The sequence below is a fragment of the Undibacterium sp. GW821-FHT07F11 genome, from assembly GCF_059418665.1.
In genome coordinates this window covers 199,373-292,406 of sequence record NZ_JBWKQH010000011.1, presented here as the reverse complement: position 1 = coordinate 292,406, position 93,034 = coordinate 199,373, and the positions used below count along the sequence as shown (strand labels likewise).

The following is a 93,034-nucleotide window of genomic DNA, read 5'->3' as shown; positions in this document are numbered from 1 at the left end:
AGGTAAATGAAAAGAGGAGAGGATTTTTGCCGTAGGATAGCTCCTACATATATGTATCGCATTGTATCTTTTACGCACAACATATGCAATTTTTTGTAAATTTAATACACAAAAACCAATTTCTGTGAATCAATTGTTTTTTAGGAACTTTTTAGTCTTTTATACACACCCATCTCCATTTCATCACTATCCAATCGGCAAGCGAAAATGCGCTGCACATTACAGGCCAAAATAATTTGACCCACTTGTAAATTTCCCCTGTCCCCTGCGAATAAAAGAGTAAGAGTTTAGCGATGCATTACATGAACACGCTAAACATAGACTCATCATTTCAGGGAGATATCATGTACGGTTTGATTCTATTACGCAGTTTTGTACTTGTCTTATTTTATGCATGCTGGTCTTGCACTGCATTTGCCCAACCCGCTAAAACCAATTTGCCAACTACAGCGACCACAACACTGGACAGTGTCATGCAAAGCCATCTGGCGGCGCTGGGGGATTTCAACAAGGTGCAGTCGCGCCGGGTCAAGTTGCGCATCATAGGGATGGCACCGTTTGAAATCCCGACGACGGTGGAAGCGAAACGCCCTAACCTCTTGCGCCGGGAGGTACAGGTGCAGGGACAAGTACAAATTTCCAGTTATGACGGTAAGGATGCATGGAAGATTGATCCTTTCCTGCCTAGTGGCAAGCGGGCTGTTGATCTGTCTGCGGAAGAATTACCGGCCATGCTGGAAGAAAGTTATTTTGACGGGATACTGGTGGCGGCGCAAAAGCAGGGCTTCCCTTTGCAATATGCCGGACTGGAAACCCAGGACGGGCGGCGCGTGCATGTGCTGAAAGTCAGTATCCCGGCCACGGGTGAGTCGACTATCTATCTGGACGCGGGCAGTTTTCTGGAGATCAAGCGCCTGCAAAAGCGCCAGATCATGGGGCGCATGACGGAGCTGGAGGTGCACACCAGCGACTATCGCTTACAGGATGGTTTGATGATGGCTTATCGCTTTGAGATTGGTACCAAGGGCTCTACGCAGCGCATGAGCATGGTGGTGGATGCAGTAGAACATAATCCGGCGATTGCCGCCAGTCGCTTTCAACGTACTTCAGCGAATTGAGCAGCCATGCAAAGCGATCTCACTTTTGATGTGGCTCACTCTGGCGTTTCGTCAGCGGTGAAGGCTGAAGTTACCGCTGAATCCGTTAGCGGACGCATGCATGGTCTGGATGCCTTGCGTGCGGGGGCTTTAATGCTGGGGGTGTTATTGCACGCGACCATGTCTTTTTTGCCTGGTGCAAAATTCTTTTGGGTCGTCAGCGATAATCAAAAAACTGAATTACTGGGGCCAGTGTTTTTTGTCATCCATGTATTCAGGATGCCTTTGTTCTTTTTGCTTGCTGGTTATTTTGCGCACCTGGTTTTGCAAAAAAAGGGCTGGGCTGGCTTCATCAAGAACAGGTTCAAACGCATAGTCTTGCCCTTGCTGGTCGGCTGGCCGGTGATATTTACCGCCATCATTGCCGCCATCGTGCTGGCGGCCTGGGTGCGTAACGGTGGCAGCCTGCCCAAAAAAATGCCGCCCTCACCTGAGTTTAGAGCAGACAGTTTCCCGCTGGCGCATTTATGGTTTTTGTACATGCTGACGCTGCTATACGCTGTGTACTTAGGCCTATGGGCATGCTGCAGACGCCTGGGCATATTGCCGCACGTGAAGAGGTTTGCCGATTTGCTGATGCCAGCGCTGACCGGCTGGGCAGGCCCTTTACTGCTGGCGCTGCCGGTGGCGCTGGCCTTGTTTTATACGCCGTATTGGGTCAGTTGGTTTGGTGTACCTACACCAGATCAGTCGCTTTACCCTGGTCGTGCTGCCTGGGTCAGTTTTGGTATGGCGTTTGGATTGGGCTGGATGTTGCAACAATCGCCTGCTACGCTGCCACAGTGGCAGAGGCGCGGGATCTGGCACTTGGGAATGGCTGTATTGCTGGCCGGTGCTTGTCTGTACCTGACGAGTTTAGCGCCACAATTGCTGCCCGCGGTACATGATGACAGCAAATTGATCTATGCTTGCCTGTATGCTGCCGCTGCCTGGAATTTTTGTTTTGGCCTGACCGGTCTGGCATTAAAATTCATGAGGCATGCTAGTCTCACGGTACGTTATCTGGCCGATGCTTCCTACTGGATTTACCTCGTGCATCTGCCTTTGGTGATGGCCTTACAGGCGCTGGTATCGCGAAGTGAATGGCATTGGACAATCAAACTGGCGGCAGTCTTGCTGGCGACACTGGCAGTGGCTTTACTCAGTTATCACTATCTGGTCAGGTCTACTTTTATAGGCAAGGTCTTGAATGGTCAGCGCCATGCTGGCCACCCCCGGCCTGTGCGGGCATAAGGTCTATGAACGAGTATATGGACGAAGAACTCTTCTTGCAGCAACTCGCTTCACACAAACGCCTTTTATACAAGGTGGCTTATAGCTATTGCCGTCATGCTGAGGACAGGCGTGATCTGGTGCAGGACATGGTGATGCAATTGTGGCGTTCGTTCCGCAGTTTTGATCAGCGTGTGCAGTTTTCTACCTGGATGTATCGCATCGCCATGAATGTCGCTATATCACACTACCGCAGTGAAACCCGGCAAGTGCGCGACACGGTACCGCTGGAAGAGTTCGGCCTGGACATCGCCGAAGCAGATCAGCTCTACAGCGCCCAAAGTGACAATATGCGCACGCTGGACAAGCTCATCAGCGAACTGGATGAACTCAATCGCGCCCTGATCCTGCTGTTCATGGACGGCTACAGCAATGATGAAATCGCCAGCATCATGGGCCTGAGTGCAGCCAATGTTGCCACGCGCATGACGCGCATCAAACAAAAATTGCAAACCCGGTTTGCAGAAAGTAGCTAAGATGAATCTCGATCTCTTGAAAGCCGAGTGGGAAGCCCGGGACCAGCGTCTGGAACAGGCCGTCAGAATGAATACCCAGATGCTGCGCCTGACTTTACTGGAGCAACACAGGCGCGAAATTGCCAAATGGGGATGGGTCGACAAATATGAAATCATCGCTGGTACACCAGTATTTATTTACCTGATCTGGTTCCTGGGACATTACATCAGTGCATGGCAATTTGCCCTGCCCGCCTTCGCTTTGCTGGCCTGGACCATTGCCCTGCCAATACTCAATCACCGCTTGCGCCATGCCTTGCAAGACATGGATTTTGGCCAGTCCATCACGACGGTACAAAAACAATTGGCAGAACACAAGGCCAGACGCCTGAACCTGTTCAAATGGGCATTCTTACTGGGACAGATAGTCTGGTTCATTCCTTTCTTGCTGGTGTTTTTTAAAGGTGTATTCGGGGTGGACCTGTACCTGAAGACGCAGAACTTCATAGGCCCCAGCCTGGTTGGTGGCGTGCTGTTCATCCCGCTGGCGATAGGCATGTCCAAATTATTATCTGGCCGCTTCAAACACTCTGCCCGCTTCCAGGCATTCACGGATATGTTGGCAGGCAAGGACATTATCCAGACGCGCCAGTTCTTGAGCAAGATTGCACAGTTTGAAGAAATGCCGGACGAAATCAGTGCCAGCGACCATCATCAAAATAGCTGATTTTTGATGTAGGCACTTATAAATTATGTTATCTTTAATGCCATTTTTAAAATGGCAACCGCCCTCCTCATTAGCCCCAAGGTGACACATGCGTTTTTGTATGAATCTTGCTGTCCTTGTTTTTGCACTGAACTTACAAAATCCAGTGTTAGCCCAAACTGATGATGCCCCCGTCACACTTGCAGGACCAGGATTGGCACAAACAGCAGCGATAGAAAAAACCATGGCTGCAATGGCAAAATCCCTCCTCGAACGTGGTGGTATGGATGGTAAAAAATGGGATGCCAATCAATTGTTCCGCTTGCAGTTACTCAATGCGCAACCCGAAGCTGCACGTCAGGCAATACAGGAATGGCGTACGCAGGCAAAGCAGCGCGGACAAAACAATACTGAGGCACTGTTCGTCATTTATGAGTTGTACGCAAAAACACTGGAATTGCAAACTCAGCGCAAGCTAAGTTTTGAGGAGGCATACAAGCTGGCTTTTCAGGATGTGTTTTCTCATCTGGACGGTGAAGCAGCACAAGATGCCACTTTTGCCTTGGGTACATCAGTCGAACGCCTGGAAGCAGAATTGCAGCGACAATTGAAAGAACATGCCGGTAAAACGGCACTCCCGCTGAAAGATGCTGCAAACCTGAGCCGCCAGTATCTGGCATGGCTGGTCTATTCAAAAGTTATTCCTTTAAGCCCAAAGCTGCTAAAGGAAGATGATCAGCGTCGCTATGTTACCGAAGAGTTGCTGATACCAACAGCCGATGGCACACAGATTGCGACTTTGCTCATACGCCCCAGAGAGCAAAATGGCAGCCAGAAGAAGTATACGACCTTGATGGGCTTTACCATTTACGCGGAAGATAACTGGAGCCGCGCCGATGCAAAAAAAATGGCGGCACGTGGTTATGCCAGTGTTGTCAGTTACACCCGCGGCAAAGGTCGCAGCCCAGACAAGATCGTACCGTATGAACATGATGGTGAAGATGCGCGTACAGTTATCGCCTGGATAGAAAAACAGGACTGGAGTGACGGTAAAGTCGGCATGTATGGCGGTAGTTACAATGCCTACACCCAATGGTCTACGGCAAAAAAAATACCCAGGGCCCTGAAAGCCATGGTCATTTCAGCCAGTGCGGCACCGGGCGTAGACATACCTGCCCAAGGTAATGTCTTCATGAATTTTTTATATCCATGGATACCCTATGTCACTAATAATAAGTCCCTGGACAATGATGCCTATGGTGATGAACAGCGCTGGAAAAATCTCGACAAGACCTGGTACACAAAAGGCACGGCGTATCGCGAGCTCGATAAGATAGATGGCATAGCCAATCCCATTCATAGACGCTGGCTGGAGCATCCCGCCTATGATAGTTACTGGCAAGCCATGATCCCTTATCAGCAAGAATTCTCGAAAATTAATATCCCTATCCTGAGTACTACCGGTTATTTTGATGGTGCACAAGTTGGCGCACTATATTACTTCCAGCAGCATACACATTATCTGCCAAATGCTGATCACACCTTGCTGATAGGCCCTTACAACCATTTCGCCATGCAAGGCGGCGTACCAGCGACTGAGTCTGGTTACACCATAGAGCAAGTGGCCAAACTGGATTTGGCCGCGTTGCGACTGCAATGGTTTGATTATCAATTCAAAGGCGGCACCAAGCCAGAGATACTCAAGGACAAAGTCAATTATCAGGTGATGGGGGCGAATATCTGGAAGCATGCACCCAGCCTGGCAGCCATGCAAAGCAGCCATATAGACTACTATCTTGGCACACCTGCACAACAAGGAGCAACGCATCAATTATTGCAAAAACCTGAAGCCAGACAGCGCCCGCTTACCCTGACTGTTGATATGGCAAAACGGGATGATGTCAATGAACAAGAAAGCCTGCCACGCGTCAGCAAGACTTTGAATACCCGCAATGCGCTGGTCTTTGTCTCAGATACCTTGCCGCAAGCGACAGAAATCAGCGGCTTGTTCGCAGGCCACCTGGAATTCATCGTCAATAAAAAAGATGTAGACCTGAATGTCACACTGTTTGAGCAAATGCCCAATGGTGATTATTTTGAACTCGCTTCTTACCTGGGTCGTGCCAGCTATGCCAAAGACCGCACTCAGCGTCATTTACTGCAACCAGGCAAACGCCAACTTGTTGACTTTGTCGCTCCGCGCATCACCAGCCGTCAGACACAGGCGGGTAGCAAAATAGTCATCGTCATTGGCATACCCAAACAAGCTGACTTGCAAATCAATTATGGTACGGGCAAGGACGTCAGCGACGAAACCATCGCCGATGCAGGCAAGCCAATAGCATTGCAATTACTCAGTGGCAGTTATATCCGGGTGCCGTTCGGACAGCCCAGCAAATAAATATGAGCATCGCCAAATGCATTTATTTGGTGATGCTACTTTCAGAACGCTTGGGTGAATCCCAAACCCACGCACCTGCGCTCACTTCACAAGCTGATAATAAATTTCGCACCACCACCAACAGTCGCGGCATATCTGACTGTACCGCCATTCCCTTGTATCAATTGCCTGACCAAAGCCAGACCTATGCCGCTGCCATGTTCTTTGGTGGAGAAGAACGGCGTGAAGATTTGCGAGATCAGATCTTCGGGCACGCCGGGCCCATTGTCGCTGACTTCTATGCGCAGACGTGCGCCACGGCTGAGCCTGGCTTGTATATGCAGTTGTGGTTGACTGACCAATGCCGTCGCTTCCTGAGCATTCTTGATGAGGTTAATCAAAGCCTGCTCGAGTTGCACCGGATCTGTCATGACTTCGAGATTTGCTGGTTCCACATTGAATTGCAATACACCGCCACGCGCCTGCCATTGTGGGCTGACGAGAGATGAGATACGTGTAAACAAGTCTTGTAATTGCACTCTTTCAGTCTGTGCAGCAGGCAGATTGGTCAGGCTACGATAACTGCCGACAAAATCCACCAGACCATATGCGCGCCGGCTGATGGCGTCAAGCGCAAGTGCCAGGTCTGTGGCGCTTTGCGATGGCAATTGCAAGTCATTGAGCATGTCATTAGCAGTACTGGATAAGGAAGCGACAGGCGTTAATGAATTCATGATCTCATGCGTGAGTACACGTATGAGTTTTTGCCAGGCTTGCTGTGCTTCCATTTGCAGTTCAGTCTCTACCGGCATCAATGCCACAATGATCTGCGTCTGAGTTTGTATGGTAAGACTACTGCTGGCCAGCAAGGCACGTTCCTGGCCTTGCTCAGTCTCAAAGCTGATCATGCTGCGTTTGCCCGTCGCCTGGGCGAGGATTTGTGCATATAGCTGGCTGACCTCGATTATCCTGCCAGGCGCGGTCAGGCGGCGGGCATTGCCATTCAAGGGGCGGACGATTTTTTCTGCCCCCTTATTCTCTACACAGAAAAGGGCAATGGGTGCATGCTCGAGATGGCTTTCCAGTGTCAATGCCAAAGCCTGCAAGCCCTCAGCTTGCATGGTGGGCGGTTGATAGCCAGTCTCTGGCCTGGCCTGGCGCGCAGCCAGCCCATGCAAGCCCCAGCCAAACACACCCAGACCAATTCCAGCCAGCATAATCAACAGGGTAGTCCAGCGTAGTTGATGCGTACTTTGCCCTATAGTGATTAGATAAGTCGCGGCCACTGCAGCACTAACAACAATCAACATGCCGATGACAGCAGCCAGCTTTCTGTGCGGGCTGGAGGTCAGTTCAAATATCATGCTTTTCCAGCTTGCGGTAAAGGGCAGCACGGCTTAGCCCTAGCAATTTTGCAGCCTGACTGATATTGCCTTCGGCCTTGTTCATGGCATTGGCAATGGTTTCGCGCTCCAGGGCTGCCAGCTTGTATTCAGGTGTAGCCATTGGATTTTCAATCATGACTGGATTTTGCAGTGGCGGCGCTGAAGCGGATTTCGTCAACGCTGTGTCGCCCACAGACAAACCAAAGTCTGGGAACGTATAGCAGTCCTGGGTTGCCAGTATGACCGCCCGTTCACAGGCATGACGCAATTCCCTGACATTGCCAGGCCAGGCATGGGCGCATAAGGCTGCCAGTGCTGATTCTGCAATTTCACGGGCAGGACGCTGGTATTGTTGCTGATAACTATGCAAATAATGACCTAGCAACAAGGGGATATCGGCCACCCGTTCACGCAATGCAGGCACGCGCAAAACGATAGTATTCAGGCGAAACAAAAGGTCGGTGCGAAACACGCCAGAATCAAATAAACTGGCTTCATTCAAATTGGTAGCGCTGATGACGCGTACATTGATTTTCTCTGCCTTGTCTGAACCTATGGGTGTCATTTCGCGGCGTTCCAGTGCATGCAATAATTTGGCTTGCGCACCCAGTGGCAGGTTGCCGATTTCATCAAGAAAAAGTACACCACCTGCAGCGGTTTGAAAGCGCCCTGCCCGGTCTTGTCTGGCATCGGTAAATGCGCCTTTCTTGTGACCATACATTTCGGTTTCAAAAGTCGATTCGGGTATGCTGCCCATATCCACAGGCAGGAATGTGGCCTTGCTGCGCAGTGAATGTTGATGGATGGCGCGTGCTACCAGTTCTTTGCCTGCGCCGTTTTCACCGAGTATCAACACATTCGCTTCTGTGGGAGCGACGCTTTTGATCATGGCTTTCAGTTCGCGCATGCTGGCCGCATGCCCCATCAATTCTGGAAAATCTTCATCCTGCAAAGCCTGGTCTTGCCTGTTGTAACGGCCAGCGGCACCCAATACGGCGGCAAGCAGGCGTTCATTATTCCAGGGTTTGGTGATGAAATCACAGGCGCCGCGCTTCAAGGCTTCCACCGCCAGCGGGACATCCGCATAGGCGGTCAGCATGATAACGGCGGGCGCAGGATGCGTGGCACGCAACAGATCCAATAAGGCCAGGCCTTCTGCGCCATCGGTACGACCTGGCGTGAAGTTCATGTCAAGTAAAACGACATCAGGCATGTCCGCTTGCAGGCAAGTATCTAGTTGAGCGGTATCGGTCAGCGTGCCGACGTGTTGGCAATGCCTGCGCAATAAAAGCTGGGCAGCACAGGCAACATCGGGGTCATCATCAATGATGAGTACAGAAGTCTTCAATACTGCGTTTTTAACAATGTCGGGGGCTTGCATGAAGGGTTTGATAGAAACTCGGTTTCGCATTTATAAATACTAGTGCGAATGATTGTAATCCTGCATTGCTGCAGCGGCAATCAGTGCAGGTTCTTTATTGGAGTTCTATAGACAAACAAGCGGTATTGTTCATTTACGAACAGGCGCAGTGTGCGGAAACGGACACTGATCACGTGTTGTTCCGCACTTTAGGGATATGGGTCTTGGGCAAGAGCAAGCCATGCAAGAATTTGCTCTTTTTGACCAGGCTCAGCAACAGCAGGGGCAGCAATAATCCTGCAATAAATGCCAGGCTGGCGTTCAGGTATTCAGATGTACTCCAGCGTGACAACATGCCGAATATTTTCCACTCTATCCATGAATGGAAAATCATGATGAATAAACTGTTGGTGCCCAGATAGGCCAGAGTCGCGCCCAACTTGCCGGTATACTGCAGGCAAGTTGATATCGACAAAACCAGATAGATGCCCAACAAAGCCTGCGCAGTTGATATCCACCAGTTGCCATACAGGCGCATATTCAAATCGATGGTTTCATCAAAAAAGAAATGCAGGGCTGCGAACAATATCAGCGCAATGGCAAAAATCCAGGGCTGAAAACTGAAGCGCATGACATGCTCGTGCATGACATAGCCGAGCAAAATAAAAGCAGTACTGATGCCTATCAGGTCCAGACTCCAAGGCAAGCCCGGGAAATTGTGCTGGCGATTACCGAGCAAAAGATTGAGTCTGTCAAATTGCTGCGCATCCAAACCCGCAAAAAAATGTGTCGTGATGACACCCAAAGCCAGCAAAATACCTGTACAAAACACCGGCAGCAATAATCCGGGACGCAGGTGATTCGTCAGACGCAGGACTATCCAGGCCAGCAATATGGCGAGAAACAAATGCGGTAAATACCATAGTGGTACCCACTCTATGGTGTTGCCAGTGCCGTAGAACATGCCCAGCAAATAAGTACGCGCATCCACACCTGACAAAGCAACGCGCGCCAGCCCCCAGGTTGACAGCACAACAAAGAAAGACTTCAGTAAGGCATCGACTTTGAATACCAGAAAATCTTTAAAAGCAGTGTCATGATGCAGAACTGCCCCGGACAAAAAGAAAAACAGGGGCATGTGGAACGAAAAGATAATACGGAACAGCTCGCCATGATCATGAGCAATGATCCAGTTGTGTCCAAAGACGACGAGGATAATTCCTATGCCTTTGGCAATATCGATGCTGGCGTTGCGCTCTGACATAGGCTAGGTTAATGAACCCTCACTGGAACTTGATGCATACTATTTTTGCGACAGATATTCTGGCTGTGCCTGCCAGTCTTGTCGCAATAAAGAATGCACCGCTGCAGTCACAGGAACACCGCCAACCACCAGGCGATTACGCGCCATGCATTCGAGTTGCGCGCCCACTTTTTTTGCGACGGCGATACTGTTGACATTGCCTTCGGCAGCGACTATCTCTATGCGGTTAAAACCCAACTCCCTGAAACCAGCGTCAGCCAGCAATATGCTTGCCCTGGTGGCGATGCCTTTCCCTTGTACAGACTGCCTGATCCAGTAACCGAGATTGCAGTAATTATGCAATTTGCTGATCATGTTCAAGCCTGCACCACCCAGCAATTCCTTGCCATCTTCGCTGAAGATACCAAACTCATAGGCCGTACCTTCTTCCCGCCCTTTATCACATGCGGCAAACCAGTCCCGTGCATGGTCGCTATTAAAATCGGCGTGGCACCAACCCATCCAGCGGCCTACGGTTTCTACTGATTCACGTACTACTGCAGCAAACATGTCAACATCATCAGCTTCATAAGCACGCAGGCAGATACCGGGGGCAGTGATTCTTTTCATTATAAATAATTAGTATGCAGATATAACAAGTATAGCCTGATCAATGTCCACTACGATTAGGTGAACAGGCAAAAAAAAGCCCTGTATTTAACAGGGCCCGCTTTTATATCCAGACGGCGAAGGACAGGAGCAAGAGCAACAGCATCCATAGCAACAAGGCTCGCCAGACCAGACCGACTGCGCTTTGCAGGGCGCGTGGTGAAGCTTCAGCACCTGGCTGGCTTTCCAGCTCCAGGCTGTCGACGTCGACAGCCGTTGCATCAGCTTGCAAGACCATGGCTTTTTCTTCAGGTTCACCGAGGCGTACGCCCAGGGCGCCACCACCGGCTGACAAGATAATACCAACCAGCTCATCCGACCAGCGGTCAGCATAATTGCGCCATGAGTAGACCGCATCTTCAAAATTGCCGACTACGGCAAAGGCGACTGCAGTCAGGCGTGCCGGCACCCAGTCTATCCAGTAAAAGACTTTGGCTGCATAGACACCAAATTCTTCGTTTTTCATATGCTCAGGTTCGTTCCAGGCGCGCGACAAGTATTCTGCTGCGCGGTACATGACAGCACAAGCCGGGCCCACAGGCATGAGGAACCAGAAGAACACGCCAAACACATTGCGGTGGGTGGCGATCAATGAACGTTCGACGGCAAGGCGGGAGATTTCTGATACTTCCATGCCGGTGGTATCCAGATGCGTCCACTCAGCCAGATAACGTCTGGCAGTATCTTCATCGCCAGAACTCAGGGCCAGTTGTATCGAGGTGAAATAATGGCTGTAGCGACGAAAACCCAGGGTCAGGTAGACGATGAGTACATTCCACAGCAATGCGGCAATCGGATTCAGGCGCAGGCACAGCCAGTAAATCAGGGCCGTAGGCAGCGTCAGTGAAGCGATGACTATCCACCAGCCCAGGCGGCCGTGCTTGACCTTGCCAGCATTGAAGGATGCTTCGATTTTGTCAGCCAGCGTCTGGATTTGCGTATAGATAGGGTTATCTGCCCGCAAGGGCTTGAGCTGCTCAATCAACAGCGCTAACAGGATGGAAATAAAGGTCATGGTAGACTGGGCTTATGTTGCAGCGCAATGCTGCAAACAATCAATTTGCAAATGCGGCAAGTGTAAACCGATTTGCCCAGATTATGAAGCTTTGTTCTAGTGCCCTGGGTTATTAATTCATTCAATAACAAATCTGGAGAACTCGTTACGAGGCAAGGAACAAAGCACAGCAAGGCTGGTGCCTTGCGCGCATTTGAGACGCAGCGTCGTAGCGATTTTCGCCGGATTTGTTATATGAATTAGCAACTTAGGGTACTAAAGGCAAGCCTACAACTGTCATGCACGCAGGAAATGAAACAGATTGCGCAGCATGCCCGCCGTTGCCCCCCAGATGAAATGCTGCTCGTAGGGCATGGCATAAAAATGCCGTTTTCCTGCATTGTCGGGTAAATCAAAGCTACGGCGCTGGTGATTTTTGCCATCCATCAGGAAACTCAACGGTACTTCAAAAATGGAAGCAACTTCTGAGGGATCGGTACGTACGGGAAAACCGGGCATGATCAATGAAACGATGGGGCTGACCTGATAGCCTGTGCCTGTCTTATATTCTGGCAGACGTCCCAGAATTTCAACATATTCGCGTTGCAAGCCTATCTCTTCTTCCGCCTCGCGCAGGGCTGTCGTTACAGGATCAATGTCCTCCTCCTCAAAACGCCCACCTGGAAAGCTGATTTGTCCAGGGTGGTGATGCAGATGTGCAGCCCTTTCGGTCAGTAGCATGGTCAGGCCCTCGTCACGCATGACGATGGGTATCAGTACCGAGGCTGGCCGGAAAGGCAGGTTCTTGGAGAAAAAGCTCTCGTCAACAACTTCTGGCGACCACTCACGCTCCCGCAAAAAACGCTGACGCAGCCAGGCTGGCGACAGATGTTCGGCAGGCACGGCCGTTTCTTCACCCAACGAGTGGATAGGGAAAGCCTGAGGATCAAAAACTGGTTTGCTCACGATACAGGGTAGTTTTCTTCTTGTTGGACATATTTTGCCTTTAACCGGGCAATAAAAAAAGGATGCCGGAGCATCCTTTTTCAATACGGCTAAAACAGATATTACTCTGCTTTTGCTGCAACAACTTTACGTGCTGGCAATTTCTCTTTGATACGAGCAGATTTACCAGAGCGTTCACGCAGATAGTACAGTTTTGCACGACGTACATCACCGCGACGTTTCACTTCAATAGAAGCGATCAGTGGGGAGTACAACTGGAATGTACGCTCAACGCCTTCGCCGGAAGAAATCTTACGGACGATGAAGTTGGAATTCAAACCACGGTTACGACGGGAGATAACTACACCTTCGTAAGCCTGTGCACGTTTGCGAGTACCTTCAACAACGTTGACGCTCACAACTACTGTATCACCTGGCGCAAAGTCAGGGATGTTCTTGCCGAGGCGAGCAATTTCTTCTTGCTCTAATTTTTGGATCAGATCCATTTTTTACTCCTATGACCATCTTGCCGACGCTGCAGAATCTGGTTCTGGCTGATGCCCGGTAGAGGATGGGGTTTAACATGTGAATCATTGAAGATTCACGCTTAAATATTTCAGCTCAAGAGCTGAAAATTACTACAAACTGCTTAAAAACTTTTCGTCGGCACGACTTAACAAGCCTGCCGCACGCGCTGCGATGATTAAATCCGGACGCTTTAACTGACTGGCTTCCAGTGCACGCTGACGCCGCCACTTTTCAATTTCAGCATGATTGCCCCCCATTAACACGGCTGGCACAGCCTGGTCTTCAAAGACTTCTGGCCTGGTGTAATGCGGACAATCCAACAAACCATTAACAAAACTGTCTTGTATTGCCGAAGCATCATCATGCAAGACGCCAGGGATTTGCCGTATGACAGCATCCATCAGGGCCATGGCTGGCAATTCACCGCCAGACAAGACAAAATCGCCGAGGCTGATTTCTTCGTCGACGTAATTATCCAGCAGACGCTGATCTACCGCCTCATACCTGCCACATAACAAGATCAAGCCCGGCGTTACCGCCAGTTGCATGACCTTTTCATGTGTCAGCGGCTTACCCTGTGGTGACAGATAAATCACTTTGGGTGCCACTGCAGACAAGGTACTCTGGCGTGCCTTGGCAGACCCAATCGCGGTCTGCAAGGGTTTTGCCAGCATCACCATACCCGGGCCACCGCCATAAGGCCGGTCATCCACGGTACGATGCCTGTCAGTCGTAAAATCACGTGGATTCCACAGCTTTAATTCGCATTTTTGTTGCTCGAAAGCCCGCCTCGTTACACCTGATTGTGTAATGGCAGCGAACATTTCGGGGAACAGCGTAATGACATCGAACTGCATGCTTATGCCTTCTGAGAACCTATTTACGATCTTACTGCGCGAGCGTGACCGGGGTTCATGTGCTGCTCAAAATGCTCATGTACTTAAGTACATTCCGCTTTCTGCGCTGCTCTTCACCCCACTGACGCACGCTCGCTACAGATCGTAAACAGGTTCTGAGTTCATCACGTTAATAATCACTACCCCAGTCAACCTGGATTTTGCCCGCTTTTTGATCGACTTCCTTGACGAAAGCCTCTACAAAAGGAATCAGGCGTTCGTGTTTCACCAGTTCATTTTCAGGCACATCCGCTGCCGCCACCCGTAAAATCGGATGCGCACCATTGTCCATCAAATCCCTGACCACACCTAAATTCTCACCCTGAAGATTATCCACCTGCAAACCTATCAGATCGAGCCAATAGAATTCACCGGACGCCAAAGCAGGAAAATGCTTGCGAGAAATTTGTACAGTCGCACCTTTCAGTGCTTCTGCGGCATTTCTGTCAGGCACACCCACCAGCCGCGCAACCACATCTTCCCCCTGGATTTTAACTTCCAGACGGTCAACATCACGCAACTCAGGCTTATCCAACCACCAGGTTTTTACTGACATTAATGCGTCAGCATCAGCAGAATAAGGACGTATCCTTACCCAGCCATGAATACCAAATGCTCCCGAGATATAGCCAACCAGGACCAGATCATCAGGAGCATGGACTGCAGCAGTCATGATACAGCTTGCAGCGATTAAGCTGCTGCTTTACCGGACTGAGCTACCAGGCGAGCAACTGCTGGAGACAATTGAGCGCCAACACCTTGCCAGTAAGCCAGGCGATCAGCTGCAACGCGTACTGTTTCTGCATTGCCAGTAGCTACTGGGTTGTAGAAACCGATGCGCTCGATAAAGCGACCATCGCGACGATTACGGGAATCAGTTGCAACGATGTTGTAAAAAGGGCGCTTTTTTGCGCCACCACGAGCTAAACGAATAACGACCATAATATTTCCAAAAAATGTCTGAACGCGGAAAAAGCTGTAGATTATAGCCCGCTTCTTGAGTAAGTCGCAAGGACTATCCCACTTTTCCCTTGCCGAAGGGTGATTTTATTGATCAGCGTGACTATTGAGACACACTATACCGTCATCGCATACAATCACAGCTTCGACTTTGATGGCTGGCTGCAATGACGCTCACTGATACAACACCACATAAAAATAAAACCCTGGCAACTTTTCTGGCTGCTGTCTTTGGCGCTGCAGGCGTGCACCGCTTTTACCTGGGTGGTAAAAAAGATAAATGGGGCTGGCTGCATTTCATCACACTGCCTATCAGCATGGTCATCCACTATTTCTATTTTGGCAAACCCGAGATCGTGCAATATGGTTTTTTATTGCTTTCTTTTCTGATCGCCATACTGGAAGCGTTAGTGATAGGCCTGACGCCAGATGAAAAATGGGATGCGCGCCATAATAGCAAATCCGGCAAGACCAGCGAGTCCAACTGGCCGCTGGCATTGCTGCTGGTATTAACATTGGCTGTAGGTGCGTTTGTATTGATTGCTGCCATCGCACGCACTTTTGATTTGCTATATACCGGCGGTGCTTACGGCTGATGATTACGTAGTACTCCTCCAAAAAAAAGAAAATGGCTCATCGTAAAAATGAGCCATTTTTTATTGCTATGCCTGTAATCAGGTTGCAGGCATTTTTTAACGTACAAACAAGGCAATCAGAATAACGATAGGAAGAGGTATGCCGAGTAATAAAAGCAGGATTGAACGCATGATAGGCTCCAGGAAATAATTAGTTGTTGCTTGTCCTTGCTACACTCAGTAGCGATGACAAAGTTTTATGCAGACGTTTTTGCTGACTCATGCAATCACATGCGCCTCGTCACGCTGGCGGCCGCCCAATGTTGCAGCCAGACTGGCGACGAACGCACCCAGCAGCAAGGCTACAAACATCCACAGGGCAGAATTTGCGGCCGCTTTACGAGCCTGGTCAGCAGCAATTTTGGCAGTATTTTTTGCATCAGTAACCGACTTGTTCAGTTGATCAAATACGGCATCAACACGCTTGGTCGCATCTACCTGTGTCATGTCAGTGCGTTTGGCAACCAGCCTGGCCAGGTAATCCCGGTCACTCGGTGACAGCGAGCCGTTAGCGATATCTGTCGACAATATGCGGCCAACTTCCATGCGCACGCTGTTGCTATTACCAGTGCCAGCACTGGCGCTATCGGTCGGTGCAGTCGACGCTTGCTCAGTACGCAAAAGCATATCGGTAAAATAATCCACAGGATTGACCTTGGCATTACCAGCTACCGCCGCTGTTGCAGTAACCGCAGTACCTGCGGCATCTGCTGCGCCACCAAGTATGCCTTGCGCAGCACTGGCGAGTAAGCCCACCGTCAACAAGGAGGCAACTGCCCATGCCAGCATGCCATGCGCCGTGTCACGGAAATACACTTCGTTATCATGCACATTACTCCACTTGGTACGCAAGCGGCCTGCGATATAACCGCCAATGCCGGATGCCGCAAGCTGTGTGAACCCTATCCAGGCGATGGTGGAAATTCCCATTACTGTGGCGTTATAAGACCACGGCGAAACCGCGGACAAACCAAGGCCAGCGCCCAGCATCAGCAATATCAGGGACAGTGCCGCTGCAGCCACAGCACCCCCAAGCACCGCTCCCCACGACACGCCGGAAGTACTTGTACGGGATGCATTGTCTTGGGTGACTACCAACATGTTTGCTTCAGTAGTATTGTTATTCATATAGGTATCCATCTGCTTTCAATTTTGGTTAAGACTTATGAAATAAAATCTCAAGTTTTTCTTAATTAAAAACAACCAGAGAACGGCCTCAGAATAGATGGCAGCGGCTTTCACGTCTGTGTGTTGTTTAACACTGAACAATGATTTTTTGCAGATAAAAGCAGGAGATGCATCTGTGCAACAGAAAGCAGGATTGATCAGAATGGATATGCAAACTGCTTGCTGGCAAACGCCCAGATCATGCCAGACGCATCGGGCCCTTTAGGGTCGCTGTAGGCATGGCCTGCGGCACCACCACTCCAGGCATGAGCCAGTCCATTTACCTCGCACAAGCTGACGACAATTCGCCCTTGAGTACGATAGTCGGTAATAGTCGCCGGATAACGCGCGCCGCGTTGCATGGTACGAGGCTCGCCCGCTTTCGCGCCCGCCTGGGTCGCCCACTGTTGGGTTACCAGTACACCATTGACGGGGTAGACGATGCGGTCTTTGCTGCCCTGTATCACCAGCAATGCAGGCAGCTTTATCCCGGCTGGCAACTGTGCCGCGTCCAGGCGGCGTCCGCGCATTGCCATGATGGCCGTTGCTGAAGAATGCGCAAGCCCGGTGGCAACGCCCGAATGCATGACCAGCGCCCGAAACCTTGCCGGATGACTTAAGGCCAGCAGGGCTGCCATGCTGGCACCGGCAGAAAGCCCCGCCACGGCAATGCGCTGCTGGTCTACTGGTTGCAACAGGCACACCTGATCAATCACCGCATCAATGGATTTGGCCTCGCGTTGTGCCCGGCCTGAACGCGTGTCATACCAGTTCCAGCAAGCCTGGGCGTTAGAAAGTTTTTCCTGTTCAGGGTAAAGCACGAGAAAGCGCTTGCGTGCAGCATGTTGATTCATCTTGCTGCTGGCAGCCAATGCCGCGGCATCTTGCAAACACCCATGCAACATGACCAAGAGCGGCAGGCGCTCAGTGCGCCCGATTCCCGGTGGCCGGTATAAGTGATAACGCCGCAAGCCAGCCATGCCGGTCGTCATCCCCGGAGACAATTTAGCGCTGGAAATTGATACTGATTTTTTGGGCTTGGCTGGTTTACGTTTGCCTGTTTTTGGTACGACGGCCGCCAGTGTCTTTTTGATTGCGCTGACACCAGTCCGCGACGCCGCTTTTGCCATCTTGTGCAGGGCACTTTTGAAGGATTTGCTCCATGGCGACGTGCTGATGCGTTTACTCATGTATGGCTTATCCGCCACGTGTGAACAGCAAGGATTCTTTTACCCTTGCCAATCCAAAACGCCAAATTTGGTCTGGATATATATGCGGCATGGAGCAACTCTGAAGGGGCGATAAACACATTCAGGGCTGCGGAGCCACTGGCCACCAATAACTGACGCAAGCCATTTTTCAGCTTGCCTGATTTCTTCACGAGCAAGGTGGCAACCAAAAACTCAGCGACAGTTTGCTGCATTGGATACTCCTTATCCGGGGGCACACGATCTGGGCAGGCAGCATTGAAAGCGGGCACAGCAAAGACTCACCTGTGATGGTAAAGGCCTATGCGATAAGTCTCTATGCGCTAACGCACACAGGGCTTGAAGGATATCAGTCAAGAGAGGGAAAACAAACAGGATGTCGCCATGAAAAAAAGGCTCATTCACATGAATGAGCCTTTTTTCAATAGAAAATCTAACTTACTACAGTGATCATTAAAACTGGTCTTCAGACAAGGCCATGACACCGGCACTACCATCCACAATTGCTGAACGCAAGCCTTGCGCTGCAGACAGGATATGATCAGCAAAATAGCGTGCGGTAGCAATCTTGGCTTTCAGGAAGGCGGCATCGCCTTCGCCTGCATCGAGTTTTTGCTGGGCGATGATGGCAGCACGCGCCATTTGCCAGCCACCGAAAACGATGCCTGCCAGCTTCAGATACAGGACGCTGCCAGCGAACACGCCTTTGATGTCTTGCCTGAAGTTGGTGACGACGTAATCAACAACACCTTCCAGCGCTGCAGTACCGGCTGCCAGTTGGCGCTGTATCGCCAGCATGTCAACTGAACCAATAGCCGTCAGTTGCGCTTCTGTCGCGCGCATGTCGGCGATAAAGGCTTTAGCGGTAGCACCACCATCGCGTGAAGTCTTGCGACCTACCAGGTCATTTGCCTGGATGGCTGTCGTGCCTTCGTATATCGTCAGAATCTTGGCATCACGATAGTGTTGTGCAGCACCGGTTTCTTCGATGAAGCCCATGCCACCGTGCACCTGCACGCCAGTTGATGTGACATCCAGCGACATTTCTGTGGACCAGCCTTTGACGATGGGTACCAGATATTCATACTTGGCCTGGTTAGCCTTGCGCACCGCTGCATCTGCATGGTGATGGGCAAAGTCACTGATACCGGCAGCAACATAGGCCAGCGCACGTGCGCCCTCAGTCTGGGCACGCATGGACATCAACATGCGGCGCACATCAGGATGGTTGATGATGGCAACCGGGCCAGCGGAACCTGCCAGATCACGTGACTGCACGCGGTCTTTGGCGTATTGCACTGCCTTTTGATAAGCGCGTTCTGCCACGCCTATACCCTGCATGCCAACACCAAAGCGGGCGGCATTCATCATGATGAACATGTATTCAAGGCCACGGTTTTCTTCGCCAACCAGTGTACCTATCGCGCCGCCGTTATCACCGAATTGCAATACCGCAGTCGGGCTGGCCTTGATGCCCAGCTTGTGTTCTATCGATACACAGTGTGCATCATTGCGCGCACCCAGACTGCCATCGGCATTCACCAGGAATTTTGGCACGATGAACAGGGAAATACCTTTGACGCCTTCTGGTGCGTCCGGTGTACGGGCCAGCACCAGGTGGACGATATTTTCTGCCATATCGTGCTCACCATAGGTGATGAAAATCTTGGTGCCATATACTTTGTAAGTACCATCGCCTTGTGGCACGGCACGGCTGCGTACCATTGCCAGATCAGAACCGGCTTGTGGCTCGGTCAGGTTCATGGTACCTGTCCATTTGCCGGAAATCAGGTTTTCCAGGTAGATGGCTTTTTGTTCGTCGCTGCCTGCGGTCAGCAAGGCTTCAATCGCGCCATCGGTCAGCAATGGGCACAGGGCAAACGAGATGCTTGCTGCATTGAGCATTTCTATGCACGGTGTTGCCACCAGCTTGGGCAGGCCCTGGCCGCCAAATTCTTGCGGATGCTGCACACCCTGCCAGCCTGCTTCACCAAACATCTTGAAGGCTTCTTTAAAGCCCTTGCTAGTAAAGACTTCGCCGTCTTTCCAGTAGCTGGGTGCCAGGTCGCCAGGGAAGTTCAAAGGGGCGACCACTTCACCGGCAAACTTGGCGTTTTCTTCCAGCACAGCTTCTACGGTTTCTGCCGTTGCATCTTCACAGCCAGGCAAGGCATTGACTTCCGCCAGACCAGCCAGTTCGTTGATGAGGAACAGCATGTCCTTGACAGGGGCAACATAGCTCATTTTTGTATCCCAAAAAAAGAAAAAGGGGCAGGTCAGGAAGATCGCCTGAATGATGCGATAAACCGCTTACCTGCCCCGTCAGGCCGCCGCAGCGGCCAAAAAATTAACCTAATTCAGCTACAAGCTGTGGAACGATATCAAACAGATCGCCTACGATGCCGTAGTCAGCTACCGAGAAGATTGGTGCTTCTGGATCTTTGTTGATAGCGACGATAGTTTTGGAGTCTTTCATACCGGCCAAATGCTGGATCGCGCCAGAGATACCGACGGCGATATACAGCGTAGGTGCAACGATCTTGCCGGTTTGGCCCACTTGCCAGTCATTCGGTACAAAACCAGCATCCACCGCAGCACGGGATGCACCCATGGCAGCACCCAGCTTGTCAGCCAATGGCTCCAGAATCTTGAAGTTGTCGCCAGAACCCATGCCACGGCCACCGGAAACGATGACTTTGGCTGCTGTCAGTTCAGGACGGTCAGACTTGGCCACTTCACGAGAAACGAAAGCAGATTTACCAGAATCAGCAACGGCAGCAACAGTTTCCACAGCAGCAGAACCACCATTGGCAGCAGCATCAAAGCCTGTTGTACGCACAGTGATGACCTTGATTGCATCTGTCGATTGCACAGTCGCGATGGCGTTACCAGCGTAGATAGGACGCTCGAAAGTGTCAGGGCTGTCTACTTTGGTGATTTCAGAAATTTGCGATACGTCAAGCTTGGCAGCAACGCGTGGCAGAATGTTTTTGCCATAGGCAGTTGCCGGTGCCAGGATGTGGCTGTAGCCAGATGCAATTGCCAGGACTTGCTCGGCAATGTTTTCTGCCAGGCCATCAGCAAAATGCGCTGCATCTGCATGCAATACTTTGGCAACGCCTGCGATTTGTGCTGCAGCTTGCGCAACTGCGCCAGCATTGTGGCCAGCAACCAGTACGTGTACATCTGCGCCGCATTGTGCAGCAGCAGTAACAGTGTTCAATGTGCTGCCCTTGAGGCCAGCGTTGTCGTGTTCAGCGATGACGAGTGTAGTCATGATGTCTTCCACTTGATGTGCTGTCAGGATCAATATCCAGACAACAAAAATTATTCTTAAATTCTGTCTTTATGAAAGCTGAAACCAATCAGCCAATAACCTTGGCTTCATTGCGCAGCTTGGCAACCAGGGTCGCTACGTCAGGTACTTTGATACCGGCGCTGCGTTTTGGTGGCTCAGTTACTTTCAAGGTCTTGACGCGGGAAGCAACGTCTACACCCAGGTCTGCAGGTTTGACATTGTCCAGTTGTTTTTTCTTGGCCTTCATGATGTTAGGCAAAGTCACATAACGTGGCTCATTCAAACGCAAATCTGTAGTGATGATGGCTGGCAGTGTCAGGGACAATGTTTCCAGGCCGCCGTCTACTTCACGAGTGACCGTGGCTTTACCATCAGCAACTGTGACTTTGGAGGCGAAAGTCGCTTGTGGCCAACCCAGCAGAGCTGCCAGCATCTGGCCAGTCTGGTTGCTGTCATCATCAATTGCCTGTTTGCCGAGGATGATCAGTTGTGGTTGTTCTTTGTCAGCCAGTGCCTTGAGCAATTTGGCCACAGCCAGCGGTTGCAGTTCTGCATCGCTTTCAACCAGGATGCCACGGTCAGCACCAATCGCCATGGCTGTACGCAGGGTTTCCTGGCATTGCGCCACGCCGCAAGAAACAGCGATAACCTCTGTCACCACGCCCGCTTCTTTCAGGCGGGTTGCTTCTTCAACAGCGATTTCATCAAATGGGTTCATGGACATTTTGACGTTGGCGATATCAACGCCAGAGCCATCAGATTTGACACGTACTTTGACGTTGTAATCGACGACGCGTTTGACTGGTACCAGGACTTTCATAGTTCTGCCTTTATGAGCTAATGGGGAAATACCGAATTGATACAAATTTTAAAGCTTGATACTGAAAATTTATTGCCTGACGTTCCATCACTTTGCTTGCGAGGCCGGGAAGCGTGCAGATTCTGCATTAAGTACAGCCCTTACTGCCCAGGGTACTCAATTAAGCTTCTTATATTACTGCGCTTTCGCCTCCGCAAATTGACGTATACGTAAATTCTATTGATTATAAAACGAAAACATCAAGATTTTGCACAATTTAGCACGAGCGTTCTTTTTAATCCACTTTGCCGCTAGAGCAGAATGTCTAATCGAATATGAATTACGCTCGTGCATGAGTCTGATTCAAGCTGCATCAAGTGGGAAATAAGTGAAGAATAAGAGCGAAATTAAAGGAAAATTAATTATAGAAACGAAAAAACCCGCAACAGGATTGCGGGTTTTTGTATGCTGCTTTGCCGATGGGTAAGCAGGCAGGTCAGGCTTATTTACGTTTGATGAAGTACTCAAACTCTTTGCTGCCTTCCTGATGCGACAACAGTTCATTGCCGGTTTGCTTGGAAAAGGCCTTGAAGTCCCTCACCGAACCAGGATCAGTCGCCAGCACATGCAACACTTCACCAGTGAGCATCTCGGCCAGCGCCTTCTTGGTTTTTAAAATTGGAAGAGGACAGTTCAGTCCGCGCGCATCCAGTTCTTTATTGAATTGCATGATTTCCCCAGTAATACAAATTGAGTAAGCTAATTCGCCCGACAATTGATGCACCAATTCTACCGGAATTTTCATTCACATGGTGCATCGCAGCAGACTAACAACAAAAGACCAAATATTTTACAAAGTTTCCGCACGAAAATGGTGCAAAACCAAAGAATCTTCGTCTACAGCCCACACTCTCATCTTAGACAGTAAACTTACTCCTGGCTTACTTATTGAAGGTATTTCACCAAAACAATTGTTAAACTGGTTTTTTTATTAGCAATTACACATAAAAAACATGCACTTGGTCTGATAGCTTGCAAATTGTTTTTGCATTGCAAAAGACCCAAACTATTTACTTTCCCACTCTCTGTACACGGGTTCCAGGCCACGCTTGCGCATCCAGTCGGCCATGGCATGGCCGGTACCGGCATTCCAGGGTCTGAGTTTTTCGGGCTCTATGAGACGATATTCAAGCAATTCTGGCGAGAGACTGACGGTACCAGATGCCTTGACGTGATAGGCAATGATGAGTTCGTTCTTACGGATGAATTCATAGACGCCAATCAGGGTGATTTCATCGGCATCCAGATTGGTTTCTTCCTTGAGTTCGCGAGCCACACCCTGCTCCGGGGTTTCACCGCGCTCCATGAAGCCGGTGATCAGGGCAAAGGTGTTTTCTGGCCAGGCAGCATTGCGAGCCAACAGTATCTTGTCTTCAAATTCGACCAGGGCTGCCAGCACTGGCAGGGGATTGTCCCAATGGGTCCAGTGCCCCTCAGGACAGGCCAGTCTGAGCTTGCCTGCTTCCTGTTCATCGGGACGTTCTATCAGGGATATTGCACATACCGGGCAAAACTTCATTTCCATGCTGACCTCAGGTTTCCCTCAGCGGTATCATCGCCTGCCTGGGATGCATACGTGCCATGGCATAGCTGTCGACATATTGTCCATTGCGAAAAGCATAAGCCCGCATGGTGCCTTCAATATCGAAGCCAAATTTTTTATACAGGCGGGTGGCAGCAGTGTTATCGCAAAACACGGTCAACTCTATGCGCAATACATTGAGCCAGTTATCTGACAAATGCAGTAATTCAGTCAACAGGGCCGTACCTATCCCGCGCCCGGTAAATGAATCTGCCACCCCCATACCCAGGCTGGCGACATGCTGCCGCCTTTGGGCCTTTTCCAGATGCAGACTGGCAGAGCCAACCACTACGCCATCATAGATGGCAACCAGACGGGTGTCTTTGGGATCAGTCTTTTCCAGCCGCTCCTGCCACATCTCTAATGAAGGATGTGGCAGTTGCAAAGTACCCGCATAGGTGCCGCCGCTGGCAAACACCCTCTGCAGTTGAGCCGCATCTGAAACTTCAGCACGGCGTATATGTATCATAGACGAGAAGTTACCCATTCAGTCACACCCTCCAAGGCTTTTGTCAGACCGCTGGCATCCGTACCACCTGCTTGCGCCATGTCAGGACGGCCACCACCTTTGCCGCCGACCTGCTGCGCTACAAAGTTGACCAGGTCACCCGCCTTGACTTTGGATGTGGTATCCGCAGTCACACCGGCAATCAGGCTGACCTTACCGTCATTGACGGCTGCCAGCACGATGGCGGCTGTCTTCAGCTTGTCCTTGAGCTTGTCCATGGTTTCGCGCAGGGCTGTCACGTCAGCGCCTTGAAGTGTAGCCGCCAGCACCTTGATGCCTTTGACATCAACCGCCTGGTTCACCAGGTCATCGCCCTGGCTGGATGCCATTTTGGATTTCAGCGTGGCCAGTTCTTTTTCCAAAGCCTTGACATGATCCTGCACTTGGCCGATACGCAGCGTCAGTTCTTCTGGCTGAGTTTTCAGGGCCGCTGCAGCTTCATTGATACGGCTGTTCAGGTTTTGTACCAGCGTCAACGCAACTTCACCCGTCACGGCCTCAACACGGCGGATACCGGCAGCTACGCCACCTTCAGCAACGATCTTGAACAGGCCGATATCGCCAGTGCGGGATACATGAGTACCACCGCAGAGCTCACGCGAAGTACCGATGTCGAGTACACGTACTTCATCACCATATTTTTCGCCGAACAATGCCATCGCGCCATGCTTGACCGCATCGTCATAAGCCATGACTTGCGCCTGGGTAGCTGCGTTCGTCAAAATTTCACGGTTGACGATGGTTTCCACCTGACGGATTTCATCGGCAGTCATAGGGCCATTATGACTAAAGTCGAAGCGGGTTTTTTCCACGTCCACCAAAGAACCTTTTTGTGAGACATGGCTGCCCAATACTTCACGCAGGGCCTTGTGCATCAAATGCGTGGCGGAGTGATTGCGCATGGTTTGTGCGCGGATTTCTGCATTCACTTCAGCTTTGAGGCTTTGTGCCACGCTCAGGCTACCGGACTTCAAGACACCATGGTGACCGAATACATCGGCTTGCACTTTCAGCGTGTCACTCACCTCAAACGCCGTACCATCCGCCGTCACCAGAACACCGGAGTCGCCAGCCTGGCCGCCGGATTCAGCATAGAAAGGCGTAGTGTCGAGCACCACGATAGCGTGTTGACCAGCCTTGATTTCATTAACGGCGCTGCCATCGACATACAGAGCGACGACCTTGGCTTCATGCTGCAATTCATCGTAGCCTACAAATTTGGTTTTGTCGCCGCTATATTCGATGGCTGCGGCCATTTTGAATTTGCCGCCTTCGCGCGCTTTGGTGCGCTGCTCGTCCATCGCCACATTAAAACCAGCTTCGTCCAGCACGACTTCACGCTCACGGCAAATGTCAGCTGTCAGGTCCAACGGGAACCCATAGGTATCGTACAAAGTGAAAGCTGTTCTGCCATCCAGATTCTTGCTGTCCTTGGCGAGGGCGGCTTCCAAAATCTTCATGCCGTGTTCGAGCGTTTCGCCGAAGCGTTCTTCTTCTTGCTTCAAAACTTGAGCAACACGCTCTGCCGCCTCCGCCAGCTCAGGATAGGCAACACCCATTTCCTTGACCAGATCAGGTACCAGCTTGTAGAAGAAAGGCTGGCTCTGCCCCAGTTTGTGACCATGACGCAAAGCACGGCGGGTAATACGACGCAGCACATAGCCACGGCCTTCATTGCCAGGAATGATGCCGTCAACAATGAGGAAGCCTGCGCAGCGGATATGATCAGCAATCACGCGCAGGGAATTGTTTTCCAGATCAGTACAGCCGGTTTCGCGCGCAGCTGCCTTGATCAGGTTCTGGAAAGTATCGATTTCATAGTTGGAATGCACATGCTGCAAAACTGCAGACAGGCGTTCCAGACCCATGCCGGTATCCACGCATGGTTTAGGAAGAGGATTCAGGACACCAGCTTCATCCTTGTTGAACTGCATGAATACCAGGTTCCAGATTTCAATGAAACGGTCGCCGTCTTCATCTGGCGAACCTGGAGGGCCACCCCAGATTTCCGGGCCGTGGTCATAGAAAATCTCGGTACAAGGACCACAAGGGCCAGTGTCAGCCATTTGCCAGAAATTGTCGGATGCATATCGTGCACCCTTGTTGTCGCCAATGCGGATGATACGCTCTACTGGTACGCCGATTTCGTTTTTCCAGATATCGTAGGCTTCGTCATCTTCCTGATAGACGGTGACCGTCAGCTTGTCTTTTGGCAAGCCATAAACTGTGGTCAGCAATTCCCATGCGTAATGAATCGCATCTTTCTTGAAATAATCGCCGAAAGAGAAATTACCCAGCATTTCAAAGAAAGTATGGTGACGCGCGGTGTAACCCACATTTTCCAGATCATTATGTTTACCGCCGGCACGCACGCTGCGCTGCGCTGTCGTGGCGCGGGTATAGGCACGTTTGTCCTGGCCGAGGAATACATCCTTGAACTGCACCATACCGGAGTTGGTGAACAGCAAGGTAGGATCATTGCCAGGTATCAGGCTGGAAGAGCGCACACGGGTATGGCCCTTGGATTCAAAGAAGCTGAGGAATTTATCGCGGATTTCTGACGAGTTCATAAATGATGGTTCTAAGCTGAAAAATGGGTGTAATAACAGTTGTAACCGCCGATTATACGGTATAAATTCAGCCCGATATCTATGGTCGGTGGTAGCAGATGGGCAAGTTTGTTGAAAAATCTGTTTAAAAATAGAAGACCTCTCAACACAGAGGCACGGAGACACAGAGAAAATCAGGAGGAAATTACAAAGTATTCCTGAGAGACTATCGTTGTTTTATCGTCATCAGCATAGTAACGAGTACAGCAATTGCTGAAGATAACATTGTCTTTTTGAAAAAAATAAAAGCCACCAGCATTAGTGGTGGCCTGCGATTCAGAGAGCAGAGGCTTATCCAGCTACGTTCGCATTATGTTTTTTATTACGAATCTTCTTGCTCGCGCGGTTTTCTTCGTGTTCAAGCTTCGCGCGTTCAGCTTTGGTGACAACGCCATCCGCTTTGGCTGCTTGTTTGTCGGCTTCGATCTTGGCTTCGCGTTTTTCCAGGTTGGCGGATTCTTGCGCGGTCAATGCGCCACTTTCCATACCTTTGGCAACGCGCTTTTGTTGCACTTCCTGGCGTTTATCAATATTTGGGGTATTGGTTTGTGCGAAAACGGAACCAGCGATGAGGGTAGCAACAAGAGCAGTAGCGAATTTGATGGATTTCATGGTTTTTCCTCTTAAGAATGATCTGAGCTAAATGAATGTGTAGCATGAGCATACTGCCCATGCGCCAATAACGAGACCGTCGCTTTTCCCGATGACAGCAAAAATGTAATCGATGTAAGAACTCGTAACGGCCAGCCACTGCATCTCTAGAAGTAATAGCGTGTCAGTAATTGCCAGCTTTGCATCTGCGGTGCAGCGCCGTAATTGCTCAGGCTCTTGCCGCTGTTGCGTTGCCATTGCAAGGCGAACTCTGTGTGTTTCAGGTGGTAGCGGGCCTCCAGCCATGACATGCGGCTGGAATCGGCCAGGTCATAGCGGCTCATCGCAGCCAGGTCCAGATGGTTGATCAGCGCATCCTGCCAGCTTGCATAGACAAATACACTGCGCTTGGCCGGTGCCTCTTGTACTCCTTGCAGAAAGCGGCGATAGATCACATAGCTTTGCAGTGAAACCTGCCCCAGATTGTTCCACTTTTCCTGATCCAGGCCGCCGCCGTTGTATTGTAGTTCTGCGGTGACTGATATCTTGTTGCTGGTGGTATAGGTCAAACCAGTCGCGCTGTGATTGCGGAACGCGCTGTCGTCAGGACAATTCAATCCGGTTTCCCGCATTGATTGCGTCAGGTTGGACTGGCTGCGCCCGCCCGACCATTCGGCAAATACCACCGTGGAATCATTGAGGAGAGCCGTCAGATTCAAGCCGAATTGCACAGGCTGTTTTTCTGATTTGTACAACAAGGCTTGTGGTGAAATACCGTCCACCACTTGCTGACTCAGGGCCAGCAACCAACGGTTCTGATCATTGGTTGCGGCGATATCAGGATTGAAGCTGGAATAGTTGCGCGCATCAGCCAGCCTGGGAGAGTACAAGGCAGTCAAAGAGCCGCCACTCCACAGCTTTTGTCCGCGCAGCATGACACTGCCCTGGCGATTTTCCTTGAGGCTCGCAGGGTCCACCGACACCACGGAACGCAAGGCAGAAGTGCGGAAATAATCCGTGGGGTTGTAACCCAGCGCCACGCCATTACGCGCATTGATGCGGCCCAGGTCCAGTATCTGATCAGTCTGCACTTGCCAGCTCAGGTAGGCCTCTTTAATGGTATTGATGTCATGTGACAACCCAGCGGCCTGTGGCGGCCAGCTCACATCCAGGCGATCAGACAGAACGGCACGCCAGCCTGGCGCAAAGGTATTGTCATATTGCAGGTCCAGCGACAGACGCTGGAATTGCTGACTCCCGCCACCGAGACGCGCACGGTTTACCCCTGCCCCGGCCTCAACAAACAGACGCCAGTTGCGAGGCTGCTCAACCGTATTGGGCATTTGGTCAGCGACTTTCAGCGCATCAAGGTCGGGGTCTTGCTGGGCATAAGAGTTCAGTGCCAGCAAACCCATCAAGGCGCAAATACTGAGTCTGAATGAAGATGGTTTATGGCGCATCGTCATTCCGGTTTGAAGCGTGGCAGGTAATCGCGCTGCAACCATTGATCAGGCACTTCACGCTTGACCAGGTTGGAGTAACGCATCACCGTGACCCAGCTTGGGTCCAGGCCATCAATGATGACGGTTTCTGTCGGTCTGTCTATGCCCAGTTGCTTTTCATAGCGGCGGTAATAGGCGGTCTTGAGCAGCTTGCCACTTTCGGTATAGAACTTTGCCTTGACCGGATGATTATTGCCGGTCTCTATCCACATATCGATATGATGATAAGTAGCGTCCGGCGTGCTGGCGTTCATGCTCAGTTTGTTGCAATGCTTGGTCTGGCGGTCACCGTCCTGGGTGTCTTCTTCTACCGCACTCACGGCCTGGTAATCCTTGGCCAGGTTGACGGTGACCACGTCACCATTCGATGCCTGTCCCAGCAGGCGCTGTTGCGGTGACATGCGTATGCTGGCCTTGCTGCTCGGGTCGTAAAACCACAAGTCCTTGCCGCTGAACAGGATGAGTTTGTTGGCGTCCCTGGCTGGTGCAACATAGCGTATCAGACTGCGGAACTGGCCGCTGTTGGGGTCAGCCTTGGAATAGATGGACAGGGTGCTGGTGTCAGTCTGTTTGCCAGCACGGTATTCGATGAGGGTATTGGTCAGGCCAAACGGATAATCGGGGTTGCGCACCACATCACTGGCAGCCAGTATCTCTTGCGGGCTTTGGGCTGCCTGAGCAACCAGAACTGCCCCCAGCATCAGGCCAGCTACGGCAAGAAAAACTGTATAGGTCTTTAAAGTTTTCATCATCATTCCTTATACATGCCTCAACGCATCAACAATCATCAGTCTCGACGCCCGGTTCGCAGGCAACCAGGCTGAGATCACCGTCACCAGCAACAGGCCGATGACACTGCCTATCAGCAAAGGCATATCTTGCCATACGCGCACCTGTATCAGGTAGGCATAGGAGTAACCAGGTGGTGTCCACGCCGCACCGCTATTGTTGATCAGATAGGCAATCACGAGCGAGCCAAGCAGACCGCATACCGCGCCTATCGCACCCAGCAGCACACCTTCACACAGGAACAGCCTGCGCAAGCCGGAACGGCGCAAACCCATGGCGCGCAAGGTGCCTATCTCTACCGTGCGCTCTACCACGGCTGTGCTCATGGTATTGCCGATAGTGAAGAGGACAATCACGCCTATCAGTATGGAAATGAAGCCGAACATGGAATTCATGAATTGCACAGTCTGGCCATACATGGGATTGAGCACCTTGAAGTCGAGCAATTCCAGTGTCTGCCCCTTGACATTCTGATCCAGCAACTGTTGCAGACGAGCGCGCGCTGCCGGTATCTGCCAGGTATGTTTCAACTGTATCTGTATCGCTGTCACCTGTGCTTTGCCACTGCCATAGATCAGTTTTTGCGCCTGGCTCAAATGCATGGCCATATACACGTCATCGAGTGCCTTGATACCCATGTTCCGGGCAGTGATGACGTTGAGACTGGCGACATTGGGCGCACCATGTGAAGTTGCTGCCAGCATTTCTATTCGGGTACCCTCTTCCTTGACGGTATTGCCCTGCTCCAGCGCTGACAGGGCCGCAATATCGCCAGGTGCCTGCGTGCTGTTGTCTGATGGGGTAGCCGGTGTGTCATCCTGCTTGCAGTCAGGTATTTGCAGGGTCTTGCACAACTTGATCTTGCGTGCCACTCCCTCGCCTATGACGACTGCATCTGGATTGCTGCCATTCAAAGGCAAGGGTTTTGCATAGCTTTGCATGCCATAGTCATTCCAGTTCAGCATCTGGTTGCGTTCGGGCACAACAACACCTAAAGCCAGTACTGAGCGTGAAACACCGGCAGAAAAATTACCGGCGAGGCCACCAAGCTGCAGCGTGGGCGTCACCACCACCAGCATAGGGGCCAGTTCTTTGTCCTGCTTGACGAGTTCGATAATGTGCTGGTAATCGGCAATACCATAGGCGGTAGGGTTGTCACCACCTTCAAGGAAATAACCCTGACGCTGGATTTGCAAGTGGCCACTGCCCTGGATAAAACCGGTTTCCATGCCATAAGTAATATTTGAGCGGTAACCACCAAACAACAGGATGGCAGTCAGGCCCACCACCATGGCCAGCAATGTTGTCAATGAACGGCGACGGTTCCTGAGCAGGTTGCGCAGGGCTAGGGAAAAAGTCTTCATGCATTCAACTCCATCGTTTCATTTTTTTGTTCTGTCTGGCGCTCTACACTCACGATACGACCATCGCGGATGAACACGGTGTCGTCTGCCTCCGCCTGTACCTGCGGGTCATGCGAAGAGAACACGAAAGAAACATGACGCTCACGCTGCATCTTGCGCATCAGGCTGATGATGGCGGCACCGGTCTGGCTGTCGAGGTTGGCCGTTGGTTCATCGGCCAATACCAGCTTGGGTTCAGTTGCCAGTGCGCGGGCAATCGCCACACGCTGACGCTGGCCGCCGGACAATTGACCCGGGAGGTTTTGCGCCCGGTCTGCCAGCCCCACCGCATCGAGCAGGTCAAGCACACGCCTCTTGCGTTCACCTGCAGCGACCTTGGCCAGGATCAGGGGATATTCAACGTTTTCATAGGTATTAAGGACAGGCAACAGATTGAAGTTCTGGAAAATAAAACCCAGGTGACGTGCCCGGAAATCTGACAGCGCATCATCAGACATCGTATGTACGGCCTGGTCTGCGACGATCACTTCACCGCTGTCAGCACGGTCTATGCAACCGATGAGATTGAGTAAGGTCGTCTTGCCACTGCCCGAAGGGCCGGAAATGACGGTAAAACAATTGGCCCGCAATTGCAGGTTGATATCGACCAGCGCGGGTACATCGACCGCATCGAGGTGATAGGTTTTCATGACTTGCTTCAGTACTACGGGATACATAGTTACTCCGTTATGAAAAGATAAATGATGAAATTTTTTAAGTGCTGTCAGCGGGCGGCATGGTCCGGCATGTTGGTGGACAGATTGGCGGACATATCACTGACCATTAAGGCCAGCATGCCTTGCTCGACAAATTGCTTCATGTCTGTTGTATAACCACTGCCAGCCAGCATCTCTGGATGCTGCTCGTGGGCAGTCTGGACTTTCAGATGCGTAGCGGGGTTCGTGCCCCAGGTGTCAGCAATCAGCCATTGCCAGTGGCGCATGAGTTTCATGATGTCGGGGTGGCCGGGTGCGGGCTTGCTTTCCATCAGTTGCCGGGTATTTGCAAAAGTAGTCAGCCATTCCTGCATATTCTTTTGGCCATGTTTGCGGTAATGCTGCAATTCATCCTGATCCAGATAATTTGCAAAGACATCGCAGCGTATTTCATGCAAAGCCTGCAAAATAAAATCGAGCAGTTCACCATCGATACCGGTGATGGCCTGGGCAGAAAAATCTGTCCTGTGCATGTTGCTGAGTTTGGCGAAGAAACGCGGATCATCGCCCATGCTGGTCTTGCATAAGTCTACCCATTCGCGCGCCAGATTTTTGGCCTGTATATCAGTTGCAGGTATGCCGTTTTCCATCAGGCTGCGCACGGCTGCCACCAGTTTGGGCCACTGCTGCTTAAAATCGCTTTGTGCTGCCCGTTTTTGAAAGATGGTAATTTCTTCTGCACTGAAATACTGACGCTGTGTCGTCATCAGGCGCAGAGTAGTCAGCCACTCATCAAGTTCCGGTTCTTTTTCTGAAGACAGTTTGTCTTCAAGTGTAGCCAGGCGCTCGCGCAAATCATTAGCATCAGCAATTTGTCTGTCTATGGCGCACATCTGCTGGCGTATCAACTGACGCAAGTCTGCGCCCCCACCATTGAGCATATCGCGTGTCTCTGCCAGTGACAGCCCGAGGCCACGTAGCGCCTGCACGCGGTGCAGGCGGGCGACATCATCCTTGTTATACAAACGATAACCTGATGCTGTGCGCGAAGACGGTTGCACCAGCCCTATTTCTTCATAATGATGCAGCGCACGGATAGTCAGGCCTATGCGCTTTGCCAGTTCGCCTATCTTGAGTAACATTGCTTGCCCTTTTAGAAAGGCTTATCATAAAGTCTCACCTTACGTCAGAGTCAAGCAATTTCAGGCATTAATTTTCAGCAATTGAGATTGCCTTGTCGACAATCAAAAATCTGCCGGTATCAAATCCAGCCTGTCTGTACAAAAGGCATCTACCCCCCAATGCAATATTTCCGTCGCCCGTTCCGGGCTGTTGACGGTATAGCAAAACACACCATAACCAGCATCCTTGACCTCCCTGACCTGTTCTGGTGCCAGGTATTTGTGGTTGGTATGCAAAGCTCTGGCTGCCAGTTCTTGCAGAGCAGCCTTCCAGTCGATCGTAATTTTATCCATCAAGAAACCGCGTGGGATGGTCGGTGCAGCATACTTTGCTGCCATCAGGGCACTGAACGAAAAAGAAGAAAACAACGGCAAATGCAAGGCGTCAACGACTGCGACATCAGCGAACAAGGCTTGCGTCTGTTCAGCCACGACCCTGCCGGTTTCTTCTTCCGCCCCCGGAGAAGGTTTAATTTCCACATTCATCCAGATACCATGCTGGCGGCAAAACCTGGCCACGTCTGCATACAGGGGCACAGGCTCTCCTGCGAATAGCGCTGAAAACCATTTACCAGCATCCATCTTCTGCAAATCTGCTATCAAAGTGTCGGCCACACGACCACTGCCCGCCACGGTTCTGCCAAATTCAGGGTCATGCATGAGCACAGGGACGCCATCCTTTGATAACATGACATCAAATTCCACGGCAGCAAAACCGTGCTCCCATCCGCAACGCATCGCAGCCAAAGTATTTTCTGGCGCCAGGGTTCCACCGCCACGGTGGGCGATGACTTTAGGATAGGGCCACATATGCGCTCCTCACAAGCTAAAAAATAATGTTAATAGGATAATCCAAGATGACAAGCTCGTCGCTACAAAAAACTGCCCTGGGCCATATCCGCGTGCTGGACCTGACGCGGGTACTGGCTGGCCCTTGGTGTGCACAAAACCTGGCCGACCTGGGGGCAGAAGTCATCAAGGTTGAGAGACCAGGCAGTGGCGACGACACCCGCAGTTGGGGGCCGCCTTATTTGCGCGATGCAGAAGGCAATAACACCACTGAGGCAGCTTATTATCTGGCGGCTAACCGCGGCAAACAAGCCATTACAGTGGATATCGCCACACCTGAAGGTCAGCAAATCATCCGTGAGCTGGCAGCCAAATCTGATGTGGTGCTGGAAAACTACAAGGTTGGCCAGTTAAAAAAATACGGTCTTGATTATGAATCCCTGAAACTCGTCAAGCCTGACCTGGTGTATTGCTCGATCACTGGCTTTGGTCAGGACGGCCCCTATGCCCACCGCGCTGGCTATGACTTCATCGTGCAAGGCATGGGCGGTTTCATGTCGCTGACGGGTGAGCGTGATGACTTGCCAGGTGGTGGCCCGCAAAAAGCCGGTGTGGCGATTGCTGACCTGATGACGGGCATGTACTCTACCATCGCTGTCATGGCTGCCCTGACCCACAGGGACAGGACGGGGGAAGGCCAATACATAGACATGGCCTTGCTGGACGTGCAAGTGTCCATGCTGGCCAATATGAATATGAACTACCTGGCCAGTGGCAATGCGCCCAAGCGCTGGGGCAATGCGCATCCGAATATTGTGCCTTACCAAACCTTTGCGACGGCAGATGGCCACATCATCGTGGCAGCGGGTAATGATGGTCAATATAAAAAATTTGTGCAGATAGGTGGTCTGCCTGAGCTGGCAGATGACCCGCGTTTCAGCACCAATCCACAGCGTGTTGAACACAGGGATGTATTGGTACCCATACTGGCAAACATGGTCAGGCTCAAGACCAAGCAGGAATGGATCAGCCTGCTGGAAGAAGCTGGCGTGCCTTGCGGCCCCATCAATAAACTCAATGAGGTATTTGAAGACCCGCAGGTACTTGCACGCCAGATGCAGATCAACCTGCCCCACCCCGCCGCCGGCCAGGTGAGACTGGTAGCCAGCCCGATGAAGTTGTCGGCAACACCGGTCACCTATGCGTCTGCACCACCTCTATTAGGGCAACATACTCAATCAGTGCTGACCGATGTACTGGGTTATGGCGAGCAACAATTAGATGAATTGAAAGCCAGGAATATTATTTAAAGGATATGCTGCCGTATTCTGGCAGCCTTGACTTGCGCTAGCTCGCGCCAGATTTGGCTGGCTTTACGACAAAAACATCCACTTTGTCTTATTCAACTATAGCTTGAGCAATAGTCGGGCTAAGCTGCCAATACAAATATCTCTCAACACATGATGAAATGAATAATAAGCCCTTGCGTCAACTCCAGACTTATTTGCAGTCAAAATTAAAGCCTGAACATTACCAGAGCCTGGTAGGTGTTATTGGTGATATGCCGCGTCTGCTGACCATCAACCTTGCTTGCGGCTTTGCCGTTCAATATCTCCTGCATGCCCGGGGCAGCCTGTTTGAACATGTCGTATTCTCCATGTTCATCGGCTTTTCAGCCTATTTGCTGATCAAGATATTCAAGCGACTGTTCTGGGGTGCGGGGACACCAAACACCATTGGTTTCTACCTCATGTGTGTGGTGGTGGCCCCCCTGGCTTTGATGGTAGGCATGTCTGTCGCCGCCTTTGTATTCAATTACCCTATCCCGGATATCAATAAGCTTAAGTCGCCATACCTGATCAGCTCTATTGGCATGACTTGCATAGTCAGCCTGATCGCGGCCTGGTCATTCTGGAGCCGTGCCAGGATTTCAGAATTGCAAGCCGCCGCCGAAGCCGAAAAAGCCAAGAATGCCGCCATAGAAAAGCAGGCCATGCAAGCCCAGCTACAAATGTTGCAGGCACAGATAGAACCGCACATGCTGTTCAATACCCTGGCCAATCTGCAAGGCCTGATCGCGATAGACCCGCCGCGTGCCCAACACATGCTGGCACAACTGATCGTCTATCTGCGCAATACCTTAAGCTCGTCCCGCGCAGAACAAACCACGCTGAAGCAGGAATTCACGCTCATGCAAGCCTATCTCGAATTGCTGGCGATACGCATGGGCAAGCGCCTGCAATATACATTGGATTTACCCGACGATTTACAACAAACCCCTATCGCCCCCATGCTCTTGCAGCCGCTGGTGGAAAACGCCATCAAGCATGGGCTGGAACCAAAAATGGAAGGCGGCAGCATCCATGTCGTCGCAGAAAAACAAGGTTCACAATTGCACCTGAAAGTCATTGATACAGGCCTGGGCTTGCCCTTCAATTATGATGACAGCAAAAATGCCAGTAGCACAGCGAATAACATAGGCAACGCCAATATCCGTGAGCGCCTGCAAGCCTTATATGGTCCACAAGCCAGCCTGAGCCTGCAAGCCAATCAGCCTGAAGGTGCGATTGCACACCTCAGCATCCCTATCAATTAAATAATCCAGATAACCATGACAGCCAAACGTGCCTTGATCGCAGAAGACGAACCCATACTCGCACTGACCCTGCAAAAAATGCTGGAAAAACTCTGGCCGGAGCTGCAGCTATGTGCAGTGGTTGAAAACGGTGTACATGCGGTACAGGAGGCTCTCGACAAGCTGCCCGATATCCTCTTCCTCGACATCAAAATGCCAGGCAAAACTGGTCTGGATGTCGCGCAAGAATTGGCCGAAGAATGGCCGGATGACAAAGCCTTCCCTCTCATCGTCTACGTCACAGCCTATGATGAATATGCGATAGAAGCCTTTGAACATTCGGCATCTGATTATGTCTTGAAGCCAGTCAGCGAAGAACGCCTGGCCAAGACTGTGCAAAGATTGCAAGCAAGGCTGGATGACGGCGTGCAAAGGCCAAATGAACTGGATCGTGTGCTCGAACAATTACGCCACCTCGTGCCAGGCCAGGCTTTACCAGGAGGAAATAGCAACAGCAACCAGGCAGCGCCAGAACGCCTGCGTATTATCCGCGCCGCCGTCGGCAACCAGATACGTATGATCAATGTCGACGATGTGCTGTATTTTGAAGCGACCGATAAATACATCAATGTCGTCACCAGAGAGCATTCATCCCTGATACGCAGCAGCCTGCGTGAATTATTGCCACAACTGGACAGCAGCATCTTCTGGCAAATCCACCGCAGCACCGTCGTCAATACCCTGCATATACAAATCGCTAACAAGGATGAAACTGGCAAAATCAGTCTCAAACTCAAAGGTAGTGAGGACAAACTGCAGGTTAGCAGGGTATATGCACATTTGTTCAGACAGATGTAATCATGACTTACGCAAAACCGCCCCAGCTGCGTTGCAGCTCCCGCGTTAATCTTTCCTTGTACTAAAGTACTGTCTTCGTCGCTACGGTGTAGTCGGGGTTTCAGGCACCACGTTGCCTGCCGACGTAACGAACCGCGCTTGCAAGGGTGGTTTCCTGAAGCGATACCCTTGCTGGGACAATTTTGCGCAAGGCCTGATAAGATGCTTTCAAAATACAGAAAAGCGACTATGACAAATCCAAAAAACTTAAACGATTTGCAATGGCAATGCGCCAGCTTTGCCGAATTGAGTAATGTGCAATTGCATGCGATTTACCAGGCGCGGGCTGCCGTGTTTATCATTGAACAAAACTGTGTCTATCAAGATGTGGATGGCAAAGACCCTTTGTCACACCACTTGACAGCATGGACGCCAGAAGGCGAAGTGGCAGCTTACCTGCGCATAGTCCCGGCAGGCATCAGCTTTGATGAGGCGTCACTTGGCCGCGTCATCAGCACCAAAGACTGGCGCGGCACGGGTGTTGGCAAAGCTTTAATTGCAAATGGCATCAAGGCTTTGCATGCGCTCTACCCTGCTGCCCCTGTCCGTATCGGTGCCCAGGCTTACCTCGAAAAATTTTATGGCAGCTTTGGTTTTGAGACGGTTTCTGACATCTATCTGGAAGACGATATTCCCCATATCGAGATGCTGTTGGTCGCAAAAGCCTGATTAAATCGCTTATAATGCTGCCAAATCAATGACTTACTGAATTTCATCATGCCTGCTGTAATACAAACACCCGATAAACCCTACGTCAATATTTCTGCCTACAAGTTCATCACCTTCGATGACACCGCTGAAAAACGCCAGGTATTTCTGGACAAATGCAAGGAACTGAATCTGAAAGGCACGGTACTGCTGACGCCAGAAGGCATCAATATGTTCCTGGCCGGTTTGCGCCATGAAATTGACGCGTATATGGACTGGCTGCATCAGGACCCGCGATTTGCAGACATCGTCGCCAAAGAAAGTTTTTCTGACCACCAGCCCTTCACCAAGATACTGGTCAAGCTGAAGGCAGAAATCATCACCATGCGCATGCCGCTGATCAAGCCTGAAGAAGGCCGCGCACCAGCAGTGGATGCCCACACGCTGAAGCGCTGGCTGGACCAGGGTCATGACGACAATGGCAAAGCCGTGGTCATGGTCGATACCCGCAATGATTTTGAAGTTGATGTTGGCAGTTTTGACAATACCATCGATTACCGCATTGCCAAATTCACTGAATTTCCGGCTGTGATTGAAGCCAATCGCGATGTACTCAATGACAAGACCGTAGTGACTTTTTGCACCGGTGGCATACGTTGCGAAAAAGCGGCCATTCACATGCAGAATGTTGGCTTCGAGAGTGTCTACCAACTTGAAGGTGGCATACTCAAGTATTTTGAAGAAGTGGGTGGTGATCACTACCATGGCGACTGCTTTGTGTTTGACTATCGCACGGCATTGAACCCGCAACTGGAAGCCACCGATACCAAGCAATGCTTTGCCTGCCGTGCCGTTGTCACACCCCGTGAGCAATTGTCACCGTGGTATATCTCTGGCAAGTCTTGCCCGCATTGCAAGAAAGAATCCACCGGCGCAACCGAAGCAGAAACCACTATTGCCCAATAGTCAAACCTGCTCAAATAACTCTTTCAGATAAAAGCATTACTGTTTACAGCGGTAATGCTTTTTTTTATTTTCTGCAATGAACTTCGCCAGTTTCGATCAGTCTATTCTTTCAGAACTCATTTCATAAATAGGGTGAGATGCGTTTGTCTCATAACGTGGGCTGGCAAGGGTAAAGCAGGGGTTTCGTGTACGATGTGCGCTTGCAAGCGCACATGCGCCCTGCAAGGGAACGAGGCAGTCAATAGCGGTGCTATTGATCACGAGTCTAATTGTCAAAACCTGCAGTCCAGCGTGTGTTATGAGGCAAACCCTTGGTGAACTGACGATTTGGGCGCATTGCAGTGCGTAGTGTGTCACCCCTCCCTCGCCAAGGCACCAGCCTTAGCTTCACAGGGTACACACCTTAGGCCTTGCACTGCATCCCAAATCGTCTTGTTCGCACTCACCCTATTTATGAAATGAGTTCTAGTAGTTCTATAATCCAAGAGCGCCTGCTCAGACAAAAAACATCCTATCCAGAGACTTCCTATGAAACGCTTACTACTTAGCACTCTCGCCCTCAGCCTGCTGGCCAATGCTGCCCAGGCAGCAGACCCCAGCCCAGCCACAGTCGTTGCCAAAGCGACTGCCCTTGGTTCTGGCATCTATCCCGAAAACATGGATAAGGCCGTACGTGCTCAGGATGATTTTTATCGCTATGCGCAAGGTGCATGGTTAACGGCCAATGAAATCCCGGCAGACAAATCTGACTGGGGCACTTTCATGAAAGCGCGTGAGGATGTGCAGCAGCAATTGCGCACCATCGTTGAAAGTGCTGCCAAAGAAAGCAATAAAGTAGCAGGATCAGATACACAGAAAATCGGTGACCTCTACAACAGCTTCATGAATGAAGAAAAACTTAATGCCCTGGGTATTGCAGCACTGAAAAGTGAACTCGGCAAGATTGCAGCAATGCAAAACAAAAAGGCCATACCTGGCCTGATTGCTCATTTGCATGAGATAGGTGTCAACACGCCAATACGTGTGGGTATTGGCCAGGACAATAAAAATTCAAGTCAATATGCTGTTGATGTCGCCCAAGCTGGGCTGGGTTTGCCAAATCGCGATTACTACTTGAAAATGGATGACGCAAAAATGGCAGACATCCGCGCAAAATACAAAGCACATATAGAAAAAATGCTGACGCTGGCGGGCGAAAAAAATCCTGCCATACAAGCCGACAATATCATCGCCCTGGAAACTGCTATAGCAAAGGTACAGTGGACAGCAGTAGAAAACCGCGACCCGGTCAAGACCTATAACAAAATGGCCGTCAGTGATTTGAACAAGATGACTCCGGCATTCAACTGGACAGCCTATCTGCAATCCGCTCACATGCATGGCAAAGTCAATGATCTCATCGTATCGCAGCCGAGCTACATCAAGGGCTTTGACGACAACTTGAACAACTTCACGCTGGATGTCTGGAAGTCTTATTTCACCTGGCACCTGATCAGCGCATACAGCCCGTTCCTGTCATCTGACTTCGTCAACGAAGACTTTGCCTTCAAAGGTGCCACCATTGCAGGTATCAAGGAAAACCGTACGCGGGATAAACGTGGCGTGGCGCTGACTGATCAGGTATTGGGTGAAGTTGTAGGAAAAACCTATGTCGAAAAATATTTCTCACCTGAAGTCAAACAGCGCACAGAAAAAATGGTGGGTTATTTCCTCGAAGCCTTCAAACAAAGCATAGACACACTGGACTGGATGAGCCCGGAAACCAAGAAGCAGGCGCAAACCAAACTATCCAAAATCAGCGTCAAGATAGGCTACCCAAAACAATGGCGTGATTATTCCAGCCTGACGATAAAGAGCGATGACCTGATCGGCAACCTCATGCGCGCACGCAAGGCACGTCATGACAGGGAAGTTGCCAAACTGGGTAAACCCATAGACCGCGAAGAATGGCATATGACACCACAAACAGTGAATGCCTATTACAGCCCTGAGATGAATGAAATCGTCTTCCCGGCAGCACGCCTGCAATCGCCCCTGTTTGATGTGAATGCAGAAGACGCTTTCAACTATGGTGCACTGGGCATTTCCATAGGCCATGAAATCAGCCATGCCTTTGATGACCAGGGCGCACAGTATGATGGTGACGGTAATTTGCGTAACTGGTGGACAGCCGAAGACCAGGAAAAATTCAAGAAAAAAACCAAGGTATTGGTAGAGCAATACAATGCATACAGTCCCTTACCTGGCCATTTCCTCAATGGTGAGCTGACCCTGGGTGAGAACATTGCTGACAATGCCGGTATCGTCATGGCATTGCGCGCCTACAAACTATCCTTGCAAGGCAAACCTGCGCCTGTGATTGATGGCTGGACAGCTGAGCAACGCCTGTTCATGGGCCTGGCACAAGCCAGACGTGGCAAGTCACGCGAGCAACGTGCGATTACGCTCATCAAGACTGACCCGCATTCCCCAGGCGAATTCCGCGTCAACGGCAGCCTGGTCAACCATCCTGATTTTTATACTTCTTTTGACGTCAAACCTGGCGACAAAATGTATCTGACGCCGGACAAGCGTGTCAGTATCTGGTAATCAACATCATCTTCACGCCACCTGCCCTGCTCTTATCAAAGGGTATGGCAGCTGGCCCATCAGTATCTATTTTCCTGAAAAAGCCAATTTCTGGTATTAAATTCCACTACCTCTTCTGTAACTATTTGCTACTGATGACAAATAGCTTGTGATTCTATGGTCTTATATTATTGTAGAGTCACTTTCTACATACAAGGAGACTTCATGTCAGCATCAATTCGCAAAATCGCCCTGATTGCCGCCCTGTGCGCGAGCAGCCTGTTACCACTTTCTGCACACGCTGGCCGTGGCTGCATCTCTTGCGGGCCATCTGGTGGCTCTGAAGCTCTGTCCATGGGTGTAGGCATCATCATGCTCGGCGGTTTTTCCATGGTGGCAGGATCAGGCGAGATGATCGTTGATACGGTCAAGGCTGGTGCCGATGGCGTGACTGTTGTACTCAAAGGCTCTACCCAGGCTGTCAGCACTACAGTCAGGTTATCTGGCAAGGGCATAGAAAAAGTTGGTCTGGTCAGCGGTGCAGTAGTAGAGGTCAGTGCCACGGCGACTGGTTATCTGCTGGTCAGTGCAGGCAAGGTGCTGGCGTTCATCCCAAATGAAATCGGCACTGCCCTGATGCATCACAACAAGGTCTGATCAAATTTAATATGCGCACACACTCACTGACTTCCCCGGTAACGCTGACTAATTTGCTACCATTGATACAGCGTTTATTCATCGTCATCACACTTGCTTGCACGGCACCGGCTTTTGCCGGTCGCCCTTGCGAGGAAAATAGTTACGATCCAAAGAAAGTCATGCAGGCGCTGGAGTTTGCGCACAAAACCCAGATCAGACTGGATGAAAGCCAGGCCAACGTTGCCATCATCGCCCGCGTTGGCCAGGATTTGTCCAAGTATAATTTACGCTATTCCCACCTCGGTTTGATAGAGCGTCTGCCAGACGGTACCTGGTCTGTCATGCATGAACTGAACCAGTGTGGCACAGCCAATTCAGAATTATTCAGGGAAGGTCTGGGTAATTTTTTCATGGACGACATGTTCGCCTTTGAAACCCTGGTCCTTATTCCCAACACTGAACTGCAACAGAAAATACAACAAGTGATGGCTGACGGCCGCGCCAAGAACTTGCATGCGCCACGCTACAATATGTTGTCCTATGCTTACTCCACCACTTATCAAAACTCGAATCAGTGGGCCCTCGAAGTTATCGCAGCGGCACAAGCCAATGACGTACGCATAGAAAACCGCATGCAGGCACAAGCATGGCTGAAGTCAGCATCCTATAGACCTGACACCATCTACATCCCTTCCCTGACACGTCTGGGTGCACGCATGTTCCGCGCCAACGTAGCATTCGACGACCATCCGTTTGACCGCCGCATGGCCGGGCAAATCGACACCGTGACTGTGGAGTCCATCGTTCGTTTCATGATGGGCAGAGACCCCAAGGCACAAAAATTCGTGATTGGTCAACCCTGAACAAACACGCCCGCCCAACTCAGGATTGCAGATATGTCCACAAGCGGGCGGCTACCGGCCCGTGCATGACGTCGCTGCGACGGGCTGCCACCAGTTGCAATTCACTCTCCTTGAAATAACGCCCACGTATCGACAACAGCCTGCCATCTGCAAGCTCGTCCTGCACCAGGTAGTAAGGCATATTGCCCCAACCCATGCCTTGCAGTATCAACTCTTTTTTCATGAACTGGTCACTGACCGTCCAGCTATGTGCGCCCGGTATCAAATGATATTCACGATGTTGAGTATGGGTGGCGGTATCACGTAAGATGCACTGTACATAGTCGCGCATCTGCTCAACCGTAATCGCATCATGAATGGCAAATTTTAAAAAACCTGGTGCCACTACTGGTATCAGTTTCACCTTGCCCAGCCTGATGAATTCCATGCGTGCATCTGCTTCATCGATATGATGCAGAATCAGGTCTGCATCGCCATCCATCAGACGCTCGACCGGGCCGGTCAGGGTCTCGAACTGCAAATGCAATCGGGTGCCAGGGCAATCATCAAAAAAACGCTTCAGCCTGGCCAGCGTATCTGGCAGATGACACAGGTCGCCGATAACGACACGCAGTTCGGTCTCTTCCCCCGTCGCCAGAAACTGCGCATGTTTTTGCAAGGCAGCGACATGATCAAGCACCTGCCTGGTCTTGAGATGAAATGACCTGCCTTCCGCCGTCAGGCTGACGCGATAGCCACTGCGATCAAGCAAGCGCAAACCCAGGCGGTTTTCGAGGTTTTTGATTGCATTGAAAACCGTCGGATGAGTACGGTGCAATCTGTCAGCAGCAGCCTGGAAACTTCCCTCTTCCGCGACCGCATTCAAGCAGAGTAATTCTTGCAGGTTTATATCATTCATCTTTGTAATTTTTATCTACATTAATTGTATTTATTTAGTAATTTTATTCTACATACATAAAAAATACACTGACTTCACTTTTCAACCACATGAAGGAGCAAGTCAATGCGCGCAATAGTCATCAAGCAATATGGTAGTGCCGGGCAACTGGATATACAGGAACTGCCAACACCCGCCCCCAATCCCGGGCAGGTACTGATACGGGTAAAAGCCTTTGGCCTGAACCGCGCCGAACTCTATATGCGTCAGGGAAGCTGGGGCGATGTCGCCAAAGTCAGTGGCATAGAATGCGCAGGCGTGGTCGCCGAAGACCCGAGCGGACGTTTGCAGCAGGGCCAGAAAGTAATCGCCCTGATGGGTGGCATGGGGCGCAGTATCAATGGCAGTTATGCGGAATACACTTGCGTGCCCACCAGCAATGTCGTCGCGGTGGAAACCGACATGCGCTGGGAAAACCTGGCCGCCCTGCCGGAATCCTATGCCACCGCCTGGAGCAGCCTGCACGGTAACCTGAGCCTGCGATCTGGACAAACACTATTGATACGTGGTGCCAGCTCTGCACTGGGGCAAGCAGCCATCAATATTGCAAGCCATGCCGGTGCCTGCGTTATTGCCACTACCCGTACCCTGGACAAGGCAGAACAGCTGAAGTCACTCGGTGCCAGCCTGGTGATACTGGAGCAGGGTCAGATTGCCCAGGATATCCGGCACCTGTACCCACATGGGCTGGATGCGGTGCTTGACCTGATAGGCAACAGCAGCATAATTGACAGTCTGCGCTGTCTTAAACGATATGGGCGTGCCTGTCTGGCTGGTTTTTTAGGCGGCCCGGCACCTATTGCCAACTTCAATCCTATCCATGACATGCCCTGTGATGTCTACCTGAGTTTTTTTGCCAGCTTCATGCTGGGGACGCCGGAATATCCACTATCTGCCATCCCCTTTCAAGACATCATAAACTGTGCTGAACAAGGCATTTATCAGGCCACGCCAGCAAATGTGTTTGAATTTGAACAGATACGCACAGCGCACGAAATGATGGAAGCCTCCACTGCCAGGGGAAAGCTGATAGTCAGGGTTGGCACATAAAAAAGATGGCGACACCAGCCTGCCACTGGCGGCTGGCTGGTTCTTCAAAACAACTTACCAGACAGCCATTCATTGAACAGGAAACCACAATTGTATCGATTAGTAGACTTATTCAAATGTCAGTTTTAAGTCTTGCCTGCAATTCCCCTGCCCGTTAGCATGTCTAGAAAATAATAATAAGTTTGCAAATATCAGAATGCCGCCAATGTACGCACAGTGCCTGGCATGACCCGATTTTTATAACTATCAGAGACAAAGGTAAAGCATGGAAAAGTTTTGGCTGCAATCCTATCCCCAAGGTGTGCCCGCAAAGATCGACTATACCCAATACACTTCATTGGTGCACTTGCTCGAAGAGTCTTTCCAGAAATATGCCGACCGCAAGGCTTATGTCTGCATGGACAAATACCTGAGCTATGCCGAAGTAGATGACTTGTCGAAAAAATTTGCTGCATGGTTGCAAAACAAGGGTCTGGAAAAAGGCGCACGTGTTGCCATCATGATGCCTAACATCCTGCAATACCCTGTCGTCATCGCCGCAGTCTTGCGCGCAGGCTATACCGCCGTAAACGTCAACCCCTTGTACACGCCGCGTGAACTTGAACATCAGTTGAATGATTCAGGCGCAGAAGCCATCATCATCCTGGAAAATTTCGCTACTACACTGCAACAGGTACTGAGCAAAACCAGGATCAAACATGTGGTAGTAACCAGTATGGGTGACCTGATGGGTGGCGTCAAAGGTATGGTCGTCAATTTCGCCGTACGCCATATCAAAAAAATGGTGCCGGAATTCTCATTGCCGAGCGCTATCAGTTTCAAGCAGGTATTGGCAGAAGGCTCCCGCCTGCAACTGCAAGCAGTAAAGCTCACCCATGACGACATCGCCTTTCTGCAATATACAGGTGGCACCACAGGCGTATCAAAGGGAGCAGTGCTGACGCATCGCAATGTCACTGCCAATGTCTTGCAAAATGAAGCCTGGGCGCAACCTGCGTTGAACAAGGCGCCCAAGGTAGAAGCCATGACTATTGTCTGTGCCCTGCCTTTGTATCACATCTTTGCGCTGACCAGTTGCTACCTGATGGGCATGCGCCTGGGTGGCATGAATATCCTCATCCCTAATCCGCGCGACATCCCCGGCTTGATCAAGACCTTGTCACAACACCAGATCAGCATGCTGCCTGCCGTGAATACCCTGTACAACGGCTTGCTGAACAATCCCAGTTTTGCCCAACTTGATTTTTCCCTGCTGAAAGCTTGCAATGGTGGCGGTACAGCAGTACAGCCTGCAGTGGCAGAGCGTTGGAAAAAAGTGACAGGCTGCCCCATCATAGAAGGTTATGGCATGTCAGAGACTTCGCCAGTGGCGACCTGTAACCCTGCAGATTCCGGTGACTTCAGCGGTACCATAGGTCTGCCCCTGCCATCGACAGAAATTGCCATACTCGATGACGACGGCAACCGTGTTCCTTTGGGCGAGTCAGGCGAAATTGCGATACGTGGCCCACAAGTCATGCTGGGTTACTGGAACCGTGCTGATGAAACAGCCAAGGTCATGACGGCTGACGGATTTTTCAAATCCGGCGACATCGGCATCATGGAAGCAAATGGTTTTATCCGCGTTGTAGACCGCAAGAAGGACATGATCCTGGTGTCCGGCTTCAATGTCTATCCGAATGAGATCGAAGGTGTCGTTTCCAGCCATCCCGGAGTGCTGGAATGCGCATGCGTAGGCGTACCAGATGACAATTCTGGCGAAGCCGTCAAATTATATGTCGTCAAAAAAGATGCGAAATTGACAGACGAAATATTGATGAGCTATTGCAAGGAACAATTGACTTCCTACAAGAAACCCAAGTACATAGAATTCCGTACCGAATTGCCTAAATCAAACGTAGGCAAGATTTTGCGCCGTGAATTAAGGGATGAAAAGAAAGAAGAGAAAAAAGCGGCTTGAACGCCAGGCTGATGTTGAGCTAACGTTGCGCAAAAAAACAAGGCCTGCATCGTCAGGCCTTGTTTTTGGGATATGCAAATCACTTAAAGGCTGTTGCGAAATTAATATAGCCAGGCGTAGCCGACGCAAACAGTACTTTAGTACGGTAAGAAGGTGCAACAACACCAGGTTAATTTCGCAACAGCCTCTTATTCTGACTTGAGCAAAGCCTGCCAGCGCACAGCCTGCTGCGACAAGCGCTTGCCACGGCCTATATATGACCAGGGATTGATGAAGCGTGTCATGTAACGCCATACCATCGCTACCGTGTCGCCATCACGCCGCGGTATCACATGCAGGTGGACATGAGCGACATGCTGGTTCGCAGCCTTGCCATTATTGAGTAACACAGCTGTAGCATCACTCTCGCCACCGAGTCGCAATGCTGATGAAAAACGGCTGGCCATTGCGAACAGGTAAGCCACAGTCTCTTCCGGCAATTCTTCGATATGCTGCTGGTGCTGCTGGGGTATCACCAGCAGGTGCCCACGCGTCAATGGGAAAGCATCCAGAATAGCAATGCAGTGTTCATCACGGTACACGACAGATGCAGCACTACGCCCGTTGAGGATTTCGCAAAATATACATTCATGCTTGCCGGCCACATTATTCTCCACTTTGTATACATGAAAAACCCGTCACTCAGGACGGGTTCATCTCCTGTTGCTCCACACAGTATCACACGCCAGGAATGACTTTTTCCATTTGCTGGCCATCACTTTCTTTCGCCAGCTTTTGCAAGGCTGGATAATCGATCTTGCCATTCGAATTGAAAGGCATCTTGCGCAATTCAATCACGTCCTGTGGCAGCATGTAAGCAGGCAAATGCAGGGTACAGGCCTTGAGTATATCTCTTGATGATACGGTAAAGCCACAGCCATAGGCAAGCAAGCCCTGCACACTGCCATCTGCCGCTACAGGCCAGGGCACAACAGCAACCAGGTCAGAACCGCCAAGGCGACGAATCACGGCCTCAACCTCTTGCACCTCTACCCGGTAACCACGTATCTTGACCTGGTTATCGATGCGGCCGCAATACAGCAAGCCAACCTCAGCATCGACACAGGCCAGGTCACCGGTACGGTACCAACGCTGGGCCAGTTTGCCCTCGAAGTGCATGCTGAGGAAGCGCTGACGCGTCAGTTCGGTATTTTCCCAATAACCCTGGGCCAGTTGTGAGCCGCCCAGATACAACTCACCAATTTCACCATCAGCAACAGGATTAAAGTGTTCGTCCAGCACCATGGTTTCCTGCCCCGGCAAAGGCTGGCCTATGGGCACGACAGGCAAGGCAGCGATACGCTGATTGCTGGCCTGATATGGATGCACCGTAAAGGCGATCGTCGCCTCGGTAGGTCCGTATAAATTTTCCATGATGGAATTGGGTGCAGCAGGTTGCCAGTCCTGCGCCAGGCTGGTGGGCAAGGCTTCACCACAAAACAAACTGTACTTCAGGCTGGGCAAGATGCAGGGGCGCAAGGCGTTATAACGCTTCAGGCATGCTGCCAGCGATGGCACCGAGAACCAGTGAGTCAATTCATGTTGCTGCACAAACTTAAGCGGCATCATCATGACGCGCGCAGGCACACTGTACAGGCAAGCACCAGCACTCAGGCAGACGAAGATATCATGCACCGATAAATCAAAAGTAAAATCAAAGAACTGGGTGAAACGGTCACCTTGTCCTGGCTGATAGCGCCCTATGATACTGGAGACATAAGTACTGGCATTCTCATTCGTCACTGCCACGCCCTTGGGTAAACCCGTGCTGCCAGAGGTGAACAGGATATAGGCAACAGGATTGGCCTTGGCAGGCAGGGTAAGACTGACAGTATCAGCCTCAGCCATCTGGCGTTTCAAAATATAGGTGTGCTGGCTGGCACTGGTTGCCCAGGCTGGCAATGCCTCAGTCTCTGGCATCAGCACGGTCAATGGCTCAGGGTAAGATTGCAGCAGCTCTCTGGCAGCGTCCATGGAGCGTTCATCCACCACAATTGACGTCGATGAAGATAATTCAACCATGCGCAAATTACGCTGTACAGGGAATTTGGCATTCAGCGGCACATAGGCCATGCCGGCCAGCAAGCTGCCAAGCACAGAGGCATAGGCAGTAATGCTGCGGTCAACCAGCAAGGCACAGCGTTGACGGCTGCAATCTTTATTCTCGCGCGCCAGCGTGCGGGTAATCCGGGCGACACGCAACAGCAGTTCAGCATAGGTGTAGACTTGTTCGTCCACCCACAATGCATTGCTGTTAGGCTGGTTTTTTGCCGTATTGAAAAAACCGGCAATCAATAATTTTTGTTCTTTTTTCATAAAAAAGGTCTCCTCCTGGTCACGGCAATGACCATCATTTCGCTACCTCGATAACAGCAGGGCAATATCCGCAAACTTTCTTGGAGCGGACATTGCCGTTGACATCAATTCAGGCTAGGCACAACTTGCTCCTGATGCTGCGTCACAAATTGCCTGATCATGGTCGCCAGGTCTTCATCGTAAAAATGCGAGAAGTGATCGCCGTTTTCATCAAAGGACAATACCCCCTGTTTCAGGCCGGCGACCAGGAAGCGGCCAACATCGGCATGCGTGACCAGGTCCTTGCCACCGACATGCACGAGTACAGGATGTGGGATATCAGCAGTCCAGGCATCATCTCTTTCATTGAACAGGCCATTCATCATATTGGCGTAACGGAATAATGATTCCGGTGTGCGGAAAGGGACGCTGGTCATGTACAGCAAGAAAGGGTCGGTACTGGTCAGGATGGTAGAAATCATCTTGCGGTCTTCACCATCATCTGAGGTTGCATGGGCGCCATAAATGAGGTCGCAATACTTTTGGGCGAAACGATAATTGGCAGCAATCTTGGGGAAAAGTGTGCGTATATTTTTTTCAAAATCGGTGATCTTGATTTCATTCGAGGCTGGCAACGAGACGCCGCCATTCAGCAATACTGCCGATGAAATACGCTCAGGGAAAGCAGCCATGCTGCGCAGGCTAACCTGGGCACCACTGCTCCAGCCAGCGATGGCTGCCTTGGCAATGCCAAAGTGGTCGAGTATCGCCACCATGTCTTTGGCATGAGTCAGTGAATGACATTTCTCCAGATTAAATTCGTGGGTAATGGCTGGTACCCAGCGGCTTTCCCAGGTGATGACGTGGAATTGATCAGACAAGCGTTGGGCCAGCGGGAACATGAAATCAGATGGCATGCCGTAGGCATTTGCCAGCACCAGCGCTGGTTTGCTCTTGTCGCCCAGTGTCAGCACGCATAATTCCGTACCATCATCAGCTGTGACTTGCGTACGGTTGAAGGTCGTACCACTAGTTTGCTCGTCGAGCTCTTTGATAAAGGCTGTCAGGTAAGTGCCATAATCAGCCCAGCTCAGGCCCACATGTTTAGGCAGGCTACGGGCAAAGTTCTTGATGGTGCGGTAGTAGCCGCCATAAAACACGGTGCGTTTGTCGAACAATTCTTCTATCGCCGTAGCAGGGGTATCACGCTCCGGCACGAAATTGATGCTTTTCATGCCAAGTGCAGTATCAATTTTCTCCAGCATGGTCTTGACATTGAGGTCGCTGGAATTGGTCAGGTGATACACCTTCTGATCACCAAAACCAATATTGCTCAGATAGATCATGTCGAACACGCATTGATCCACTGGCACCAGATTGCCTGCAGCAGCCAGATCACCGATGAGACGCAGAGGTGTCTGCAGTTTGCTCAGTGTTTCGCGCAGACGATACATTTCCTGCGTCAGGCCATAGATACCAAAGCGCGTGCCGCCGCTGCGGCGTGATGCCAGCGGCCCCATGATGATGGCGGGACGCAGGATGCGGTAATCCAGTCCGTTGGCATCACAGTATCTGGCGACTTCATGCTCGCCTTCATTTTTACTGCTCTCGTAAAAATTGTTGTAGGCGATATCGACAGGATGCAGGCTCTCAGGTATTTCGCCAGCCACGCGGCCAGAGGTATAGGCAGTAGAGATATGCAGGTAATGCTGGCAATGCACGCGACGCGCCAGATCCATCACATTCTGTGTGCCATTGATATTGTGGTGATAAATTTCTTCCTTGTGGCGGTCTTCAAACTTCAGGCTGGCAGCACAATGCCAGAACTCGCTGATGCCCGCGCCAGTAAGTTTTTCCAGGTCAGTCTTGCTGATCGCGCACATGGTCTCGGTCATGTCGCCGAGTATGTATTCCAGCTTGCTGTCAATATCCGCTTTGGGGATGGGCTGGTTGTAGGCAGAAGCACATATGGCCAGCGCATCATACACGCGCTGTCTGGCGTGTTCCTGCGACTCTCCCCTGACCAGTACATAGATCTTGCCACTCTGGCGCAAACGCCAGAACAGGAAATTACTGCCGAGAAAACCGGTAGCACCGGTGAGAATAATATTCTTTGTCGTATTGCGATGACGGTTGGTCAGTTCCAGCAAATCGCCATAGCGATAATCAGTGAATTGATGTTCCATTGTTTTATTCCTTGTTTATGTTTTCTATTTATGTTTTCTATTTATGTTTTCTATATCTGCAGCGGAATGGAGTGCCCTATTCCATATAATTCAATTGCACTCTGTCCAGGGTCCTGACCTTGTCAAGGACGGTGTCATCGACGACAACCTCCCTGCCACTGATTTCTTCTATGAGGAGTACGTATTCCACAAAACTCAGGGAATCGACGACATCGTTTTCTATGAGGTCAAGGTCGAAGGGAATATCGGACAGATATTTTTTCTTCGACAGCAACCACTGTTTAACTTCATTGATCTTGTCAAGACTGATAAGCTGGCTCAAGACTGGTCTCCTGTTTTAATAAATGGGTGTCGCCCAGCAAGGCCAGCACTTTTTTCAGCAACTCACGTGCATGAAAATCTTGCCGCGCCGGGTCTGCGAGCAGTGCACTGCGGATTGCCATGCCACTGCTAAAACCGGCATCACGGTACATGGCCGGGTTGTAGAGGGATTCGATGGTGACCTGCACATATTTGCGCAAGTGTTGCGAGACTTTCTCCAGCACTTCTGGCGCATAATCATTGCTGATGCCATCTGCCAACCTGGCCAGCAAGGCACGGCCAAAGGTGATGTGGCGCGACTCATCATTGCGGTGCGCCTCATTGATCTCGCGTACGAAAGGGTGCACGCGTTCATCAAGTGCAATCTTCAAATTGTAGTAATGGCCGACTTCTTCAAAAATGAAAATCTGTGCAAAGCGGACGAGTATTGTCAGTCTGGGGTCAAGCTTGAGTTCAGTCAGTTGTATTTTCTTGTTGCCATAAATCTTACCCCCATAGTTTTCGCAGAACTTGGCGAAGTACCACATATGCTGGTTTTCTTCGTCGATGAAGTGATGCAGGTAATCATTGGCTTCTTTCAGCATGGGGGTATGCAAGAGTTCTGCCACGCCTGCAATCAATTCCTGCTCGCCAGTCACATTCAGGCTGAAAAGGTTGATGCACTCCCATTTGCTGAGCAGTTTGCGTTGTGCCTCGCTGGCCTGCTCGTAATACGGTGTGCCATGGATGGTCAGCAATTCAGGGCTAACCCACCAGTCAGCCTCGCTGATATCATCCACCCAGTCAAAGCGGGTGAAGCTGAAGACATGCCTGTCACGGGACAATTGCACCAGCCTGGCGAGCCGGTCGGTGTACATACTTTGCGTGCTGCTCATCTTTCTTTGTCTCCATTGATGCAGATCAATACGTTAAAATTTAGTCTAGCTATTTTTAGATGTCGCTTTAACTACATTAATAAAAGTCCAACATCAGCGTCCATTCAATTCGATAGAATTTTTCATCTAAGTTTCTGGCACAAAATTTGATTTCCAGAAACTTTATCCGTGCACAAAAACTGCAGAAAACCTGTCTTTTCAGAGGTAAAAAGTCCATATAGCCAGGCCTGCTCCACAATATTTCTGTATTCACAGAGAGGGCGCCGGGCGCAAGCAGGCCAGTACTCAATTAGTGGCAAAAAAAGCACAATCGATCTTTTTTTTTAAAGATCCAGGACAAATCAACATCAGCAGGATTTGCTTTAAATTAATGTTTTTAAAGCATTGTTCTCCAAGAGTGCGCTAGAATCAGCCATCACTATTTCTGGTACGGAAAATGCAGAATTTATCGATTCTCCAGGCTCATTTACCTGAGCCACACCAACGTTCAGACAATCAGGAAGACTACATACCGCAATTAGCAGCATGATGACTTCAGCCACCGATAGCACCCGCCAATTAGTTGAACGTATTTACCAGCAAGAGTCGCGTCGGGTCTTTGCGACTCTGGTGCATTTGCTAGGGGATTTTGATCTGGCTGAAGAAGCCCTGCATGAAGCCTTCAAGGCAGCACTGGAGCAATGGCCAGAAAAAGGCTTGCCTGAATATCCGCATACCTGGCTGGTGTCAGCAGGACGTTACAAGGCAATAGACAGCATACGCAGGCAAAAGCGCTTTGATCCGCTGGACCAACATACAGAAACCGTGGAAGCACTGGTGGATGAGACAGCACAGCCAGGCGAGCCTGTGCTTGAACCAATACTCATGGAAGATGACAGGCTGCGCCTGATCTTCACCTGCTGCCACCCTGCCCTGGCAGCCGATGCCCAGGTCGCCTTGACACTGCGTGAAGTCTGCGGTCTGACAACGGAAGAAATCGCGCATGCCTTCCTGACCCCGGCCCCCACTCTTGCGCAACGCATCGTGCGTGCCAAGGCAAAAATACGTGATGCCAGAATTCCCTATCAGGTACCAGAAAAAGAAGAGCTACCTGCGCGCCTGCACAGTGTGCTGAGAGTCATTTATCTGGTCTTTAATGAGGGCTACTCAAGCTCTGCCGGTAATTCAGCTTTGCGTCTCGATCTGGCGACAGAAGCCATACGGCTGACACGCCTGCTACAAGAATTATTGCCCGAACCTGAAGTCAGCGGCTTGCTGGCCTTGATGCTATTACATGAATCACGCCGTCCTGCCCGTACTGATGGCCAGGGCGAATTGATCGCGCTTGAACAACAAGACCGGCAATTATGGATTCGTGCATTAATAGCCGAAGGGTCCGCCTTGGTGGAACAGGCTCTGCGCTCTGGCCGCTTTGCTGCCTATACCCTGCAGGCGGCGATTTCTGCCGTCCATGCCGAAGCAGCTACCTATGCAGAGACCGACTGGCCGCAGATAGTTGGTCTGTATGACGCCTTGCTGCGCGTCGAAGCCAGCCCCATCATAGAACTGAACCGCGCCATCGCCATTGCCATGTGTACTGGCGGATTGAAGTCAGGCTTGCAACTGGTGGAAGCCTTGCTGGAAAAAGAGGAAATGCGTAACTACCATCTGGCCCATGCAGCCAGGGCGGACCTGTGCCGCCGCAATGGTGACCTGACGCAGGCAAAGCTATCCTATGAACAGGCGCTAAAACTTTGCAAACAGGAACCGGAAAAACGCTTTATTGAACGACGCTTGCAGGCATTAATAAATTAGTGAATCTCACTGACACCCACCACCTTTACCCAAAATAAGAAGTCTGCCCTACCTTCAGGAGATATATGGCAAAACTGCACCACGTCCTTCCCGCTTTGTTAATCAGTCTATTGCCTGCACTATGCATGGCTGAAGCGACATCAATTTCACCTGGCCTTGCCTGCAAGTCTGCAACACAAGCCATCGATGAAGAAGGTTTTGTTGAAATAGGTGGCATACCACAATGGGTCACCATCAAGGGTAAACATTGCAGTAACCCTGTCATCCTGATCGTACATGGCGGTCCCGGCAATACCATGAGCCCCTATGCCAGCGCCATTTACGGCGCCTGGGAAAAAGATTACACCCTGGTGCAATGGGACCAGCGTGGCGCAGGCAAAACCTTTGGCAAGAACAAACCCAGCGAAGATACGCCTTTGACAGTAGCGCAAATGGCTGATGATGGCGTCGCCCTGGCGGCTTACCTGACTCAGCATCTGGGCAAGAAAAAAATCATCCTGACAGGTAGTTCATGGGGCTCGATACTCGGTGTGCAAATGAGTTTATTGAAACCTGAATTATTTTATGCCTATATAGGTACTTCACAAGTCGTCAGCTACAAGGCTAACCAGACTTCCAGCTACAACAAGGTATTGAGCCTGGCACAAGCTGCTGGCGATCAGGAGACGGTTGGCAAAGTAAGCGCACTTGGCCCGCCACCGTGGAGCAATCCACGCAATTTCGGCATCTTGCGCAAGGCAATACGTAAATATGAAGCACTGCGCACAGACCAGGCACCCGCAGCATGGTGGACACCAGAATCAGCATACGCCACGCAAGTCGCCCAGACTGACTACGAAGGTGGCGAAGACTATTCTTTCCTGAAATTTGTTGGCTACAAGGGCGACGGCATGTTCAGCAAAATCGAATTTGCTGAAAACGCTAGCAGATTTTCTATCCCGGTCTTTTTCGTCCAGGGTGCAGAAGATTTGCTGACCATGCCTGAAATTACCCGCCAGTATGTAGATAGCATTACTGCGCCGCAAAAAGAATATATTGTGGTTCCACGTGCCGGTCATGATCCAAATTTGCCGTTTATAGAGGCACAATTGAAACTGCTCAACGAGCGGGTGCGTTCTTTGAGTAAGTAATACTCATAGGCAATTTTATGCGCATCAAAAATATTTAAAAATATTTTTGTTTTAATGTCGATTTACTGTCCAGCCATTCGACTATCAGATGTGGAAATACTTTCACACGATAATCCAACACTTTTATAAAGGAAATAATCATGCCACATCCTGTCGCTTACCTGTCTTTCAATGGCAACTGCAAGGAAGCCATGTACTTTTATGAACAAGTTCTGGGCGGAAAAATCACCGTCATGATGAGTGGAGCCGATTCGCCCATGGCAGCAATGATACCGAAAGAATCTGCCCACAACATCCTGCATGCACGCCTGGAACTGCCGGACGGTGGCTTGCTCTACGCGGGTGACTGCCCACAGCAAATGCCCTATGAGGGCATCAAGGGCGTCTCTTTCACGCTGAATTACGATACCACAGAAGAAGCCGCCAAGATCTTTAACGCGCTGGCAGAAGGCGGCCAGATCACCATGCCGGTACAACCTGCATTCTGGGCAAAATCCTGGGGCATGCTGGTCGACAAATACGGCACGCCATGGATCATCAATGGCGAGCAGCTGCCACTGTAATCAGATCACCGTTAATCCATCCTTGCAGGAGCCGCTATGAAATACCTATGCCTGGTTTATCTCGACAATGAACACTGGAATGCCTGTCCAGACGAAAAATGCGCCATGTATGCACAAGGTTTGCTTGACAGTGGCCACATGCTGGCGGCCGAGCCTCTGCATCCTGTACACACGGCGACCACAGTCAGGGTAAGGAATGGGCAATTGTCGGTGACAGATGGCCCATTTGCCGAAACCAAGGAAATGCTGGCTGGCTTTTATCTCATCGATGCCAGGGATTTGAATGAAGCCATACAACTGGCTTCCAAAATCCCGCCAGCCCAGCATGGCAGCATAGAAGTACGCCCGGTGCGTACACTGGACTTGCCAGCCATGGCTACAGCAGCGACAACAAGTTAAAGGAGAACGAAATGCACAAGCAAATCTTTGTCAACCTGCCTGTCAAAGACCTGGCCCGCGCCAAGGAATTCTGGAGCAGCCTGGGTTATAGCTTTGATCCAAAATTCGCCAGTGACAATGCCGCCTGCATCATCTTTGGTGAAAGCATTCTGGTCATGTTGCTGGTGGAAGAACTCTTTGCCAGTTTCGCCCACAAACCCGTATGTGATGCGCACGAGCGGGTAGAAGTCTTGCATGCCCTTTCTTGCGATAACCGCGAGCATGTCGATACTCTCATCAAAAAAGCCAGGGCCGCCGGTGCCACCATACCTGACGAAGCAGAAGACCATGGCTTCATGTATGCACAGGGCTTCTATGATCTTGACGGTCATGGCTGGAATTGCTGCGCGTGGGCAACTGACGGTGCATGCACGCAGACGGCATGACTCGCTGAGCCTGCCCTTACTGTTACAACAAATTGAGGAAAACAAAATGCATAAGCAAATTTTTGTAAATCTGTCTGTTAAAGACCTGCCCCGCTCCAAGGAATTCTGGAGCAGCCTGGGCTATAGCTTTGAACCCAAGTTCACCAACGACAAAGCCGCCTGCATGATCATGGGAGAGAACCTGTTCGTCATGCTGCTGGTTGAAGAGTTTTTTGCAGGCTTTACCAACAAACCTATCAGCTATGCGCATGAGCGTACTGAAGTTTTGAATTGCCTGTCCTGCGACAGCCGCGAACAGGTTGATAGCCTGGTCGCCAAAGCCAGGGGTGCGGGTGCCACAGTGCCTAAAGAACCTATGGATCATGGTTTCATGTACGGACATGGTTTCCATGATGTCGATGGCCATGGCTGGGAATTAATGCACATGGTCGCTGAAGGTGAATGTCAATAAATCGGCCTACCTTGAACTGGAATTGCCAAACCGCCTGTTTTTCAGGCGGTTTTTTTATGGGCATCACACTTTCACTTCCATGCAATTCGTCACGGCAAAATCAGGCTTGGTCACACTGTCGGCCATCTGTTCATGGCGGCGCGGCATACTGATTCCGTACATCATCATGTCCCAATATAAAACTCTTCAAATTGTATGGAATCAGAAATGAAAATTTCCAATCTACCAGGTCGCTCGCACGACCTCCTTAGCAAGCTGATTAGCGTCCTGTCACCGTGGTATCGCCTGATAAATTACATCAGCAAACCTGTTCAATTCTTTCTCGGCCTGAGCTTATTGTTTGCTGGTGCTACACATGCAGCCATGCCAGATGCAGGATATGAAGTACAGCACGGCATCGTCTATCAACGTACAGATGATGAAGCGCTGACTGGTGATTTATATCGCCCCAAGGGAAATGACAAATATCCCGTGCTGATTGCCGTCCACGGTGGTGACTGGCGTTTTGCTGATGCCAGCCTGTATAAGCATTGGGGGCCGTATCTGGCGAAAAATGGCTATGCGGTATTTGCCGTCAATTATCGCCTGGTGAAAGATAAAACCAACCTCTATCCTGCCGCCGTGCATGACGTGCGCGCTGCGGTGCAATTCTTGCGGCAGCAAGCGGCGACTTACCAGCTTGATCCTGAGCGCATGGGCCTAATGGGTGATTCTGCAGGGGCGCAGCTAGCCACTATTGTCGCACTGGCTGGTGATCAGCAACCGTTCTCGGACGGCATGAATCCCACTACCAAGGTCAAGGTGTGTGTAGGTATTTATGGCAGTTATGATTTGACTGCGAAATGGGAACATTCGAATCGCTACTACCCTGACAATAATATTGCCCAAGGCTTTCTGGGTAGCAGTCTGATCGATAATAGAAAAATCTATTTTGAAGCATCACCACTGTCTTATGTGACACGCGAAAATAATCAAACGCAGTTTTTGTTGAGCTGGGGAGCGAAGGACAAGTTTGTTGATCCTGAAGGACAGTCGATGGCCTTCATGCATGCCTTGAATCAGGCGGGATTTTCAGTGAGTTCTGTTGTGTTAAAAAATGCGGGGCATTATTGGGCGTCTGAGCCTATCAAGGTACCGGGGACTGATTCTGGATATCTGGCGCCGCGTTTATTGCAGTTTTTGAAGGAGAAGCTGTAGGGGATTTATGCTACGTTTCTGTTATAAAGATGCCGTTATTTGGATTGCTTATGCAATAGTGTATTGCTCGACTTATAGCACTCTCAAAGTCGTCATTCCACCGGGCTGGCGCTCCAGCGTGCTTTTAGCTGGAATCCAGTGGCGTTCGTGGCATACTGTTCGCTACATTAATTTCAGATTCGAATTGTTTTGCTTATCTGATTTTCAAATACCTGCATACATTATTTACGATTGCAGGTCGGGGGTAGCCCGACAGCTACATACCTTTCTTGCGTCGCCAAGAAAGGTATGCCAAAGAAAGCGACCCAGGCGTCGTTGCCCCCTGAAGGGGGTTCCCGTTTGTGCAGTACAAAAATGGGAAATGCCCGAAACTCGCTACGCTCAAACACGGGCATTTCTTGATCCATTTTCTGTACTGCACAAACGGCGTCGACACATGGGAACTGCAAAAGTCAAAAACAACGTCAATACGACCTACATTCATATTTCTAAAGTTATTGACTCACTACAGTTCTGTAACATCATAGAAAAACCCGCCAATCAATATGGCGGGTCTTTTTACTTCTGCACTAATTCAACTCACTGAAACTTCTTAGCCACTTCCGCAATCCGTTTACCAAACAATTTCGCCGTTTCCAGATCACCTGGCAGCGGGCCTTCTTCTGGTGAAGAATCGGATGGGGATTGTGTCATCAGGCCGCTGAAGCTGGCGATGTAGTTGATGTCATTGCGTTGCGCGGCCTTGCTGTTAGCTGGCATCAGGCCTGTGCCTACCCAGATCATGGAGTGCTGTTGTGATAGCGTAAACAGATAATGCAGAGTAGATAATTTGTCGCCATTCATGGAGGCAGAATTGGTGAAACCCGCGGCGATCTTGTCTTTCCAGACCTGGCTATACCAGGGCTTGGAAGAAGCATCGGCGAATTTTTTGAATTGCCAGGACACTGATCCCATATAAGTTGGGGAACCAAAGACGATGGCATCAGCTGCGGCCAGGGTTTCCCATTGGGCGTCGGTGATATTGCCTTCGGCGTCAATCTTGATGAGTTCGGCATCAGCACCTGCAGCGGCGGCACCTGCGTGTACTGCTTCTGCGGCCTTGGTGGTGTGGCCATAACCTGAATGATAAATAATCGCGACTTTAGACATGTTTTACTCCAGTGTGGATGTTGAGTTTTTACGCAAAAAGACAAATCACTGACGCGTTTTGCATCAGTAATTTGCCTGTCTTTACAACTTAATGCGGCAGATCAAATACCAGTACTTCTGCCTGTTTGCCCTGCTCCAGCACGAGTTTTTCTTCGGCTGACATCATCACGGCATCACCCTCTTTGAGGGACATACCATTTACCTGCAATTCACCACGCGCTACGTGGACATAGGTCAGGCGATCCTTTGCCAGTGCTACTTCCTGCTTTTGTTCTGCATCAAACAAGCCGATTTGCAGACGTGCGTTCTGGCGGATCTTGATGGAGCCATCGGCACCATCGCCAGAAACTACCAAACGCAAGCGACCCTGTTTTTCTTCACGGCTGAATTCTTTCTCGCCGTACAAAGGTTCACCACCCAGTTGGTCTGGCTGTATCCAGATTTGCAGCAAACGTGTGTGCTCGTTATTGGCCGGATTGAATTCCGAATGACGCACACCAGTACCTGCACTCATATACTGCACATTACCTGGACGTATCGTACTGCCATTACCCATGCTGTCTTTGTGCGCAATCGCACCTTCGAGCACGTAAGTAATAATTTCCATGTTCTGGTGAGGATGCGTACCAAAACCCATCGCAGGAGCGATCCAGTCGTCATTAATCACACGCAGTGGGCCAAAACCCATATGCTGCGGATCGTAATATTCTGCAAATGAAAAGCTGTGATGTGATTTCAGCCAGCCGTGCTCGGCGTGGCCGCGTTCTTGTGATGGTCTGAGCGTAATCATATAAGTCCCTTTCAAATTTCCTGAAGAGTGTGTTCAGGCGATGTACACACTATATACATGCAAATTCTTTGACATAAGGGTAGAATTTCATACAACTCATTCAAATTATTTGAACAATCGTGAACCTGACCCTTGAAGCCCTGCAAATCCTCGATGCCATAGACCGCAAGGGCAGCTTTGCGGCGGCTGCAGCGGCTCTGGATAAAGTGCCCTCAGCCATCACTTACAGCATACGCAAGCTGGAAGAAGACCTGGATGTGCTGCTATATGACAGGCGTGGCCACAGGGCCAAGCTGACTATTGCCGGGGAAGAGTTATTGATGCAGGGCAGGCATTTGCTGAATGCCGCACAGGAGCTTGAAAACCGCGTGAAACGTGCCGCCAGCGGTTGGGAGGCAGAGCTACGCATCGTCATTGATGGCATCATACAATTCGACGATATCATCCCCTTGATCAAGGAATTTGAACAACAGGCGTGTGGCACGCGTATCCGTATCAGCCAGGAGATTTTGTCGGGTGTCTGGGAAACCATGGTATCTGGCCGCGCCGACCTTGCCATAGGCGCTGCCTATTACGGGCCGGATGCCATACGCATGCAGGGTGAATTTCAGACTCGTTTGCTGGGCAGTGTGGAATGGGTATTTGCCGTAGCACCACAACACCCGCTGGCGCAGGCAGAAGAACCGCTGACTCCGGCTATTTTGCAGGCCCACAGGGCAATTGCCATTGGTGACACTGGCCTGACCCTGCCATCAATGACGGCAGGCTTGCTGAGCGGGCAAGATACCCTGACCGTGCCCACCATGCACGCCAAGCTGGCGGCACAACTGGCCGGCCTGGGTTGCGGGCACTTGCCACGTCGCCTTGCATTGCCACATTTGCGCAGCGGTGCGCTGATAGAAAAGAAGACCAGCGCCCACCGCCCGCCAGAAGATAACCGCCTGGTCTGGCGTAATGCCAACAAGGGCAAGGCCTTGTTGTGGTTTTTACAGAAGTTGCAAGACCCTGTCGTGCAACGCATGTTGATAGGTAACTGAAGAACATCCACGCCAACAAAACAGATGACGCAAAAATACATAGGACGTTTCGCCCCTTCGCCGACCGGCCCCTTGCATATGGGTTCGCTGGTGGCCGCCATGGCCAGCTATCTTGATGCCAAAGCCCATGACGGGCTATGGCTGCTGCGCATGGAAGACCTGGATTTTGACCGCAATGTCAAAGGCGCAGACCAGCATATCATCAACTCATTGGAACGCTCTGGCATGGTCTGGGATGGCGATATCAGTTGGCAAAGCAAGCGCCAGCATCTGTACGAAGCTGCCTTGAACCAGCTAGGTGACAATCTCTATCCCTGCGCATGCTCACGCAAGGAAATCGCTGATTCGCGCCTGCGCCTGGGTGAAACAGCCAGCCAGATTTATCCGGGCACTTGCCGTCACGGTCTGGCAGCGGGCAAAATTGCCCGTGCCTGGCGTTTGCGCGTGCCGGATCAAATCTATACCTTTGCAGACCGGCTGGCTGGCATGCAGCAACAAAACCTTGCGACCGAGGTCGGGGACTTTGTATTGAAGCGTGCCGATGGCTTTTGGGCTTATCAGTTGGCAGTAGTGGTCGACGATGCCGCACAAGGTATCACGCACGTGGTGCGCGGCGCAGATCTGATCGATTCAACTGCACGGCAAATCTATCTGCAAGAATTGCTGGGCTTGCCCACCCCTTCTTATTTGCATGTGCCAGTCGTCACCAATGCAGATGGTGAAAAGCTGTCGAAGCAAACTGGAGCCCTCGCATTTGATCGTGGTGATAATGATGTACTACGTGAAGCCTTGCTACCGGCTGCACAATTCCTGGGATTGACCTTACCATCAACAATCACCGATATTTCCGCTTTCTGGTCGTTGGCAATTCAGGCGTGGAAAGCGAAAATGGAGAGTGCAGATGCACAATAAAACAAGGGCTGCAATGCAGCCCTTGTTAGTGAAACCTGTCAGCATTTAATGTTAATGTTAATGTTAGCTGGCGTCAGCTAATGTCAAATCAATGCTCAGGATGTTCCCTGCCGCGTCCGTGTCCATGGCGCCCGTGATCGTCATTACCCCTGTCATCTCTACGATAGTCATTACGGCGATTATCGTCACGTCGATAAGCATCATGCCTGTAATCGTGGTCACGGTAATAACCATCGCGATAACGCGGCACTACCTGAGTGTTGTACCAGTTTTCCTGGACAAAATACACCGGACGACCGCAGGCATTGTAGCGATAGCAATGCTTTTCCCATTTATTTCTATGGCCTGGCGGCACCACCAGATACAAGGGAGGTTCAACTACCCTCACTCTTTCTACGATGCGTGGCTCACGATAAATCACCTGAGGTTGAGGGAAATTACCAACGTCAACACGACCATAAAATCCCGGTTGCCCAAATTGCAAAGAGACACCCACATCTTGTGCCTGAGTCTGTGCGGTCATGAAGAGTGATGCACAGGCTGCGGTCGCCAGCAATACTCTTTTACATGTCATGTTTATCATTGCGTACTCCATTTCCATTACGTTAACCAAAGAAGCAATACAGCGCTTACAGTACTATAACGTTCGTAAAGCATATCTGTTGACTTCCCAGTTCAATTTACTTCTACATGTCCTTTCGGGTCTGTACGTTAGCCAACACAGCCAGGCATGGCGAGCCTAATGTAAAACTGATGTAAACATATCTTGCGGCAACTTATTTAACCGGGAAATCCGCTGCCCACTGCATTGCTTTTTGATCAAGGAAAGCACGGCGCTCAGCTGATACTTTAGTCGTCAATTGTGCCAAGGTAGTCCTGTGCGATGCACAGGCATACTGTGCATCCCGTTTGCCGAATTTGCGCTTGAGTACACATTCGAGCTGATTGGCACCAGCCACATCTTCATAGGCAGTTTCCAGTGCTTCTGGCAAGACCGTTTGATAACGCAACACCAGTTGTGCCGATATACCTCGATAGGCAGGGTCATTCGCACCGGCCTGATGGCTATATTTGACAGCATCTTTCAATGCCGCATAGGCATCTGCATTTTTTTTGATATTTGGTATGCCAGGATTGGACGTGGTTTCGCTGCTGCCGTCACCACTTGTCATCGTCACTGACCATCCTGATTTTTCAGTGATTTTTTCTTCGAGACAGGCCAGGCGATTACTTGCTTCTGCGGCGACGTAGGTTTGTGCTTCAACATTGCCATCGGCAGCCAGTTTGCGATTTTTTGCCAGCCAGTCCTTGAAATCTGCACGCAGGGGTTTTGCAGTAATCAAATCACAGTCATCCAGGCTGATTTTTGCCGCTTGTGAGCTTGCACAAGCAAGTGTCAGGCAAATCAGAATTGTGGCGTGGGAGATGCGTGGAGAAAGTTTCATAAGTATTTTATTGTGTTCAATTCGAAAAGATAATCAACCGATTAAAAGTTCGCAGATGCTGCCATGGCGAAAACAACATGGGAAATGATTTTACAAATTAACACTTTTGTCTTATTCAAAAGCCAGTAAAACAACAATCTTCATTTTCTGTCATCAAAGCGAGATCGAAGCTTGTTTTAGCTACACGATTTCAACAATCCTTGACATTTTTCTGCTTCCTTTTGAATCGAAAAATTCATACTCTGAATTTGTAATTTTCTGTTTCCAAAACTTGAGGGCAAACCCGTTGAAAAACGGCGACGCAAAGCCACCGGCCTACAGCGCATATGCGCCATGGCAGCGGGGTTGCCGGTAATGTTATTGCTAAAGCATTTGATCGCCTGGGCATTTCATTTACTGCCGAATCACCGCCCTCTGCTGATATCGGAGTGCATACGTGATTATCAAAAAAAGAATATTTTTCAGGTTGCTCAGGCCACTTAAGTTACTTACATGGCTGAGTCTACTTTTCACGGCAAGTCTTCTTACAGCTTGTGGTGGCGATAGCCCCCAGATCAGCAATGCTGCCATTACCTTACCGCCAGCAGAGGTCGCTACAGGCACGACCACATTGAAAATCGCCGTACCCGTACTCCCGCCAGACGTGGCGATTCAACACACCCAGCCCACATTTCACCTCGCACCAGTCCTGCTTGATGCGCCTGCCGATATTGATGTCATGGATGGCAGCAGATCAGCCCGCGTGCCTGCTGCAATGCAAGCCATACCGCGCGAATGGCAAGGCGTGCGTGGTCGTGGGTTGACAGTATCCGCAATACGCTCATTGCCTCGCCCGCAGTTGGCACCACCACCCATTGCGGCGGGCCAGATTGATGTGTTGCCATCAGCTGGTACTGGCGTGGTATCCACTTATACTCCGGCACAAATACGTGCCGCGTATGGTTTGCCAGCACTGCCCGCAAGCATGAGCAACTTGACGGCGGCACAAGCTGCCCTGCTGGGCGCGGGTCAGACAATTTATATCGTCAATGCAAAGCATGACCCCAACATCGTGGCAGAACTGAATGCCTTCAATCAAAAATTTGGCCTGCCTGCATGCGCTGTAAAAAATATCGCTTCCGGTACCGTCTTGCCTTTATCTGCAGCATCTGCCACAAGCTGTGAATTTTCTGTGGTGTATAGCACCAGTGCTGGCAGCATGAACAGTACTGCACCGGCCTATGATTCTGGCTGGGCGACAGAAATTGCACTCGATGTGCAGTGGGCGCATGCGACCGCACCGCTGGCCCGTATTATCCTGATCGAAGCGGCAGATTCTTCCATGAGCAACATGGTGGGCGGCATCAGGCTGGCGAATGCCATGGGGCCAGGTGTGGTATCGATGAGTTTTGGTGCTGCTGAAGGTAGCTGGACTGCAGGCGTGGAAAATACATTCACCACTGCAAAAATGACTTATCTCGCAGCATCCGGCGACAATGGTCCGGCGGTTGAATGGCCTGCAGTATCACCCAATGTGGTGGCTGTAGGCGGGACCAGCCTGAGTTATTCGGGCGGCAGCAGAACTGAAGTTGCCTGGTCAAATACCGGTGGTGGTGTCAGCGCTTATACCGCCACCCCCGCCTATCAAAATACGACAGTACCAGGCATGGGCGCCCCTGCACGCCGGACAGTGGCCGATGTATCCATGAATTCTGATCCGAATACTGGTCAATATGTAGCGATCATGACACCCGGCAGCAGCACAGTGAGCTGGGTCAGTGCCGGTGGTACCAGCCTGGCCACGCCGCAATGGGCAGGCATCATCGCTGTTGCCAATGCGACGCTGGTACAAGCAGGCAAAGCTGTGTTGGGTGCACCACATGCCATGCTGTACAACAAAATCGCCACCGTACCTGGCAGCTACGCCAGTGTATTTGCCGATATAGCCAAAGGCAGCAATGGCAGTTGTACCAGTTGCACAGCCAAGTCCGGGCATGATCAGTTGACTGGCTTGGGTACGCCGAATGTCAGTAATTTTCTCAGCATACTTAGCGGTACCCTCAGTGGCACAATCGTCACGCCAGCACCAACCGTGACCTCTGCAAGCATCAGTGGCCAGACTGGTACTGCACTGAGCTTTACCGTGTCAGCAACGGCAAGCAATGCATTGTCTTACAGCCTGAGCGGCAATCCATCAGGCATGGCTATCAGCAGCGCGGGTACAGTCACCTGGGCCGCACCTGTTGCGGGCAAATATATCGTGATTGTGACTGCGCTGGATGCAGCAACAGGCCAGAGTGGCAAGGGTACATATACGGTGACGATTACAGCACCTGTGCCGCCTGTAGTCACTGCCAACACGATCAATGGCATAGCCGGCAGCCCCTTGTCGTTCAATGTAAATGCCAGTTCAGCCAATGCAGTGATTTACAGCCTTAGTGGTGCGCCATCCGGCATGAGCATCAGCCAGGCTGGTACTGTCACCTGGGCCAGCCCACTGGTCGGCAAGTATATCGTCACAGTCATCGTCAAAGACAGCAAGACTGGCTTGAGCAACCAGGCGATATTCAACATCAGCATCGCAGCATCTGGCCTGAGTATCAATGCTCCTGCCATGACGGGTGTGGCAGGCAAGGCCTTGACGGGCACCATCAGTATCACAGCGCCTGGCGCAACTTCGCTATCTATTTCGATTAGCGGTGCGCCGCTGGGATTAAACTTCAGCATGAGTGGCACGAATATCATCACAAGCTGGAGTAATCCTGTGACAGGCAGCTATACACTGAAAATCACAGCCACTGACAATACCGGCAGGACGGCAACTGTGAATATGCCAGTGACAGTAACGGCGAAATAAGAAAGCCAATGCAAGAATGGGGGAATCAGGCTTACTGATACTACCCATTCTTGCTTGCGAAACTTAATGTCCGCTATGACCTTGCGGCTTGCGCACCTGCACTTCAACTTCCGGCACAGCACGCGCGCCATGCCCCATCCCGGCATGTGGATCGGCAGGCGGGCGCGGTGCATCTGCCACCGGCCCGGTATATTCATACGCCACCGTGCCTTTGGGATGCCGGAACCAGCCGGGGTCTTTATAATCACCCGGTTTCTGGTCCTTGCGCACTTTGACGACGCTGAACATGCCGCCCATTTCCAGCCCGCCAAATGGCCCTTCGCCTGTCATCATGGGGATGGTGTTGTCGGGTAGCGGCATTTCCATCGTCCCCATATCTGCCATGCCCTTGTCACCCATGGTCATATAAGCGGGAATGAGTTTGTTGATCTTGTCAGCCACGTCTTTATGATCAACACCTATCATCGACGGCACACTATGGCCCATGGCATTCATGGTGTGATGGCTCTTGTGGCAATGGAAGGACCAGTCACCTTCTTCATCGGCGACAAATTCCATCTGCCGCATCTGGCCCACGGCGATGTCCGTCGTCACCTCAGGCCAGCGTGCGGTTCTGGGCACAGGGCCACCGTCGGTACCAGTCACGGTAAATTCATGGCCATGAATGTGGATGGGGTGGTTGGTCATCGTCAGGTTACCGACGCGTATCCTGACCCTGTCGTTCTTGCGCACATTCAGGCTATCGATGCCGGGGAAGATACGGCTATTCCATGACCATAAATTAAAGTCTGTCATGGTCATGATGTTAGGCTTGAAGGCACCTGGCTCTATGTCATAAGCACTGAGCAGGAAAATAAAATCGCGGTCAACTTCATCAATCTGCGGATGTTTATTTTTTGGATGGGTAATCCAGGAGCCCATCATGCCCATCGCCATTTGCGTCATTTCATCGGCATGCGGGTGATACATGAAGGTGCCGGGGCGGCGTGCCACAAATTCGTAGACAAAGGTCTTGCCCGGCTGTATCGATGGCTGGGTCAGGCCGGATACACCATCCATGCCATTTGGCAGGCGCTGGCCGTGCCAGTGCACGCTGGTGTGCTCCGGCAAACGGTTGGTGACAAAAATGCGTACGCGGTCCCCCTCCACCACTTCTATTGTCGGGCCGGGGCTTTGACCGTTATAACCCCACAGATGCGCCTTCATGCCGGGTGCCATTTCACGCACCACGGGTTCGGCCACGAGGTGGAATTCCTTGACGCCATTATTCATGCGCCATGGCAGGGTCCAGCCATTCAGGGTTACTACCGGATTATACGGACGGCCATTTTTTGGCTGCAGGGGCGGCATGGTATCCGGGCTGGTTTGTGTGACTGCTTCTGGCAAGGCCGCCAATGCCACTTTACTGACCGTACTTGCTGCCAGTGCCCCACCTGCGATGCTCGCCAATTTAAAAAAATCTCTTCTGGTACTCATAATATTTCCTTCGCAGATCTTGTGATCAATGCGCTGCTTCTGCCGTGGCAGTTGATTTGACGGGATTCAGACTACTTGCTGACGGACGCCCCAGCAATTCGGCCTGCAAGGCAGCGTCAGCCAGCCAGAATTGTTGTTCTGCATTGATGGCTGCCAGCACGCTATTGATTTGTTCGCGGCTATCGGCCAGCAATTCAAACACGCTGATGAACATGCCGTTGTAGCGCAACTGGTTTTCAGCAGAAATGCGTTTGCGTAACGGCAGTATCTCATCACGATATTGCCGGGCGATATCGTACATGTTGCGATAGGCTGAATAGCTGACGCGCAGATGCGAACCTGCATTATTGACCGTAGCCTGCAGGCGATAATTGGCGGCCAGGGTATTCGCATTCATGGTTGTTCTCTGCGCATCGCCCCAGTCAAATAGTGGCAACCTCAGGCTCACCTCAAAGCCGCGTTTGATCTCGCTATGCCCTGCAGCATCAAAATTGGTGTCGCGCCGTACGCCCAATTCAATATCGGCAAAGCTGCTGACCACACCCAAGCCCTGGCGTGCTGCGGCGGCATCGAGTTCCTGTTTTGCCAGTTGTATGTCAAGACGGTTTTTTGTCGCTTGCGGGCCCAGGATTTCTGCTGCCAACGGCGTAGCGGGTAAATCCGGCAGACGCTCAGGTAACTTAAGTGCTTTTTCCTGTTCATCATTCAGCCCCAGTAAGCGCACCAGTTCTTCGCGAGAGGCGAGACTCGCATGGCGGGCGAAGCTGAGCTGCGCCACGGCATCGGCCTTGAAAGCTTGCTGGCGTGCTGCCTGCAAGGTATTGAAGTTACCCGCCTTGAGCATGCGCTCTGCCAGTATGGCACTGGCATCGGCAGCCTCACCGACTTGTCTGGCATATTCCAGACTCTGTTGTGCCGCGACTGCCTTGACCCATGCCACGCGCACCTGGTTGATACTGTCGATGACATCCAGACTGAGCTGCGTCTGTACTTGCGCCAGACCATGCTGCGCCATGCTTTGCCTTTGTGGCAGGCTTAGCAAGTCCAGCAGGCCGAAGCTCAACAAGCGTCCAATTTCCAACTCACCGGACTGACGATTGCGTTCAAACGTAAAGAGTGGATTGGCAATGCGGCCACTCTGCGCCATATTGGCTCCCGTTGCCTGATGTTGCGCCAGCATGGCTTGCAGTGATGGGCTATTCAGCAAGGCAATTTGCATGGCAGCATCTTGCGTCAAGGGTTCTGATAACAAGACAGCAGCCCTGGCCTGCATGTCTTTCTGCTGTTCGGGCTTGGCGGCCAGGGCCAGTTTCCCTTGGGTGTAAGCGGGATATTGTTGATTGAGTTTTTGCGTACTTTGGTCAATATCAAAACTGGCACAGCCAGTTATCACCAGCAATGCCGGTAACAGATATCGGTAATGAATGTGCGACATGAAGTCCTCGCGGTAAGAAGTGTGTTTCTGCAAAATTGGGAATGCGTGCAATTGCCATAGGTTGGGTTACCTCGTAGCTTGGGCCGGACCTCGCTAGGCTACTCTTGTAGGTTGGGCTACGTTTTACCAGCCCAACACTCAGCCTCAACAAACGTATACGTTATTTAAATGCCCAGTGTTGGGCTGATAAAGCGGAGCCCAACCTACGAGATAACCCAAGCTACGAACCCAAGCTAATTATTCAGGCAAAAACAGCTTTAGGAGGACGTTCCAGCATGCGCGCAGGCACAGATGCGGGTAACAGGACAGGCAGTACCTGGGCATCATCATGCACAGGAACAAATGTAGAAATCTGGATAGCAGGCATCAGGGCGATGCCCATACAACAGGGGGAAGAAGACTTGCAATGATCGCCTACCTTGCCTTTTACAGCATGGGTGATATCGTCACCGTTAGCCTTGGCAACTGGCTGACAATGTTCATTGTCGCTGGCAACAGCAATACCAGCCTGGACAGGCATATCCATGGCGCAGCCCAATTTACTGGCGACAGCAAAGCCCTGCAGGGGCAGCAGTACCAGTAACAGGCAAGCAATCAATAAACGCCAGGATTTTTTCATGTGCCGAAGTTATCACAATTCGGACTTTTCAACAAACGACCAGATCAAAACAAGATCAACCCAGCATTAAATTCAGTGCCAGCATCAGCATCACAATACCGACCAGACTATCCAGCACCCGCCATGCGATGGGCTTGGCAAACCAGGGTGCGAGCAAGCGGGCACCAAAGCCGAGGGTGGCAAACCAGATCGTGGCATTCAAGATGGCACCCACGGCAAACCAGTATTTGCCATTGCCTGGCTGCTGCCCTCCTATGGCACCCAACAGCACTACAGTATCCAAATAGGTGTGGGGATTGAGCAAAGTCGCTCCCAGCACTGCCAGTACGGCCTTGCCCGCCGTCAGACTCAACTCTCCAGCCTCAGCCACCAGACTTTGCTGATTAGCCGCATTCCGCAAAGACCGCACGCCATACCAGATCAGAAATGCTGCCCCGCCCCAGCGAGCTATCGTCAGCAAGACTGGCTGGCTATTGATCATGCCCCCTATACCCGCGACACCAGCCAGTATCAGCAGCATTTCACATACGATACAGATCATTACTGTCAAAGCCACATGCTGCCTGCGCAAGCCCATGCGCAGGACATGCGCATTTTGCGAACCGATGGCCATGATCAAACCTGCACTCATGCCCATGCCCTTGAGTATAAAAGCCAACATCATCTGTCTCCCCGTTTGTCGATACAGGGATTCTGGCGACAAAAGAGATTAATATGAAGTATATTTAAAATATTTACGATTTCATTAAAATTTCTTAATTCATAAATTTAGTTCTTTTAAAATTCTCTGCAGATCGATGATTAAAAATCATTCCCTCCTCTGTGATGTAGCGGGGAATTCGTGCGGTATACCGCACGCCTGCGCAACAAAGCCTGCTTGCAAGCAGGCTTTCCTTCCTCTGTGTTGAGAGGTCTTTGGCCCAAATCACCAGTACCGTTGAATAAAACATGCAATCAAGACTAGACAGCCGCCAATGTGAAGCCTTCCTCAGTGTCATTGACCATGGCAGCCTGGAACAGGCAGCCCAGTCCCTGAACCTGACCAGCTCTGCCATTTCCCAGCGCATCAAGGCACTGGAAATGGAACTGGGCAATACCTTGCTGGTACGCAGCCGCCCCTGCCGTGCCACGGCAGCAGGGCAAAAACTGGTGCAACACTTGCGCCGGGTCGCCGAGCTTGAACAGGATTTGCAAAGTGAATTTGCGGGTCAGCAAAGTGCCGCCATCAGCATTGCCCTGGGTGTCAATGCCGATAGTCTCGATAGCTGGCTGCTGCCCGCCCTGGCAGAATTTTTGATTGCTGAAAATATCTTGCTTGAAGTGTTGATCGATGACCAGGATCACACCCATGATTTACTGGAAAGCGGCATGGTCCTCGGCTGCCTTTCTGCCGAGAAAAATGCCATGCGGGGTTGCCAGGCGGTGTCGCTGGGGTTCATGCGTTACCATCCGGTTGCCAGCAAAGAATACTGCCAGCGCTGGTTCCCGCAAGGCATGACGCGCGAGGCAGCCAGGCTGGCACCGGTACTGACCTTCAATCGCAAGGACAAATTGCAAGCACAGATTTTGCTCGAACATTTTGGACTGCAGGAACATGCTTACCCCACCCACTATGTACCGGCAACGACGCCGTATAACCAGTCGATTTTACTGGGACTGGGCTGGGGCGTAATTCCTGATGTCATGCTGGAAAATCTGGATCAGGACAAACTGGTCAGGCTGATGCCGCATCACCCTGTGGATGTGGCCCTGTATTGGCATCACTGGAAAGTACAAACACCACGGCTGGCACGTCTGACGAATACCCTGGTCAGGCAAGCCCGGGGCAGTCTGCGGCAAATCAAGGGGCAAGGTGAATAACTGGCGCGGCCTTGGGGTACACCTGGTTGCGGCCCTGGGACTTGGCTTTGTACAACCATTCATCAGCGCGCTGCACCATGCTTTCCATACTGTCTGCGGCTTGTAGTTGTGCCACACCAAAACTGGCAGTAATGTGCAATATACGGCCATCTGGCAGGCGAATGACAAGATCATGTTCCACTTTATGGCGTATTCTTTCTGCCACTTCCAGTGCCGCGATCAGGCTGGTCTCTGGCAAGACCATGATAAATTCTTCTCCACCGTAACGGACTATCCAGTCTACGTCTGCCCGCAACTCATCCAACAGGCATTGGGTAAAGGCGATGAGTACATTGTCACCTACCGCATGACCATATTCATCATTGATTTTCTTGAAGAAATCAATGTCACAAAACACCAGTGCCAAATGACGTTGATAACGAATGGCTCTTTGTATTTCTGCTGGCATGCGTTCATTGAACAGCAAGCGGTTATAGCAATTGGTCAGGCCATCGGTAATCGACAATTGCTTCAGCGTTTTCATGGCAGCTTCTAGCTGGCTGGTCCTTTCTGCTACCAGGGCATCCTGATTGGCAATATGCTTTTGCAGACTATCCTGCATGGTACGGAAACCGTCAACGACCAGGTCAATTTCGTTATAACCGTTTTCCGGTTTGCGTTTTAATTCCAGCTTGGTGGCCAGTTGATTGGCTTGCAAGTTTTTGACGAAATCGGCCAGTTGACGCATGGGTTTTTCCAGATCGCGCCGCAATATCGCCACCACTGCTACAAAGATAAAAATCGACACGATAATGACTTCAATAATGACGATAATAAAGCTGCGCAGCAATTCCTTGCGCAGACTGGTTTTATCAACCACGAACTCTACTGTGCCAACAGACTTGCTGGCATCTGCGGGTGCTGGTATGTCAAATTTCATATGCTGGCCATTGGCAAGGCCATTGACATCGCCGCCGATAAACTGTTGCCCGGTACTGGCCTTGATAGAGACATAAGAAATCGTTTTATTTTTCAGGATTAATGCAATCTGCTTTTGTATGGTTTGCGGCTCTATATCCCAGATAGCGACCGACAACAAAGGAAGATGGGCATGGGCCACATCATTCACAGTCATATTGAAGTTTTCTTCTATTGCCCGGTAGTTGAGCCAGGCTTGCAAACTGCTGATACACACCACGCACAGGATGACCCATTTGAAGACACGGCGTATCAACAAATTGGCGATCGGTTGCAAGGCTTGATTGCTCATTTACGTGGATCTGACTCGGTCAATAATTTGCGGAAACTGAAATCATATTTTTTGATGGCAGGATTAAGGAATTTGCTGAACTTTTTAAAATCCACTTTATCAAAATTCTGCGCCCCGAATAATTGCTGGAAACGTCTGGCTTCTTCTGGTGTGAATAAAATGAACATGGACCTGTTTTGCTCCAGACCTTCATCCGCAAAGTCCTTGCCATGGTGATAGTCATACAGCATCACCAGACCAAACGCACCAGTAATGAAATGACCACCAGCCAGGGCCGTGAGGCTGCCAGACTCCAGTGCAGTAAAAGCTTCAGCCGAAGTATTGATGGCACTGAAATGTGCGTCGCGCCCAGGCTTGCCACCACGAACGCGCCAGCTTTCCATCGCACCAAAGCTCATTAAATCATTCCCGGCCCAGATCAGCCTGGTCTGGGGATAGCGTTGATACAGCCAGACGCTCTGCTCTTGCGCCTTGGCACGATTCCAGTCGCCATACACAACCTGGTCCAATACCACATTCGCTTCTGCTACTGCTTTGCGCATGCCTTCATTACGCTTATACGAGGTGGCGGTAGACCTGTCCCCGGCAATCGCCAGCATATGCAATTTGCCATCGGAGCTGAACATTTTTTCGGCCTTGCCACGCTGTATCAGCGCACGCGCAGTCAGGTAACCGGCATCTTCGGCCTGCGGTTCCAGCACACCCAGCCAGCCTTTGTACAATTGACGTGGCAAGCCGGTTTTTTCTCTGTCACCGGCATCATTGATACCACTATAGGCGAAAAAAGTCTTGATACCTGCCGCATCCAGTATGCGTAAGGCTTCGGCGCCAACAGCATAATCATTCGACAAGATTACATAATCAGGCCGCTTGTTCGCAGGGCGTGCCGCGATTTGTCTGGCGTATTCCAGCGTCTTTAAATGATCACGCTCAGAATAAATCACTTCCAGATGTATGCCAAGGCTGCGGGCAGCAGCCGTCATACCGTTGCTGGCTGTGACCCAATAAATTTCATCCGATTTTCCCGGGTTAAGGAAGGTGACTGTCATAGCCAGGGCCACGCAAGGCATGAACAACATCATGCTGGCCAACAGGCTTAAACCCAAACGATATATCCACATCCTTGCCTCCGCGCATCAGGTCTTGCAATCATGCGACAGCAATAAATGCAGACCGGACAAGTGCCTGTCTTAAATTCACGCATCAGTACAGTGAATCGACAGTTTTTTACTGAGACTCTATTTTCGCGGTTTTCAGATGTGAAAAGTTGCTCATTCACAAAAACTCACATTTATGTGAATGAGCCTGGATGTGTCATGGAGATAAATACTGCTTTGGAGGCTACTTATTTCAACAGCGCTTTTTCTCGTCTGATATTCACCAGTGCCTGGCTGGTGTACAGATCAGCGAACCAGGCATCGGCAAACAACTTGCCCGCTTCCGCCTGTGCCTCGAAATGGCTCAATACCCGCGCCCTGCCCGCCTGATAAGTGGCGTCATCGACATGACTGTATTCCAGCCTTACTGCCGCTGCATAGGCATCATAGGTATCTGCTGCCTGGCCCAGTATCGCCAGATCAACGCCCAACATGCCGTCCTTCAGTGGATGATTCAGGTTTGCACTCTGGAAGTGATCCGTCACCCGTATCAGGTCGGCTACTTCCTGTGCATGCTGTGAACCCAGGCTCGCATCCAGCCACAATCTGGCACTTTGCTCTTCATTCGACAAACCGGCATGCTCACCACCATAGACCGCATCATGGAACCAGAAAGCTTTTTTCAATATCGCCACATCCAACTTGCTGGCGCCGGTATTGCTCGCCCAGGCAGAGATTTCACTCAGGCCATGCACCAGATGATCAAGATTATGATAAGTCCGGCGCGCGCCACCGTAGGCGTCATCCCCCGTCAGGTAGTCAAACCAGTGGTCCAGCTTGGCGCTGTCGACATCAGCCTCTGCTTCCCAGAGTTTTTGCCAGTCAGTGCGCAGCCAGCTTTTAATCCAGGCAATGTAGGCTGGCATGGGCATGAATTTTTTTACCGTCCAGTGCCAGCCCACCGGTCCTTGCAAGGCACGCACGAAACTGGAGCTGACAGAGCCCAAATCACGCGGTGGCATGACAAAGATCGTCTTCGCACCATCCAGCACATCGACATTGGTTTGCTGTATCAGGTTTTCATAATCGAAGTCTGATGTATTGCGTATGCCACGCACCAGGTACTCTATGCCATGCCGCTTGGCGGCACGGGCAGTGTAATCGCCCTTGACGATGACGACGCTGACATTGTGCCAGCCACATTCGGCCACGCTTCGCTCAATAATGTCTTTGCGTTCAGGAGCAGAAAACTGCGGCTTCTTGCCCGGGTTTTCAGAAATGAAGACCACGACTTCATCAGCCAATGCCCTGGCTTCTTGTATCACCCACAGATGGCCATTGGTGATGGGATCAAGGGTGCCAGAGAATGCGATTTTTTTCATTGTGTACCCCAATGTTCCATATAAATAAGATGCTGCTGCAAGACTTCTTGTTCCAGTTCTGCGATGCTGCCCCGATTGATTATCTTGACGATCAGATCATGGGCTCGTCTCCGCAGAGCATATTCCTGTGCCTGCATCTGAAAAACCTGCCGTATCTCCGCTTCCGTCCATTCAGGACTACGACGACGCAGGCGCTGCAGGCGCGTTTCCTCATCCGCCTGCATTAGCAAGACGCTATCGTACACGAAGCCATCAACTTCATCAGGCAGCAATGCTGATTCCCAAATGACATACGCTGTAGTTTGCTGCATGGTCCACTGCCACATGGCCTGTAATACATAGGGTTGCAGCAATTTACGCAAGCAGCGATTTGCATCAATATCATTGATCAGTACTGTACGTAAAATGCCACGTCGCAAGCGACCAGCATCCGTCAGCAACCTGGGCAATACCAAAGCTATTTCTGCCATTGCCGGATGCTGGCTGTCCTGGTGTATCTTGCGTGCCACCATATCTGCATCAATAACCGGCACACCCAGCTTGAGAAAACCAGCCGCAGCACTAGATTTGCCGCAACCCATGCCCCCAGTCATCAACACCACGCGGGAACGCCTGACCATGTCAGGAACAGGAATAGAAGCGGGGATCAAAACAGTACTCATGTCAAGCCTTAATATTGGACAATCAACCAATATTGAAAGCTTAACGCATCAACACTCAAATCACAAGCTTATTTTGGTTAATCAACCAAAATAATAAACCCATCAAACTACTGAAGGCCAGCATAGCTGATTCCATTTTTCCAAACCGACACTGTCATACCGTTGAAATATTTTAAATATATTTTCATACAGTATTAAGCACTGGTTAAACGCTAAACTTAAATGAAAAAGGATAAGCAATGATTTCAGACAGCCGCAGAAAGTTTTTGCGATTTTCAGCCACAAGTGCGGGTGCCAGCATGTTACCCGGGCTAGTACAACAGGCTCTCGCCATACCGGCGAACGATGTCACTGGTACGCTGGCAGATGTTGGCCATGTGGTGATTTTCATGCAAGAAAACCGCTCCTTTGATCATTACTTTGGCACCCTCGCCGGTGTGCGTGGCTTCGATGATCCGCGTGCCATCAGCTTGCCAAATGGCGCACCAGTCTGGCAACAACCCAATCCTGCTGGTGGCAGTGTCCTGCCTTTTCATTTCGACGCCAGGAACACCAGCGCGCTGTCGGTAGGCACCAATCACTCATGGAAAGGTTCGCAACAAACCTGGCAAGGCTGGGATGCCTGGGTCAGCAAAAAAACGGTACAAACCATGGGTTATTTTGACCGTGGCGACCTGCCCTTTTACTACGCATTGGCAGATGCTTTCACCATTTGCGATGCCTATCATTGTTCGATCTTTGGTGCGACTGACCCCAACCGCATGTATTCGCTGACGGGTACCAGCCAGGGCTGGTTAGGTGCCATGGGCAGCCTGTATAACATAGATGCCAAGGGCTATTACAATGCCGACCCGGCCAATGACGATATCTCTGCCGCTGTTACAGCTGGCGCCCCCAACTGGCAGACCTATGCCGAAGTACTCGAAGCCAATCAGGTGAGCTGGAAGGTGTATCAGGAGTGGGATAATTACGGCGACAACTACCTCGCCTACTTCAAGAATTTCCGCGTCAATGCAGACGGCAGCAGGTTAAACAGCAGCTCGCCGTTATATCAGAAAGCACGCAGCATGGCACCCGGTGCAAGCGCAGGTGGCAGCAAGGGGGACGGCCTGGTCAGCGCTTTTGCAGATGATGTGCGCAATAAACGCTTGCCGCAAGTATCCTGGATATGCGCACCGAATGATTACACCGAGCATTCACCCAACTCCCCCAATGCGGGTGAAAACCTGACCGCACGCTTGCTGGCTGCGCTGGTGGCAGAGCCTGATGTATGGGCCAAAACGGTGTTTTTACTGATGTATGACGAGAACGACGGTTTCTTTGATCATGTGCCACCCCATATCCCGCCTATCACCACTGCCATGGGTCGGTCCACGCTGGCCGACAATGGCATTTATGAAAAATACGGCAATGAACCGGTTGGGCTGGGCCCACGCGTGCCCATGCTGGTGATCTCGCCCTGGAGCAAAGGCGGCAAGGTTTGCTCCCAGGTTTTTGACCACACATCAAAGTTGCGCTTTCTTGAAGAATGGCTGGTCAATGGCCTGGGCAAAGACAGGGCCGCAGTCAGTTGTAAACAGATATCGCCATGGCGACGCACGGTCTGTGGCGATTTGACTTCTGCATTTGATTTCAAATCCCCTGATCAAAACTGGCCAATGACGGTACCAAAAACTGCAGCTTATGTTCCTGTCAATGGCAAGCCTTATCCAGTGCCACCCGTCAACCAGAGCCAGCCGCGTCAGGAAGCCTACCCACAGGCGCAGGGGCCGCGCCCGGCCTGCCGACTGCCTTATCTGCTGGAAGCACAGGCCAGGGTCAGCAACAGCAGGCAACTGGAAGTCAATTTCATCAATAACGGCAACGCTGGCGCTGCATTTATCGTGTATTCGAAGATACGCACTGGTGGCCCCTGGTATTACACCGTTGAAGCTGGCAAGCAAATCCAGAAAGAAACCTGGAACTGGAGTACTGATACTTACCAGCTCAGCGCCTATGGCCCGAATGGTTTGATGCGTGAATGGCGCGGCAACAGTACAGCCATCGTCAAGCCTGAGGTGCAGGCAGCTCACGATAACAACAGTGGCAAGCTGGTGCTCACACTATCCAATCTCGACAATGTCCAACCCTGCAATTTCACCGTCAGCGACAATGCCTATGGCAGCCTGGCAAATACTTATTCGCTGGCAGGTGGCCAGAGTTTGCGGCTGGAATACCCATTGATCAACAGTTTTGGCTGGTATGACTTCAGCATCATCAGCAGCGCCGACAGCCAGTTTTTTCGCCGGGTAGCCGGTCATGTTGAAGCCGTGGGTAACAACAGTAATAACAATCGCACAGACCCTTTGATCGGCCGCCAAGCTAACAGCACCCGCCTGACCACCACACCGCGCATCTCGCGCGGCAGCAATGTCGTTGCCTCCTACGCGGCATTACCAGCACAAGTCAGCGTCAAGAACTGGATAGGTATATACGCAGCCGGTGCTGTGCCAGGTAATGTCAATTCACTGGAATGGGAATATGCCGGCAATAGTCAGGGCAGCGTGACGCTCAATACCGCCAGCCTCGCAGCGGGCAATTATGCGCTTTGGTATTTATACAATGATGCCTACTCAGTCCTGGCTGGCCCGGTAACATTGACGATTGTGTAGCGTCCAATAACCAGTTGACAGTACAAAGCTGAGTAAATTGATATTTGCTCAGCTGCAATACGATATTAAAAATACATTTCAAGCTGTGCAAAAATAATCCGTACTGGAAAATGCAATCAAACATCAATGCCAAAACACAACTAAATCATAACTAAGTCACTGATTATTAAAGAAATATTAGTTTATCCCTTTTTTAGCTCTTGAAAAGCCTGCCCCCCGCCCATATACTTAGCACTCGTTGGGAGAGAGTGCTAACAAGTCTTTCCCCAGCTTAATTGAATTCCAATAGTAATTACTCGCAAATTTAAAGGAGCTAGTATGAACCTTCGTCCCCTGCATGATCGCCTGATCGTGAAACGCCTGGATCAAGAAACAAAAACCGCATCCGGTATCGTTCTGCCTGACGCTGCTGCTGAAAAGCCAGATCAAGGTGAAGTACTGGCAGTTGGTCCTGGCAAATTGCTGGACAACGGTACAGTTCGCGCCCTGGACGTTAAAGTTGGCGACCGCGTTTTGTTCGGTAAATATTCTGGTCAGGCTGTCAAAGTTGACGGCAACGAAGTTCTGGTGATGCGTGAAGAAGATATCTTCGCGGTCGTACAGAAGTAATCGGCATCCACGATATCAATTAAAGAATTCGGAGAATTAATATGGCAGCTAAACAAGTAATTTTTGGTGATGACGCACGTGCGAAAATCGTCAATGGCGTCAACATCCTGGCGAACGCAGTTAAAGTAACTCTGGGCCCTAAAGGCCGTAACGTAGTTCTGGAACGCTCTTTCGGCGCGCCTACAGTCACTAAAGACGGTGTTTCTGTAGCTAAAGAAATCGAACTGAAAGACAAGCTGGAAAACATGGGTGCACAACTGGTGAAAGAAGTGGCTTCCCGCACTTCTGACAACGCTGGTGACGGTACAACGACAGCAACAGTTCTGGCACAAGCCATCGTTCGCGAAGGTTTCAAATATGTAGCAGCTGGCTTCAACCCAACTGACTTGAAACGCGGTATCGACAAAGCAGTTACAGCCATCGTTGCTGAAATCAAAACTTTGTCCAAGCCAACAACAACCAACAAAGAAATCGCTCAAGTTGGCTCCATCTCTGCCAACTCCGATGCAAACATCGGCGACATCATTGCCAAGGCAATGGACAAAGTCGGCAAAGAAGGCGTGATCACTGTTGAAGACGGCAAATCCCTGGACAACGAACTCGACATCGTTGAAGGTATGCAGTTTGACCGTGGCTACCTGTCACCATACTTCATCAACAATCCAGAAAAACAATCCGTTATCCTGGAAAACCCGTTCATCCTGTTGTTCGACAAAAAAATCTCGAACATCCGTGACCTGCTGCCAGTATTGGAACAAGTTGCAAAATCCGGCCGCCCACTGCTGATCATCGCTGAAGATGTAGACGGCGAAGCACTGGCAACTCTGGTTGTGAACAACATCCGTGGCATCCTGAAAACTGCAGCTGTTAAAGCGCCAGGCTTCGGTGACCGTCGCAAAGCCATGCTGGAAGACATCGCTATCCTGACCGGCGGTCAAGTGATTGCTGAAGAAGTTGGCCTGACTCTGGAAAAAGCAACTCTGGCTGACCTGGGTCAAGCTAAACGTATCGAAATCGGTAAAGAAAACACCACCGTTATCGATGGCGCTGGCCAGGCTGTTGGTATCGAAGCACGCGTTAAACAAATCCGCGCGCAAATCGAAGAAGCAACTTCTGACTACGACCGTGAAAAACTGCAAGAACGCGTTGCCAAACTGGCAGGCGGCGTTGCTGTGATCAAGGTTGGTGCTGCAACTGAAGTTGAAATGAAAGAGAAAAAAGCACGCGTTGAAGATGCTCTGCACGCAACTCGCGCTGCCGTAGAAGAAGGCGTTGTTCCTGGCGGTGGCGTTGCCCTGCTGCGCGCACGTCAAGCTGCTGGCGACATCAAAGGCGACAATCCAGATCAAGAAGCAGGTATCAAACTGGTTCTGAAAGCAATCGAAGCACCTCTGCGTGAAATCGTTGCTAACGCCGGTGGCGAACCTAGCGTTGTTGTTAACGCCATCATCAATGGCAAAGGCAACTACGGTTTCAATGCTGCCAATGACACATACGGCGACATGATAGAAATGGGTATCCTGGACCCAGCTAAAGTAACTCGCTCTGCATTGCAAAATGCAGCATCTGTTGCTGGCCTGATCCTGACTACTGACGCTCTGGTTGCTGAATTGTCTGAAGACAAGCCATCTATGGGTGGTGGTGATATGGGTGGCATGGGCGGTATGGGTGGCATGGGCGGCATGATGTAAGAACCCGTTCACGATCTTACTGCGCGAGCGTGATCGGGGCTCATGCGCTGCTCAAAATGCTCATGTACTTAAGTACATTCCGCTTTTTGCGCTGCTCTTCACCCCGCTGACGCCCGCTCGCTACAGATCATAAACAGGTTCTACTAGCTGCTAGCTACTCTCGGCGATCTAACCGAGAGTCGCATTGCTAAAAACCCCGCAACGCAAGTTGCGGGGTTTTTTATTACCCTTACGATTTATCCACTTCGGCAACACCCCATTCAGGTAGTGCAGTTGAACATCCATTGCACGCCAAACTGGTCGGTCAGCTTGCCAAAATAATCCCCCCATATTTGCACCGCCAGTGGCGTCGTCACATTTGCCCCTTGACTCATCAGTGCAAACAGTTGATCGGTTTGCGCACGGCTATCCATCATCAGTATGTGGGCAGAACCTCGCATAGGCTCTGCATCATCATTGTCTGAAGCATAGAAAAGCACGCCCGGCCCCTCAAATCTGGCATGCATGATCTTGCCGCGCATGGCCTCGTTCTTCAGCGACATCCCGCCCTCACCATGACGCAGTATGTCGGTTACATGCCCCAGTCCACACTGAGTATAAAAATCCAGCGCCTGCTCGCATTGCGTCGTAAAAAACAAATAATTTGATTGTTGCATAGTGCCCCCGAATCGATTTGCTTCAGTGGAAGCCCTGTTGCACAGCCTCACCCATCTGTGCATTGGAATAGGCCTTGCCCGCAATTCCCCAGGTGCCATCAACTGCATATGTCACGTTGACATACGTCCTTTCCCGCGGATGCGCCCCCTGCTTAAGCCTGTCTATGATGTCAGTGACCTCGCTGACAAAGGCCTGCTTGACCTCGGCAGTAGGGAAAGTGACTGAAGGAACCTTCACTTCGATAACTGCCAGCGACTGGTGCTGGCCACCAGCATAACTGTGCGCCTCAGAGCTGACGACCAGGTGGCCGACGACGTTAGGTGTCATGAACTTGTTGCCAGTCAAACCGTGTACGCGTAGCAAGGCGTCTGCAACGAGAGGCAGCACTTCACGCTCCCCGTCAAGAGTGAGAAGGTCTGTGGTAACTTGAACTGAGATAGGCATAGCTTAACTCCTTGATCAAAAATGGATGGTCGAGTCAAAGACCAGCCCTTGACTCCCGCATCACGGACGTTATATAACGATCGTGATGTGACACATCATTACATAACGATCGTTATCTTGTAAAGTTTTAATAGCATTTTTATTCTGGAGATTTTTTACATGGCACACCGGGCGGGGCAAAAAGAAGAAAGCAAGGCAAAGATACTCAAAAGCGCAGGACGAGGATTTCGCAGCCGGGGGTTTGGTGGTTCTGGCGTTGATGGCCTGGCAAAAGATGCCGCAGTAACCTCGGGCGCTTTCTATGCCCACTTCAAGTCAAAGGCAGATGCTTTCCGCGAAGCGGTAGTTGCCGGGCTCGAAGACCTGAAGCTGGGGGTCAGCCAGGCGCGTGAGCAACTGGGAAGTGGCTGGCGCACGGCATTCATCGATTTTTACCTCGGGGAGCGTCGCACTTGTGATCTGGCCGATAGCTGTGCATTGCAAAGTCTATCGCCTGAAGTGGCGCGGGCAGAGGAAAAAACGCGACAAGCGTATGAAACCGAATTGCTGGCCATCATAGAAACCGTGGCTGCAGGCCTGGATGGGCAAGCTGATGCCAAACGCGAAGAAGCAACTGCCTTGTTGGCACTGCTGGTCGGCGGTGTCACGCTTGCCAGGGCAGTCAATGATCCTGCCATCAGCAAGGACATTGCTGCGGCAGTTCGCAAGGCGGCATTGGATTTGAACAGCCACTGACTCACGAATTTGCATGCCGGAATTTCTGTTCTGATCACGCCGAAAAGGACAATTCAGACTGGGAACAGGGACACGTCGATGCCAATTTCGCTATAAATCAAATAGAACAACAGCAAAAAGCCTTTTTTCAACAAGCACGCTTGACAGAAAACATCTACCGCTTGGATACTGCCGCACCTGAAAGAAAATTTTCATATTTCCGGCTCTGTGTTTCATATTTGCAATGATCTTGCGTATGCATCAACAAGCCGGGCATCATCATCAAGCAAGACAACCGCTTTGGAGAAAATATGGCGCTGCAACAATTAAGCGATGAGCAAATACGAACCTGGACCCGTGCCCAAAAGGACGAGTGGTGGTTCGCCAATATTTACCGGGGGGATATGGCGCAGTTGACCATACGCTCGGCATTTACTGGCTTTTTGCTTGGCGGCATATTGTCTGCGACTGCTTTATACATCGGTGCCAAAACCGGTATCACCATAGGCGTGGGCCTGACATCCGTCATCCTGGCCTTTGCTATTTTCAAGATACTCGCCAACCTGGGTCTGGCCAAGGATTTCACTATCCTTGAAAACAACTGTACACAATCCATCGCCACAGCGGCTGGCTACATGACCATGCCACTCAATACCGTGCTGTCAGCCTATATGCTGATCAGCGGTACGGTAGTCAGTTGGTGGCACCTGGTGGTGTGGATGAGTATCTGCTCCATCCTGGGTGTGTTGGTGGCTTTCCCGATGAAGCGCCGTTTCATCAATGAAGACCAACTGCCCTTCCCTGAGGGCCGTGCCTGCGGCGTAGTGCTCGATGCGGTATATACCGGCGAAGCTGCCAGCGGCATGTACAAGGCGCGCCTGATGGCTTTCACAGCCATGTGGACGGCAATCTATCAAATGATCACCAGCGATGGCTGGATGAAGTTCATCCAGTTCAAGATCCTGCGTATGGACAAATGGACAGGCATGACAGAAGCCTGGCATTTCCAGGAGCGGGTTGACTCTTACTATTATGCAGCGGCAGTCAAATATGACATGCTGATCCCAAAAATCCTGGGTACAGATTTCCGTGCACTGGGTCTGCGCTTTACTCTTGATGCGGCCATGCTGGGCGTCGGTGGCCTGATGGGTATACGCGTCGCCAGCAGCGTTTTGCTGGGCACCATCATCAATTTCGTCTTCCTGGCACCATGGATGATACAACGTGGCGATATCGTCGAACGCATCGCTCCTAGCGGCAAACTGGTTCCAATTTCCCGTACCGAGATCGTCAATCAATGGGGCCTGTGGTGGGCGGTTTCCATGATGGTAGTGGCCTCCTTCATCAGCCTGGCAGCCAAACCTGAATTGTTCACCAGCCTGTTCAAAAAATCTGATCAAAAGAAAGTCGCTGACCAGACCAGCACTGTGCTTGATCATATTGAAGTACCGCTGATCATCTCTTACATAGGTATCCCTGTATTCAGTATCCTGGCTGCATGGACAACGCATGAATTCTTTGGTGTGCCATGGCTGATGTCCATCATCACCCTGCCGCTTGTTTTCATCCTGACCATCATCTGTGCCAATGCGATGGCCCTTACTTCATGGACGCCAACTGGCACACTGTCAAAAATCACTCAGTTCAGCATGGGTGCCATCGACAGCACCAACCCTGCCAATAACCTGATACCTGCGGGCATGACGGCAGAAGTGGCATCGAATGCATCCAACCTGCTGTCCGATATCAAACCGGGCTATATGCTGGGCGCGAAACCAAGGCAGCAGGCAATAGGCCATATCATCGGTATTTTCTCGGGCGCGCTGGCATGCGTACCGCTGTACTTCCTGCTGTTCCTGCCGCCAGATGCTGATGGCATACGATCTACCGCCACTATCGTTTCAGACAAGTTTGCCTTCCCAGGTGCGATGCAATGGAAAGGTGTTGCCGAACTGATCGCCAAAGGCTTCAGCAGCCTGCCAGCATCTGCCATCACTGGCATCATCGTGGCAGCAGTAGCCGCCACCATCATCGAACTGGCCCGCATCTTCACCAAAGGCCGTTTCCCCTTGTCAGCTGTTTCCATCGGTCTGGGCGTCATCCTGCCACCAGAATCCTGCCTGGCAATGTGGATAGGCGCAGCCATATTCTGGTGGATGGGTCGCAAGAACAGCACGCCTGGCAGCAAAGGCCATGATTTCTGGGTAGAAGGTTGCGAACCTATCTGCGCTGGCTTGATCTCTGGTGCAGCATTGATAGGTATAGGCAATGCGATTATCAATGTGCTGATGTGATCCGACTTTGAAACATCAGGCCATGAAATGATTAGCCCCGCTGCTTGTGGGGCTTTTTTATAGCTGTGAAGATTTTGCCTGAAGATAGCAGCGTGAATAAATAGCAGGAACCAACATGAATATACCTGGTCAAGGTAAATTGATACACTTGCTCAAGCAAGGGTCAGGCAGCACCTGCCAAGGTATAAACTTTATTTCATTCCGTATTTGATCCGTTAAAAATTGTACTTAAACAGGAGCCAAAAACCATGTCCATTATGACCCTTTTCATCGCCGCTACCTTTTACGCCAGCCCTGGCACCAATCAAACCCCAACCACCGCAGATGCTGCGACCATTGCCGCCATCGAAGCCACTTGCTACGACTATATTGACGGCCAACTGGAAGCAGATCCCAAACGGGTTGCCAGGTCACTGCATCCAGACCTGGCAAAGCGCGCCGTGATCGGCGACACGCCGGACGAACGCCTGGGCCTGCGACGCATGTCCAAAGAAGAACTGGTCAACCTGACCAAAGCAGGAGCACTTAAAACACCGAAGGCAGAATGGAGCCGCAGTTGTACCGTCCTGGACGTCACAGACAAAGCAGCCTCAGTACGTCTGGAAACGCCATGGTTTGTCGATTACTTCCACATGGGCAGATTTGAAGACCGCTGGATTATTGTGAATGCGCTTTGGTATAGCAAACCAAAAAAGAGTAGTTAATTAATTACGGGAGTATTTACTGTGAACCCCACCTGCTGCCCCACAAACCCATCAAAAGCTTGTAACAGCGGCAGATATTTTTCCTCACCCTGCTCCAGCTGCATCAACGCATAACAAGCTGCCTCCAACGTTGATAACTGATCAGGCGCGTGGGCTTTGCGTATGCGGTAGTGTGAGGCTGGCATGTCTTGCAGGCTCATGCGTGGTAGTTGTTGCAACAGCGGATTCAGATACAGCATCTTGCGGCTTTTGCGCCAGGTCGCGTCTATGATCACCAGCCGCATATTCGCCAGGGCAAGATCTTGCAAAGCAAATTCGGGCGGCTCGTATTGCAAATCATCCGCATCGTTTTGTGTAGTCGCTGGATAGAGCAAAACAGCTTGCTTGCCACCTGCCTGCAACATGCTCGGCAATAATTGCTCATCAAACTTCTCAGCAACAACCATGCGTGAATCTTGCAGGCACAGATCCAGCAGGCGTGCGCTGCCCTTGGCATTGTTCACTTCAAGGGGATGTTGCAGCAGCAATACCTCCGGCGCATTGTTGATGCTGCAAACCCAGTTGCATATGCAAGCTGTGGATGGGCGCAAGCATCGCGGGCAAGATTTTCTTTTGGGCTTGGGTTCTGACATGCCAACATTGTGAAGGATTGTTATTTAAGCGGCAAGCTTCAGATGGTTTCAGGCAAAGTCTTTGTGGCTTCGTCTATCATGAACAGAACCTCTCATGCTTCTCTCTATCTTATTTTCTGTCTTATGAAACTCCCAACTATCCTTGCAGCAAGCCTGCTATTGGCAACCAGCGCATGCGGTGGTGGCGGTAGCTCTACAGCGGCAACTACCACGGGCAACACCACAACGACGGGCACCACCACCGGAACCACGACGGGTACAAGCACCGGAACTACTACAGGTACAACGACCGGTACTGGAACCACGACTGGCACCACCACAGGTACAGGCACCACGGTCGTCACACTTGAAAAGAAAGCCGCTGCACTCGCTGCCAAGCTGGGCAAGTCCACACGCTTTCTGGTCGGCCTTGGCAGTGCCGATCTGGCTGACATACAAAAGCAGGGCATTACTCCCGACATCTATGATCAATATCTGGTTGGTGTAGGTGCAGGTTCATGGCCAACATGGAATAGCCCTTCAGGTGCCTATGTGCAAATCGTTGCGCAAAATGCCGACAAGCTGGGTGCTGTTCCCATGTTCACACTGTATCAGATGGCCAGCAATGGCGACGGCAATCTGAGTGGCTTGACCAATACGACTTTCATGAAAGGCTATTGGGACAATGTGCGTCTGATGTTCCTGCAAATCAAAGCTTACGGCAAACCTGCGCTGGTGAATTTCGAGCCAGACTTTTGGGGTTATACGCAGAGGATATCCAATAACGCCGACCCTGCCACCGTGCCCGCACAGGTCAACAATAATCCTGACTGCGCCAATCAACCTAACAGCGTCGCCGGTATCAGCCAGTGTTTGATGCAAATGGCGAGAGCCATAGCACCAAATGCTTATGTTGGCTTTCCCCCTGCCCTGTTTGAAGACCTGCACTCGACCGCCATGTCGTATATGCTGAAGCTGGGTGCAGACAAGGCAGATTTCATCGTCATGCAAACCCTGGACAGGGATGCCGGTTGTTTTGAAACCGTACCGCAAGTGTCTTATTGCTCCCGCGCAGGAACGGGCTGGTATTGGGATGAATCCAATCTGAGTTCACCTAATTTCAAAGATCATTTTGCGCTGGCGAAAACTTATTATCAGGGTTTGCAATTGCCGGTCCTGTGGTGGCAAACCCCGCTGGGCGTGCCATCGACTCAGATAGGTGGAACGGCGGGTAAATACCGCGACAACAAGGTGCGTTATTTCCTCACGCATGCATCGGAAATGGTGGCCGTTGGCGGCCTGGGTGCGGTATTTAGTACAGGTGAAGTGAATCAGACTTCGATCAATACCGATGGTGGGCAATTCAAGACTTATTCCACAAATTATCTGGCAAAGCCTGCGGCCTTGCCATGACAAAATAATGCCAGCCCTAGCGATAAGAGCTGGTATTTTTAATTAATTTCTACCAGTGGGATATGTCTCCGTTTCTTTTCCTCCGGCATTCTATCCATGGTTTGCCTCGCAATGCTGCTGCGTATCTCTTTGAGCCTGCTGGCTTCCCTGTATAACAGGTTATAACTCTCAAACGGTATCATCTTTCCATCTGGCAGGGCGAAATGGATACAGGACTTTTTCAATGCACGCACGTCGAGGGAATAAGCGTCCATGAACTGCACGATCAATACGCGAAAGACATTGTCATACCTGAGGTTTTGCGGTGCCGAGATCAAGGGCAGACAGCACATCAATTCGGACAGGCAATTAGCCTGTGACTCTGGTGAATGATTGGTAGAGAAGAGTTTGAATATCTGATCTTTCATGCCCTGCTTTAAATTCTCATCACGCTCAAAGACGATGGTATTGCCACTCCCTTCCACCAAAGACTGTGGATCAAGATAGCGCGTCAGCGGCACCGTTTTCTCTTCTGTCTTCAAGGCATAAGCCATCGCCAGCGTATCTGGATTGCATGGCACGGGCACGATATCCTTGAGACTGAACAGGCTGCATTGCTCAGTAATTTTTCTGCGTATTTCTGATACCGTCAATCGATGCAGGCGCGGGTCATAGTTCTCTACACGGCCTGCATCCTGTATTGGTTGCAAGGTCACGCCGCGCACGCATTTTTGGGTCAGCGCAAAATTAATGATATCGCCTATCTCGTCGTCATTCAGTCCCTTTTTCAAGGTCACGACCAGAGTAGTCGACAGATTGACTGCATTCAGGTTCTCCAGTGCCTGCTGGCGTATGCGACGCAGGTCCGCGCCACGCAAGATCTTGTGTACTTCTGCCCGGAAAGAATCAAATTGCAGATACACTTCAACACCCGGCGCATAGCTGGCCAGGCGCTCGACAAAAGCCTTGTCCTGCGCCAGGACTATGCCATTGGTGTTGATCATGACATGCTTGATGGGGCGTGCTTTGGCAGCGTCCAGTATTTCCCAGAATTGCGGATGCAGTGTCGGCTCGCCGCCGGACAATTGCATGACGTCTGCCTCCCCCTCATTGGCAACTACCGTATCAAGCATCTTGATGATGTCAGCCAGTGGCTTGTGCTGTTCGCGATGCGTGCCACTCTCGGCATAACAGACCGGGCAATTCAAATTGCAGTTGTCGGTAATCTCAACGATTGACAGGCAGGAATGCTGCATATGGTCAGGACACAAACCACAGTCATAGGGACAGCCATATTCCATCTTGGTATTAAAGATTTGCGGCATTTCCGGATGCTTGACGAATACTTCGCGGCACAGTCTGTAGTACTCAACATCATCACTGACCAGCACACGCTCAGTACCATGCGCACTGCACCACTTGTCCATATAGACTTTATCATCCTTAAAGATGATCTTTGCTTCTACAGGGTGCAGGCAGCTGGAACAGACCGAGCTGGTTGTGTCGTAAAACAGATAAGGGCGAACTTTTCGGGACATATTATTTTTTACCCTTTTAGGTAGAGGGACGGGGGTATTCTTGCAATGACTTATGAAAACTTATCAGCGGAAAGTCGTCACTATTCTGCTGGTTTTCGTTCAGAGTTTCACTCGCCAATTTTTTCAACGGCCAGCTTGCGCCTCTGACGCACAAGCAAAGGTAAGTAAATCACAAGTGCAATGATGCACAAGACTTGTATGCCACTGAAATAAGAAAAATAGTAGTAAGGCACGGGCTTGATACCATCAACGAGCAAGCGCCAGAACAGGTAGCCTGCCAGGTACATTTTGAACATCAAGCCAGACTGGCTCTGCCATGCCAGCCTGCGTCGCAATAAATAGCCACCCCATGCCAGGACAAAAATCATATCGTAGATCTGGGTGGGATGACGCGCGATGCCATCACCAAAATCGACGCCCCATGGCATGCTCGTGGCATTACCATAAGTGCCATCATTGAGCCCTGCCAGGAAGCAGCCTATACGACCTATGACTGTAGCCACCATCAAGGGAAAAACAAAATTATCCCCGGTTGATTGCGGCTGCCTGAGCAGGAACTTGGCAAACTCCACGCCGATCAAACCACCCAGCAAACCACCAACGATGGACTGGCCCGACATCAATATCTGCAGATTATCTGTTGCGGCGGCCCACATATGCGGAAACTCCATCCAGAAGGCAGCTTTATTACCTATTGCAGCACCCAATACACAACCTATGATCACGCCATAATGCCCGGGAGCCAGCATGCCTGCCTGTCGTTGAGAAGCGCGTTGACGTCGGTACAACTGCACGCCCAAGGCAATTGCCAGCCATTCAAAAATGAAATGCAATAGGTGGGCGTTACTTGCTGAAAATACGTAAAGTTTCATTAAATAGATAGGTAGAGTGCTGCCCGGACAAGGCTGTCAGCAAGCCAGATGTCTGGCCTTTCAGTTTTATTTGGAAGAGATTATTCCAATTAGTTTATACAGCAACGCACAAATGACCAGACCCGCAACTCCTAATACCAGAGGGATAGGGCTGACAGTAATGGCCGCAGTGAATATACCAAGCACGCCACAAGCACCAAAACCCACCAGAGGGATAAAACACAGGAGAATTAAAAAAGCGCGAATAAAATTTTTAAAATTGATCATGGCAATTTATCAGATAGCATCAAAGCGTACATATTCAACTGCAAAGCTTTGCAATACATAATCAGTCTTACTTTTGAAATTGCGCTTCAAGAATGGCTAATTTGCGACTTTATCCTGACGCAACTTTATCTGCACCTTACTTGCGCATGGAAACGAAAAGCTTCCAGATGAAGAAGCCACATGCTGCGCAGATGCAGAATCCAAGTATGCTTAAGAGCAGCAGATTCAGGTTAAATGGAATATCAACCATCATGGTAAGACCTAAGACACTACATGCACCAAATCCTATCATCAGTATCAGACAAATGAACAAGGCGATGACACGGATAATTTTCTGCAGGCTCATGATGTTTACCCTATATTGCGACAATGTATATGTGAATCAGACTCTCTGCTGAAGATTTTCACGTATGGTTTGCACACTTGTTTTGAACAATCCCGACAGATTTGCATCCTCATTTGCGTTCATCACAGCCTGCATGATTTTACTGGCAGGAACAGGGCTAAAAATGACCGGCGGTGCATCAGCAGAAATCATGACGAAGATGCGCTGTTGATCATTATCAATGGCGGCCCATTTCAAACCAGTTTCTTGTATCAAGGCATCAGCGAATACCAATTCCAATGCTTGCACTTCATGCAGTGGTCTTGCCTCTATCGCTTTGTGTTGCAGTATCACCCCGATGATTTTCAGTTTGCCTTCTATCGTTTCAAACTGCGCTCTGGCTTCTGGCATATACTGCTCTTTGACCCAGCTTCTTTGTGATTCAGCCTTCAAGATATCAGCAGTTGAAAAGTACTGCAGATTTTGCGCCTGATTTGCAGATAATGTTGCCGACGACATATCCAGCTTCATGTTCCTGCATTCAATATAGGCCCAGGCAGCACCAACCAGCAACCCCGCTGTATGCGCCCAGTTTGCGATAGGCCCCAGCAAGCCGGTCCAGCACAGTACAAACCAGGCCAGCATCATATTAACGGTTGCCTTGCGCATGATGCCATTGAATGCGGGGTCATAACGGCCTCGTATCCAGATATAAGAGAAAAGCCCGTAAACGACGCCAGACATGCCGCCAAAATATGGATTGCCTGTGCACAGATACTGGACAATATTTGGAATGACTGCCGCAACCAGGAAAAAGCCCAGATAAAAGCCCGGCCCTTTTCTGTTTTCGATAACGATACCGAGATCCCATACCCACAGCAAATTAAAGATCAGATGCATGGGACCAAAATGGATGAATGCGGGTGTCAATAAGCGCCAGATCTGGCCTGAGAATATGTCAGCAAACCCGGCCTGATCCGGGTCTGTGATAAACAGGATGCGTAAATTCTCTGTCGTTTCGCCAAAGTCAGACGAGAACGCAACCAGGGCACTCAATGTGATCAGTACAATAGATACAATCGAATAGTTTTTGAATTTCGTCATTAATGAGTATTTATCGTTCTTGTCCCAACATGGAATGAGAAAACTAATCTGTCGAGCATTAAGACATCTAGCGCAGCTCTTCTACCAACCTCAGATTATCTTCAAAATTCCAGATGCGGCGTATTTCTATGACGTCATACTGCGCCGCGATATTTGGCGGGAAGGCGGCATACTTGGCGTTGATGCGCACAATGCGGCGTACCGCCTCATCAATGTCGGCACGTCCACTGGAACGCAGTATGGTGACATCCTCTACACTGCCATCACTACGTATGGCGACGACGACAACCGGGTCACCGCGCGCCCTGTCCTTGGACACTTGTGAATAATTCAGATTGCCATTGCGTTCGATTTTTTGCTTCCAGCTATCGATGTAGAGTCGCAAAGGTACATCTTTATCCTGGCTGCCGAACAAGCTGCGGCGGCGTGGCCTTTCATCTGCATCATTGCGTGGCAAGGGTGGTGTGCCTCGTAAAATATCAAGGCCACGCGCCTGGTCCCTGGCCTTGCTTGCGAGATCACTGCCAAGGATATTTTTAGGCAAGCTGAACGGGTCAGATTTACTGCCCTGACTGTTGCCATTACCTGGCGTATTGGCACCAGCATTATTTTGTTGCCCGGTATTTGCCCCCTGGCTGATGCCAGTGCTTGCGGTCTGATTATTTGCGGCGGACTGAGCTGCAGCTTTGGCAGCGGCAGCAGCTTGT

88 protein-coding genes and 1 riboswitch are annotated in these 93,034 nt (G+C 50.8%); of the genes, 34 read left to right on the top strand and 54 right to left on the bottom strand.

Annotation, left to right across the window (positions count from 1 at the left end; translation table 11 throughout):
• Positions 1-344: 344 nt before the first annotated feature.
• The 5 genes from AC07OI_RS25925 to AC07OI_RS25905 all read left to right on the top strand — a co-directional run bounded on the left by AC07OI_RS25925 (position 345) and on the right by AC07OI_RS25905 (position 5,991).
• The gene (locus AC07OI_RS25925) at positions 345-1,118 is read left to right on the top strand and encodes a hypothetical protein (protein ID WP_495259210.1); all 774 of its coding nucleotides are present in this window, start codon (positions 345-347) and stop codon (positions 1,116-1,118) included.
• A gap of 6 nt (positions 1,119-1,124) precedes the next feature.
• Positions 1,125-2,390, top strand: coding sequence for an acyltransferase family protein (locus AC07OI_RS25920; RefSeq protein ID WP_495259209.1), 1,266 nt, complete (start codon positions 1,125-1,127; stop codon positions 2,388-2,390).
• A gap of 17 nt (positions 2,391-2,407) precedes the next feature.
• Complete coding sequence (locus AC07OI_RS25915) at positions 2,408-2,905, top strand: RNA polymerase sigma factor (protein WP_495259208.1); 498 nt, start codon at positions 2,408-2,410, stop codon at positions 2,903-2,905.
• A gap of 1 nt (position 2,906) precedes the next feature.
• Positions 2,907-3,611, top strand: coding sequence for a hypothetical protein (locus tag AC07OI_RS25910; RefSeq protein ID WP_495259207.1), 705 nt, complete (start codon positions 2,907-2,909; stop codon positions 3,609-3,611).
• A gap of 145 nt (positions 3,612-3,756) precedes the next feature.
• The gene (locus tag AC07OI_RS25905) at positions 3,757-5,991 is read left to right on the top strand and encodes a CocE/NonD family hydrolase (protein ID WP_495259206.1); all 2,235 of its coding nucleotides are present in this window, start codon (positions 3,757-3,759) and stop codon (positions 5,989-5,991) included.
• 86 nt (positions 5,992-6,077) lie between these two features.
• Here AC07OI_RS25905 and AC07OI_RS25900 read toward each other — a convergent pair whose 3' ends face one another.
• The 10 genes from AC07OI_RS25900 to rpsP all read right to left on the bottom strand — a co-directional run bounded on the left by AC07OI_RS25900 (position 6,078) and on the right by rpsP (position 14,932).
• Positions 6,078-7,334 (bottom strand): sensor histidine kinase, encoded by a 1,257-nt coding sequence (locus tag AC07OI_RS25900; RefSeq protein ID WP_495259205.1) that lies wholly within the window; start codon positions 7,332-7,334, stop codon positions 6,078-6,080.
• The gene (locus AC07OI_RS25895; protein WP_495259204.1) at positions 7,324-8,736 is read right to left on the bottom strand and encodes a sigma-54-dependent transcriptional regulator; all 1,413 of its coding nucleotides are present in this window, start codon (positions 8,734-8,736) and stop codon (positions 7,324-7,326) included. Before AC07OI_RS25895 ends, AC07OI_RS25900 begins: the two co-directional genes overlap by 11 nt.
• A gap of 169 nt (positions 8,737-8,905) precedes the next feature.
• On the bottom strand, positions 8,906-9,979 hold the full coding sequence (locus AC07OI_RS25890; RefSeq protein WP_495259203.1) for an acyltransferase family protein: 1,074 nt from the start codon (positions 9,977-9,979) through the stop codon (positions 8,906-8,908).
• A 39-nt stretch (positions 9,980-10,018) separates the two neighbouring features.
• Positions 10,019-10,588, bottom strand: coding sequence for a GNAT family N-acetyltransferase (locus tag AC07OI_RS25885; protein WP_495259202.1), 570 nt, complete (start codon positions 10,586-10,588; stop codon positions 10,019-10,021).
• Positions 10,589-10,691: 103 nt separating this feature from the next.
• Entirely contained in the window at positions 10,692-11,642 is a 951-nt protein-coding gene (locus tag AC07OI_RS25880) for a CobD/CbiB family protein (protein ID WP_492707127.1), read from the bottom strand.
• Positions 11,643-11,918: 276 nt separating this feature from the next.
• On the bottom strand, positions 11,919-12,587 hold the full coding sequence (locus AC07OI_RS25875; RefSeq protein WP_495259201.1) for a CoA pyrophosphatase: 669 nt from the start codon (positions 12,585-12,587) through the stop codon (positions 11,919-11,921).
• Between the two features lie 101 nt (positions 12,588-12,688).
• Complete coding sequence (rplS, locus tag AC07OI_RS25870) at positions 12,689-13,072, bottom strand: 50S ribosomal protein L19 (protein ID WP_186947495.1); 384 nt, start codon at positions 13,070-13,072, stop codon at positions 12,689-12,691.
• A 132-nt stretch (positions 13,073-13,204) separates the two neighbouring features.
• Positions 13,205-13,951 carry a tRNA (guanosine(37)-N1)-methyltransferase TrmD gene (gene trmD, locus AC07OI_RS25865; RefSeq protein WP_492707124.1) on the bottom strand — a complete coding sequence of 249 codons (747 nt, stop codon included), beginning with the start codon at positions 13,949-13,951 and terminating at the stop codon, positions 13,205-13,207.
• Between the two features lie 169 nt (positions 13,952-14,120).
• Complete coding sequence (rimM, locus tag AC07OI_RS25860) at positions 14,121-14,663, bottom strand: ribosome maturation factor RimM (RefSeq protein ID WP_492707122.1); 543 nt, start codon at positions 14,661-14,663, stop codon at positions 14,121-14,123.
• Positions 14,664-14,680: 17 nt separating this feature from the next.
• Positions 14,681-14,932: a 30S ribosomal protein S16 gene (gene rpsP, locus AC07OI_RS25855; protein WP_110255824.1), complete on the bottom strand. Its 252-nt coding sequence runs from the start codon at positions 14,930-14,932 to the stop codon at positions 14,681-14,683.
• A gap of 185 nt (positions 14,933-15,117) precedes the next feature.
• Here rpsP and AC07OI_RS25850 point away from each other — a divergent pair, with 185 nt between their 5' ends.
• The gene (locus tag AC07OI_RS25850; RefSeq protein WP_495259200.1) at positions 15,118-15,546 is read left to right on the top strand and encodes an NINE protein; all 429 of its coding nucleotides are present in this window, start codon (positions 15,118-15,120) and stop codon (positions 15,544-15,546) included.
• Between the two features lie 258 nt (positions 15,547-15,804).
• On the opposite strand, the gene AC07OI_RS25845 is transcribed toward AC07OI_RS25850, so the two are convergent.
• The 17 genes from AC07OI_RS25845 to ugpQ form a co-directional block, all read right to left on the bottom strand.
• Entirely contained in the window at positions 15,805-16,713 is a 909-nt protein-coding gene (locus tag AC07OI_RS25845; protein ID WP_495259199.1) for a hypothetical protein, read from the bottom strand.
• A gap of 197 nt (positions 16,714-16,910) precedes the next feature.
• Entirely contained in the window at positions 16,911-17,942 is a 1,032-nt protein-coding gene (locus AC07OI_RS25840; protein WP_495259198.1) for an extracellular catalytic domain type 1 short-chain-length polyhydroxyalkanoate depolymerase, read from the bottom strand.
• Positions 17,939-18,175 carry a hypothetical protein gene (locus tag AC07OI_RS25835; RefSeq protein ID WP_495259197.1) on the bottom strand — a complete coding sequence of 79 codons (237 nt, stop codon included), beginning with the start codon at positions 18,173-18,175 and terminating at the stop codon, positions 17,939-17,941. Before AC07OI_RS25835 ends, AC07OI_RS25840 begins: the two co-directional genes overlap by 4 nt.
• Before the next feature lie 238 nt (positions 18,176-18,413).
• Positions 18,414-20,204: an acyl-CoA dehydrogenase gene (locus AC07OI_RS25830; protein ID WP_495259196.1), complete on the bottom strand. Its 1,791-nt coding sequence runs from the start codon at positions 20,202-20,204 to the stop codon at positions 18,414-18,416.
• A gap of 103 nt (positions 20,205-20,307) precedes the next feature.
• Positions 20,308-21,237 (bottom strand): electron transfer flavoprotein subunit alpha/FixB family protein, encoded by a 930-nt coding sequence (locus AC07OI_RS25825; protein WP_492707110.1) that lies wholly within the window; start codon positions 21,235-21,237, stop codon positions 20,308-20,310.
• 88 nt (positions 21,238-21,325) lie between these two features.
• Positions 21,326-22,078 (bottom strand): electron transfer flavoprotein subunit beta/FixA family protein, encoded by a 753-nt coding sequence (locus AC07OI_RS25820; RefSeq protein ID WP_422953018.1) that lies wholly within the window; start codon positions 22,076-22,078, stop codon positions 21,326-21,328.
• A gap of 481 nt (positions 22,079-22,559) precedes the next feature.
• Entirely contained in the window at positions 22,560-22,787 is a 228-nt protein-coding gene (locus AC07OI_RS25815) for a sulfurtransferase TusA family protein (protein WP_162042138.1), read from the bottom strand.
• A 336-nt stretch (positions 22,788-23,123) separates the two neighbouring features.
• On the bottom strand, positions 23,124-23,642 hold the full coding sequence (locus AC07OI_RS25810; RefSeq protein WP_492707107.1) for an NUDIX domain-containing protein: 519 nt from the start codon (positions 23,640-23,642) through the stop codon (positions 23,124-23,126).
• Positions 23,643-23,649: 7 nt separating this feature from the next.
• Positions 23,650-24,168, bottom strand: coding sequence for a GNAT family N-acetyltransferase (locus tag AC07OI_RS25805; RefSeq protein ID WP_492707105.1), 519 nt, complete (start codon positions 24,166-24,168; stop codon positions 23,650-23,652).
• A complete protein-coding gene (gene alaS, locus AC07OI_RS25800; RefSeq protein WP_495259195.1) occupies positions 24,165-26,777 on the bottom strand; it encodes an alanine--tRNA ligase in 2,613 nt (870 codons plus the stop codon). The genes AC07OI_RS25805 and alaS overlap by 4 nt, the downstream gene beginning before the upstream one ends.
• Before the next feature lie 330 nt (positions 26,778-27,107).
• Positions 27,108-27,428 (bottom strand): hypothetical protein, encoded by a 321-nt coding sequence (locus AC07OI_RS25795; protein WP_492707102.1) that lies wholly within the window; start codon positions 27,426-27,428, stop codon positions 27,108-27,110.
• A gap of 146 nt (positions 27,429-27,574) precedes the next feature.
• Entirely contained in the window at positions 27,575-28,867 is a 1,293-nt protein-coding gene (locus AC07OI_RS25790) for a hypothetical protein (RefSeq protein ID WP_495259194.1), read from the bottom strand.
• A gap of 2 nt (positions 28,868-28,869) precedes the next feature.
• Positions 28,870-29,661, bottom strand: coding sequence for an outer membrane lipoprotein-sorting protein (locus AC07OI_RS25785; RefSeq protein WP_495259214.1), 792 nt, complete (start codon positions 29,659-29,661; stop codon positions 28,870-28,872).
• Between the two features lie 6 nt (positions 29,662-29,667).
• Entirely contained in the window at positions 29,668-31,062 is a 1,395-nt protein-coding gene (locus tag AC07OI_RS25780; RefSeq protein ID WP_495259193.1) for an ABC transporter permease, read from the bottom strand.
• Positions 31,059-31,778, bottom strand: a complete 720-nt coding sequence (locus AC07OI_RS25775) for an ABC transporter ATP-binding protein (protein ID WP_492707096.1) — start codon at positions 31,776-31,778, stop codon at positions 31,059-31,061. The genes AC07OI_RS25780 and AC07OI_RS25775 overlap by 4 nt, the downstream gene beginning before the upstream one ends.
• A gap of 47 nt (positions 31,779-31,825) precedes the next feature.
• Positions 31,826-32,899 carry a MerR family transcriptional regulator gene (locus tag AC07OI_RS25770; protein WP_495259192.1) on the bottom strand — a complete coding sequence of 358 codons (1,074 nt, stop codon included), beginning with the start codon at positions 32,897-32,899 and terminating at the stop codon, positions 31,826-31,828.
• 102 nt (positions 32,900-33,001) lie between these two features.
• Positions 33,002-33,748 carry a glycerophosphodiester phosphodiesterase gene (ugpQ, locus tag AC07OI_RS25765; protein ID WP_495259191.1) on the bottom strand — a complete coding sequence of 249 codons (747 nt, stop codon included), beginning with the start codon at positions 33,746-33,748 and terminating at the stop codon, positions 33,002-33,004.
• A 47-nt stretch (positions 33,749-33,795) separates the two neighbouring features.
• Between ugpQ and AC07OI_RS25760 the strand changes: the two genes are divergently transcribed.
• From AC07OI_RS25760 to AC07OI_RS25725, 8 genes are all read left to right on the top strand, one after another.
• The gene (locus tag AC07OI_RS25760) at positions 33,796-35,037 is read left to right on the top strand and encodes a CaiB/BaiF CoA transferase family protein (protein ID WP_492707091.1); all 1,242 of its coding nucleotides are present in this window, start codon (positions 33,796-33,798) and stop codon (positions 35,035-35,037) included.
• Positions 35,038-35,195: 158 nt separating this feature from the next.
• The gene (locus AC07OI_RS25755) at positions 35,196-36,323 is read left to right on the top strand and encodes a sensor histidine kinase (protein WP_495259190.1); all 1,128 of its coding nucleotides are present in this window, start codon (positions 35,196-35,198) and stop codon (positions 36,321-36,323) included.
• 15 nt (positions 36,324-36,338) lie between these two features.
• Positions 36,339-37,160, top strand: a complete 822-nt coding sequence (locus AC07OI_RS25750) for a LytR/AlgR family response regulator transcription factor (protein WP_492707088.1) — start codon at positions 36,339-36,341, stop codon at positions 37,158-37,160.
• A 228-nt stretch (positions 37,161-37,388) separates the two neighbouring features.
• The gene (locus tag AC07OI_RS25745; RefSeq protein ID WP_495259189.1) at positions 37,389-37,868 is read left to right on the top strand and encodes a GNAT family N-acetyltransferase; all 480 of its coding nucleotides are present in this window, start codon (positions 37,389-37,391) and stop codon (positions 37,866-37,868) included.
• A gap of 48 nt (positions 37,869-37,916) precedes the next feature.
• Positions 37,917-38,813 (top strand): sulfurtransferase, encoded by an 897-nt coding sequence (locus tag AC07OI_RS25740; protein WP_492707084.1) that lies wholly within the window; start codon positions 37,917-37,919, stop codon positions 38,811-38,813.
• A gap of 528 nt (positions 38,814-39,341) precedes the next feature.
• On the top strand, positions 39,342-41,402 hold the full coding sequence (locus AC07OI_RS25735) for a M13 family metallopeptidase (protein WP_495259188.1): 2,061 nt from the start codon (positions 39,342-39,344) through the stop codon (positions 41,400-41,402).
• Positions 41,403-41,606: 204 nt separating this feature from the next.
• On the top strand, positions 41,607-42,038 hold the full coding sequence (locus AC07OI_RS25730) for a hypothetical protein (RefSeq protein WP_492707080.1): 432 nt from the start codon (positions 41,607-41,609) through the stop codon (positions 42,036-42,038).
• An 11-nt stretch (positions 42,039-42,049) separates the two neighbouring features.
• Positions 42,050-42,883, top strand: a complete 834-nt coding sequence (locus AC07OI_RS25725; RefSeq protein ID WP_492707078.1) for a DUF2145 domain-containing protein — start codon at positions 42,050-42,052, stop codon at positions 42,881-42,883.
• A gap of 19 nt (positions 42,884-42,902) precedes the next feature.
• On the opposite strand, the gene AC07OI_RS25720 is transcribed toward AC07OI_RS25725, so the two are convergent.
• Entirely contained in the window at positions 42,903-43,781 is an 879-nt protein-coding gene (locus tag AC07OI_RS25720) for a LysR family transcriptional regulator (RefSeq protein WP_495259187.1), read from the bottom strand.
• A gap of 105 nt (positions 43,782-43,886) precedes the next feature.
• Here AC07OI_RS25720 and AC07OI_RS25715 point away from each other — a divergent pair, with 105 nt between their 5' ends.
• Together AC07OI_RS25715 and AC07OI_RS25710 are read left to right on the top strand one after the other, a co-directional pair.
• A complete protein-coding gene (locus AC07OI_RS25715; RefSeq protein ID WP_495259186.1) occupies positions 43,887-44,870 on the top strand; it encodes a zinc-binding dehydrogenase in 984 nt (327 codons plus the stop codon).
• A gap of 265 nt (positions 44,871-45,135) precedes the next feature.
• Positions 45,136-46,830 carry a long-chain-fatty-acid--CoA ligase gene (locus tag AC07OI_RS25710; protein ID WP_495259185.1) on the top strand — a complete coding sequence of 565 codons (1,695 nt, stop codon included), beginning with the start codon at positions 45,136-45,138 and terminating at the stop codon, positions 46,828-46,830.
• A gap of 188 nt (positions 46,831-47,018) precedes the next feature.
• On the opposite strand, the gene AC07OI_RS25705 is transcribed toward AC07OI_RS25710, so the two are convergent.
• The 5 genes from AC07OI_RS25705 to AC07OI_RS25685 form a co-directional block, all read right to left on the bottom strand.
• The gene (locus AC07OI_RS25705) at positions 47,019-47,474 is read right to left on the bottom strand and encodes an HIT family protein (RefSeq protein ID WP_492707070.1); all 456 of its coding nucleotides are present in this window, start codon (positions 47,472-47,474) and stop codon (positions 47,019-47,021) included.
• Between the two features lie 73 nt (positions 47,475-47,547).
• Positions 47,548-49,185 (bottom strand): amino acid adenylation domain-containing protein, encoded by a 1,638-nt coding sequence (locus AC07OI_RS25700; protein ID WP_495259184.1) that lies wholly within the window; start codon positions 49,183-49,185, stop codon positions 47,548-47,550.
• A 104-nt stretch (positions 49,186-49,289) separates the two neighbouring features.
• Positions 49,290-51,350 carry an alpha/beta fold hydrolase gene (locus AC07OI_RS25695; protein WP_495259183.1) on the bottom strand — a complete coding sequence of 687 codons (2,061 nt, stop codon included), beginning with the start codon at positions 51,348-51,350 and terminating at the stop codon, positions 49,290-49,292.
• 76 nt (positions 51,351-51,426) lie between these two features.
• On the bottom strand, positions 51,427-51,672 hold the full coding sequence (locus AC07OI_RS25690) for an acyl carrier protein (RefSeq protein ID WP_162042157.1): 246 nt from the start codon (positions 51,670-51,672) through the stop codon (positions 51,427-51,429).
• Positions 51,650-52,546, bottom strand: a complete 897-nt coding sequence (locus tag AC07OI_RS25685; protein ID WP_492707065.1) for a diiron oxygenase — start codon at positions 52,544-52,546, stop codon at positions 51,650-51,652. Before AC07OI_RS25685 ends, AC07OI_RS25690 begins: the two co-directional genes overlap by 23 nt.
• A gap of 525 nt (positions 52,547-53,071) precedes the next feature.
• Between AC07OI_RS25685 and AC07OI_RS25680 the strand changes: the two genes are divergently transcribed.
• From AC07OI_RS25680 to AC07OI_RS25650, 7 genes are all read left to right on the top strand, one after another.
• Positions 53,072-54,340 carry an RNA polymerase sigma factor gene (locus tag AC07OI_RS25680; protein ID WP_495259182.1) on the top strand — a complete coding sequence of 423 codons (1,269 nt, stop codon included), beginning with the start codon at positions 53,072-53,074 and terminating at the stop codon, positions 54,338-54,340.
• Positions 54,341-54,405: 65 nt separating this feature from the next.
• Positions 54,406-55,470, top strand: a complete 1,065-nt coding sequence (locus AC07OI_RS25675; protein WP_492707061.1) for an alpha/beta fold hydrolase — start codon at positions 54,406-54,408, stop codon at positions 55,468-55,470.
• A 140-nt stretch (positions 55,471-55,610) separates the two neighbouring features.
• The gene (locus AC07OI_RS25670) at positions 55,611-56,033 is read left to right on the top strand and encodes a VOC family protein (RefSeq protein WP_492707059.1); all 423 of its coding nucleotides are present in this window, start codon (positions 55,611-55,613) and stop codon (positions 56,031-56,033) included.
• A gap of 36 nt (positions 56,034-56,069) precedes the next feature.
• Positions 56,070-56,432 (top strand): YciI family protein, encoded by a 363-nt coding sequence (locus AC07OI_RS25665; protein ID WP_492707057.1) that lies wholly within the window; start codon positions 56,070-56,072, stop codon positions 56,430-56,432.
• 11 nt (positions 56,433-56,443) lie between these two features.
• Positions 56,444-56,857 carry a VOC family protein gene (locus AC07OI_RS25660; protein WP_492707055.1) on the top strand — a complete coding sequence of 138 codons (414 nt, stop codon included), beginning with the start codon at positions 56,444-56,446 and terminating at the stop codon, positions 56,855-56,857.
• A 46-nt stretch (positions 56,858-56,903) separates the two neighbouring features.
• Positions 56,904-57,308, top strand: a complete 405-nt coding sequence (locus tag AC07OI_RS25655) for a VOC family protein (protein WP_495259181.1) — start codon at positions 56,904-56,906, stop codon at positions 57,306-57,308.
• 207 nt (positions 57,309-57,515) lie between these two features.
• On the top strand, positions 57,516-58,505 hold the full coding sequence (locus AC07OI_RS25650; RefSeq protein ID WP_492707052.1) for an alpha/beta hydrolase fold domain-containing protein: 990 nt from the start codon (positions 57,516-57,518) through the stop codon (positions 58,503-58,505).
• Positions 58,506-59,084: 579 nt separating this feature from the next.
• Here the strand turns inward: AC07OI_RS25650 and AC07OI_RS25645 are convergent.
• Together AC07OI_RS25645 and AC07OI_RS25640 are read right to left on the bottom strand one after the other, a co-directional pair.
• Positions 59,085-59,654 (bottom strand): flavodoxin family protein, encoded by a 570-nt coding sequence (locus tag AC07OI_RS25645; protein WP_492707051.1) that lies wholly within the window; start codon positions 59,652-59,654, stop codon positions 59,085-59,087.
• A gap of 88 nt (positions 59,655-59,742) precedes the next feature.
• Positions 59,743-60,444, bottom strand: coding sequence for a pirin family protein (locus AC07OI_RS25640; protein WP_492707049.1), 702 nt, complete (start codon positions 60,442-60,444; stop codon positions 59,743-59,745).
• A gap of 119 nt (positions 60,445-60,563) precedes the next feature.
• Here AC07OI_RS25640 and AC07OI_RS25635 point away from each other — a divergent pair, with 119 nt between their 5' ends.
• Together AC07OI_RS25635 and gluQRS are read left to right on the top strand one after the other, a co-directional pair.
• Positions 60,564-61,481 carry a LysR family transcriptional regulator gene (locus AC07OI_RS25635; RefSeq protein ID WP_492707048.1) on the top strand — a complete coding sequence of 306 codons (918 nt, stop codon included), beginning with the start codon at positions 60,564-60,566 and terminating at the stop codon, positions 61,479-61,481.
• A 24-nt stretch (positions 61,482-61,505) separates the two neighbouring features.
• Positions 61,506-62,393 carry a tRNA glutamyl-Q(34) synthetase GluQRS gene (gluQRS, locus tag AC07OI_RS25630; protein WP_492707046.1) on the top strand — a complete coding sequence of 296 codons (888 nt, stop codon included), beginning with the start codon at positions 61,506-61,508 and terminating at the stop codon, positions 62,391-62,393.
• A gap of 88 nt (positions 62,394-62,481) precedes the next feature.
• Here the strand turns inward: gluQRS and AC07OI_RS25625 are convergent, their stop codons facing one another.
• Both AC07OI_RS25625 and AC07OI_RS25620 read right to left on the bottom strand, forming a co-directional pair.
• The gene (locus AC07OI_RS25625) at positions 62,482-62,976 is read right to left on the bottom strand and encodes a hypothetical protein (protein WP_492707044.1); all 495 of its coding nucleotides are present in this window, start codon (positions 62,974-62,976) and stop codon (positions 62,482-62,484) included.
• Positions 62,977-63,169: 193 nt separating this feature from the next.
• Positions 63,170-63,838, bottom strand: coding sequence for a hypothetical protein (locus AC07OI_RS25620; RefSeq protein ID WP_492707043.1), 669 nt, complete (start codon positions 63,836-63,838; stop codon positions 63,170-63,172).
• A 266-nt stretch (positions 63,839-64,104) separates the two neighbouring features.
• Positions 64,105-64,191, top strand: a riboswitch (cyclic di-GMP riboswitch).
• Positions 64,192-64,448: 257 nt separating this feature from the next.
• Between AC07OI_RS25620 and AC07OI_RS25615 the strand changes: the two genes are divergently transcribed.
• Positions 64,449-66,674: a putative Ig domain-containing protein gene (locus AC07OI_RS25615; protein WP_495259180.1), complete on the top strand. Its 2,226-nt coding sequence runs from the start codon at positions 64,449-64,451 to the stop codon at positions 66,672-66,674.
• Positions 66,675-66,737: 63 nt separating this feature from the next.
• Here the strand turns inward: AC07OI_RS25615 and AC07OI_RS25610 are convergent, their stop codons facing one another.
• The 4 genes from AC07OI_RS25610 to AC07OI_RS25595 all read right to left on the bottom strand — a co-directional run bounded on the left by AC07OI_RS25610 (position 66,738) and on the right by AC07OI_RS25595 (position 70,868).
• Positions 66,738-68,150, bottom strand: coding sequence for a multicopper oxidase family protein (locus AC07OI_RS25610; protein ID WP_492707040.1), 1,413 nt, complete (start codon positions 68,148-68,150; stop codon positions 66,738-66,740).
• Positions 68,151-68,175: 25 nt separating this feature from the next.
• Positions 68,176-69,585 (bottom strand): TolC family protein, encoded by a 1,410-nt coding sequence (locus AC07OI_RS25605; RefSeq protein ID WP_495259179.1) that lies wholly within the window; start codon positions 69,583-69,585, stop codon positions 68,176-68,178.
• Between the two features lie 241 nt (positions 69,586-69,826).
• Positions 69,827-70,204 (bottom strand): hypothetical protein, encoded by a 378-nt coding sequence (locus tag AC07OI_RS25600; protein ID WP_492707037.1) that lies wholly within the window; start codon positions 70,202-70,204, stop codon positions 69,827-69,829.
• Between the two features lie 55 nt (positions 70,205-70,259).
• Positions 70,260-70,868 (bottom strand): LysE/ArgO family amino acid transporter, encoded by a 609-nt coding sequence (locus AC07OI_RS25595; protein ID WP_495259178.1) that lies wholly within the window; start codon positions 70,866-70,868, stop codon positions 70,260-70,262.
• Positions 70,869-71,152: 284 nt separating this feature from the next.
• Between AC07OI_RS25595 and argP the strand changes: the two genes are divergently transcribed.
• The gene (argP, locus tag AC07OI_RS25590) at positions 71,153-72,064 is read left to right on the top strand and encodes an HTH-type transcriptional regulator ArgP (RefSeq protein ID WP_495259177.1); all 912 of its coding nucleotides are present in this window, start codon (positions 71,153-71,155) and stop codon (positions 72,062-72,064) included.
• On the opposite strand, the gene AC07OI_RS25585 is transcribed toward argP, so the two are convergent.
• The 4 genes from AC07OI_RS25585 to coaE all read right to left on the bottom strand — a co-directional run bounded on the left by AC07OI_RS25585 (position 72,045) and on the right by coaE (position 76,454).
• Positions 72,045-73,313, bottom strand: coding sequence for a GGDEF domain-containing protein (locus AC07OI_RS25585; protein ID WP_492707031.1), 1,269 nt, complete (start codon positions 73,311-73,313; stop codon positions 72,045-72,047). The genes argP and AC07OI_RS25585 overlap by 20 nt on opposite strands.
• The gene (locus tag AC07OI_RS25580; RefSeq protein ID WP_492707029.1) at positions 73,310-74,434 is read right to left on the bottom strand and encodes an ABC transporter substrate-binding protein; all 1,125 of its coding nucleotides are present in this window, start codon (positions 74,432-74,434) and stop codon (positions 73,310-73,312) included. Before AC07OI_RS25580 ends, AC07OI_RS25585 begins: the two co-directional genes overlap by 4 nt.
• Before the next feature lie 224 nt (positions 74,435-74,658).
• Positions 74,659-75,792 carry a pantetheine-phosphate adenylyltransferase gene (coaD, locus tag AC07OI_RS25575; protein WP_495259176.1) on the bottom strand — a complete coding sequence of 378 codons (1,134 nt, stop codon included), beginning with the start codon at positions 75,790-75,792 and terminating at the stop codon, positions 74,659-74,661.
• The gene (coaE, locus tag AC07OI_RS25570) at positions 75,789-76,454 is read right to left on the bottom strand and encodes a dephospho-CoA kinase (RefSeq protein WP_495259175.1); all 666 of its coding nucleotides are present in this window, start codon (positions 76,452-76,454) and stop codon (positions 75,789-75,791) included. Before coaE ends, coaD begins: the two co-directional genes overlap by 4 nt.
• A gap of 239 nt (positions 76,455-76,693) precedes the next feature.
• On the opposite strand from coaE, the gene AC07OI_RS25565 reads away from it, so the two are divergent.
• From AC07OI_RS25565 to groL, 3 genes are all read left to right on the top strand, one after another.
• Complete coding sequence (locus AC07OI_RS25565) at positions 76,694-79,105, top strand: phosphocholine-specific phospholipase C (protein ID WP_495259174.1); 2,412 nt, start codon at positions 76,694-76,696, stop codon at positions 79,103-79,105.
• Between the two features lie 318 nt (positions 79,106-79,423).
• Entirely contained in the window at positions 79,424-79,714 is a 291-nt protein-coding gene (gene groES, locus AC07OI_RS25560) for a co-chaperone GroES (protein ID WP_110257032.1), read from the top strand.
• A gap of 41 nt (positions 79,715-79,755) precedes the next feature.
• Positions 79,756-81,405 (top strand): chaperonin GroEL, encoded by a 1,650-nt coding sequence (gene groL / locus AC07OI_RS25555; protein ID WP_492707024.1) that lies wholly within the window; start codon positions 79,756-79,758, stop codon positions 81,403-81,405.
• A 260-nt stretch (positions 81,406-81,665) separates the two neighbouring features.
• Here groL and AC07OI_RS25550 read toward each other — a convergent pair whose 3' ends face one another.
• Entirely contained in the window at positions 81,666-82,061 is a 396-nt protein-coding gene (locus AC07OI_RS25550) for a VOC family protein (RefSeq protein ID WP_492707022.1), read from the bottom strand.
• Positions 82,062-82,083: 22 nt separating this feature from the next.
• Entirely contained in the window at positions 82,084-82,506 is a 423-nt protein-coding gene (locus tag AC07OI_RS25545; protein ID WP_495259173.1) for a tautomerase family protein, read from the bottom strand.
• Between the two features lie 159 nt (positions 82,507-82,665).
• Here AC07OI_RS25545 and AC07OI_RS25540 point away from each other — a divergent pair, with 159 nt between their 5' ends.
• From AC07OI_RS25540 to AC07OI_RS25530, 3 genes are all read left to right on the top strand, one after another.
• Positions 82,666-83,241, top strand: a complete 576-nt coding sequence (locus tag AC07OI_RS25540; protein WP_492707019.1) for a TetR/AcrR family transcriptional regulator — start codon at positions 82,666-82,668, stop codon at positions 83,239-83,241.
• Between the two features lie 290 nt (positions 83,242-83,531).
• The gene (locus AC07OI_RS25535; RefSeq protein ID WP_495259172.1) at positions 83,532-85,514 is read left to right on the top strand and encodes an OPT family oligopeptide transporter; all 1,983 of its coding nucleotides are present in this window, start codon (positions 83,532-83,534) and stop codon (positions 85,512-85,514) included.
• Between the two features lie 248 nt (positions 85,515-85,762).
• Positions 85,763-86,218, top strand: coding sequence for a nuclear transport factor 2 family protein (locus AC07OI_RS25530; RefSeq protein ID WP_492707015.1), 456 nt, complete (start codon positions 85,763-85,765; stop codon positions 86,216-86,218).
• Here AC07OI_RS25530 and AC07OI_RS25525 read toward each other — a convergent pair.
• Entirely contained in the window at positions 86,215-86,850 is a 636-nt protein-coding gene (locus AC07OI_RS25525) for a tRNA-uridine aminocarboxypropyltransferase (protein ID WP_495259171.1), read from the bottom strand. The two genes, AC07OI_RS25530 and AC07OI_RS25525, sit on opposite strands and share 4 nt — an antisense overlap.
• 123 nt (positions 86,851-86,973) lie before the next feature.
• On the opposite strand from AC07OI_RS25525, the gene AC07OI_RS25520 reads away from it, so the two are divergent.
• The gene (locus AC07OI_RS25520; protein ID WP_495259170.1) at positions 86,974-88,242 is read left to right on the top strand and encodes a hypothetical protein; all 1,269 of its coding nucleotides are present in this window, start codon (positions 86,974-86,976) and stop codon (positions 88,240-88,242) included.
• Between the two features lie 38 nt (positions 88,243-88,280).
• Here AC07OI_RS25520 and AC07OI_RS25515 read toward each other — a convergent pair whose 3' ends face one another.
• The 6 genes from AC07OI_RS25515 to AC07OI_RS25490 form a co-directional block, all read right to left on the bottom strand.
• Positions 88,281-89,759, bottom strand: coding sequence for a radical SAM protein (locus tag AC07OI_RS25515; RefSeq protein WP_495259169.1), 1,479 nt, complete (start codon positions 89,757-89,759; stop codon positions 88,281-88,283).
• Positions 89,760-89,866: 107 nt separating this feature from the next.
• On the bottom strand, positions 89,867-90,592 hold the full coding sequence (locus AC07OI_RS25510; RefSeq protein ID WP_495259168.1) for a prolipoprotein diacylglyceryl transferase family protein: 726 nt from the start codon (positions 90,590-90,592) through the stop codon (positions 89,867-89,869).
• 105 nt (positions 90,593-90,697) lie between these two features.
• Positions 90,698-90,898 (bottom strand): hypothetical protein, encoded by a 201-nt coding sequence (locus AC07OI_RS25505; RefSeq protein WP_495259167.1) that lies wholly within the window; start codon positions 90,896-90,898, stop codon positions 90,698-90,700.
• A gap of 136 nt (positions 90,899-91,034) precedes the next feature.
• A complete protein-coding gene (locus tag AC07OI_RS25500; RefSeq protein WP_495259166.1) occupies positions 91,035-91,244 on the bottom strand; it encodes a hypothetical protein in 210 nt (69 codons plus the stop codon).
• A gap of 36 nt (positions 91,245-91,280) precedes the next feature.
• Positions 91,281-92,327, bottom strand: a complete 1,047-nt coding sequence (locus AC07OI_RS25495; RefSeq protein WP_495259165.1) for a rhomboid family intramembrane serine protease — start codon at positions 92,325-92,327, stop codon at positions 91,281-91,283.
• Positions 92,328-92,394: 67 nt separating this feature from the next.
• On the bottom strand, positions 92,395-93,034 hold a 640-nt coding region (locus AC07OI_RS25490), incomplete at its 5' end, for a TonB family protein (RefSeq protein WP_495259164.1).

What these genes read in the sequence shown, in the direction of transcription:
- AC07OI_RS25925 (WP_495259210.1), top strand. Translation starts at nt 345, where the DNA reads ATGTACGGTTTGATTCTATTACGCAGTTTTGTACTTGTCTTATTTTAT.
- AC07OI_RS25920 (WP_495259209.1), top strand. Translation starts at nt 1,125, where the DNA reads ATGCAAAGCGATCTCACTTTTGATGTGGCTCACTCTGGCGTTTCGTCA.
- AC07OI_RS25915 (WP_495259208.1), top strand. Translation starts at nt 2,408, where the DNA reads ATGGACGAAGAACTCTTCTTGCAGCAACTCGCTTCACACAAACGCCTT.
- AC07OI_RS25910 (WP_495259207.1), top strand. Translation starts at nt 2,907, where the DNA reads ATGAATCTCGATCTCTTGAAAGCCGAGTGGGAAGCCCGGGACCAGCGT.
- AC07OI_RS25900 (WP_495259205.1), bottom strand. Translation starts at nt 7,334, where the DNA reads ATGATATTTGAACTGACCTCCAGCCCGCACAGAAAGCTGGCTGCTGTC.
- AC07OI_RS25895 (WP_495259204.1), bottom strand. Translation starts at nt 8,736, where the DNA reads ATGCAAGCCCCCGACATTGTTAAAAACGCAGTATTGAAGACTTCTGTA.
- AC07OI_RS25890 (WP_495259203.1), bottom strand. Translation starts at nt 9,979, where the DNA reads ATGTCAGAGCGCAACGCCAGCATCGATATTGCCAAAGGCATAGGAATT.
- AC07OI_RS25885 (WP_495259202.1), bottom strand. Translation starts at nt 10,588, where the DNA reads ATGAAAAGAATCACTGCCCCCGGTATCTGCCTGCGTGCTTATGAAGCT.
- AC07OI_RS25880 (WP_492707127.1), bottom strand. Translation starts at nt 11,642, where the DNA reads ATGACCTTTATTTCCATCCTGTTAGCGCTGTTGATTGAGCAGCTCAAG.
- rplS (WP_186947495.1), bottom strand. Translation starts at nt 13,072, where the DNA reads ATGGATCTGATCCAAAAATTAGAGCAAGAAGAAATTGCTCGCCTCGGC.
- trmD (WP_492707124.1), bottom strand. Translation starts at nt 13,951, where the DNA reads ATGCAGTTCGATGTCATTACGCTGTTCCCCGAAATGTTCGCTGCCATT.
- rimM (WP_492707122.1), bottom strand. Translation starts at nt 14,663, where the DNA reads ATGACTGCTGCAGTCCATGCTCCTGATGATCTGGTCCTGGTTGGCTAT.
- rpsP (WP_110255824.1), bottom strand. Translation starts at nt 14,932, where the DNA reads ATGGTCGTTATTCGTTTAGCTCGTGGTGGCGCAAAAAAGCGCCCTTTT.
- AC07OI_RS25850 (WP_495259200.1), top strand. Translation starts at nt 15,118, where the DNA reads ATGACGCTCACTGATACAACACCACATAAAAATAAAACCCTGGCAACT.
- AC07OI_RS25845 (WP_495259199.1), bottom strand. Translation starts at nt 16,713, where the DNA reads ATGAATAACAATACTACTGAAGCAAACATGTTGGTAGTCACCCAAGAC.
- AC07OI_RS25840 (WP_495259198.1), bottom strand. Translation starts at nt 17,942, where the DNA reads ATGAGTAAACGCATCAGCACGTCGCCATGGAGCAAATCCTTCAAAAGT.
- AC07OI_RS25835 (WP_495259197.1), bottom strand. Translation starts at nt 18,175, where the DNA reads ATGCAGCAAACTGTCGCTGAGTTTTTGGTTGCCACCTTGCTCGTGAAG.
- AC07OI_RS25830 (WP_495259196.1), bottom strand. Translation starts at nt 20,204, where the DNA reads ATGAGCTATGTTGCCCCTGTCAAGGACATGCTGTTCCTCATCAACGAA.
- AC07OI_RS25825 (WP_492707110.1), bottom strand. Translation starts at nt 21,237, where the DNA reads ATGACTACACTCGTCATCGCTGAACACGACAACGCTGGCCTCAAGGGC.
- AC07OI_RS25820 (WP_422953018.1), bottom strand. Translation starts at nt 22,078, where the DNA reads ATGAAAGTCCTGGTACCAGTCAAACGCGTCGTCGATTACAACGTCAAA.
- AC07OI_RS25815 (WP_162042138.1), bottom strand. Translation starts at nt 22,787, where the DNA reads ATGCAATTCAATAAAGAACTGGATGCGCGCGGACTGAACTGTCCTCTT.
- AC07OI_RS25810 (WP_492707107.1), bottom strand. Translation starts at nt 23,642, where the DNA reads ATGGAAATGAAGTTTTGCCCGGTATGTGCAATATCCCTGATAGAACGT.
- AC07OI_RS25805 (WP_492707105.1), bottom strand. Translation starts at nt 24,168, where the DNA reads ATGATACATATACGCCGTGCTGAAGTTTCAGATGCGGCTCAACTGCAG.
- alaS (WP_495259195.1), bottom strand. Translation starts at nt 26,777, where the DNA reads ATGAACTCGTCAGAAATCCGCGATAAATTCCTCAGCTTCTTTGAATCC.
- AC07OI_RS25795 (WP_492707102.1), bottom strand. Translation starts at nt 27,428, where the DNA reads ATGAAATCCATCAAATTCGCTACTGCTCTTGTTGCTACCCTCATCGCT.
- AC07OI_RS25790 (WP_495259194.1), bottom strand. Translation starts at nt 28,867, where the DNA reads ATGCGCCATAAACCATCTTCATTCAGACTCAGTATTTGCGCCTTGATG.
- AC07OI_RS25785 (WP_495259214.1), bottom strand. Translation starts at nt 29,661, where the DNA reads ATGATGAAAACTTTAAAGACCTATACAGTTTTTCTTGCCGTAGCTGGC.
- AC07OI_RS25780 (WP_495259193.1), bottom strand. Translation starts at nt 31,062, where the DNA reads ATGAAGACTTTTTCCCTAGCCCTGCGCAACCTGCTCAGGAACCGTCGC.
- AC07OI_RS25775 (WP_492707096.1), bottom strand. Translation starts at nt 31,778, where the DNA reads ATGTATCCCGTAGTACTGAAGCAAGTCATGAAAACCTATCACCTCGAT.
- AC07OI_RS25770 (WP_495259192.1), bottom strand. Translation starts at nt 32,899, where the DNA reads ATGTTACTCAAGATAGGCGAACTGGCAAAGCGCATAGGCCTGACTATC.
- ugpQ (WP_495259191.1), bottom strand. Translation starts at nt 33,748, where the DNA reads ATGTGGCCCTATCCTAAAGTCATCGCCCACCGTGGCGGTGGAACCCTG.
- AC07OI_RS25760 (WP_492707091.1), top strand. Translation starts at nt 33,796, where the DNA reads ATGACAAGCTCGTCGCTACAAAAAACTGCCCTGGGCCATATCCGCGTG.
- AC07OI_RS25755 (WP_495259190.1), top strand. Translation starts at nt 35,196, where the DNA reads ATGAATAATAAGCCCTTGCGTCAACTCCAGACTTATTTGCAGTCAAAA.
- AC07OI_RS25750 (WP_492707088.1), top strand. Translation starts at nt 36,339, where the DNA reads ATGACAGCCAAACGTGCCTTGATCGCAGAAGACGAACCCATACTCGCA.
- AC07OI_RS25745 (WP_495259189.1), top strand. Translation starts at nt 37,389, where the DNA reads ATGACAAATCCAAAAAACTTAAACGATTTGCAATGGCAATGCGCCAGC.
- AC07OI_RS25740 (WP_492707084.1), top strand. Translation starts at nt 37,917, where the DNA reads ATGCCTGCTGTAATACAAACACCCGATAAACCCTACGTCAATATTTCT.
- AC07OI_RS25735 (WP_495259188.1), top strand. Translation starts at nt 39,342, where the DNA reads ATGAAACGCTTACTACTTAGCACTCTCGCCCTCAGCCTGCTGGCCAAT.
- AC07OI_RS25730 (WP_492707080.1), top strand. Translation starts at nt 41,607, where the DNA reads ATGTCAGCATCAATTCGCAAAATCGCCCTGATTGCCGCCCTGTGCGCG.
- AC07OI_RS25725 (WP_492707078.1), top strand. Translation starts at nt 42,050, where the DNA reads ATGCGCACACACTCACTGACTTCCCCGGTAACGCTGACTAATTTGCTA.
- AC07OI_RS25720 (WP_495259187.1), bottom strand. Translation starts at nt 43,781, where the DNA reads ATGAATGATATAAACCTGCAAGAATTACTCTGCTTGAATGCGGTCGCG.
- AC07OI_RS25715 (WP_495259186.1), top strand. Translation starts at nt 43,887, where the DNA reads ATGCGCGCAATAGTCATCAAGCAATATGGTAGTGCCGGGCAACTGGAT.
- AC07OI_RS25710 (WP_495259185.1), top strand. Translation starts at nt 45,136, where the DNA reads ATGGAAAAGTTTTGGCTGCAATCCTATCCCCAAGGTGTGCCCGCAAAG.
- AC07OI_RS25700 (WP_495259184.1), bottom strand. Translation starts at nt 49,185, where the DNA reads ATGAAAAAAGAACAAAAATTATTGATTGCCGGTTTTTTCAATACGGCA.
- AC07OI_RS25695 (WP_495259183.1), bottom strand. Translation starts at nt 51,350, where the DNA reads ATGGAACATCAATTCACTGATTATCGCTATGGCGATTTGCTGGAACTG.
- AC07OI_RS25685 (WP_492707065.1), bottom strand. Translation starts at nt 52,546, where the DNA reads ATGAGCAGCACGCAAAGTATGTACACCGACCGGCTCGCCAGGCTGGTG.
- AC07OI_RS25680 (WP_495259182.1), top strand. Translation starts at nt 53,072, where the DNA reads ATGATGACTTCAGCCACCGATAGCACCCGCCAATTAGTTGAACGTATT.
- AC07OI_RS25675 (WP_492707061.1), top strand. Translation starts at nt 54,406, where the DNA reads ATGGCAAAACTGCACCACGTCCTTCCCGCTTTGTTAATCAGTCTATTG.
- AC07OI_RS25670 (WP_492707059.1), top strand. Translation starts at nt 55,611, where the DNA reads ATGCCACATCCTGTCGCTTACCTGTCTTTCAATGGCAACTGCAAGGAA.
- AC07OI_RS25665 (WP_492707057.1), top strand. Translation starts at nt 56,070, where the DNA reads ATGAAATACCTATGCCTGGTTTATCTCGACAATGAACACTGGAATGCC.
- AC07OI_RS25660 (WP_492707055.1), top strand. Translation starts at nt 56,444, where the DNA reads ATGCACAAGCAAATCTTTGTCAACCTGCCTGTCAAAGACCTGGCCCGC.
- AC07OI_RS25655 (WP_495259181.1), top strand. Translation starts at nt 56,904, where the DNA reads ATGCATAAGCAAATTTTTGTAAATCTGTCTGTTAAAGACCTGCCCCGC.
- AC07OI_RS25650 (WP_492707052.1), top strand. Translation starts at nt 57,516, where the DNA reads ATGAAAATTTCCAATCTACCAGGTCGCTCGCACGACCTCCTTAGCAAG.
- AC07OI_RS25645 (WP_492707051.1), bottom strand. Translation starts at nt 59,654, where the DNA reads ATGTCTAAAGTCGCGATTATTTATCATTCAGGTTATGGCCACACCACC.
- AC07OI_RS25640 (WP_492707049.1), bottom strand. Translation starts at nt 60,444, where the DNA reads ATGATTACGCTCAGACCATCACAAGAACGCGGCCACGCCGAGCACGGC.
- gluQRS (WP_492707046.1), top strand. Translation starts at nt 61,506, where the DNA reads ATGACGCAAAAATACATAGGACGTTTCGCCCCTTCGCCGACCGGCCCC.
- AC07OI_RS25625 (WP_492707044.1), bottom strand. Translation starts at nt 62,976, where the DNA reads ATGATAAACATGACATGTAAAAGAGTATTGCTGGCGACCGCAGCCTGT.
- AC07OI_RS25620 (WP_492707043.1), bottom strand. Translation starts at nt 63,838, where the DNA reads ATGAAACTTTCTCCACGCATCTCCCACGCCACAATTCTGATTTGCCTG.
- AC07OI_RS25610 (WP_492707040.1), bottom strand. Translation starts at nt 68,150, where the DNA reads ATGAGTACCAGAAGAGATTTTTTTAAATTGGCGAGCATCGCAGGTGGG.
- AC07OI_RS25605 (WP_495259179.1), bottom strand. Translation starts at nt 69,585, where the DNA reads ATGTCGCACATTCATTACCGATATCTGTTACCGGCATTGCTGGTGATA.
- AC07OI_RS25600 (WP_492707037.1), bottom strand. Translation starts at nt 70,204, where the DNA reads ATGAAAAAATCCTGGCGTTTATTGATTGCTTGCCTGTTACTGGTACTG.
- AC07OI_RS25595 (WP_495259178.1), bottom strand. Translation starts at nt 70,868, where the DNA reads ATGATGTTGGCTTTTATACTCAAGGGCATGGGCATGAGTGCAGGTTTG.
- argP (WP_495259177.1), top strand. Translation starts at nt 71,153, where the DNA reads ATGCAATCAAGACTAGACAGCCGCCAATGTGAAGCCTTCCTCAGTGTC.
- AC07OI_RS25585 (WP_492707031.1), bottom strand. Translation starts at nt 73,313, where the DNA reads ATGAGCAATCAAGCCTTGCAACCGATCGCCAATTTGTTGATACGCCGT.
- AC07OI_RS25580 (WP_492707029.1), bottom strand. Translation starts at nt 74,434, where the DNA reads ATGTGGATATATCGTTTGGGTTTAAGCCTGTTGGCCAGCATGATGTTG.
- coaD (WP_495259176.1), bottom strand. Translation starts at nt 75,792, where the DNA reads ATGAAAAAAATCGCATTCTCTGGCACCCTTGATCCCATCACCAATGGC.
- coaE (WP_495259175.1), bottom strand. Translation starts at nt 76,454, where the DNA reads ATGAGTACTGTTTTGATCCCCGCTTCTATTCCTGTTCCTGACATGGTC.
- AC07OI_RS25565 (WP_495259174.1), top strand. Translation starts at nt 76,694, where the DNA reads ATGATTTCAGACAGCCGCAGAAAGTTTTTGCGATTTTCAGCCACAAGT.
- groES (WP_110257032.1), top strand. Translation starts at nt 79,424, where the DNA reads ATGAACCTTCGTCCCCTGCATGATCGCCTGATCGTGAAACGCCTGGAT.
- groL (WP_492707024.1), top strand. Translation starts at nt 79,756, where the DNA reads ATGGCAGCTAAACAAGTAATTTTTGGTGATGACGCACGTGCGAAAATC.
- AC07OI_RS25550 (WP_492707022.1), bottom strand. Translation starts at nt 82,061, where the DNA reads ATGCAACAATCAAATTATTTGTTTTTTACGACGCAATGCGAGCAGGCG.
- AC07OI_RS25545 (WP_495259173.1), bottom strand. Translation starts at nt 82,506, where the DNA reads ATGCCTATCTCAGTTCAAGTTACCACAGACCTTCTCACTCTTGACGGG.
- AC07OI_RS25540 (WP_492707019.1), top strand. Translation starts at nt 82,666, where the DNA reads ATGGCACACCGGGCGGGGCAAAAAGAAGAAAGCAAGGCAAAGATACTC.
- AC07OI_RS25535 (WP_495259172.1), top strand. Translation starts at nt 83,532, where the DNA reads ATGGCGCTGCAACAATTAAGCGATGAGCAAATACGAACCTGGACCCGT.
- AC07OI_RS25530 (WP_492707015.1), top strand. Translation starts at nt 85,763, where the DNA reads ATGTCCATTATGACCCTTTTCATCGCCGCTACCTTTTACGCCAGCCCT.
- AC07OI_RS25525 (WP_495259171.1), bottom strand. Translation starts at nt 86,850, where the DNA reads ATGTCAGAACCCAAGCCCAAAAGAAAATCTTGCCCGCGATGCTTGCGC.
- AC07OI_RS25520 (WP_495259170.1), top strand. Translation starts at nt 86,974, where the DNA reads ATGAAACTCCCAACTATCCTTGCAGCAAGCCTGCTATTGGCAACCAGC.
- AC07OI_RS25515 (WP_495259169.1), bottom strand. Translation starts at nt 89,759, where the DNA reads ATGTCCCGAAAAGTTCGCCCTTATCTGTTTTACGACACAACCAGCTCG.
- AC07OI_RS25505 (WP_495259167.1), bottom strand. Translation starts at nt 90,898, where the DNA reads ATGATCAATTTTAAAAATTTTATTCGCGCTTTTTTAATTCTCCTGTGT.
- AC07OI_RS25500 (WP_495259166.1), bottom strand. Translation starts at nt 91,244, where the DNA reads ATGAGCCTGCAGAAAATTATCCGTGTCATCGCCTTGTTCATTTGTCTG.
- AC07OI_RS25495 (WP_495259165.1), bottom strand. Translation starts at nt 92,327, where the DNA reads ATGACGAAATTCAAAAACTATTCGATTGTATCTATTGTACTGATCACA.